This window comes from Streptomyces sp. NBC_00466, assembly GCF_041433995.1.
Classification (GTDB): Bacteria; Actinomycetota; Actinomycetes; order Streptomycetales; family Streptomycetaceae; genus Streptomyces.
Map to the genome: position 1 here is coordinate 6968872 of NZ_CP107896.1, position 115343 is coordinate 7084214.

Below are 115343 nucleotides of genomic sequence, written 5' to 3' on the forward strand. Positions count from 1 at the left end.
GACCGAGCGCGCCCAGCTGGAGCTCGGCGAAGCACTGCGGCCCTGGCGGGAGAAGTTCCCGCAGGTCCGCACGGCCGAGAAGGTACGTATGGAGAGCCCCGCCCACGCCGTCGTACGGGGCGCCACGGGTGCGGGGCTGCTGGTCGTGGGGCGCCGCAGAAGCCGGCCCGCGCTGTCGCCGCCGGTCGGCCACGCCCTGTCCTCGGCGGTGCACCACGCGCCGTGCCCGGTGGCAGTCGTCCCGCACGACTGAGCGGACACGACTGAAGCGGATGCGTCTCTCACACGGATACGTCTCACACGGATACGTCTCTCGCACAGCTACGTATGACCCAGGAGGCAGCGAGCGCCATGCCCGAGACCAGTACGGAAGCACCGGCCGTGGTCACCGACGAGGAACTCGCGTCACTGGTCGCCCACTGGCGGGCCGCCAACTACCTGGCGGTCGGCCAGATCTACCTCCTGGACAATCCGCTGCTCACCGAGCCACTGCGGCCGGAACACATCAAACCCCGGCTGCTCGGCCACTGGGGCACGTCACCCGGACTGAACCTGGTCCACACGCACCTGAACCGCGTCGTCAAGGCGCGCGGCCAGGACACGGTGTGCGTCTGGGGGCCCGGACACGGCGGCCCGGCCGTACTGGCCAACTCGTGGCTGGAGGGCAGCTACTCCGAGACGTACCCGGACATCGGCCGGGACGCGGCGGGCATGGCCCGGCTCTTCCGCCAGTTCTCGTTCCCCGGCGGCGTACCCAGCCATGTCGCGCCCGAGACGCCGGGCTCCATCCACGAGGGCGGGGAACTGGGCTACTCGCTGTCCCACGCGTACGGCGCGGCTTTCGACAACCCGGATCTGCTGGTTGCCTGTGTCATCGGTGACGGCGAGGCGGAGACCGGCCCGCTCGCCGCGTCGTGGCACTCCAACAAGTTCCTCGACCCGGTGCACGACGGCGCCGTCCTGCCGATCCTGCACCTGAACGGATACAAGATCGCCAATCCGGCGGTGCTGGCACGCATTCCCGGAGCGGAGCTGGACGAACTGCTCCGCGGCTACGGCCATGACGTCCTGCACGTCACCGGCGCCGATCCGGACACCGTCCACCGGGCCATGGCCGAGGCGATGGACACCGCCCTGGACCGTATCGGCCTCATCCAGCGTGCCGCCCGCGAGGAGGGCAGCACCGCCCGCCCGCGCTGGCCCGTGATCGTGCTGCGTACGCCCAAGGGCTGGACCGGCCCCGTGAGCGTCGACGGGCTGCCGGTCGAGAGCACCTGGCGGGCCCACCAGGTGCCGCTGCCCGGTGTCCGGGAGAATCCGGAGCACCTCAGGCAGCTGGAGATGTGGCTGCGCTCCTACCGGCCGGAGGACCTCTTCGACACCGCTGGGCGGCCACGGGCCGGGGTTCTGGCCTGCGTCCCCGACGGGCCCCTGCGCCTCGGCGCCAACCCGCACACCAACGGCGGGCTGCGCCTGCTCGACCTGCCGGTACCGCCGCTGGAGGAGTACGCGGTGGACGTCGCGCGGCCCGGCGCGAACATGCACGAACCGACCCGCGTACTCGGCGATCTGCTGGAGGCGGTCATGGCCGCCACCGCGGAGCGCCGCGACTTCCGCGTGGTGGGGCCCGACGAGACCGCGTCCAACCGGCTCCAGGCCCTGTACGGGGCCACCGGAAAGGCCTGGCAGGCGGAGACGCTCGGCGTCGACGAGCACCTGGACCGGCACGGCCGGGTCCTGGAGATCCTGTCCGAACACACCTGCCAGGGCTGGCTGGAGGGCTATCTCCTCACCGGGCGGCACGGGCTCTTCTCCTGCTACGAGGCCTTCGTCCATATCGTCGACTCGATGGTCAACCAGCACATCAAGTGGCTGAAGGTGTCCCGCACCCTGCCCTGGCGCCGCCCCATCGCCTCCCTCAACTACCTGCTCACGTCGCATGTCTGGCGCCAGGACCACAACGGCTTCTCCCACCAGGACCCCGGCTTCGTCGACCACGTACTCAACAAGTCCCCGGAAGTCGTACGCGTCTACCTCCCGCCGGACACCAACACCCTGCTCTCCGTCGCCGAACACGTCCTGCACAGCCGGGATTACGTGAATGTCGTCGTGGCGGGCAAACAGCCCTGCTTCGACTGGCTCACCCTCGATGAGGCACGTGCCCACTGCGCGCGCGGGGCCGGGGTCTGGGAGTGGGCGGGTACCGAGCGGGAGGGCGAGGAGCCCGATGTCGTGCTGGCCTGCGCGGGCGACGTCCCCACCCAGGAGGTGCTGGCCGCCGCCCTGCTGATCCGCCGTCACCTGCCGGGTCTCGCGGTACGCGTGGTCAACGTGGTCGACCTGGCCCGGCTGCTCCCCGAATCGGAGCACCCGCACGGGCTGTCCGGCAGGCAGTACGACGCGCTCTTCACCCGCGACAAGCCGGTGATCTTCGCGTACCACGGCTATCCGTGGCTGATCCACCGTCTCGCCTACCGCCAGGCCGGTCACGCGAACCTGCACGTACGCGGCTACAAGGAGTCCGGGACCACGACCACCCCCTTCGACATGGTGGTCCGCAACGACCTGGACCGCTACCGGCTGGTCCTGGACGTCATCGACCGCGTCCCCGGTCTCGCGGTACGCGCCACCCATGCCCGCCAGGCCATGGAGGACGCCCGCCTCAGGCACCACGCGTGGATCCGCGAGCACGGCACCGACCTCCCCGAGGTGGCCGACTGGACCTGGCAGCCCCTGCCCCTGGGCGACTGAGCCATTCCCGCGGACCGGCACCTGGGGCGTTTCCGCGGACCGGAACCTGGGACATTCCCGCGGATCACGCCGTGTCCGTGGGCTCCGGGCGGCACAATCGGTGGCGCCGGACGAGGCCCCGGTGCCGTCGGGGCCGGCCCGTCCGTCCCAGCCGCTGTGGAAGGGGCCCTTCTGATGACAACTCCTCGCGTGCGCCGGGTGGAAGTGCCGCAAGCGGCCCGGCCCGCCGGAGAGTTCGCCACGGCCGACTACGCATCCGCCTTCGAACTGCCCTCCCGGCAGCCGCGCTCCCGGACACCGGAGCAGTGGGCACGAGCCACCTTCGAGGACGCTCCGCCCGCTGTGCGGTGGATCCTGCTGCGGGGCTGGACACTCGTACTCGGGCTGCGGATGGGACCGAGGCCGTCGCCGGAACACGTCCTCGGCTGGCTGGTCTCGGAATCCGGCTCCGGATCGGTGACCCTCGAAGCGCGTTCGCCGCTGGTCGCCACCCGCAATGTCGTGGTGGTGAACGGCTCCGGCGTCGTGTGGGTGACCTTCGTGCGCTTCAACCGGCCTGTCTCCCGGCTGGTGTGGGCCGCGGCTGCGCCCGTTCACCACCTGGCGGTGCCCTATCTCCTCGGCCGGGCCGACCGCTCCCGTACCGCTGCCTAGGCTGCCGCCGCCAGGAGTCAGACGTCGGCCCAGACCAGCCGGCCGCCGTCCTCCTGGCAGGTGCCCCAGGCGGCGGCCAGGGCGGTGACGATGAGCAGACCGCGGCCGCGTTCCGACAGGCCGGTCCGGGCTGCGTCGTCCTGGTCGGTCTCGTATGCCGGCGGCCGGCGCTGGGCCGGGATGCCGTCGCCGCCCGCGTCCCACACCTGGATTCTTATCCGGGAGCAGGTGCGCCGCAGGCAGCAGCGCACCGTCGCGGACCGGGCGCTGTAGCGGACGGAATTGGTGACGAGTTCGGACACCAGCAGGACGGCGGTCTCCGTCCGCTCCTCCGGTTCGCCCCAGGCCAGCATGGCGTCGCGGACACGCTGCCGGGAGTCGGTGACCCCCTCGGGTATGCGCGGCGTCGACCAGCGGTAGGCGGAGTCGTCCCTGTCGTCGGAGTACGCCTCAGTGGCGTCACCATCGAATTCAGACATATATGCACTATCGGCATGTTCGGCATACTCTGCAACTGTCAGAGTGTGAATCACACAGAATGTGACACGACGGCTGCCCGGTTTCACCGCGAAGGAGATGGACGCCGTGAGAGCCCGCTCAGGTCCGACCCTGGAGCACCGTGTCGTCGCGGAACAGCTGCGCCTGGCCCGGGAGCGCGCCGGCTGCGGCCTCGCGGCGGTCGCCGCCGCGCTGGGCCTGTCCGAGGCCACTGTGCGGCGCATCGAGCGGGCGGAGACCGCTCTGGACGCCGGGCAGGTCCGGGACCTCCTGGCGTACTACAACCACCCCGAGGACGACGCCCGGCGGATCAGGGACAGCCTGGCCAGGGCGAACGAGCCCGGATGGTGGCACCGCTGGCGTGACGTCCTGCCCGCCTGGCAGCGTGACGTCATCGGTATCGAGTCGTCGGCCGGGGTGATCCGGATGTGGCACCCCGCGCTGGTCCCCGACCTGCTGCGGACCCCCGGTTACGCCGCCGCCGTCGAGGCGGTCCGGCATCCGCAGGCGCCGCCCGCCGTACGGGCCCGGCGTGCGGAGTTCCTCCGGGCCCGGCAGGAGCGGTTCCGCGAGCGGGGCGCGGTCCTGTGGGGGCTGATCCCGGAGGCCGCCCTGCACACCTGTGTCGGCTCCCCGGATGTCATGCGGGAGCAGCTGGACGCCCTGCGGCGGGCGACCGCCCGCCCGAACATCACCCTTCAGGTGATGCCGCTGACGGCCGGGCCGCACGCGCTGACCGGCGCCCCGCCGCTGGAGCTGCTGCGGCTTCCGGTCCCGGAGGTCCCGGATCACGCCGTCGTCGGAGGTCCGGGCGGCGAGGCCGCCGTCACCCATGACCGCGCGGCTGTCTCCGCGTACCGGATGCTCATGGACTCCGCCTGCGGCGCGGCGCCGGCCGCGGGTACCGAGCTGCCCGCCCTGTTCCTGTCCTGAGCCGGGAGACATCGCCGAACGTACTGGCGCGAACACGTGTGGTGCCCGGAGCGGTCGATGTCGGCCGAGCTGGCCGGGGTGGCTGAAAACAGCCCTGAGGACACGCAAGGCGACTATACGATCTCGCTAAGTCGCCCGGTAGGCGGACGACGTACGTCCAGTTACGTGTAGTGCGGGGTGAAAGCCTGTCAGAGTGGCGACGGACGACGCCAGTACGGGTCGTCGGGCCGTGGTCGCCGCATCGGCCTGTTGTGCCGTGACACCCCCCGTGAGGCCGCGACTCTCCCCCATTCGAGCAGCGGATCCCAGCCAGATCGAAGCCGATTCAGAAGTCGATTCAAAGGTTCTCCATGGCCCGTTCCCCCGCGTCCGTCCCCCCACCACGCCGGACGCAGTACCTCTGGCCGACGGTTCTGAGCCTCGCGCTCATCACGTTTGCCGCCCCCGTGGTGCCCCTGGCGGCCGGCAGCACCGCCGGCCCCGTCGTTCTCGTGCTGTACCTCGTCGCGGCCCTGGCCGTGCTCACGCTCCTGGTGAGACTGCGCGGGCAGCACAGAGCCGCCGAGGCCGGGGCGGCCCGCTCTCTTCGTGAGGCCGGGGAACAGGCCGACCGGACGGCGCTCCGCGACAACGAGTGGCGCCGCCGGGCGCAGCAGCAGAGCGACCTGGTCCAGGCCGAGGTCGAGCACGCCGTCAAGGAACGGCTCCCCGCAGCCCTGGCCGGCCGGGAGGACCCGGGCTCTTCGAACGCGGCCTGGCCGCTGGACGAGAGCGTGGCCGGCCTGTTGGACCGGCTGCTCGGCGAGGTGCGCGACGCAGTCGAGTACCGCGAGGAGTCGCAGCGGCTGGCCCTGGTCGAGCTCGCGAGCCGGGTCCAGACCTCCGCACACCGGATCCAGGCCGCGGTGACGGGTATCGCCGACCGGTACCCCGGCGACGCCGAACTCCTCGAATCCACCATGCGGGTGGACCACGCGGCGACCCAGCAGGCCCGGCACGCCCAGAGCCTCAAGGTGCTGTGCGGCGAATGGCCGGGACAGCAGTGGCAGAAGCCGCTGGCCCTGGTCGACGTGGTGCGGGCCGCGTCGGGACGGATCGTCGCCTTCACCCGTATCGAGGTGACGGGCGACCCGGACGTGGGGATCGCGGCGCCCGTCGTCGAGCCGCTGATCCATCTGCTGGCGGAACTGCTGGCCAACGCGACCGAGTACTCGCCGCCGAGCACCGCGGTACCGGTCACCGTGCGGACCGTGCAGCGCGGGGCTGTCATCGAAGTGGACGACGGCGGTCTGGGCATGGACGAGCACCGGCTCTCCGAAGCCCGCGAAGTCGCTTCGGGCCGCAGGCTCCTGGGTGTCGGCGATGTCGGCGAGATCCCGCAGACCGGCTTCGCGGTGGTGGGGCGTTTCGCCCAGCGCCACGGGTTCCGCGTCGACCTGGGGCCCTCCCCGTACGGCGGCGTCCGCGGCGTGGTGCTGATCCCCACCCACGTACTGGAAGCGATCGATCCGCCCGGTTCGCCCGCGGACCGTTCCGACGTTCAGCGTCCGTCCGTCCCTGCCACCGGGGCGGGGCAGCCGCCCACCGTCCCGGGGCAGAGCTCGCAGAGCCCCGAGATCCCCGCCGAACCGCCGGTGCAGCAGGCCATTCCGCTGTACGAGCAAGGCAGCGAGCGGACCAGGCGCCTCCCACGCCGGCGGTCGCGCCGCGACGAGTACCGCCCGTCCGAAGGGCCGCCGGACGAGCCCCCGGCCGGCTCCATGTCCTCGGCCACCCCGGACGAGGCGGGCGACTGGATGGAGCAGTTCTTCGAGGGCGGCCGGTCCGCACCCGAACCCGGCTCCGACCAGGACGGTCGCGACGGTTCTTCCCCCAACACCCCCGATTCCGCAGAAGGACAGGCCTGAGCATGAGTTACGTGGACAACCCCGAGCAGCGTGGCTGGATGATCTCGGAGGTCGCGGCGGTGCCCGGGGTGCGACAGGTGATCGTCTTCAGCGCCGACGGGCTCCTGCTGGTCAGCTCCGACGGCATGGACCGGGACGCCGCCGACCGCCTCTCGGCGAACTGCTCGGGGCTGCAGTCCCTGGGCCGCAGCCTCGGACGGGAGTTCGGTGAGGACGGCGGCTCGGTCCACCAGCAGATGGTGGAGTTCAACGGCGGCTTCCTGTTCATGCGCAGCGCCGACAACGTCCATCTCGCCGTCGTGACGGGCCCGGTGGTGGACCCGAAGCTGGTCGCCCGTCAGATGCAGGCGCAGGTCATGAGAATCGGTGCGGCCAACCTCAGCAGCCCGCCGAGGCCGGGATCCGCTCGGTGAGTGACCCGGAGGGGGAGTACACGGACCGGGCGCTGCGCCCCTATGTGATCAGCAGAGGGCGCTCACGCCCCACGCGTAACACCATCGGTATTGAGACACTTCTCATCGCCGTCGGCCCTCCGCACGACCTGCCCGTCTCCGCCACCCGGGAAGAACGCGCCCTGCTGCGGATGTGCCGGCGGCTGCTCTCCCTGGTGGAAGCGGCCGCCCACCTCCAACTGCCGGTGAGCCTGGTCAAGGTACTGGTGTCCGACCTCGTCGACAGCGGACATCTGTCGGCGCGCTCCGGCGTACCGCAGGCCGTTCCGCCCGATAGACAACTGCTTCAGGAGGTACTCGATGGTCTCCGCCGTCTCCGCTGACCGGTATCTGGCCGGCACCGTCCAGCAGGCCGCCAAGATCCTCGTCGTGGGCGCTTTCGGCGTCGGCAAGACCACGCTGGTCGGATCGGTCAGCGAGATCGAACCGCTGCGTACCGAGGAGGTGATGACCCGGGCGAGCATCGGGGTGGACGACCTCGCGGGTACGGGCACCAAGACCACCACAACCGTCGCCATGGACTTCGGCCGGATCACGGTCACCTCGCGACTGGTGCTCTACCTCTTCGGCACCCCCGGCCAGCGCCGGTTCTGGGACCTGTGGGAAGGGCTGGCCGAGGGCGCCATCGGCGTGCTGGTGCTGGTCGACACCCGCAGGATCGAGGACAGTTTCGACGTACTGGAACAACTGGAGATCCGCGGGCTGCCGTTCGCCGTCGCAGTCAACCAGTTCCCGGACAGCGAGTACTACTCCGCCGACGAACTCCGTGTCGCGCTCGACCTGCTGCCGGAGACCCCCGTCGTCATCTGCGACGCACGGGAGCGCACCTCGTCGCTCGACGCGCTGATCAGCCTTGTCCACTACGTCATGAGCGCCGGAGCGGCGCGTGTACCGGAGAGCGCCTCATGAGCCATCCCGTCCCGCCGCCCTCCTGCCCGGCCCGCGGCGGCCACACCACCGGGCTGCTCCCGCTGTCCGAGGCCGTCGGATCCAGCGATCCGCAGGCGGCCTACCGCAGACTGCGCGAGGAGTGGGGCAGCGTGGCCAAGGTGGAGCTGGAGCCGGGGGTTCCGGCCTGGCTCGTCATGGGCTACCGCGAGCTGCTGACCATCACGCGCCAGGAGCAGGTGTACTCACGGGACGCGCGCAACTGGCGCGACCTCAACGACGGTGTGGTCTCGCCGGATTCGGGCCTGCTCCCGATGATGGCCTGGCGGGCCAACGTCATCGGCGCCGACGGCCCCGAGCACCGCAGGCTGCGGCAGCCGCTCGACGACGGCGTCGCCCGGATCGACCAGCGCCGCACCCGGCGCCAGGTCGAGGCGGCGTGCGCCAAGCTGATCGCCGAGTTCTCCGCACGCGGCAGCGCCGATCTGGTGAACGAGTACGCCACGATCGTCCCGATGCTCTCCATCGCCTCGCTGTTCGGCCTGGACAGCGGCGAAGGGCGTGAGCTGCTGAACGCGCTGATCGCGCTGTTCGGCAGCGCGGACGACTCACAGCGCGGAAACCGCCACTTCGAGGAGATCCTCGCCGACACGCTCAGGGCCCGCCGTGCCCAGCCGTCGGACGACCTGACGACCGCCCTGCTCGACCACCCCGGTCTGCGGGACGAGGCGGAGCAGCTCCAGTCGATGGTCGTGATGATCTCCGCGGGAAACGAGACCGTCACCGCGTGGATCTCGCACACCCTGCGGCTGATGCTCACCGACCCGAGGTTCGCGGCCCGGATGCACGGCGGCCGGCTCGGTGTGGACGACGCACTCGACGAGGCGCTCTGGCGCGACCCGCCCATGAACAATATGCCCGCCCGTTACGCACTGCGCGACACCGAGCTGGGGGGACAGCAGATCCGGCGCGGCGACGTACTCATCCTCGGGATCAGCGCCGCCAACGACGACCCCGCGGTCCGCGCGGCCGACGGCGGGGTGGAGCCCGGCAACCGCGCGCATCTCGCGTTCTCGGCCGGTGCGCATGTGTGCCCCGCCCAGGTGCCGGCCCGGCTGATCACCCGTACCGCGGTCAACACCGCCCTGCATCTGCTGCCCGACATGAGGCTCAGCATCCCCGCCCACGACGTGGCCTGGCGCCCCTCGCCCTGGACACGCGTCCCCGTCTCGCTGCCCGTCCACTTCTCCGCGCGGTACGGAGCGGACGGCGGCGACGGCGCATCCCAGTGACCGGACACCGCGACCGGACATCCACCCCTCGCGTCGACTTGGAGAAGCACATGACCTCGCTCCCGGTGCCCCCGTCCCCGGAGGTCCCGCTCATCACCCTGGACCCGCACGGCACCGACCACCACGCCGAGGCCGCCAGGCTCCGCGCACTCGGGCCCGTGGTCAGGGTGCGGCTCCCCGGAGACGTCCTGGCGTGGTCGGTGACCGATCACGCCCTGCTCAACGACCTGGTGGCCGATCCGCGCTTCAGCAAGGACTGGCACAACTGGAGTGCCATCAGGCGCGGGGAGATCTCCGATGACTGGCCGCTCATAGGCATGGTGAAGGTCACCAACATGGTCACGGCGGACGGCCTGGAGCACCGCAGGCTGCGCAGGCTGGTGACCGAGACCTTCACCCCGCGCAGGGTGCAGGAGCTGCGCCCCCGGATAGAGAAGATCGTGCAGGATCTGCTGGACGCGCTGCCCTCGCACGCCGGACCCGACGGATCGGTCGATCTCCGGCTGCACTTCGCACACCCGGTGCCCATGCAGGTGATCTGCGAGCTGTTCGGCGTCCCGGAGCACGAACGGCCGCGGCTGCGCGAGCTGATGGACAACATCTTCCGCTCCGACCTCTCCCCGGAGGAGGTCGGCGCGAGCCAGATCGAGCAGTACCAGCTCCTGGCCCGGGTCGTCGCGACACGGCGGGAGCAGCCGGGCGACGACCTGACGAGCGCCCTGGTCGCGGCGCGCGAGTCCGACCCCGACGCGCTGAGCGAGGAAGAGCTCGTCGGTACCCTCCTGGTGATGCTGTCCGCCGGACAGGAGACCACGCTCAGCCTGATCACCAACGCGGTACGTGCCCTCCTCACCCACCCCGCTCAGCGGACCATCGCCGAGAACGGCGACGCGTCGGTCTGGGCCGACGTCGTGGAGGAGACCCTGCGCTGGGACGCCCCGATCGGGAACTTCCCCTTCCGCTACCCGCTGGAGGACGTGGAGATCGCTGGGGTACGGATCCCCAGGGGCGAGGCAATCATGGCCCCGTACAGTGCGGTCGGCCGTGACGAGGGGCAGCACGGTGCGGACGCCGGGAGCTTCGACATCACCCGTGAGCAGCGCAGGCATCTGGCCTTCGGCCACGGGCCGCACTTCTGCCTGGGCGCCCCGCTGGCCCGGCTGGAGGCGGCGCTCGCCCTGCCGGCCGTCTTCGCCAGGTATCCCGGCCTGACCCTGGCCGCGGACCCGGACCGGCTGACCCCGGTGCCGTCCCTGTTCTCCAACAGCACCGCCACCCTGCCGGTACGGCTCACCGCGGGGGAGTGACCGGGGGATCCCGTCCGCCCCCCCGCCGGACACCCGGCGTCCGGCGGGGGGTTGGGACGGTCATCCTCACTCTTACCGGTGTGGTCGGGTGAATCTCACCGTAAAGCGGATCAAGATCCGGTATTCCTGTGCGCATGGACACAGATGGAACTTTGCAATCCGATTCCTCCTCCCGTTCCTCCCGCGTCTCCGGCCGCGCCCGCCGGACCCGTTCGCTCTCCGGCCTGCGCGCCGGTACCGCGCTGATCGCCGCCGCCACGGCAGTACTGGCCGCCACGGTGCCCGGCGCATCGGCGGCCGCGCCCGCGAACAGGGTTTCCGCGCAACGCCCTTGGGAGGACGGATCCGCCGGGACCCAGCGGTACCTCGACACGGTACGGGACAACCCGGACCGGCTCAGGGCCTTTCTGCGCCCGATGCCCAAGGGCGGGGACCTGCACACCCACCTGTCGGGCGCTGTGCCGGTCGAGGCGCTGATCGGCTTCGCGGCCGACGACGGGCTGTGCATCGACGAGGCCACCCTGTCGGCGTCCGCACCGCCGTGCGGGCCCGGGACCCGGCCCGCCCAGGATGCCGTGTCCGACCACGACTTCCGGCAGGACGTCATCCACGCCTGGTCCATGGAGGACTTCAAGGAGACGCCCGCCGAGAGCGGACACGACCACTTCTTCGCCACCTTCGGGAAGTTCAAGGCAGTCACCGGCTCGCACCGCGGCAGACTCGTCGCCGAGGTGACGAAGGTGGCCGCCGCCAACCACCAGGAATATGTGGAACCGCTCTTCACCCCGCAGGGCGCCGCTCTGCAGAAACTGGGGGCCGGCCTCCAGTGGACCGGTGACTTCGAGCGGATGCGCGACTCCCTGCTTGCCGACGGCAAAATGAACCGCGTCCTCGACGCCGCGAAGACCGAGACCGCCCGGGAGATGGCCGAGCAGCGCGCCACCCTCGGCTGCGACGGCTCCGAGCCGCAGCCCGCCTGCAAGGTGCAGGTGCGCTTCGACTTCCAGGTCGGCCGCGCGGCCGAACCGCAGTACGTCTTCACCCAGCTCCTCGCCGGTTTCGAGATGGCCGACAAGGACCCCCGCTATGTGGGAGTCAACCTGGTGCAGGCCGAGGACGCCCCCGTCGCGCTGCGGGACTACCACCTGCAGATGCGCATGATCAAGTACCTGCGGTCCGTCTACCGCACGGCCCATGTCACGCTGCACGCCGGTGAGCTGACCAGCAAGGTCGCCCCGCGCGACGACCTCAGGTTCCATGTACGCGACGCCGTCGGGACCGCGGGCGCCGAGCGCATCGGCCACGGCGTGGACATCATGGGCGAGGACCGGCCGCAGCAGCTCCTGCGGACCATGGCGCGCCGGCATATCGCCGTGGAGGTGCCGCTGACCAGCAACTGCCAGATCCTCGAAGTCTGCGGCGCCGACCACCCGGTCAACCGCTACCTGGCCGCCGGTGTCCCGGTGGCGCTGTCCACCGACGACCAGGGCGTGTCGGGCACCGACATCACCATCGAGTACGCACGCGCCGTCACCGGGCACCACCTGTCGTACCGTCAGCTGCGCGACAGCGCCCGTAACTCGCTGGAGTACGCCTTCATCCAGGGCCGCAGCCTCTGGCGCGCGGTGGGCGACCACCGGCCCACCGCCGCCTGCGCCACCAGCGACCCCCGTACCGGCAGGACCACCGAGAGCTGCCGCGCCCTGCTGAACGCCAGCCCCAAGGCGACGCTCCAGTGGCGCTACGAGACCGAGCGCGCCGCCTTCGAGGCCCGTCACCAGGCATAGGGCCTGCCGTTCGGACCGGGCCGGCCGGGTGCGGCCGGCCTCAGCCCGTCGCGCGGTCGGCCAGCTGGGCCACGGCGCCCGCGACGGCACGGGTGACGTCGGCCGCGAACTCCAGGTCGAGGGTCCCGAGGGTGTCGGTCGCCTTGTGGTAGTTCGGATTGCGCAGGTTGGCCGTATCGGTGACGAGCAGCCCGCGGCGACCGCTGCGCCAGTACGGCAGGTGGTCGCTGCGCGCGGCTTCCCTGAGCAGGCCCCCGAGCCGCTTGACCGGGTAGAGGCGCAGCCCCGGAACGTACTGCCGGGCGCTGCGCTGCACCGCGTTGGCGAACGGCAGTGAGCGCAGGTCGGCGACGACCGCGATGAAGTCGCCGGTCGTCGGCGGCGAGAACACCCCCGGGATGCGCAGCGGAGTGCGCTGTGCGCCGGGGCGCGCGTCGCGGAAGCCGATCATCTCCAGCACGATCAGGCCCTCCACCGCCTCGCCGTCGGCATCGATGGCCGCCACATGCTCGCGACTTCCCAGCATCCACTCCTCCTCCTCGCCGAAAAGGCAGAAGCGCACGCCGCGTTGGAGCGGGCCGAGTGCGTGCAGGGCGCAGGCCGCTTCGAGCAGCCCGGCGACCCCGCTGGCGTTGTCGTCGGCTCCGGGGCTGCCCTGAACGGAGTCCCAGTGGGCGCCGACCTCCACCAGCGGCGCGTCGCTGTCGCGGCCCGGCAGCGTGGCGAACAGGTTGACCTGGTGCGGTGCTTCGCCGTACTGCTTCTCCACCACCAGGTAGCCGTACCCGGACAGCTCGTCGCGGAGGTGGCCGAGGGTGCGTCGTACGTTCGCCTCGTCCTCACGCCAGCGCGGCCCGGCAGCCGTCAGCGCGGTGATGTGCCGCTCCAGTCCGGCCGCTGTGATGCCGGAGAGTGCCGCCGCCAGCTGCGGGTCGAACGCAGGCCGCCGCCTTCGGAGTTCGCCCAGGGTGTCGGCGATCTGACACCGGACATCACCCCAACCGGGCAGATAGCCCAGCCATGTGCGGTTCATGCGGCACCCCCCGCGGAAGCGGCGAGATCCTCGGCGTCTCCCGCCGCGGCGCCGCCGGCCGCCGCGGCCCGCTTCGTCTGCGCCCAGGTCACCAGTGGCACGACGGCGAGCCCGGACAACAGGAACACTGCCGCGATGACGAGCCAGCCGGGCGGGCCCTCGCGGACACCGAGGAACGCCGTCGCAGCCGGTCCGACCGTCTCGGCGAAGGCCGCGCCGAGTGCGTAGACGCCGAGGTACTCGCCGCGTGCGTGGTCCGGGGCCAGACCGTAGGAGATCCCCCAACTCCCGGCCATCGTCAGGAGTTCGCCGGCGGTCAGTATCAGTACCGCCAGAGCCAGGAAGGAGATCTTCAGAGCCGTGCCGTGGGCCGCCATCGCGGCGGCGATCCCCACACAGGAGAGCGCCAGCAGGACGCCGGCCCGGCGCTGGGCCCGGGCACCCCCCTCCAGGGTGTCGGCGCCACGGCTCAACCGCACCTGGAAGACCACGATCAGCACGGTGTTGACGGTGACGAAGAGACCGGCCAGGGCCCTCGGGATGCCTTGCCCGGAGACGATCAGCAGCGGCAGCGCCAGCGTGAGGATGATCGCGTTGATGCCGAGCAGACCGTTCATCAGCGTGAGCAGGACGAACGGGATGTCCTTGAGCGCGGGCGCCTTGCTCGCCCCCGCGGGCCGCTGCCCGGGCGGCATGGAGGGCAATGGGATCAGGGTGAGGGAGGCGAGGACGTAGGTGGCCGCGTTCCCGAGGATCACCAGCTCGCAGGCGAGATGCGAACCGTCGGCCAGCGCCCACGCGGCCAGCGCGGAACCGCCGGCGAAGCCGCCGTTGAACACCGCGCGCAGATAGGCCCGTCCGGCCACCAGCCGGTCGGGCTCCAGTACGGCGCCGATCAGTGCGGCCCGAACGGTACTGGTGGCCCGGATCGCCAGCGAGGTCGCGCAGGCCACGACGACGAAGCCGAGGAAGGAGTGCACCAGCGGGTAGAGGCAGAAGAGCACGGCCTCCGCCAGGTGGAGCACGATCAGCAGCCGGCGCGTGTCCATGCGGTCCGCGAGCCACCCGGTGGGCACCGACGCCCCGAGCGTGATCAGTCCCGCGAGTGAGAACCCGCTGCCGACCTGAGCAGGCGTCAGCCCGACCACGTGCACGAAGAAAGCCACGCCGCCGGTGAGGAACAGCCCTGTCCCGAGCGAGTCGACGAGGTAGTTGACCGACAGAGGCCGCGTCGCCCCGCGGGCAGGTAACAGAGAGGCGAATGACCGCATGCTGGCGGTGTCCTTCCGGCAGGGAGCTGAAGGTTCGGTGGTTCTCCCGGTCCCGGCGACCGGCGCGCTGCGCGCGGTACGGCCGGAGACGCTCTCGGAAGCGATATCGGCGATCGGCGGGCGGAATCGCATCGCAAAGAAATATTCAAGCCCGCTCATCCCCCGATTCGGGGATCCTAGATGCGTCGACTTCGACGGTCAAGATCTGTCGGATTCCTGATCTCCGGGGAGTTGTCGCAGGAATGCGACCCGGCCGGCTGATTTCCCGTGACGGGCGCCCAAAGGTTTCCCGCCGGCCTCTTCTGCCGTCGGGCGGGTGCCCGTTCGGGCAGTGGTGCGGGTACGCCCGGGCCGCGCTCGACGACGCTGGGGCATGCGCCGGCGTGCCGTCTCCGGCTGCCCCCTTGCCCTCCTTGGAGCCTTACGCCAGACCCCTCGGACTGACCGTATTGTGCACTTCTGGGAGAGTAAGTGCACAGAGGGAGATCCCGTGATGCCCGATTATTCGGTCTAAATCGCTCTTGTAAAGTATTGATATTCAATATCCGTAATGTGGCCTGTGGTGTGGATGCCCCCGGCGCGCCGCTCCGATGCCCTGGCACGCCGCGTGGATGCCCCCTGCACACCGCATTGCTGCCCTGGCGGCGAAATCGAGGCTTTCTCAAGATCGCGGCATCGTGTTTCATCGTGTTAATGTTTGGATTCGGGAGCGGGCTATGACCGGTTCTCTCCCAGGGGGCGACGGGGGATTTCAAGACTCTCGTCGATGTATTTCTCTTTCTGTTTCGTGCTCCGAGCGCAGCCGCAGGCGCGCCCGGGTTCCCATTCCTGCGTATGAGTACTCATAGGTTTGAGGCGATAGTGTTCCACCACGAATCATCGATTGAATTCCGAGTGGTCGTCAACGGCGAGGAGCAGTACTCCATCTGGCCGGCCGACATCGACCTTCCTGCGGGATGGCGGCAGGAAGGCGTCAGAGGCACACGCGAGGAGTGCCTCGCGCACGTGGAACGGGTCTGGACCGACATGCGTCCACTCAGCCTGCGTGGCTGACCCGGCCGCGCCTGTTCCTGGAAGGAGTGCCGCGGTGGTCGGCACTGGCACCATCCACTCCCCGTGCTCCCGGTGGTGGACCGGCCGACCCGGCCCGGCCGCCGGGCGGACCCTGGTCTGCCTTCCGTACGCCGGTGGAGGACCTCAGACCTATCAGGGCTGGGAGACATCGTTGCCGGCGGCTACCTCCGTACTCGCGGTGACGCCTCCGGGCCGAGGCCGCCGGTTCGCCGAGCCCCTCTGCCGCGACATCCCGTCACTGGTGGAGCCACTGGCGCGGGAGCTGGCAGCCGCCCTGGACGGCCCGTACACACTGTTCGGGCACAGCCTGGGGGCCACGGTGGCCTTCGAGTTGTGCCGTGAGGTCCGCCGCATCGGGTTCCGCCCGCCTGCCTCCCTGGTGGTCTCCGGACGCCAGGCGCCGGACCTGCCGTGGACCGAGCGGCCGATCAGCGGCCTGCCGGACGCCGATTTCACCGACGCGCTGCGCGATCTCGGCGGCACGCCCGAAGCCGTCTTCGGCCAGCCGGAGCTGATGGGGCTTCTGATGCCGTCGCTGCGGGCCGACTTCGCGATCGTCGAGTCCTACCGCTACCTGGACGAGGCACCCCTCGATGTGCCGATCCTGGCCCTCGCGGGCACCCGCGACCAGCGCGCGACGGAGGACCGGATGTCGGGCTGGGCCCGGCAGACCAGCGCGTCGTTCACCCTGCGCACGGTGGACGGCGGTCACTTCTTCGTGGACACCGAACCCGTATGCGTCACCGGCCTGTTGTCCGCCGCCCTCTGAGAAGCGGGGTCCGCCCCGCCGCGTGATCCAACCGCCGCATGATCCGCCCGTCGGCCGACCGCGCCGACGTGCCGCGCCGACGTGCCGCGCGACGCCGTGCCGGGCACCGCAAGCGCGCCCGCCGAACCGCAAGCCATCCCGTTCTGCTCGTCATCTCTGGGGGAAGCCCGTGAGCCACGCCATCGACATGACACCGTCCGCGGACGTGAGCACGCTGGTCGACGTACTCAGCCACCGTGCCGAAACCCAACCGCAGCGCCGGGCCTTCGGCTTCCTCCGGGCCACGGGGGAAGTAGCGGAGGAGTTGAGCTACGCCGAACTGGACCGCCGAGTACGTGCGTTAGCGGCGCGCCTGGAGGCCGAACACCCGGGCGGCAGCCGGATGTTGCTGCTCTACCCGCCCGGTCTCGACTTCGTCGTGGCATTCTTCGCCTGTCTGTATGCGGGGATGGTCGCGGTTCCGATGCCGCTGCCGACCAGTCGCAAGCGCGCGCAGCGCCAGCTGGCCGCCGCCGGTGACGCCCGGGTGGCCGCCTGGCTGACGGTCTCCGCCTCCCGGAGGATGCTCGACGAGCACGCGGCGAACGCCGGCGGCGGCCCGGCCGCGGTCCTCACCACCGACGGCACGCCCACCCACCGGGCCGAGGACTGGTCCGGCCGCCGTCCGGACCCCGCCGACCTCGCCTTCCTGCAGTACACCTCGGGATCGACCGGCGCTCCTCGCGGCGTCATGGTCACCCACCACAACCTGATGGCCAACTCCCGTGCGATCAGGGACAAGTTCGCTCTCACCGCGCAGGACTCGTCAGTGATCTGGCTCCCGCCGTTCCACGACATGGGCCTGATCGGCGGCATCCTCCAGCCCGTCCACACCGGTTTCCCCGCGCTGCTGATGTCGCCCCAGGCGCTGATGCGGGACCCCGGCAGCTGGCTGGAGGCGGTCTCCGCACACCGGGCGACCGTCAGCGGCGGTCCCAACTTCGGATACGCGCACTGTGTCCGGCACATCGACGCGGAGCGTGCGGCCGGACTCGACCTCAGCGGCTGGCGGGTGGCGTTCAACGGCGCGGAACCGATACGCGCGGAGAGCCAGGACAGCTTCGCGGCGGCCTTCGCGGGACAGGGCTTCGATCCCCGCGCCTTCTCGGCCTGCTACGGGATCGCCGAGGCCACCCTGCTGGTCTCCGGGGCCGACCGTGGCGAGGGCGCCCGGGTGCTGGCCGTGGACGGCGACCAACTCGCCCTGCACGGACGGGCGGTGCCCAGTGCGGAAGGCGGCGGTCGCCGGCTCGTCAGCTGTGGCGCACCGGCGGCCGGCCACCAGGTCCTGATCGTCGGTCCGGAGCGCGGCTGCCGGGTCGACGACGGCGTCGTCGGCGAGATATGGGTCAGTGGACCGAGCGTGGCGGTCGGCTACCTCGATGCTCCGGAGGCCACAGCGGCCACCTTCGGCGCACGGGTGGCCGACGTGGCAGGCTCCTTCCTCCGCACCGGCGACCTCGGGTTCCGCCACGACGGCGAGCTCTACGTCACCGGACGTATCAAGGACCTGATCGTGGTCCGCGGACGCAATGTCCATCCGCAGGACGCCGAGCGGATCGCCTCGGCCGGTCACCCCGGACTCGACCCGGACGCGGCTGCCGCCTTCGGCTACGAGGAGAACGGCGCCGAGGCCCTGGGGATCGTCCTCGAAGTGGACCGGCACACCTCCGCCGGCCAACTGGCCTCCGCCGCGGACGGCGTGCGGAAAGCGGTCACCGCCGAGCTCGGCGTCGCGGTCGGCGCCGTCGTCTTCACCCGGCGCGGCGGTGTCCCGCGTACCACCAGCGGCAAGATCCGCCGGCAGGCGTGCCGGGAACAGTGGCTGCGCGGCGAACTGCCGCGGGTCGGTGGCGACGCGCCGGGCACCGCGGCCCCGCCGGGCGAGGGGAGCGCCGGTGTCCGCGCCGTGCTCGCTGCCGTGGCGCGGCTCTCGCCTGAGGCGCTGGACGACTCCGCGTGCCTCTTCGATCTGGGTCTTGACTCGCTGGGCATGGTCGATCTGAGGCTGCGCATACTCGCCGGGCTGGGGGTCGAGCTGTCACTGTCCGACCTGCTCGCCGGGCCGACCGTCGCCGAGCTGGCGGCCGCCGTCGCGGCGGCACCCCGGGTGCCCGCCGGGCCGGAGCAGGCCGAGGAGACCGCCAGCACCGGGGCTTCGCCGGGCCAGGAGGCGCTGCTCCTCGCGGACGACCTCGCCGGTGACGACTCCCCGTACGTCGTCGGCCGCGCGGTCAAGGTGCTCGGCGCGTTCCGCGTGGACGACTTCCTGACCGCGGTACGGACCGTGGTGGCCCGCCACCCGGCTCTGCGGACCTCGTTCGTCCCGGGCGACGAGGTACTGGCCCGGGTGCTGCACCACGAACTCCCGCCGGAGCTGGCCGTACACGACGTCCGGGGGCAGGACGAGGACGTGCTGACGGCGCTGCTGGAGGACGCGGCCTGCCGTCGTATGGACCCGGCCACCGGCCCACTGGTCAGGACCACGGTCATCCGCACCGCCGAGACCGAGGCGGTCGTGGTCTTCGCCGTCCACCACGCGGTCTGCGACCTGCGCTCGCTCGGACTGCTGCTGCTGGAGGTCGCCGACGCCTACCGGTCCGCGGACACCGCCACGCCGGACGAGGCGGCGTCCAGGGCCCACGACGAGGCCCACGACGCGGCGTACGGTGCGTTCGCGGCCGGGCAGCGCCGTCTGGTCGAGACCGGCGACGACGACCGGCTGAGGCGATACTGGAAGACGGAGCTGAGCGGTGTCCCGCTGGAGATCCGGCTGCCGATGGCCCGTGCCGCGACGGTATCCGCCCGTGGCGCGGTGGAGCGCTTCGTGGTCCCCGCCGACCTGTCCGCTCAGGTCCACGACTTCGCGCGGACCCACCGGCTGACGGTCAATGCCGTACTGCAGGCCACCCTGCACGTGTTGCTGCACCGTCTCACCGATGAGGAGCGGGTCGCCGTCGGCACACCCTCCGCCAACCGGGGCCGCAGCGACCGGCTGGACGTGGTCGGCTACTTCGTCAATGTGCTGCCGCTGGCCAGCACCCACGGCCCGGACACCTGCTTCGCGGACGCGGCCGCACACCTGCAACACGCCCTTGCCGACGCCCTGGAGCACGGCGAGCTGCCGTACGCCGCGATCCTGCAGGCCGCCGACCGGTCCACCGACCGGTGCAATGTGCTGGTCGCCTACCAGAGCATCCAGTCCGAGCACACGGCGGACATCGCCCGGATCGCCCTTGAGGACCCGCGGCTGCCGGTCCGGGTCGGCGGGCTCACCATGCTGCCCGTGCCGCTGCCCCGCCGGGACAACGCCTTCGACCTCACGATGAACCTGGCGGACTCCGGAGCCGAGCTGCTCGGCAACGTGGAGTACCGCGCCGACCTGTTCGCCGCCGGGGACGTGCGCCAGTTCGTCGACTGCTACCTGGGCCTGCTCCGCTCCGCGCTCGCCGACCCCGCGCAGCCGGTCGCCGGCCTGAGCCTGTCCGGCACACCGCTGGCGGCGGCTCTCCCGGCGCTCGAATCGCCCGCGGCCGCCGGGGCGTACGACGAGACGAGCCTGCCCGGCCTGTTCGAGGAGTGGGTCCGGCGCACTCCGGAGGCCACGGCGCTGACCGACGGCGGACGCACCCTCACCTACCGCGATCTCGACGAGGCCGCAGGCAGGCTCGCCACCGAGCTCGCCGGTCGCGGAGCGGGTGCGGAGTCCGTGGTCGGTGTGGTCACCGGCCGGGACGTCAGGACCGTGATCGCGCTGCTCGGCGTACTCAAGGCCGGTGCCGCCTACCTGCCGCTCGACCCCTCGCTGCCCGACGAGCGCCTCCAGTGGGTCCTCGGCCGGGCCGGGGCGCGGCTGGTGGTCGCCGCAGGCGAGGCGCGTGACCTGCCGGAGGGCATACCCGTGGTGCCGGCGGAGCCGGCGCCGGACCTGCCGCCGCTACCGGACGTTCCGGTGCGTCCGGGCAACCTCGCCTATGTCCTGTTCACTTCCGGCTCGACCGGTCGTCCGAAGGGCGTCGCGCTCACACACCGGAACGCGGTCTCCTTCCTCGCCTGGGCGCGGGAGCGGTTCGGCACCGACCTGAGCGCGGTGCTCGCCGCCACCTCCTTCTCCTTCGACCTGAGCGTCTTCGAGATCTTCGGCCCGCTCACCAGCGGCGGCACCGTCGTCCTGGCCCGGGACGTACTCGTACTGGCCGAGGACGCACTGCCGGAGCCCGTCACCCTGGTCAACACCGTGCCCTCGCCCCTCGCCGAACTGCTGCGTTCGGGACGGCTCCCGCAGGGAGTGCGCACCGTGAACCTGGCCGGTGAGCCGCTGCCCCGGCCACTGGCCGACACCGTACTCGGCCACCCGTCGGTCGACCGGCTGATGAACCTCTACGGTCCGACGGAGGCGACGACCTACGCCTGCGAGGCGCTGATCCGGGCCGGCGAACCGGGCGAGCCGCCGATCGGCCGTCCGATCTCCGGCACCCACGCCTACGTACTCGACGGCCGGCTGCGCCCGGTGGCCCCGGGCGTGCCCGGTGAGCTGTACCTGGGCGGGCCCGGACTGGCCCGCGGCTATCTGAACGACCCCGCGCTGACCGCCGACCGCTTCCTGCCCGACCTGACCCGGCCCGGAGAGCGGATGTACCGCACCGGCGACGTGGTCCGGGTGGACGCCGAGGGGCAGTTGCGCTATCTGGGCCGCTCCGACGACCAGGTGAAGATCCGCGGCTTCCGGATCGAGCCGGGAGAGTGCGCGGTGGCGCTGCGCCGTCACCCGGCGGTCGCCGACGCCGCGGTGCTGCCGCGCGAAGTCCCGGGTGCGGGAACCGTGTTGTGCGCCTGGCTGGTCCCGGCCGTCGGCAGCATGCCCGAACCCGGCCAGGTGCAGGCGTTCGCCCGTACCCAGCTACCGCCCTACATGGTGCCTTCGGCGATCGCCGTGGTGGAGCGGCTGCCGCAGACCCCGAACGGCAAGCTCGACAAGCGTGCCCTGGTCACACCGGAGCTCGCCGCCGCCGCGGGTACGGCCGCCCCGAGCGGGCCGGTCGAGCACCGACTGCTGGAGATCTTCACCGAGCTGCTGGCCCGGCAGGACTTCGGCGTCGAGGACAGCTTCTTCGACCTCGGCGGCCACTCGCTGCTCGTGGCCCGCCTGATCACCCGGATCCGGCGCGCGTTCGACGTCGCCCTGCCCATGCGGGCCGTCTTCGAGCACCCCCGCATCCGAGCCCTCGCGCCGCTGGTCGCAGCGGCAGCCGACCAGGGCGCCCCCGAGGTCCGGCTCCTCCCGGTTCCCCGGGAACCGGCTCCTGCGCCGTCGTCGGCGCAGGAGCGGATGTGGCTGATGCAGCAGATGATGCCCGGCAACACCGCCTACGGCGTCGTAGGCGCGGTCCGCGTACGGGGTCCGCTCGACACCGGACTGCTGCGCCGCGCCTTGCGGGAGGTGGGCCACCGCCACGAGGTGCTGCGGACCCGGCTGCTGCCCGGCGACGGCGGCGTCCGGCAAGTGATCGGTGAGCAGCCCGACTTCGGCTGGACCGAGGAGGACCTCGCCGAGCTGCCGGAGCCCGGGCGGACCGGGGCCGCGGTGCGGCGGATGGCCGAGGAGGCCGCCGTCCCCGTCGACCTGGGCGGCGGCAGGCCGGTCCGGCTCGTCGTACTCCGGCTCGCCGCCGACGAGCACCTGGTCGGGCTGGTCAGCCATCTCGCGGTGATGGACGGCTGGTCGTCCGGGGTGTTCTTCCGGCACCTGGCAGTCGCCTACCGTGCGCTCTCCGGCGAGGAGGGGGCCGTCCTGCCCGAACCGGCCGTCCAGTACGCCGACTTCGCGGCCTGGCAGCGGGCCTCGCTGGCGCCCGTCCAGCCAGAACTGCTCTCCTGGTGGACCGAACGGCTCGACGGCCTCCCAGCGCTGGCCGTTCCGGCCGACCGGCCCCGGCCATCGGTGATGGGCTTCCGCGGCGGCAGTGTCCCGGTCCGGTTCGGCCGCGGACTGCGCGACCGGCTGGCAGCGCTGGGCACTGGCCGGGACGCGACCCTGTTCATGGTGCTGCTCTCGGCCTTCGCCACCGTACTGACACGCCACAGCGGGCAGGAGGACTTCGCGGTGGGCACGCCGATCGCCGAGCGGCCGCTGCCCGAACTCGACGATGTGATGGGCCCGTTCACCAACACGGTCCCGATCAGGCTGGACCTCTCGGGCGATCCGTCCTTCGCGGCGCTCCTCGACCGCACCCGGGAACGGGCGCTGGAGGCCTACGCACACGGCGCGTTGCCCTTCGAGACCCTGGTGGGCGAACTCGGCCTGGCCCGCGACCTCAGCCGCACCCCGGTGTTCCAGACCATGGTCTCGCTCCAGGACGACCCGCTGGGCGGCCTCGACCTGCCGGGCATGAGCAGTGAGCGTGTCGACGTACCACGTGACACCGCCAGGTTCGACCTGCTGCTGGCCCTGTCCGACGGCCCGGCCGGCCTGTCCGGAGCGCTGGAGTTCAATCAGGAGATCTTCGACCACGCCACGGCAGAGGAGCTGACCGCCCATCTGGAGGCGGTCCTGGAGCAGGTCGTGCGCGACGCCGGGACGCCGGTCTCCCGGATCCCGCTGCTCGACGCCACGCAGACGACGCGCATCCTGCGCGAGTGGAACGACACCGCTGTGCCGCAGCGGCCCGTCGCGATCCACACCCTGTTCGACGAGCGCGAGGCCGCGGCCCCGGACGCGGTGGCGGTGTGCGACCTCAGCCGCAGCTGGACCTATCACGAACTGCGCGGCAGGGCCGAGCGGGTGGCGCGGGAACTGCTGCCCGTGCCCGGCCGGGACGTGGCCGTGCTGATGGGCCGCTCGGCGGCGGCGGTGGCCGCGGTGCTGGGCGTGCTGAAGGCGGGCAAGGCGTATGTGCCGATCGACCCCGCCTTCCCGGACAGCCGGATCACCGGAATCCTGGACATCTGCGGCGCCGTCTGCCTGCTGGCCGACCCGGAGCACCTCGCGCAGGCCGAGGAGCTGGCGGCCGGCCGGCCGGGCATGCGGGTGGTGCTGGTCGACCCCGACTCCATGTCGTCGCCTGAGCCCGCTGCGGTCCAACTACCCTCTGTGGCACCGGAGTCGGTCGCGTACACGATCTTCACCTCCGGCTCCACGGGCGTCCCGCAGGGGGTCGTGCTCCAGCACGCGGCGGTGGTCAACACCCTGCGCTGGGTTGTCGGCACCCTCGGGTTCGGCCCGTCCGACCGGCTGCTGTGGGTCACCTCGCTCTGCTTCGACCTCTCGGTCTTCGACATCTTCGGCACCCTCGCGTCGGGCGGCCGGATCAGGATCGCCCAGGAGGAGGAACTCGCCGAGCCGTCACGCCTGGCGGAGTTGCTGCTGACCGGCGAGGTCACCGTCTGGGACTCGGCGCCGGCCGCACTGCAGCGGCTGCTGCCGGCCCTGGAGCGGCGCGCGGCGCGGCCGAACAGCCCGGCGGTACGCCTGGTCATGCTCAGCGGCGACTGGATCCCGGTGACCATGCCGGACCGGTTGCGCGAGCTGCTGCCCGGCTGCCATGTCCGGTCCCTCGGCGGGGCCACCGAGGCGGCCATCTGGTCCAACCACTTCCCCGTGGAGCGCGTCGACCCGTCCTGGATCAGCATCCCGTACGGCCGTCCGATCCAGAACGCCCGTTACCACGTACTGGACCGCTGGATGCAGCCCTGCCCGGTCGGGGTGCCCGGCGACCTGTATATCGGCGGTGCCTGCCTGGCCCTCGGCTACGTCGACCCGAAGATCACCGCGCAGCGGTTCGTACCGGACCCGCACAGCGGCCGGGCCGGTGAACGCCTGTACCGCACCGGCGACCTGGCGCGCTACCGGCGCGACGGGAACCTGGAGCTGCTCGGCCGCTCGGACCAGCAAGTGAAGATCCGCGGCTTCCGGGTCGAGCCCGGGGAGGTGGAGGCCGCGCTGCGCCGCTGCGCGGACGTCCGCGAGGCGACCGTGGCCGTGCGCGACGACCTGCCGGGCGGGCGCTGTCTGGTGGGCTACGCCGTCCCCGGGGAGGGACGCGGCCTCGACGAGGGGCAGTTGGACAAGGAACTGCGCGCCCGGTTGCCCGGATACATGGTTCCGAGCCATCTGGTCCAGTTGGAGCGGCTCCCGGTGACCGCCAACGGCAAGCTCGACCGGCGCGCCCTTCCGGCCCCGGTCCTCGGCTCGGCGGGCGCGGACTTCGCGAGCCCGCGGACCGGGACCGAACAGGCCATCGCCGAGGTGTGGAGCCAGGTGCTCGGGGTGGAGCGGCCCGGCAGCCGGGACAACATCTTCGACCTGGGCGGCAACTCGCTGCGTCTGGCCGAGATCCATGCCCGGCTCCAGGAGAGCTGCGGCGGCCAGCTCCAGCTCGTCCACCTGTTTGAGAACCCGACGATCGAGGGCCTGGCCCGGATGGTCGACGGCCTGGCGGATACCGGATCGGCGGCCGACCGCACCCAGGACCGCGCCGAGCGTCAGAAGCAGGCCATGCAGCGACGGCGTTCACCGCGCCACGCCGACTGAGGTCAAAGGAGCGACGACCATGAACACCTCCCACACCAACGCCAACGCCAATGCGATCGCCATCGTCGGAATGTCGGGCCGGTTTCCCGGCGCCGCCGACGTCCAGGCGTTCTGGGCGAATCTGCTGGCCGGCCTCAGCGGTACGGTCACCCCGACGGACCAGGATCTCGACGCGGCCGGTGTGCCGCCCCAGGTGCGCACGGACCCGGCCTATGTGCGCGCCGCCGCCGCGCTCGAAGGAATCGAGGAGTTCGACGCGCAGTTCTTCGGACTCACGCCCCGCGAGGCCCAGTTGATGGACCCGCAGCAACGGCTCTTCCTGGAGTGTGCCTGGCACGCCCTGGAGGACTCAGGGAACCGGGCAGGCGCCGGGCTCCCGGCCGCCGTCTTCGGCGGCACCGGCGCCAACGGCTATCTGCTGTACAACCTGGCACCGCACGCGTGGCTCCGCGACCCGGCGCACGAGTACTCGGTGATCCTCGGCAACGACAAGGACTATCTGGCCTCCCGTACCTCCTACAAGCTCGGACTGTCCGGTCCGAGCATCACGGTGCAGACGGCCTGCTCCACCTCGCTCGTCGCGACCGCCATGGCCTGCCAGAGTCTGCTGGACTACCACTGCGACCTGGCTCTGGCGGGCGGATCCGCGGTCGTCGTACCGCACCGGACCGGCTACCTGTACCAGGAGAGCGGGATCGCCTCCCCGGACGGCATCTGCCGGCCCTTCGACGCCGACGCCAACGGCACCGTGCGGGGGAGCGGAGCCGCGGTCGTGGTCCTCAAACGGCTTGAGGACGCGCTCGCCGACGGGGACACCGTGCACGCCGTGATCCGCGGCTGGGCGGTCAACAACGACGGTTCGGCCAAGGCAGGCTTCACCGCGCCCTCAGTGGGCGCGCAGGCCGAGGTGATCGCCCTGGCGCACCAGCTCGCCGAGGTCGAGCCGGCCTCGATCGGTTTCATCGAGGCCCACGGCACCGGAACCACCCTCGGGGACATGGTCGAGGTCGAGGCGCTCCGCCAGGCGTTCGAAGGTGTTCCCGGCCGCTGTGCGCTGGGCTCGGTCAAGGCCTCGATCGGGCACCTCGACGCGGCCTCCGGGGTGGCCGGCCTGATCAAGGCGGCGCTCGCGGTCAAGCAGGGGACGGTGCCGCCGACCCTGAACTTCCGGCGGCCGGGCCCCGCGCTGGGCGCGGAGGACAGCCGGTTCTTCGTCAACTCCGAGGCGATCGACTGGCCGGTGGACACCGGGCCCCGGCGCGCCGGCGTCAGCTCGCTGGGAATCGGCGGCACCAACGCGCACCTGGTGCTTGAGCAGGCACCGGAGCGGCCGGACCGGCCGGTGGGCGGCGCGGACGTTCTGCCGCTGGTGCTGCCGTTGTCGGCGCGCACCGATGCCGCCGTCGCACAGGCGGCGGAGCGGCTCGCCGACCACCTGGAGCGGGCCGGACTGCCGGTGGCGGACGTCGCGCACACTCTGGTCACCGGCCGTGCAGAGTTCGCCTCCCGGACCCATGTGGTCGCCGCCGATGCCGCGGAGGCCGCCGCGGCCCTGCGCACACCGGCCGCACCACCGGCCGGGGGCACGGCAGCGCGCCCGCTGGTGATGATGTTCCCCGGCCAGGGCGCCCAGCACCCCGGGATGGCCGAGTCGCTCTACGGCTCCCAGTCCGTGGTCCGCGAGGCGGTCGACGAGTGCGCCGGACTGCTCCGGCACGAGCTCGGCCTTGACCTGCGCGAGCTGCTCTTCCCTGGGACCGACCCCGCCCGCGCGGCGGAGGCGGCGGCACGCCTCGACCGCACCGAGTACACCCAGCCGGCCCTGTTCACCGTGGAGTACGCGCTGGCGCGGCTGTGGCAGAGCTGGGGTGTGCAGCCGGATCTGATGGTGGGTCACAGCGTCGGCGAGTACGCCGCCGCCTGCATCGCCGGTGTGCTCAGCCTCCCTGACGCCGTCCACCTGGTCGCCCTGCGCGGCCGGCTTCTCGCGGCCCAGCCGGCGGGCGGCATGCTGTCGGCCGCGGTGGCCGAGGAGGAGCTCCGCCGACGGCTGCCGCAGGGCTCGGTGATCGCGGCGGTCAACGCACCCAGGCAGTGCACGGTCGCCGGTCCGCACGCGGAGCTGGAAGCGCTCACGGCCGAGCTCTCGGCCGAGGGGGTGAGGGTCACCGCCCTGCACACCTCGCACGCTTTTCACTCGCCGCTCGTCGCAGGCGCGGTGGAGCCGTTCCGGCAGGCTGTCGCGCAGGTGCGGCTGAACCCGCCGCGTCAGCCGTACGTCTCCTCCGTCACCGGCGCCCTGATCACCGCGGAGCAGGCGACCGACCCCGGCTACTGGGCCGACCAGCTGGTGGCACCGGTGCGCTGGCACCAGGCCCTGCTGACCGCCGCCGGGCCCCGGGCCGTCCTGCTGGAGGCCGGGCCCGGCCAGTCGCTCGGAGCGCTGGCCCGGCTCGGCCTGGACCTCAACGCCGGGCATGTCGTCGCCGGCACTCTCCCGAGGCCCGGCGGCGACGAGCGCCGCGCGGTGCTGGAGGCGGCCGGTCTGCTCTGGGACGCCGGTGTCGCGGTGGACCTCACCGCAGTGAACGGCGTGCCCGGGCACCGGGTTTCGCTGCCCGGATACCCGTTCCAGCGTCGCCGCCACTGGATCGACGCGCCGCAGCACCCGGCCGGCGCCGAAGGCACGGCCGAGGCACCGCAGCCCGAGTCCCTCGCGGTGGCCCTGAACGACAGGGACGATGCGGGCACAGACACCGGCACAGGCACCGACGCCACCACTGGCACCGGCGCCGTGCGGGCCGCGGTCGACCGGGCCTGGGCCGAGGTACTGCTCGGCGCCGCCCCGGGGCCCGAGGACAACTTCTTCGACCAGGGGGGCCAGTCCCTGGTCGCCGTCCAACTGCTCTCCCGGATATCCCAGTTGGTCAAGGTCCGGCTGCCCCTGCAGCTGATCTTCGACCATCCGACCCCGCGCGGGCTGGCGACAGCCGTCGCCGCCGAGGCTCTGCGTGGCGCGTCACGGCCCGACCTGCCGGTCCGGCAGGCGGACCGCTCCGGCGCGCTGGCCCTCTCGCCCGCGCAGGAACGGCTCTGGTTCATCGAGCAGTTGGAGCCCGGAGGCAGCGCCTACAACGTGCCGCAGACCCTGATGCTGGAGGGCGTGCTCGACCAGGCCGCACTGGAGCGGACCTTCACCGCGCTGGTCGCCCGGCACGAGGCCCTGCGCACTCGGATGGGGATGGACGGCGACACACCGGTGCAGATCGTCGGCGAACCGTACGAGGTCACGGTGCCCGTGCTGCTGCCGGCCGGTGCCGCGGGCGACGCCGAGGCCGAGGCGCGGGAGATGGCACTGACCGAGCTCCGGCGTCCGTTCGACCTGCTGGCCGGTCCACTGCTGCGAGCGGCGCTGATCCGGCTGGCACCCGAGCGGCATCTGCTGGTGGTGACCATGCACCACCTGGTCACCGACGGCTGGTCGTTCCTCGTACTGACCCGCGAACTCGTCGAGCTGTACGACGCGTTCACGGTCGGGCGTGCCCCGCAGCTGCCGCCCGCCCCCCTGCAGGCGGCCGACCACGCCGCGTGGCAGCGCGCACTGGTGACGGGCGACCACCTCGCCGAGCAGACCGCGTTCTGGACCGAGTACCTCACGGACGCCCCGGCCGCGCTGCCCCTGCCGCTCGACCGGCCGCGCCCGGCCGTCCAGCGCCGCCATGGCCGCCGCCACCGGATCCAGGTGCCCGCCGACCTCACCCGGCGGCTGGCCGCGCTGGGCGCTTCGCGGGGCACGACCCCGTTCACCACGCTGCTGGCCCTGTTCTCCGCCGTCCTGCACGCCCACACCGGCAGCCAGGACCTGCTGGTGGCGACCCCGGTGGCCGGGCGCGACCGGGCCGAACTCGAAGGCATCGTCGGCTACCTGGTGAACACCGTCGTGGTGCGTGCGCGGTTCGAGGGCGCCCGCACCGCTGTCGAGCTGGTCGACCGGGTGCGCGACAGCGCCCTCAAGGCACTCAGCAACCCGGACGTGCCCTTCGACCAGGTCGTCCAGCTGGCCGGGGCCGGACGGCAGTTGGACCGCAACCCGCTCGCCCAGGTGCTGTTCACTCTGGAGAACCGGATCAACGAGGACGTACGCCTGGCCGGCCTGGAGCTGTCGCCGGTCGACCTCGACCCGGGGATCGCCCAGTTCGACCTCGCCCTGCACCTCCAGGAGCAGGAGGAGGGCCTCGCGGGATGGTTCGAGTACGACAAGGAGCTGTTCCAGCCGGACACCGTGGCGCGGCTCGCGGACCACTTCCTGGAGGTGCTGCGCCGCGCCGTGGACGTACCGGACCAGCGGCTGTCCGAGCTGGTACGGGTGCCGGACACGGTGCACCGGCTGCTGACCGAGGTGTGGAACACCGGCGCCGGGCAGCTGCCGGCGGACGCGTCGCTGGTCGGCCTGTTCACCGCCGCGGTGGCCGCGGGCCCGGACCGGCCTGCGGTGATCGACGACGATGTGACCTGGTCCTACCGGGAGCTCGACCGGGCCTCGGACCGGATCGCCGCCGTCCTCACCGCGCAGGGGGCGGTCCCGGGCGACCGGGTCGGCGTCCTGCTCGATCGCGGTGCGGACCTGATCGCCGCGGTCTTCGGCGTACTGAAGACGGGTGCCGCCTACGTCCCGCTCGACCCGACGCACCCGGCCGAACGGCTCGGCCTCGCCGCTGCCGACAGCGGTGTCCGGCTGGTGCTGACCCAGCGGTCCCTGGCGGACCGGCAGCCTGCCGGCGATGCCCGCACGGTACTCGTCGACGGACCCGAAGTGCGGTCCGCGACAGTCGGCTTCACCCCGCGTCCGGTGGACCCGGGGAGCCCCGCCTACGTCATCTACACCTCCGGCTCGACCGGGCGTCCCAAGGGCGTCGAGGTGACGCACCACAACGTGGTACGTCTGCTGAGGGTCTGTCAGCAGTCCTTCGGATTCGGCCCCGATGACGTGTTCGCGCAGTTCTTCTCGCACGCCTTCGACGTCTCGGTGTGGGAGATCTTCGGTGCTCTCTGCCACGGTGCCACCCTGGTCACAGTGGACTACTGGACCAGCCGCGACCCCGACGCCCTGGTGCGGCTGCTGGCCGAACGGCGCGTCACGGTACTCAACCAGACCCCGTCGGCCTTCCACTCGCTGATCGAGGCCGAAGCGCGGTCGGAGGACTGCCCGCTCTCGCTGCGCTCGGTCGTACTCGCCGGCGAGAACCTCGACGTCGGCATCCTCGTACCGTGGTTCGACCGCCACGGCGACCAGCGGCCCGCGATCGTCAACATGTACGGGATCACCGAGACGACCGTGCATGTGACGTACCGCCGAATGACGGCCGCCGACATCCGCGCCACGGTCGGCACGCCCGTCGGGGCGGCCCTGCCCGACCTGCGGATCCGGTTGCTCGACCCGGACGGTGCGCTGGTGCCGATCGGCGTGCCCGGGGAGATCTGCGTCGGCGGCGCGGGACTGGCCACGCAGTACGTCAACCTGCCCGAGCTGACCGCGGAGCGTTTCGTCCCCGACCCGTTCGACCCGGAGCCCGGGGCCCGGCTGTACCGCTCGGGCGACCTGGCCCGGTACGACGGCGACGGCGAGCTGTACTACCTCGGCCGCGCCGACCACCAGGTGCAGATCCGTGGTTTCCGGGTCGAGCCGGGAGAGGTGCAGACCGTACTCGCCCGGCACCCGGCGCTGACCGGTGCGGTGGTGGTCGCCGCCGCCGCACCCGACGGCGGTACGGAGCTGGTCGGCTATCCGGTGCCGCGGCCCGGCGCCGAGCGGCCGAGCGACACCGAGCTGCGGGAGTTCCTGCGCACCCGGCTGCCGGAGTACATGGTCCCTGCGCACCTGGTGCCGATCGCGGAGATCCCGCTCACGGCGAACGGCAAGACCGACCGGGCGGCGCTGCCCGGACCGAGCCGGCAGTCGCGCACCTCGCGCGTCGCCGAGACCTTGCTGGAGAAGGAGGTCTGCCAGGTCTGGTGCGAGGTGCTCGGGCTGCCGTCCGCCGGCGTCGACGAGGTCTTCTTCGAGATCGGCGGCAACTCGCTCTCGGCCGTACGCGTCAACAACCGCCTGGCCCGGCGCTTCGGCGTCGAGCTGCCGCTGCGGGCGCTGTTCGAGGAGCCGACCCCGGCCGCGGTGGCCCGGCGGATCGAGGCCGCCCTGTCCGCGGCCGACGGCCCGAAGGCGCCGGCCGCCCGGCCGCTGACCAACCCGGCCACGCCGTCCCCGCTCTCCCCGGAGCAGGAAGGCATCTATCTGGCCGAGCAACTGACGCCGGGTACCGCCGCTTTCCACATCGGAGCCGTGCTGCGGCTGCGCGGCGCGCTCGAACCGGACCGGCTGCGGCAGGCGTTCACCCGGGTCATGGCCCGGCAGGAGGCGCTGCGGGTCGGCTTCGTCGACACCGTGGACGGCACCCGGATGCGGCCGGATGACGCAGTACCGGCACCGCTGACCGTGCTGTACCCGCCCGCGGGCGCGGACCACGAGGCGTTCGTCGCCGATCTCTACGAGCTGGAAATGGCCCGTCCCTTCGACCTGGAACAGCCACCGCTGCTGCGCGCCGCACTGGTGCCGTCGGGAGAGCAGGAACACCTCCTGGTGCTGGTGGTCCACCACCTGATCTGCGACGGCTGGTCGCTGGGCGTGCTGCTGGACGAGCTCTCGGCGGCGTACGGCTCCGACGGCGACCGTCCCCTGCCGGCCCTGGGCTACCGCGAGGCGGCTGCCCGCTCGCGGGCCCGGCGGGAGTCCGGAGAGGCGGCGGCCGACCTGGACTGGTGGCGGCAGCGGCTGGACCGGTACCGGGCCACCGCGCCGCTGCCCGCCCTGCCCGGCGCTCCCGAGCGCGGCCCGTTCCGGGCGAGCCGGCGCACCATGACCCTGCCCACGGATGTGCGTGCCGGGGTGATGGCGTCCTGCCGCGAGCTCGGTGTGACGCCTTTCGTCCACCTGGCCACTGCCTACCAGCTGGCACTGTCCGCGGTGGGGGTCGAGGCCCCGGTGCTCGGCTTCCCGGCCGCGGGCCGCACCGCGGAGGACGAAGGCGTGGTCGGCTGCTTCATCCGTACGGCCGTGCTCCCGTCGGCCGGCCGGGCGGCGACCTTCGCCGAGGCCGTCCGGGAGGTCCAGGACCATCTGGTGGCCGCGCTGGAGCACGGCTCGGTGTCGGCGGACGCCGCCGACCGCCGCCCGGACCCCTTCCACGCCTGGTTCGTGCTGCAGAACACCCCGCCGGCCCGCTCGGGTCCCGGCGGTACGGCCGTGGAGCCGGTGCCCCAGCCCCTCGCGACCAGCAAGTTCCGGCTGGCGCTGGATGTGACCGACACCGGTGACGCGTTCGTCTGCTGGTGGGACTTCGCCCCGGATGTCCTGGGCGAGGAACTGCCGCAGCGCGTGGCCGACGTATTCCTCGCGGTCCTGACGGCAGCTCCGGCCGCCTCGGGGGCCGCCCTGAGCGAGCTGCTCGCCGCAGCTCCCGCCACACCCGTACCCCGTCCCAGGCGCGGGCTCCGCTCGGTGTCCCGTCGCGCCCCTTCCCGGCCGGCCACCCAGGCCGACGCCCCCGACCAGCACGGCCACGTCAAGCAAGGAGATGAGTCATGAGTGCGCAGTTCTCACGCGCGGGGACCGTCCGCAGGGCATTCCGGTCCGCAGCCGGCCCCGAAGCCGTCACGGTCGAGCCGCTGACCGCCGACGGCACCCCGCCGATGGTGGTGCGCCCGAAGGAGGCCGGCACCGACCTGGCGACCTGGGCCGCCGCGAGCAAGGAGTGGGTGTGCGACACGCTCCTGGAACACCGCGCGCTGCTGTTCCGCGGCTGGCCGGTGGCGGACGCCGCGGGCTTCCAGAGGTTCGTCGCGGCGGTCTCCGACGGTGAGCCGCTGCAGTACCGGGACCGCTCCACCCCGCGGGACGAGGTGAGCCAGAACGTCTACCTCTCCACCACCTACCCCGCGGCCGAGCGGATCGAGCCGCACAACGAGGGCACCTACTGGTCGACCTGGCCGCAGAAGCTGTTCTTCTGCTGCCTGACCGCTCCGCCCGTCGGAGGCGAGACCCCGATCATCGACAACCGCAAGGTCATCGAGCGGATCCCGGTCGCCGTCCGGGAGCGGCTCGAGCGGCTCGGCGTACGTTACGTGCGCAACTACAACAGTGGCTTCGGCCTCACCTGGCAGGAGGGCTACCAGACCGACTCCCGCGAGGACGTCGACCGCTACGCCGCGGCCAACGGCACGGTCACCGAGTGGCTGGAGGACGACCGCCTGCGGACCGTGCAGATCCGCCCCGCCGTACGCACCCACCCGGTGACCGGCGAGAAGCTCTGGTTCAACCACGCCGGGTTCTTCCACATATCGAGCCGCGACCCGCAGATGCGGGAGGCGCTCGTCGAAGCACTGGGCGAGGACGGACTGCCGACCACCACGACCCACGGCGACGGCTCCCCGATCGCCGACGAGGACGTACGGGCGATCAACGAGGCGTACCGCGCCGGGGAGATCGCCTTCCGTTGGGAGGTGGGCGACGTGATGCTGCTTGACAACATGACGATGGCGCACGCCCGTCGCCCCTACGAGGGCGACCGCAAGATCGTGGTCGCGATGACCGATCCCGTCAGCGGCGGGGATGCCGCGCAGTCCGGGCCGGCCGTCGCGGCCGAGGGCGGGGAGGCGTGATGAGCGACGACATCGCGGGCTTCCGGGTCTCCCCGGCCCAGCACCATCTGCACCGGCTCAGGTCGGCTCTGACCGGCGCCGCTCCGTTCGTCCTGCGGCTCGATGCGGAACTCCCGGGCACCGTCGACCCGGAGCGGCTGCGTCAGGCCCTGCTCACCGCGACGGCCCGGCACGAGATCCTGCGCACCCGGGTGGTGGCGGCCTCAGGCGTCGGCGTCCCCGTGCAGGTCATCGCCGACGGACCGGGGATTGGCGATCCCGGCGCCGCGGACGGCGCTCTCCCGGTCCGGTTCAGGATCGGCCAATCCGCCGACGGCACCCGCCGGCTGACCCTCGCCGCCGATCCGGAGGTGGCCGACCTGGCCACCCTGACGGGGCTGCTCTCGGCCGCGCTCGGCCGGGCGGCCGGGGAGGACGAGGAGGATCCCGTCCAGTACGCGGACGTCGCCGAGTGGTTCCACCAGCTGCTCGGCGAACCGGAGACCGCGGCCGCGCAGGACCGCTGGCGCCGGGTACTGGCGGCCGATGCGGCCGAGCCCGACCTGCCGCTCCGCCCGGCAGCCCCGACGGACTACCGCCCCGAGACCACCGCGCTGGTCCTGGGCCCGGGCCCCTCCCGCGAGATCGCCGCACGGGCCGCCGAACTCGGCGTCGGCGAAGGTGCGTTGACCACCGCGGCCTGGGGTGTGGCGCTCGGCGGCGGCGGGAACGGGGAGCCGCCGGCCCTCGGGGTGACCGTGAACGGCCGTACCGCCCCCGAGCTCCAGGGCGCCCCCGGCCCGTACGACCGCACCGTACCGATCGCGTTCCCGGGCGGCGCGGACACCTCCTCGCTGGTCCGGGCGGTCGACGCCGCGATCCGGCAGGCCACCGAGGACGGTGACGTCTTCCGGTGGGACACCGCCGCGACCGGCGACAGCGAACCGTACTGCCGCTTCTCGGCCGGCCATCTGGACGTCTCCGCGCTGGTCACGGGCGACACGGTCCGCGGCCTGGCCGTGACCGACCGGGCGGACCGCCACGATCTGCGGCTGCTGGTGGTCCGGCACTCGCAGGACCGGCTCGAACTGCGCCTCGACTACGACGCCGACCGCTGCGATCCGCAGACCGCCGAGCTGCTCGCGGCCCGGACGGCCGCCGCGCTGGCGGAGTTCTGCGCCGAGCCGGCGATCCCGCTCGGCGACGTCGTGCTGAGCACCGAGCGGGACGCCGAGCTGTGCCGGCGGTTCGGCACCGGCGAGACGCAGGCGGACACCGAAACGGACAGGACGGTGCTCGACCTGATCCGCGAGCACGTCCTCGCCCGCCCTGACGCCCCCGCTGTGGTGTCCCACGACGGCCGGCTCGACTACGCCGGACTCGACGCCGCGGCCGGCTCGCTGGCCGCAGCGCTGCGCGCGGCCGGCTGCGCGCCGGGGGACCGGGTCGCGCTCTGCCTCGACCGCGGCGTGCTGATGCCCGTGGCCGTACTGGCGATCCTGCGCTGCGGAGCCGCCTATGTGCCGCTGGACAGCCGCAATCCGGCCGAACGCCTGGCCGGAATGGTCACGGACTCCGGGGCCACCGTGCTGCTGGCCGACGAGACGGGACAGCAGGCCCTGGCAGGCGCGGATCCCGGCCTGCCGGTGGTGGACCCGGCCGTGGCGTGGACCACCCCCGCGGCCGGGACCACGGTGCCGGTCACGCCGGAGCAGCCGGCCTACGTGATCTTCACCTCGGGCTCCACCGGGCGCCCCAAGGGCGTCGAGATCACCCACCGCAACCTGGCCCACGCGACCCGGGCGCGGTTGAGCGTCTACCGGCCCGAGCCGGACAGCGCCGCACTGCTGATCCCCACGATCGCCTTCGACAGCTCCGTCGCCGTGCTGTTCGGCACCCTGGGCGCGGGCGGCTGCCTCGTAGTGCCCGGTGAGAAGGAGTCGGGCGACCCGGCCGCGCTGGCCCAGCTGGCCGTCGAGCACGGGGTGACCGATCTGCTCTGCGTCCCCTCGCTGTACCGCGCGCTGCTGGAGGAGCTCGCCGCCCGCGAGGGGGTAAGGCTGCGGCGTGCCGTGGTCGCGGGCGAGGAGTTCCCGGTGGTGCTGGCGGACCGTCACCACGAGGCGCTGCCCGCCGTGCTGCTGTTCAACGAGTACGGGCCGACCGAGGCCACCGTCTGGTGCACGGTCCAGCAGGTGACCCCGGAGCGCTCCGAGCGGGTGCCGATCGGCCGCCCCCGGCCCGGCGTCCGGCTCTACGTGGTCGGACCGGACGGCGCGCAGGTGCCCTACGGCGCCCGCGGCGAACTCTGGATCGGTGGCCCGAGTGTGGCGGTCGGCTACGTCGGCAGCCCGGAACTCACCGCAGGGCGCTTCCTCGACGACCCGTTCGCTCCCGGGACCGGCACTCGCGTCTACCGCACCGGTGACCTGGTGCGCTACCGGCCCGGCGGGGTACTGGAGTTCCTCGGCCGCACGGACCGCCAGGTCAAGATCCGCGGCTTCCGGGTCGAGCTGGAGGAGATCGAGAGCCGGCTTGCGGCCCAGCCCGGAGTCACCGCTGCGGCCGTGGTCGACCGCACCGACGAGTCGGGCTCGACCCGGCTCGCGGCCTACGTGGTGGTGCGCGCCCCGGTCACCGCCGATTCGGTGCGGGCGGCGGCCGAACGCGCGCTCCCCGCCTACATGCTGCCCGCGATCGACGTGCTGCCCGAGCTGCCGACCCTGCCCAACGGCAAGGTCGACCACGCCGCTCTCCGCAAGCTCGCGCCGATACGGGCCGCGGCCGTGTACGTCGCGCCGCGCACGCCGGTCGAGGAGGTCCTCGCCGAGGCCTGGCAGCAGGTGCTGGGGTGCGAACGCGTGGGTGTCGAGGACAACTTCTTCGACCTCGGAGGAGACTCGATCCGGGTGGTCCAGGTGCGCTTGCAGGCCCGCAGGCGCGGAGTGCTCGTCCAGGTCACCGACCTGATGCGGCATCCCACCATCGCGGCGCTCGCCCCGCTGGCGACCGCCGCCGAGGACGGCGGCCAGGGGCCGTCGCCGAGCGCGGCCGAGGTGCTGCTGCCCGATGCTGTGCGCGCCGGGCTGCCGGACGAGGTGGAGAACGCCTGGCCGCTGTCCAGCCTCCAGGCGGGCATGCTCTTCCATACCGCCTTCGAGCGCGGTGAACGGCTGCTCTACCACGACGTCACGACGCTGCGGCTGCGCTCGGCGCTCGATGTGCCGGCCTTCGAGTCGGCCGTCGCCGAGCTGTGCCGCCGCCATGCCATGCTGCGGGTGTCGATCGACCTGGCCCACCCCGCCGGGCCGCTCCAGCTGGTGCACCGGAGCGTCCCGTCCCCGCTGCGCGTGGCCGACCTGCGCTCCGTCCCCGCCGATCGGCAGCGCTCCCAGGTGGACGCCGACGTCGAGGACGAGCGGGCGACCCCGTTCGTCCTGGAGCAGGCCCCGCTGCTGCGCTTCGTCCTCCATCTGCTCGGCGATGACGAGTTCCAGCTGACCCTCGCCGTGCACCACGCGGTCCTCGACGGCTGGAGCGTCACCGTCCTGCTGACCGAGCTGATGGACTGCTACCGGCACGCGGCGGATCCGGCCGCACCCGCGCCGGCACCGGCTCCCGCGGCCTCCTACGGACGGTTCCTCGCCCTGGAACAGGCGGCGCTCGAAGGACCGGACGGCGACTGGTGGGCCCGTCGGACGGAGGACCTGCCGATCGGCCGCCTCGGTGGCAGCGGCCTGGCCGACGGCGTCGGCGAGCAGCGGCTGGGCGCGGAACTCGCGCCGGAGACCTGCGAGGCACTGCAGCGGGTCGCCGGGCAGGCCGGTGTGCCGGTCAAGAGCGTGCTGCTGGCCGTCCACCTCAAGGTACTCGCGGTGATGACCGGACGCGACGACGTGGTGACCGGGCTGGTCACCAACGGCCGTCCCGAGGACGAGGAGGGCTCCGATGCGATGCTCGGGCTGTTCCTCAACACCTTGCCGCTGCGGACCGCGCTGCCCGGGGGCAGCTGGCTCGACCTCGTCGGGCACGTCTTCGCGGAGGAGCGGGCGATGCTCCCGCACCGGTGGTACCCGATGAGCCGGATCCGCCAGGCCCGGGCGGCGGACTCGCTGTTCGAGGCCGCCTTCAACTACGTGCACTTCCACCGCTACGGCGAACTCTCCTCCCGCAGCGGGCTGGAGGTGCTGGACGCCGTATTCCACGGGGACACCAACCTGCCGCTGATGACGGACTTCATCCAGGACCCGGTCAGCGGCCGGATCGAGCTGTCCATCGCCTTCGACCCGTCCCTCTACCGCCCGGAGTTCATCGAGGCGATGGCCGGCCGGTACCGCGCGGCGCTCGACGCACTCGTCGCGGCGCCGGAGCTGCCGCACACGGCGGACCGGCTCCTGTCGGACGCCGAACGGCTCCGCCTGACCGCCACCGCGCACGGCGCGAAGGCGGAGCCGACCGCCGGCAGCCTGGTGCCGGGGCTGGCTGCCGCGCTCGCGGCGGCCGGTGACCGTACGGCAGTCGAGGCGTCCGACGGGTCCATCGGATACCGCGAACTGCTCGATGCCGCACGGGAGTTCGGTGCGGCGGCCCGCACGGAGGCGGCCGCCCCCGCGACCGGCGGGGAGCCGGTCGTCGCCCTGCTGCTGCCGCGCGGCATCGCCCTGGTCACCGCTGCCGTCGGTTGCCTGCTGGCCGGTGTGCCGTTCGTGGTCTGCGACCCGGGACAGCGGGCCGAGCGGCTGCGGGACATGCTCGTGGCCGCCGGGGCGGGACTGGTCGTCGCCGCCGAACCGGACCGGCTCGCGGCAGCCGTACCCAAGGGCGTGCCCTGCCGTACGCCGGACGGGCTGCGCGGTTCCGGCACGCCGGGCCCGGACGCCGATCCGCACCCCGAGCAGCTGGCCTATCTGGTGTTCACCTCGGGCAGCACCGGCCGCCCGAAGCCGGTCGCGGTCTCGCACCGCGCACTGGCCAACCGTGTCGAGTGGGCGCAACGGACCTACCCGCTGCGGCCCGATGACCGGCTTCTCGCCCTGGCCTCCCCGGTGTTCGACTTCGCCGTCTGGGAGGTGTTCGGTCCGCTGCTGGCCGGCGCCTGCCTGGTCGAGGCTCCTGACCTCACGGACACCGACAGCAGCCTCGCCGAGCTCCTGCACAGCACCCGGACGACGGTCGCGCACGTGGTGCCCTCTCTTCTGGGCGGGCTGGTGACCGACCCCGCGCTGGCCGACGTCAACGACCTGCGGCTGCTGCTCGTGGGCGGCGAGGCGTTCCCCGCACCGCTGCTGGCGGAGCTCTGCAGGCAGCTCAAGTGCGAGGTGATCAACCAGTACGGACCGGCGGAGGCGACGATCGACGCCACCTTCCACCAGGTCGGCCCGACGCACTCCGGGCAGCCCGGCCGGCCGGCCACCGTGCCGATCGGACGACCGATCGACAACGTCTCGGTCCATCTGCTCGGCGAGAACCTCGTTCCGGTTCCGCCCGGCTGTGTCGGCGAGATGTTCATCGGCGGGGAGGCGCCCGCCCGCGGGTACCACGGGCAGCCGGCCCGCACCGCCGAAGCGTTCCTGCCCGACCCGTACTCGGAGGTCCCGGGTGCCCGGATGTACCGGACCGGGGACCTGGCCCGGCTGCTGCCGGACGGCGCGCTGGAATTCCTCGGCCGCACCGACGACCAGGTCCAGGTGAACGGCGTACGGGTGGAGCCGGGCGAGATCGAGGCCGCCTTGTACGCGGACGGGCGGCTGGCGGAGGCCGCCGTGGTCGCACACCCCGCACACCGCGGTGGCGTGCACCTGGTGGCTCATGTGACGCCCCGCGAGGGCGCCGTCCTGACGCCCGACGAGGTGCTCGACGGTCTGACCGGGCTGCCCGACGCGCTGCGCCCGGGGCTCGCCGTGGTCCACGGCGAGCTGCCGCGCACCGCCGGCGGCAAGATCGACCGGTCGGCACTGAGGACGGCCGGACTGCCAGGCCGGCCCGGTGCCGACCGGGTGGCGGCAGCCACGAAGCTCGAAGGACGGCTCGCTGACCGGTGGTCGGAGGTCTTCGACACGACCGGCCTCGGGGTGACCGACGACTTCTTCGAACTCGGCGGCGACTCCATCCTCGCCCTGCAACTGGTGGCCCGGGCCCGGCGCGACGGAATCGCGCTGACGCCCCGGTCGATCTACACCCACCGCACCATCCGGGCCCTGGCCCGGACGCTGAGCGATACGGAGCCCGCCGGGGCCACGGCAGTGCCTGGCCGGGGGACCGGCGCGCTGGTGGCGCTGCGTGCGGACGGCGACCTGCCGCCCTTCTTCTGCGTGCATGCCAGCAACGGATCGGCCGCCCCCTACGCGGCGCTCGCCACCGCCCTTCCCCGTACCGGGCCGTTCTTCGCCCTGGACGCGGAAGGGCTGGCACCGGACGGTCCGGAGCTGGCATCGGTAGCCGCTCTTGCCGCGCACTATCTGGCGCAGGTGCGCGCCGAGCAGCCGAACGGCCCCTACCGGCTCGGTGGTTGGTCGACCGGCGCGGCGGTCGCCCATGAGATGGCCGCCCAGCTCAGGGCGGCGGGCGACGAGGTCGCCGCGCTGGTCCTGCTCGACCCGTCGGTGCCACCGATGCTCTCCTCCCCGCCGGACCAGGCCGACCTGCTGTGGCTGTTCCTGAGAGACCTGGCGGGCCTGGTCGGCCGTCCGGTACCACCGCTCGACGCCGAGCAGCTGAGGGCGTCCGGCCCGGCCGCCGGGCGCCGGGCCGTGCTGTCCGTGATCAGCTCGGCCGGTCTGGTGACGGAGGAGGCGATGCCCGAGGTGGCCGCCCGGCTGGGAGTCTTCGGCGCGATGGTCTCGGCCGCCGCCGTATGGCAACCGGCCCGCTATGACGGCCCGTTGACCCTCATGGTGGCCGGGGACGCCGAGGCGGCAGCGGAACGGCTCTCCGGCTGGCGTCGGTTCACCACCGGGGAGGCCACCGCCCGGGCGGTGGCAGGCAGTCACCACACCATGCTGCGCCCGCCCGCGGTCGCCGGACTGGCCGGGCTGCTCGACAGCCTGCTGAACCGGTAGCAACCACCCACAGGCGTTGCCGCTCGCGTGCCGACGGCGGACGGGACCCCGGTAGTCCACCGGGGTCCCGTACGCCGACGGCGTACGGACCGGCATCCGCGCCTTCCGCAGCACGACTCACCCGGGTCGGCAGAGGTCTGCTGGAGCGCTGGGCCGAGCCCTCCCCGGACCAGGCCTGATCCGTTTCGGTTTCCGTTCACGGAGGGAGATGCTGCGCTCAGGCTCACGAGCCGTCGGGGGCCTTTCCGGTTGTCACATGGGCGATGTTGGAGCGTGCGCCGTAGTAGAACGCCCTGACCCGGTAGAAGGCGTGCTTCTCGTCCGGCAGTGTGCTCAGCCCGAAGGAGTTGATGTCCGGGGCCAGCACCGCGACCACCCGGTAGGCGCTGCTGCCGCGCGTCCTGAGCTCCAGCAGCCAGCCCTGTTCGTCGCGGGCGTGATCGGTCCAGGTGAACCTGATGCCGTTCGCCCGTACAGCCGTTGCCCGGAGGCCCGTCGGGGTCCCGGCGCCCGGCACCCGGAGCGAACCGGTGGCGGGCGCGTGCCCGGAGCGGATGGTCCGCGGCCGCGCCCAGACGTTGTCGTCCTTCTTGTCCTTCGAACTCGGGCCGCCCCGGGGCAGATCGACCTCGACAGCGGAGGAGGCCGGCCCGTAGTAGGGGCGGAGCCGGTAGTAGAACGGCGTCTGCGGCATCAGCCTGGGGTGGTGGTACGCGTGCTGCGCGGCCGGCAGGTACTGCAGCAGCGTGTACGGGCCGCCCGGCGCGGTGGCGAACTCGACGGCGTGTCCGGCCGCGCCCCGGTCGCTTCCGCCCGCCCAGGTCAGGGTGGCGTCGACGGGCGAAGTGAGCGCTGCGTGCAGGGTCACGCGGGTCGGCGCGGACGGCGTGGTGGCTGCCGCCGTACCCCGGGACCGGGCCGAACAGCCCACCGGGGAGGCACAGATGATGAGTGCGGCCAGACAGCGGAGCAGGGGGCGGACGCGAACATTCAAGGGGAGCCTCGTGGAGGGTCGGCGGCCGGCGGGCACGGCCACCGCGGGGTGCGGTCGGCCGGGACGGGACCGCCCCGGAAGGCGGGCACGAGCCGCCCGGGGCAGCCCGGCGCTCACTTGCTCCAGAACTTCACATTGCTCCAGGTGACAGTGATCGGGCCGTTCCCGCTGCTGGTGCGGTACGCGCCGAACTTGTCGTAGTAGCTGCCGGACGGGCTGTTCACCGTGTTGGCCAGCGAGCCGTTGATGTAAGTGCGATGCGTCTTGCCGACCTGGTTGACGGTGTTGACCCGGACCGTCGCGCCGACGGTGGCCGCATTGGACACCGTCGCACCTCCGGACACGTTGTACAGACGGCCGCCGTTCTCCACGGCGAGCATGAAGTACGGCCCCTGGGAACCACTGGTGTCCCGGAAGGTCTGCTTGAGCGAGATGCGGCTGCCGCCCATGCTGGAGATGCGGAAGTACCCCTCGAACTGATGCGTTCCGCCGGTGTACGTGTCGTAGCGCCGCTCGCCACGCTGCTCACCGCTGGTGTCGCCGCAGGTGAGGCTGAACGTCAGTCCGTCGACATGGCCGCACCCCTTCTCCTGGACCTTGTAGCCCGGTGACTGCGGGGTCCAGCCGCCGGGTTCGACCTCGGCGTTGGCCTGGGGGGCGGCCATGAGTAATCCGCACACGGCCGCGAGACCGGCGGCCCATCGGTACCTCTTCACCATCACTCACTCCCATTTCTCGCTTTTCTCGCTGAATGGCAGATCGAGCAGACCTTGAGCCGGTCAAGGCTGCGCACAGCGTAGGAGCGGTGTCCTGGAGCGACAAGGCTTTGAGACGAATGTGAAGAGGATTCTTGTACGTGAACAAATAGTTGGCGCAAAGCCAGCGAAGTGCCTCCGGGGCCGAAGATCATGAGAGATTTGTTCACATATATAACGGGCCCCTGCCTTTCGGCAGGGGCCCGCGGTGCGCGATGGCTCAGTCCTTGAACGAGTCCTTCATGCCCTGGGCGCGGTCCTTCGCGTCACTGAGGCCGCTCTTGGCCTTGCCCTTCGCCTGGTCGGTCCTGCCCTCGGCCTCCTGGCGCTTGTCACCGGTAGCCTTCCCGGCCGCTTCCTTGGCCTTGCCCTTGATCTTGTCCATGGCGCTGTCGTCACCCATTGCTACTCCTTGTGCGGTTCGGATAGCCGGCTGACTCACGGTAGGACCGTTCCGGGCATATCGCCCGCTGTCGCACCCGATTGCGCACCGGAGTCACCGGCAGCCGCCCTCCCGCGCCTCACCGCGGCGCCGGGCAGTGCCGTGACCGCACGGGCGACTCGCCCAGCAGGAAGTCCGCCACGGCATCGGCCGCGCACCCCTTCGCCAGGGCCACTCCGTGGCCGGTCGCCTCGACGGTGACCATGGCGGCCCGGCCGCCGAACGCGCGTAGTGTCCGGCGGGCCTCGCTCAGTGGGGTCGACGGGTCCTGGGTGTTCTGCGTCATGAGGATGTTGTGCGGACCGCGCGGGACCGGCTTCGGCGGGTGGTCGGAACCCGCCAGGGGCCAGAAGGCGCACGGCCAGATGTTCGCGGGCGATCCTGCTGTCAGCGGGAACAGCTCGGCGCTGCGGGTCACCGCCCGCCGGTAGCCCGCGACATCCTTCGGCCAGACGCTGTCGTTGCAGACGATGGCGTCCTGTGCACTGAAGAAATTGTCCGGGAACACGCTGTCGAACTGGAGCTTCGACGTCACATCGGCGGGGATCGAACCGGCGTGGGCCGCACCGAGCAGCTCCGCGAGCCCCGGAAAGTAGCCCTGCTGTTCGAGCAGCACCTGCGCGGCCTCCAGCAGCAGATTCCCGGTGAGGCTCTTGCCGGTCATCAGCGGCAGCGGTGTCCCGTTGAGCTCCCGCACGGTGGACAGGACAGTCCGCCGCACATCCGGTGCCGAACCGCCCAGCCGGTAGGTGCTGTCCCGGGCTGCCGCCCACCGCGCGAAGCCGCCGAAGGCGTCCTCGACCCCACGCCCCTTGTTCTGGATGGCCGCCTTCACACCGCCCGGCGGCACGACGCTGTCCAGCAGCACCCGCCCCGAGGTCGCGGGGTACAGCGAGGCGTAGACCTGTCCGACGAACGTCCCGTACGAGGTGCCCGTATAGGACAGCGTCCGCAGCCCCAGCGCGATCCGGATCCGGTTGATGTCGCGGGCGATGTTCACCGTGTTGAAGAACGGCAGTGCTGAGCCCGCGTGCTGAGCGCAGGCGCTCGCTACGCGCCTGGCCCACGCGACATTGGCGTCGATGCTGCCGTCGGCCGCCGGATAGGAGATGCCGGTGGCCGTGGTGCGGTCGGAGGGTGCGATGCCGCAGTGCAGTGGGTCGCTGTGGCCGATACCCCGGTAGTCGAGCCCGTACAGGTCGGTGGTCCGGGTGACGCGTGCGGGCAGTGCCGACAGGTCGTGCGACGGCAGGTCGAGCCCGCTGCCGCCGGGGCCGCCCTGGCCTGTCATCAGTGACTTCGGGCGGGGCGCCCCGGAGCGGATCCGGGACACCTCGATGGTGAGCAGGCGGCCACCGGGGGCGCGGTAGTCGAGCGGTACGCGGACGGTCGTGCACTGCTGGCGCGGATCACGTCTCACCGGGGCGCCGCCGCCCGTACCGGCGTCCGCCGCGGGGCAGGCGCCCCACCTCGGCCTCGCCCCGCCGGACATGTCCGCGGTCGGCGCACCCGCCGTACGGTGCTCCGCCCCGCCGCTGCACCCGACCGCCCCGGCCAGGAGGGAGGCGATGACAGCCAGGGTGACCGGGGCGGGGCGCGACTTCTCGCGCAGCGGTCGTACGGTGAGCCGGCGGGTGAGCAGCAGGACCAGTGCGACGACAGCGGCAGCGGCAGCGGCGTCGTGGACGCCGGGGCTATTCACGGAGATGGGCCTTTCAGCACGACGGATGGAGCCGTTACCTGCTGAGTGTGTGGCCTGCGCCCCGCGAGATCGGGCAACCCGCCGGGTGGCGTTTTGGGCGGAGCCCGGCTGAGTATCCGGCTCGGCGTCGTACGGAACGGCGCGGCCGACAGCAGTGCCCCGGCTGCGGGCGCGGTCGGGGCGGTGGGGCAGCGGGAAACGCCGAGTACGGCGGGGAGGCCGTGGAACCGGCCTGCCGGCCCGGGCCTGCCGTGGGCTGCCGTGAGCTGAGTGGAGGGCCCATCCGGTGCGGTCGCGACCGCCCAACGGGGCTGTATTTCAAGGGGTGTTGCATCCGGTGTGTTTCACCGGCCCGGCGTTCCGGCCGACTTCGCCGCCGACCGGGTACGGACTGTGCGGGGGAGGTACGGCACGAGCCCGCCGGTGATCGCGGTCCGCTGGAGGATCCGCTGTCACCGGGGCTCGTGTCCGCCGTTCATCCGGGGCTCTCGCTCACCCGCGTCAGGCCGGTCCACGTCGTGGATGTCCGGCTCAGTACGCCGAGTTGACGTTGTCGATGGAGCCGTAGCGGTGGGCCGCGTAGTTGGCGGCGGCCGTCAGGTTCGCGACCGGGTCGGTCAGCTTGTACGCGGTTCCGGCGACGTGGTACGTGTCGAAGGTGGGCTGGATCACCTGGAGCAGACCCTTGGAGGGGACGCCGTTCTGGGCGTTGATGTCCCAGTTGTTGACGGCGTTGGGGTTGCCGCTGGACTCACGCATGATGTTGCGGTGCAGGCCCTCGTAGGTGCCGGGAATGTGGTGGGCCTTCATGATGGCCAGCGATTCCTTGATCCAGCCGTCGAGGTTGTTCTTGTAGACCTTGGGCGCGGCGGCCTTGTGCTTCGCAGCGGCCTTCTTGGCAGCGGCCTTGGCCTTCGCGGCCTTCTCGGCCTTGGCCTTTGCGGCCTTGGCCTTCGCTGCCTTCTCGTCCTTGGCGCTCTTCGCGGCGGGCTTGGCCGCGTCCTTCTTCGGTGCGTCCTTCGCGGGAAGGCCGTTGACGGAGACGGGCTTGACCGAGGCGGTGGCCTGCGCGGGTATCTGGGCGCTGCTCGGCTCGGCGGTGGCGGCCAGGGCGGTGCTGGCTCCCACGGTCACGAGGACGGCGGCGGCGATCTTGTGCGTACGGGTGGTACGGGGCAGGGAGATGCGGGGCATGCTGGCCTCTTCCAGGTGGGGGACGTGACGTGCGGCCTTCGGCGGCGCTGCGGTGGTGAACCGAGGGTCTTGGCCGCGTTCGCCGACTGGCGTTGGTCGCTGGCTCGTTCTCGGTGCTTGGCGAGATCTATGGTTAGCGCCCGTTTCTGGTGGTGGCAATGACCCTCTGTACTACCCCTCATCGTGAGATGAGGTGAAATGCCCGAAATCATGGCTGTTCTGCGGGGCAGGGCGGGGGTGGCGACCGACTATCGCGGGTCGTAAGTGACATAGGTCCTGTGGCTGGTGTCACCTCGCAGAGCGCCCGAAAATGCCCTAAAAGTTGTCTGGGTCACAGGGGTTGGGGTGCTTTTCGGTGATTCAGCGCCGCTTCGACGGGTATGTGTCTGCGCCACCTCCGGCGGGCGCGGACTTCCGGGCCGTCGCCGGTGCGGACGCGGCAGCCACTGAGGGGCCCGGAGCCGGAAGGGAGGGGGCGCCGATGAGGTACCCGGATCCGGAAGAGGGGCGGGCGCCGATCCGGAAGAGGGGCGGGCGCCAAGAGAGAAGGAGCGGCGTCCCAATAAAGGGGTCCGGAGTAAAGGGGTCCTCCGGAGTAAAGGAGTCCGGAGGGGAAGGGGTGCAGCCGCCGAGCCGGAGCCGGAGCCGGAAGTAACGGCGGCGCCGGAGATACCCTCGTATCAAGGGGATCCCCGCCCGTCATCCGGCGATATGGCGGCCGTGGCGCGCGGGACACTCAGCGAGGAGGTTCCCCACGATGACTTCCACCACACGGCTGATGAACGTTCTTCCCGCATTCCACCGCGAACGCCTGATGGACCTGGCCCGCGACGTCTTCTTCCCCCAGGACGCGCGGATCTTCGAGGAGGAATCACCCGCCGACAAGTTCTGGATCATCCATACCGGCACCGTGGCACTCGACCTGCATGTACCGCAGCGGGGCAGGGTGATGGTCGACACCCTGGAGGTCGGGGACCTGCTCGGCTGGTCCTGGCTCTTCCCTCCGCACCGGTGGCACTTCGGCGCCGAGGCGTTCAGTCCGGTCCGGGCGCACGAGTTCGACGCGGTCACGGCCAGGGAGGTGTGCGAGTCCGACCCCGAGCTGGGCCTGGCTCTCGCCCGTTCCGTTGCCGAGGTTCTCGCCACCCGCCTGGAGGTCGCGCGTACGAAGCTGCTCGACCAGTACATGCTCCACGGAGCCACCGGTATATAAGGACCCGGCGGCCCTATAGGGAGAACAGTCCGGGGGAGCGGTCAGGGGTGGTTCAGGGCTGCGGTGACCCGGATGGCGCGCCGTCGGTCACGGGCTGTGCGGAGGCCGTCACCGCCGCGCGGCGGAGATGCCTGAGCCGGTGCATCACGTCATTCGCGCCCCGGCCGAAATAGTCGTGCAGCAGGCAGTACTCGGAGTAGAGGCGGTCGTACGCCGCCGACCTGGCCGGATCCGGCTCGTACACGGTGGGGCGGGTCCCGCCCATCGCCGATGCCGCCGCGTGGATGTCCGGGTACGCGCCCGCGGCGACCGCCGCGTGCATCGCCGAGCCGAGCGCCGGACCCCGGGATGAGCGGATCAGGCTCAGCGGCCGCCGGGTGACATCGGCGTACAGCTGGGTCAGGAAGGTGTTCTCCAGCAGACCGCCGGCGAGGGTGATGCCGGTGACCGGCACCGCGGCCTCCTCGAAGGACTCGATGATCCGGCGGGTACCGAAGGCCGTCGCCTCCAGCAGGGCGCGGTAGACATCCTCGGGCCTGGTGGCCAGCGTCAGCCCCACGACAGTGCCGCTGAGCTCATGATCGACGAGCACCGACCGGTTGCCGCTGTGCCAGTCCAGGGCCACCAGACCGTGCTCCCCGACAGCCTGCGCTGCGCCCAGCCGGGTCAGATGCTCGTGGAGCGTGCGGCCCAGCCGCCGTGCCTCCTGCGCGCAGGACTCCGGGACCGCGGTCCGCACGAACCAGGCGAAGATGTCGCCGACGCCGCTCTGCCCGGCCTCATAACCCCACAGACCCGGCACGATGCCGCCGTCGACCACCCCTGACATGCCCGGCACCGGGCTCGGGTCCGGCGAGCTCACCATGTGGCAGGCGGATGTCCCCATGATCAGGACCATCCGGCCCGCCCCGGCCGCACCCGTAGCGGGCACGGTCACATGCGCGTCGATGTTCCCGACACACACCGCGATCCCCTCGGGCAGCCCGGTCCAGTCGGCTGCCCGCGCCGTCAGACTGCCCGCCCGGGTCCCGAGCGCGCCGGTCGGGTGCTCGACCTTGCCGCTCACGAAGTCCCGGAACCCGGGGTTGAGCGCGGCGAGGAACCCGTCGGACGGGTGGGCGCCGTCCTGCAGCAGGCCCTTGTAACCGGCGGCGCAGGCGCTGCGGACATAGCGGCCGCACAGCTGCCAGACGATCCAGTCCGTCGCCTCGACCCAGTGGTCCGTCAGGGCGTACAGCTCCGGGTCCTCCTCCAGGAGCTGCAGCCCCTTGGCGAACTGGCCCTCCGACGAGACCCGGCCCCCGTAGCGGTCGAGCCACGGTTCGGCCCGTTCGGCCGCCAGAGCGTTGATCCGGTCGGCCTGGGGCTGCGCCGAGTGGTGCTTCCAGAGCTTGGCGAACGCGTGCGGTCGCTCCTTGTAATGCGGCAGCTCGCACAGGGGTGTGCCGTCGGCCCTCACCGGGATCATGGTGCACGACGTGAAGTCCGTCCCCACCCCGATCACCCGCTCCGGCGGGACCCCGCTCGCCTCCAGCGCCTGCGGTACGGCGTGCCGCAGTACCCCCAGGTAGTCGGAGGGAACCTGGAGCGCCCATTCGGGCGGCAGCCGCGGGCCGCCGTGGGGGAGCGCCTCGTCGAGCACACCGTGCGGGTAGAGGTGCTCGGCGGCGCCCAGCTCGGCGCCGTCCCGTACGCGGACCACCACCGCACGGCCGGACAGGGTGCCGAAGTCCACGCCGACGACGTATGAATCCTGATCCCGGCCGCTCCCCGGCGCTGCGCTCACGACTCACTTCTCCTGCCCGTAAGGAGGGGCCGGCCTGCGCTGCCGGTTCCGGTCGGCGGCGGATGCGCGGGAGCGCCGCCAGCCGCCGGTCATCGTACGCGGCCCGATCCGGACGAAAGGCCCTGACAGGCCGGGACGTGGCAGCGCAGCAGGGTCGTGTCGGGGGACGAGTGCCCCTCGGTACGGCCCGCTGCGGATTCTTTACCGCCCCTGGTCCGCACCCAGGCTGGGACGGGCGGGGATCCGGTGCCCGAAGTAGTCGAGGAGCGTACCGTCGTCCACCGCGGTGCCCGCGCCGAACGCCGGTGAGCCGGGGCGCAGTCGGACATCGGCCGGCGCCGTGGGGTGCGCGGAACGCAGCAGCGGGTCCGCGTCGACGGCGGCGGGGTCGCGGGGCTGCGCGGTGTTCCAGTACAGGTTTCCGGAGTACGTACTGAGGGTGTCGGTGATCGGCGAGCCGCCACCGGCGCCGACGAAGACATTGTCCGAGAACGTCACCCCGGTCTGGCCGTTGTCGGAGACCATCGCGGTGTCCGGCCGGTCGGTGACGACGGTGTTGCGGTAGACGCGGGTGTCGGTGGTGCTGCCGCAGACCACCGAGATCACCCCGTAGGGAGCCGAGGTGTTGCGGTCGTTGATGCTGATGTTGTCGTGCACGCGGTTGCCGGCCGTGGTCGTGGTCGCACCGTTGCAGACCAGCAGGAAACCGCCCTCGTTGTCATGGCTGTAGTTGTAGCGGTAGACGTTGCGGGTGTTGGCGCCGTCGATGTCGTACGCCATGGAGTCCCGGGTCCCGTGGCCCCCGCTCACCTCGTTGTACTGGTAGAGCACGTCGTCCGAATTCCAGGCCCACACACCGGCGTTGTAGGCGGCGGAGCGCATGTTGAACCCGTCGACGCGGTTGTGCTCGACCAGCGCCCCGCGCGCGTTCTGCACGACGATTCCGTCGCCGCCCGCGTCCGAGACCTTGTTCCGGTCGATCACCAGACCGGTGATGGCCTGCCAGCTGCTGCCGGTCCCGTCCGGGTTCTCGGCCCGGTGGCTCCAGGTCGAGGACGTCCCGATGCCGGTGCGGTCGGTGTGCCGGACGGTCGAATGCGTGATCCGTACGCCGTCGAAGCGGGTCGGGACACCGGTGCCCTGCACCACGAAGAGGATTCCGCCGCTGGGGTCCGGGTCCTTGCTGTCCGAGCCGTTGACGTCATGGACGTCCACGCCGTCGACGACGTAGTGATGGCCGACGCCGAAGTCCTGGAGCAGGACGAGCAGTCCGGCCCGGCGGTCCGTGGTCGTCGCCGGGCCCGTGTCGGAGAGGTCGAGGCCGCGCACCTCCCAGCCCTCGGAGTCGCGCAGCAGGACCGCGGCGCGTGCGCCGGCTCCCTCGATGTGCGGCTTGGCCCCGGCACCGTACGCGCCGAGCCGGATGGGCTCGGTGGCCGTGCCCGAGCCGGTGGGGGCGAGCGAGCCCGTGCAGCTGCGCCCGCGCCGCAGCAGCAGCCGGTCCCCGGGGGCATAGGCCCGCGAGGCCTTGCCGAGGCTGTGCCAGGCGCGGGCCGGACTGGTGCCCGGGGCGCTGTCGCTGCCGTCGCGGCAGTCCACGTAATAGGTGGTGCCCGTGTGGTGCTGGGCGGCGGCAGCGGTGGGCGCCAGTCCGGCGACGGCGGCGGCCAGCGTGGTCAGTACGGCCTTCGTTCGCAGCAGTTCTCTGAGCATGGCCGGACGGTAGCCAGCGCCCTGCCGCCCCGGCCATGGACATACGTGCAGCGCCCTTGGACCTCCGTGTGCGCGGTAGCCGCCGCCGCGGGACGCGTCAGCGCAGGCCGGCGTCGGCCACCCGGCGGGCGATGCGCACGATGTCGCCGGACGGCTCCGCGCGGTACGGGGGATGGTCGCGGATCCAGCCGTCCTCGATCGCGTACCAGTCGATGTCCCGGGGCGCGCGGTTCTCGGTCAGCGCCGAGTCCAGCTCCTGGAAGTACGTCTTCCAGCGCAGCGTGTAGAGCCCGCCGACCAGCCCGGACCACTCACGGTTCGCGTAGTCGCGCAGCCCGCCGTCGTCAGCCGCGCCGCGGTCGCCCCAGACGGTCAGGAGTGACACCGCGTCCCGGGCGAGCCGGTCCTTCTCGGCGCTGTCCGCGCCCCAGGACCGGGCGTCGGAGATCCAGCGCCCCAGCAGGAACCGGCGGTCCGTGGCGACGGTCTCCTCCAGCAGCCCCATCCACTCGAACCACTCCGCGGTGAGCCGCCGGAACGTGGCCCTGTCGGCGCCGTCGTACGCGGCCTTGATCCGCGGGAGCAGGGTGCGGCTGTGGTGGGAGACGGTCTGGCGGGTGACATCGAGCAGGTCGTACCGGTAGGCGCTGCTGTGCCGCAACGCGGCCGGAACCGCCAGGAGTTCGGGCAGCGCGCGGGCGAACTCGGCGGTGTCGTAGCGGAGGCCGCCGGGCGACCAGGCCGCGGCGCTCGCCGCGGTCAGCGAGGGGCGGGCGCCGAAGAGGCCGTCCGGTGCCTCGCTCCAACTGTCCTGGCGGGTGGTCCCGTACGCGGTGCGGCGCAGGATGTCCCAGGCCGCGGCCGCGTGCCGGTCGGGCGCCCCGTACCGCTCGGCCGACCACTGGTCGAACCAGGCGGTGAGGGAGACCGGCCCCTCGGTCCAGGGCAGATCGCTGAAGAGCGCGAGGGCGGCGGGGTTGTTGTCCGCGCCTTCGGGCATCAGCGCGATACCGCTGAGCGCGCTGCCCTGCCTGGTGCGCCACTGCTCGTACAGGGCCGCCCAGTCGGGGGTGTTGGCCCCCATGGTGGTGTGTCCGCCGAAGTTCCAGATCGAACCGAACGCGTACGGAGTCCCGGCCCAGTCCTTCTCGCGGTCGGTGACGGTCGGGAAGCGGTCCGAGAGACCGTCCACGATGAACATCTTCGACCGGTCGATGGCGTCGATGATGTCGCGGCGGGGGTTGGTCTGCCAGCCGAGCACCGTCCAGACAGCCCCGGGATGCGCGGTCCGCAGGGCCTTCTCCACGGCCTTCGCGGCCTCGCCGACGGGGACGTCACCGGGGTCGCCGCCCTCGTGCAGAAGGTCGGCCTTGTACATGTCCGAGTCGCCGAGTAGGTCGCTCTGGATCCGGTAGAACGTCTCGGCGACCCGCCCGAAGACAGCGGTGCGGGGATCCAGCCAGTCGGGGCGGGAGAAACCGGCCCAGTCGCCCTGCGGTACGACATGGGCGCCCTGGTTGCGGTCGGCGAAGCCGGGCGGGACCGTGCCGAAGTAACCGGGGAGGACCGGGGTCATGCCCAGTTCGCGCACCCGCGCGACGATGCGCTGCGCGAGACGCATCCGCCGGTCCAGGAGCTGCTGGGACACCGGTCCGCCGAAGCCCGACATGTTCTGCAGGAGCCACCACGGCTGGTGGGCCGGGCCCGGGATCCAGGCCCGCAGCTCGGCGTCGCCGTATCCGAACTCCTGGAAAGTGCGGTGGTAGACGGTGTCCGCGCCCGCGTAGACCAGGACCTCGTTGTAGCCGTGCAGGGCCAGCACATCGAGTTCGTGCTCCCAGTAGTCCCAGCCGCTGTACGGGCCCGTGTAGCCGTCGTTGGTGTCGTTGAAGACGAACCGGTGAGCGACGTTCGCGGACTTGACCAGCGGATTCCGCAGGCCGGGCAACCGGCTGGGCAGACCGGTCTGCTCACCGTTCCACGAGAAGTGGGCGTACGCCGTCGATCTCAGGTAGTGGTGCACTCCGGTGAGCTGCACGGCGGGGGTGGTGCCCTCGACCAGGATCCGTCCGGTCGTCCCGGACACCCGGAAGGCGTCCGCGCCGTCCCTGGCCGGCACGGTGCGGAAGGTGACCTGATCGCAGTGGCGGGGGAGGAGCCGCGCCAGCGCCCGGGCGGCCGCCGGCCGCTGCACCGCCGCCGCGCTGCCGCGTGTGGCGCCGAGTGCGGCGGTGGCGCCGAGAGCGGTGATGATCGTGCGTCGGCCGAGGTCCATGGGGCGACTCCCTAGCGGCAGTGGGGCGGACTGGATCACTGGGCGGGGATCTTAGACGGTCCGGCCATTGAGGGGCAGGTGCCGGCAGCCGGTCAAGGTGCGCGTGCGGGGGGAGTTGAGCGGGTGCACCTGCGGACTCGCCGGAAAACGGCGGCAGGCGCCGGGCCCGGCGAGGGGCACGCCGGACACCCGCCCCCGGTCAGTCAATGGGCGAACTCCCGGTCAGTCCGTGAGCGCCGCTCCGCCCGGTCCGTCCCACAGTCGCAGGCCCGCGGTCAGCCCGTGGACGCAGCGTGCCGCGAGTTCGGCGGGTCCACCGGGACCGTGGTCCGCCGCGTCCGTCGTGGCCCAGACCTCGACGGCGACACGCATCGCGGTGTTGGCGGCGGCGGAGGCCAGCCTGATCTCCAGCGGGTCCACCTCACGGCCCGCCAACGCGGCCAGTACCGGGGTGAGTTCCTCCTCGGCGTCGTGTGTCACACGCAGCCAGACGGAGAGCAGGGCCGGATGGGCGTCCATCGCGCGGATCAGCCCCCGTGTCCAGTGCAGTGCCTGGGTCTCGGCCTCGTCGGTGGGGGTGAGTGACCGCAGCGCGGCCCGTTCGAGCGCCCGGGGCACCGGCAGATCGTCCGGGCTGTCGCGCAGGTCCGCGATCCACTGCTTCACCCCGCTGGACAGCAGCGGAGCGACCGCGTCCTCCTTCGTCCGGAAGTACCGGTAGAAGGTGCGCAGCGCGATCCCCGACGCGTGGGCGATGTCCTCGGCGGTGGTGCTGTCGGCGCCCCGTTCGGCGAAGAGGGCGGCGGCGGTGCGGGCGATCTCCAGCTGGGTCGCCGCCTTGCGGCGCTCGGTCAGTGAGGGCCGGGCGGTGGCTGTCCGGGACGTGTCTGGCATGTCCAAAGGGTATGTCCCGATGCCCTCTCTCTGCTCGACCTGCCTGTGTGGCACATCGTGCCATCAAGGCGTACCGTGCAAGAGAAGGGCTCGAAGGCGAGTCCGGAACGGAGACAGGGACAATGAACCGCTTTGACGGACGCCGCGTACTGGTCACCGGTGGTGGCTCGGGTATCGGGCAGGCCACCGTGGCCCGCATCCTCGCCGAGGGCGGCACCGTCGTCGCCGCCGACATCGTCGAGGCCGGCCTCGACGCCACCCGTGAGCAGGCGCGCGCGGCAGGAACCGAGAGCCGGCTCACGACGGTCGTGGCCGACATCTCGGACGAGTCGTCGGTGCACTCCGCCATCGGAGGGGCCATCAGTGACCTCGGCGGCCTGGACGCGCTGGTCAACGCGGCGGGCATCCTGCGGTCCTCGCACACCGCCGACACGACCCTGGAATTCTGGAACAGGATGCTCGCGGTGAACCTCACCGGCACCTTCCTGGTCACGCGCGAGGCGCTGCCCGCGCTGCTGGAGAACGGCAAGGGCGTGGTGGTCAACTTCAGCTCGACCTCCGCGACCTTCGCGCACCCGTACATGGCGGCCTACGCGGCGACGAAGGGCGGCATCCAGTCGTTCACCCACGCCATCGCCATCGAGTACGCCAAGCAGGGGCTGCGCGCCGTGTGTGTCGCGCCGGGCTCGATCGCCTCGGGCATGACCAGTGACCCGGGCCTGCCGGCGGACGCCGACCTGAGCCTGCTCGCGAAGCTCTCCCCGGCCATCGGCCAGGGCTTCGCCGGGCCGGAGACGGTGGCGGGCGTGATCGCCATGCTCGCGTCCGACGACGGCGCGTTCGTCACGGGCACCGAGCTCCGTATCGACGGCGGTACGCACGCCTGACCCGCTCCTTCCCGCGACCGCGGCAGCCACCACCCGCCGATCACCCTCCGGAACCTCTCCGCGGGGTGTCCGGCGAGCGGTGGCTGTCCTGTGTGGGCAGACTGGAGTGACCGGTCGAGGCGCCGTCGCGGCGCCCTGCCCTTGCACGCCGCCGCTGCCACGACACGCGGGCCGCGTGGAGCGGTGGAAGCGGACGGGTCCTGGCGGACGAGGAGGAGATTCCGGTGGATGCCGCAGGCGTGGAGTGGAGCGACGCGGTGTCCGGGGCCCCCTGTTGGGTCAACCTGACCGCACGGGATCTGGTGGCGGCCCAGGACTTCTACGGTGCCGTGATGTCCTGGGAGTTCCGGCCCGCGAAACTCGGCGAGGAATTCAGCGTCGCCCTCCTGGACGGGGCGCCGGTCGCCGGGATCGGCGCGCTCGCGCCCGCCCTGGGGGTCGCCGTCGCCTGGACGCCGTTCTTCGCCGTCGCCGACGCGGAAGTGGCCACCGCCCGGATCAGGGAGCGCAGCGGCACCGTGGCCATCGGGCCGGTCTCCCTCGTGTCGGGGCGCGGCGCGCTGGCCGCGGACCTGGACGGGGCGGTGTTCGGGATCTGGGAGGGGCAGCTCCTGTCCGGCTGGGAGGCGTGGCGTGACAGCACGCCCGCCTGGCTGCGGCTGCGTACCCGTGACGCCTTCGACGCGGCGATCTTCTACGGGGGAGTGCTGGACTGGGCCAGCGGACTCCCGGGGAGCTGCGAGGTCGAGTACGAGCAGGACGAGGTCGTCCTGCGCAGTGGCGGCCATGTGGTCGCCCGGCTCAGTTCCGGGGCGCTGGAGGCGGCGCGTGACCCGGCGGTCCGGCCGCACTGGCAGGTGCACTTCCCGGTGCCCGACGTGCCGGCCTGTGTGGAGGCGGCGCTCGCCAACGGCGGGACCCTCGTCGCCCGCCAGGCGACACCGTCCGGTGCGGAGGCGACACTGCGCGACCCGGACGGCGGTCTGTTCACCGTGACCCCGCTGCATCCCGGGGACGTGGGCGCCCGCCTGTCACCCGGGCCGACCGAGTAGTAAGCAGCCGAGGACCGGGCAGGGACCGGCGTACACCTGGACCGGCACACACCTCTCCGTCCGTGCCCGGTCCGCCGCCCTGACCGGTGGTTCCTCTGTGGCTGTCGGCTGCTCCGACCTCTGACTTCTGACCTGTGATCTCTGTCCTCCGGTCACCCTGACCGCCCGCCGTCCTGCCTTCCGGCCGGGGCGGCTGTTCTGTGTGTACGGCTCCCGCAGGCCGACGCCGCATCAGAGTCGACGCCGCAGCAAAGCCGACGCCGCATCAGGCGGAACCGGGGCAGCACCTTCCGCGCGCTCCCCGGCAGCGGCTCCCAACACCCCGGTACCCAGGTGTCGTTGGCCGTCACCCCCGTATCACGTCTGATCACTCCCCCCAGCAGGCAAGCCTTTGGCCATGGGATCCCCATCGGTAGTCCTCAAGAGTAAAACGCGGGTACAGACGCCCCTTTGCATCTTGTTGACGTGTTCCTGACGACCGTAGGTTGTGGCCGCCCTGCCGCGTAACCCCGTCGGCCCGGGCTGCAAGCGCACCTGAACAGCTCATCGTTCCCCCACAAGACGGAGGCAGAACGTTGTTGCGTAGATCCCTCTCCCTCACGGCGGTGGCCGGTATGGCCGCCGCCGCGCTCGCGCTGGCCGCACCCATCGGCCAGGCGGCGCCCGCCCATTCGGGCTCATCGGCCCAGGGTGTCAAGGTGGCCCGCTCGTGTGCTGAGCCGACGAAGAAGAACGAGATGGCGTGCAACGCACTCCATGTCACGTCGGGCACACCCGCGTCGGCCAATGCCGAACGCAGCATCACGGCCGCCGCCGCACCCTCCGGCCTCGGCCCGTCCTCGCTTCAGGCGGCGTACAAACTCCCTTCCGCGACAGCCGGTTCGGGTGCGACGGTGGCCATCGTCGACGCGTATGACGACCCGAAGGCCGAGGCCGACCTCGGGACGTACCGTGCGCAGTACGGGCTCCCGGCGTGCACCACGGCCAACGGCTGCTTCAAGAAGGTCGGCCAGGCCGGCACGTCCACCCTGCCGGCGGCGGACGGCGGCTGGGCCGAGGAGATATCCCTCGACCTCGACATGGTCAGCGCGGCCTGCCCCAACTGCCACATCCTCCTGGTCGAGGCCAAGACGCCGACCATGGCGAACCTGGGCACCGCGGTGAACACGGCCGTCAAGCTCGGCGCCAAGTACGTCTCCAACAGCTACGGCGGCGGCGAGTCCTCCTCCGACAGCTCGTACGACACCTCGTACTTCAACCACCCCGGCGTGGCCATCACCGTGAGCTCGGGTGACGGCGGCTACGGCGCCGAGTACCCGGCCGCTTCCCGCTACGTCACCGCCGTCGGCGGTACGTCGCTCAAGACCGCCTCCACCAGCCGCGGCTGGGCGGAGACCGTGTGGAGCGGAGCCGGTTCGGGCTGCTCGGGCTATGACGCCAAGCCGACCTGGCAGAAGGACACCGGCTGCGCCAAGCGCACGGTCGCCGATGTGTCCGCGGTCGCCGACCCCAACACCGGCGTCGCCGTGTACGACTCGTACAGCCCGGGCACCGGCTGGATGGTCTTCGGTGGCACCAGCGCGTCGTCGCCGCTGATCGCAGCGGTCTACGCACTCGCGGGCACCCCGTCGTCGGGCTCCACCCCGGCGTCGTTCCCGTACGCGCACACCGGTTCGCTCAACGACGTCACCAGCGGCTCGAACGGCAGCTGTGGCTCGTCGTACCTGTGCACCGGCAAGGCGGGCTATGACGGCCCGAGCGGTCTGGGCACCCCCAACGGAACCGCGGCCTTCACCGGCTGACATCCGTTGCAAGCACTCTTCGCGGGGCGGTTCCCTCGGGACCGCCCCGCGAGGCTGTCCGCACGCGGCGCCGGGCGGCACCGGCCGACTTCGCCGGCCCTCAGTCCTCGGCGGGTGCCAGATCCTCCAGCAGGCCCCGCAGCGCGCCGAGCACCAGCCGGGAGATCTCTTCGGGGGCGGCGCCGGCCAGGGGTTCCTTGGCCACGACGACCCGCATCAGACCGATCCCCAGCAGCCACGCCATGGCGAGATCCGCGCGCAGGAGGCTGTCCTCCTCGCCGGACAGGGTGGACAGCGCCGCGGAGTACTCGTCTCCCAGCGCCCTGACCATGTCGCCCGCTTCTCCACCGGTCCCGATCGACCGCAGATAGACGGCCAGCGGCAGGTCCGCCGCCTCTTTCCCGCCACCGGTGAGCATCCCGCGCAGAGCTGTGGCGAACAGCCGCTCCGGCGGCGTCGTGCGCACCTGCTCCTGGCCCCCGGACGCGATCACTTCGGTGAGCAGCGCCTGCTTCGAGCCGAAGTACCTGAACAGCAGGGCCTGGTTGACCCCCGCCACCGCGGCGATGTCGCGCACCGTCGCGGCCTCGTACCCCCGCTCGGCGAACAGTTTCGCCGCCGCGTCGAGGAGCAGCCGCCGGGTCCCCTGGGCGTCGCGGCGCCGCTCGGCGGACCCGCTGCTGGGGCGTTCCTCCATGATCCGGCTCCTCCTCGGTGAGGCGTCAGCATAACGGCCGTATACCGCCGTTGACGGTGCCCCGATGCAGACCTAGCGTATGTAAGCAAGTGCTTACAAGGAGGAGAGCAGTGTGACCACAGCCAGCACGGAACCTCTCGCCTATCCCTTCAACACGGCCGAGGGCCTCGCCCTGGCCGAGGAGTACGAACAGGTACGCAACCGGCCGGGACTGCTACAGGTCCGGATGGCCTACGGCGAACCGGCCTGGCTCGTCACCCGTTACGAGGAGGCCCGCCTGGTCCTGGGCGACCTGCGCTTCAGCCGGGCCGAAGGATACAAGCACGACGAACCCCGCCAGGGCGAGGGACGCAGGGACAGCGGCATCCTGGGCATGGACCCGCCCGACCACACCCGGCTGCGCTCGCTGGTGGCCAAGGCGTTCACCGTGCGCCAGGTCGAGAAGCTCCGCCCCCAGGTACGGGAGCTGACCGCGGGGCTGCTGGACAGGATGGAGGCCGCAGGACCGCCGGTCGACCTGGTCGAGGAGTACGCGCTGCCGATCCCGGTCGCGGTGATCTGCCGGATGCTGGGCGTACCGGAGGAGGACCGGCCGAAGTTCCGGATCTGGAGTGACGCCGCGCTCTCGACGAGTTCGCTCACGGCCGAGGAGTTCGACGCCAACCGCGAGGAACTCCGCGCCTATATGGCCGGGTTGATCGCTCAGCACCGCGCCGAGCCGCGTGATGACCTGATGACGGCCCTGATCGAGGCGAGGGACGGCGGTGACCGGCTGTCCGAGCTCGAACTGGTCGACCTCTGCGTCGGCATCCTGGTCGCCGGGCACGAGACCACCGCCAGCCAGATTCCCAACTTCGTCCACACGCTGCTGGACCACCCGGGGGAGTGGCAGCGGCTGGGGTCCGACCCGGGGCTCATCGACAGCGCGGTGGAGGAACTGCTCCGCTTCGTACCGCTGGGCAGCGGCGCGGGCCAGCCCCGGTACGCGAAGGAGGACATCGAGGTGGGCGGCACGCTGGTGCGCGCAGGCTCTCCCGTCCTGGTCGCGGTGGGCGCGGCGAACCGGGACGCGCTGCGTTTCTCGGCCCCGGGCAAGCTGGACCTCTCCCGGGCCACCAACCAGCACCTCGGTTTCGGCCATGGAGTCCACCACTGCCTGGGCGCCCCGCTCGCCCGGCTGGAACTCCAGGAGGCGCTGGGCGCGCTCACCGCACGCTTCCCGGATCTCCGCCTCGCGGGTGACATCGTCTGGAAGGGCGAGATGCTGGTCCGCGGCCCCCGTGTCATGCCGGTCGGGTGGTGAGCCGATGACCTGGCATGTGGAGGTGGACCGGAGCCAGTGCATGGCATCGGGGATGTGCGCGGGCGCCGCCCCCGACCTGTTCGCCCTCGACCACGACCGTGCCCGCCCGCTCAACAGTGACATCGCCGAGGACGAGCGGGCCCTGGACGCGGCGGACATCTGTCCGGCGATGGCCATCACGGTCCACGACGGGGAGAAACCCATCGGCCCACGGCCGTAGGGCAGTCGGCCGGACGGGCCCCCGCCGCGCCGCCTCCCCACGTGTTCCGGAGGGAGGCCGCGCGGCGGTCCGGTCCGGTCAGACCGCCAGCAGCCACCGGGCCGCCGCGCCGAGCGCCGCGTCCGCCTCCGGCAGGACACCGGCCCCACCGAGGAAGCCGTGGAACATCCCACGTTCCACCCGCACTTCGGCCGGTACGCCCGCCTCGCGCAGCCGCTCGGCGTAGTCCCGGCCCTCGTCACGCAGCGGGTCGCACTCGGGCAGGATCAGCAGCGCGGGAGGCAGCCCGGCCAGGTCGGCGGCGCGCACCGGCGAGGCATAGGGGTCGGCGCCGTCGCCGTCCGGCCCGAGGTACTGCTCCCAGTACCAGCGCATATGGGCGCTGGTGTGGAAGAACCCGGTGGCGTAATCGGCGGCCGAAGCGGTCTCCAGACGGTCGTCGAGGGCCGGGTAGACCAGGAGCTGGGCGGCGATGGCCGGCCCGCCCGTGTTCCGGGCCATCAGCGCCACGGCCGCAGCCAGATTGCCGCCGCTTGAGTCTCCGGCGACGACCACCCGGGACGGGTCGCAGCGGAGCTCACGGGCGCGCCCGGCCGCCCACTCCGTGACGGCGTACGCGTCGAGGAGCGCGCAGGGGAAGCGGTGCTCCGGTGCGCGCCGGTAGTCGACCGACACCACCAACGCGCCGGTGCGCGAGGCGAGTTCACGGCAGAGGCCGTCGTGCGTGTCCAGGCCGCACATCACCCAGCCGCCGCCGTGGCAGAAGACGATGAGCGGCCGGTCGCCGTCCGCGCCGTCCGGGTCGGGTTCGTAGATCCGTACGGGCACCGGCGGGGCGCCAGGCGGTCCCGGTACGGACGTGTCGCTCACCCGCGCGACCTCGGGGAGTCCGCGTGCCGGTCCTGCCGACGAGGCTCTGCGCAGGGCCGCGACGTCCAGCGGACCGTCCGCGGGGTCGGGGAAACCATGGGTCAGCACGTCGGCGAAGCGGCGTGCGGCAGGGGTGAGGCTCATCCGGTGGTCAGCCCCCCGTCCACGGTGAACTCCGCGCCGGTGATGTAGGAGGCGGCGTCGGAGGCCAGGAAGCGGACGAGCTCGGCGACCTCGTCCGGCCGGCCCATGCGCCGCAGCGGCACCCGCGGGTGCTCGCGCTGCCCGGCGTCCTCGCCCAGCGCCCCCGCGACCATCGGGGTGTCGACCATCCCCGGGTGCACCGAGTTGACCCGGATGCGGTCGGCCGCGAGGTCGAGGGCGACGTGCTTGCTGAGTCCGCGTAGCCCGAACTTGCTGGAACCGTAGGCCGCGTGCTGGGCGATGCCCACCAGACCCGCGGTCGACGAGATGTTGACGATGGACCCGCCGCCCGCGTTCCGCAGGGCGGGGAGTACCGCCTTGATGCCCAGGAAGGGGCCCAGCAGATTCACCCGGAACAGCAGCTCGAAATTCTCCTGCGTCTCGGTGTCGACCGGGGCCGTCCGCCACAGGGCGGCGTTGTTGACGAGGATGTCGAGCCGCCCGAAACTCCGTACGGCCGTCGCGACCGCCGTTTCCCAGCTCGCCGCGTCCGTCACGTCGTGCGGGACGAACACCGCCGCATCGCCCAGCCCGGCGGCGACCTCGCGGCCCTCCTCCTCCCGGACATCGGTGATCACGACCCGTGCGCCGGATTCGGCGAACAGCCGTGCCTCGACGGCTCCCTGGCCCCGGCCGGCCCCGGTGATCAGCGCCACCTTGCCGTCCAGCCGTACGCCGTCCGCTGCCGCGCCCGCGGCCATGGGGGCGGTCACTTCTCGCCGTCCAGCGCCCGGAAGTGCGGGATGACCGTCTCGCCCCACTGGCGGATGGTCTCCATGCACGCCTCCTGCGGCACCGTGCCCATCTGGATGAGGCACATCACCTCGTCCACCCCGATCTGGCGCAGCTTCTCGACATAGGCGATGGCTGTGTCGGCGGTGCCATAGGCGTGGTCCGCGTTGAAGGTGCCGGTGTCGACCGGGCGGGCCGGGATGTTGGCGTCGTGCAGCCTGGCGACCAGCTCGTCCCGGTCGCGTGCCATCAGCGCCACGTGGTCCTCGTCCTCGTCGTCGCCGGTGGGTGCGGGCGAGTTCCCGTACCAGTGCGCGATGGACTCGGCGAAGAAGCGCTGTCCCCGGGTGCCGATGCGCAGCGCGCGCTCCGCGTCGTCGAGGACGATCGTCGGGCAGAGCGCCGAGAAGTGGTCGTTGATCTCGGTCGACACACACCGCTCGCCGCTCCTGGCGGCGATGGCCTCGTCGTACACCGCGCGCATCGCGCGGACGTCGTCGGCCCCGGCGAAGCCCATCACCAGGGCGCCGATGCCCAGTTCGGCGGCGAGCTTGAGGGTGTCGTGCTTGCTGCACGCCATGAACAGGGGTGGATGCGGGTCCTGCACCGGGCGGGGCAGGATGGCGCCGGGGCCGATGTCGATCGAGCCGTGCCACTCGAACTGCTCTTCGCGCCAGGCGCTGGAGAAGATCCGCAGCGCCTCCTCCATCTGCGGATAGGTGTCCTCGGGGCGCACCCCGTACATGGACATCTCCTGCTTCGTGGCGCCGCGTCCGGAGCCGATGTCGACGCGCCCGCCGGAGAGCACGTCGAGCATGGCCGCGCGCTCGGCGACCCGGACCGGGTGCTGGTAGCCGAAGGGCATGGTGACGACGCCGTGGCCGATACGGATGCGGGAGGTCCGAGCGGCGACCCAGGTCAGGAAGATCTCGGACGCGCTCATGTGCGCGTACTGCGAGAGCGAGTGGTGCTCGACGGCCCAGATCCGGTCGAAACCCATCTCCTCCGCGTAGACGGCCTGGTCGACGCAGTCGTTGATGACCTGGCGTTCACGCTCTGGGGTCGGGTTCGAGAGCTGGGCCTCGAAGATCATGGAGAACTTCACGGGGTGCCTCCGGAGTATTTCGATTAGGAATACTTCTATCAGGCATAAATGACTGACGGAAGGGGCGGGGGTGGGACGGCGGCCGGACAGGCCTCGGCGGTCCGGCCGGAGGTGGCCGGACCGTAGACTGCCGGGCGTGACGGAGAAGCGGACGAGCAGTGAACAGGGCGGCGAACGAGGCGGTCAGCAGGGCGCTGAGCCCGGCAGGCCGGCGCTCCCGGCGACCAGCTGGGCTGTGCTCGGGCTGCTCTCCTTCGGTGAGGAGCTCTCCGGGTACGACCTCAAGAAGTGGTCGGACTGGTCGCTGAGGTTCTTCTACTGGAGCCCGTCGTTCTCGCAGATCTACGGTGAGCTCAAGCGGCTGGACAAGGTCGGTTATGTGACCTCCCGCATGGTCGCCCAGGAGACCGGCAACAGGGACAAGCGCGTCTACGCGATCACCAGTGACGGGCTGGACGCCGTACGGACCTGGGCGCGCGAGGCGCCGGTCGAGCCGCCCGTGCTCAAGCACGGCGTCATGCTGCGGCTCTGGCTCGGTCATCTGCTGGAGACCCAGCAGATGCGCGATGTCCTCGGCACCCACCGCGAGTACGCGGAGAAGATGCGGCAGCGCGCCGAGGTCGACATCGCGGGGGCGAAGTCGGAGGAGGCGTGGGTGTATCCCACGCTCACCCTCAAGTGGGCCGAGCGGTACTACGCTTCGGAGCGCGACCTGGCCGACTCGATGCTCGCCGACCTGGAGGAGCTGGAGCGCAGGCGGCCGTAGCCCCGCCTGAAGTACAGCAGCGGTTCGGCGTCGCCGTGCCGCTCCAGCGCGGTGACCCGGCCGAGCGCGATCAGGTGGTCGCCGCCGGGGAAGGTGCCCTCGAGATCGCACTCGACGGTGGCCAGTGCCCCGTCGAGCAGTGGTGCGCCGTTGACGCCGGGCCGCCAGCCGGCGTCCTGGAACTTCTCCTGGCCGGTCACCGCGAACTGCCTGCACAGTGACTGCTGTTCGGCGGCCAGGATGTTCACGGCGAACCGGCCGGCCTCGCGGATGTGCGGCCAGGTCGTCGAGGTGAGGGCCGGGCAGAAGCAGATCAGCGGCGGCTCCAGTGAGACCGACGAGAAGGACTGGACCGCCATGCCGGTGGGACGGCCGTCGGCCTGGATCGCGGTGATGACCGCGACACCGGTGCAGAAACGGCTGAGAACCTCCCGCATGGAGTCGTCGAATCCCGGGGTGGGGTGAGGGGTGAGGGTCGGCATGTTGCCTCCAATGTTCCTACTAGGTGTATGCCTAACCGAAACACGTGTGATTGGATACCGGCCACGCTCGCACGTCAAGTAGGGAGGGTCATCATCAGCGCACACCAGGTGCCACCACCCACCACCCTCGCGCAGCTGGCGGACTTCGCGGCCCGCGCATACGGGGGTCTCGACGCCCTCGCCGACGGAGAGGTCCGCTGGAGTTTCGGACAGCTGAGCGAGGCGGTCCACGCCGCGGCGCGCGCCGTCATCGCGCACGGCCTGGAGCCGGGCGACCGGGTGGCGGTATGGGCCTCCAACAGCCGCGAATGGATCGCGGCCGCCCTCGGCGCGCTCTCCGCCGGGGCCGTGCTCGTCCCCCTCAACACCCGCTACAAAGCAGCCGAAGCCGCCGACATCATCCGCCGCAGCGGCGCCCGCACCCTGCTCACCGAACGCGGCTTCCTCGGCATCGACTACGTCGCCATGCTGCGTGACTCCGGAGAGGACCTCGGCGCTCTCGAATCCGTCGTCGTACTCCGGGGCGGGGCGACCGGATCCGCGGTGAGCTGGGACGACTGTCTCGCGCGCGGCCGGGATGTCTCCGAGGAGCGGCGGGCGGCCCGCGCCGCGGCCGTCGGACCCGACGACCTCGCCGACATCCTCTACACCTCGGGCACCACCGGCAGCCCCAAGGGCGTCATGAGCACCCACCGGCAGGTGCTCGCCGGGATCGAGGCCTGGTCCCGGGCCGTCACCCTGCGCCCCGGCGACCGCTACCTGCTGGTCAACCCCTTCTTCCACACCTTCGGCTACAAGGCCGGCTTCGTCGCCTGCCTGCTGCGCGGCGTCGCCATGGTCCCCGAGGCGGTCTACGACGTCGACCGGGTGCTGCGCCTGATCGCCGACGAGCGGATCAGTGTGCTCATGGCCCCGCCGACCGTCTTCCACGGGCTGGTCCGCCATCCGCACCTCGGCGATCACGACCTCGCCGCGCTGCGCCTGGCGGGCACCGGGGCCTCCGTCGTACCGGTCGCGCTCGTCGACGAGATCCGCGAACGGCTGGGCGCGCCGGGCGTGTTCACGGCCTACGGGCTCACCGAGTGCATGGGTGTCGTCGCGGTCTGCCCCGTCGACGCCGACGCGTGGAGCGTCTCGCACTCCGTCGGCCTGCCGCTGCCCGGAACCGAGATCCGCATCGTCGGCCCCGGCGGGCCGGACGGCGGCGCGCTGCCCCCGGGCTGCGCGGGGGAGATCGCGGTGCGCGGCCCCCAGGTCATGCTCGGATACCTCGACGACCCGGAGGCCACCGCCCGCATCCTGGACGGCGACGGCTGGCTGTACACCGGCGACATCGGCGTACTCGACGAACGCGGCTACCTCTCGATCACCGACCGGCTCAAGGACATGTACGTCGTCGGCGGCTTCAACGCCTACCCGGCCGAGGTGGAGAACGTCCTGCGCGGCCACGAACTCATCAGTGAGGCCGCGGTGGTCGGCGCCCCCGACGAACGGCTCGGTGAGGTCGGCGTCGCCTATCTCGTCACCGAGGACGGGCAGCGCCCCGACCCGGCCGCACTCACCGCCTGGACCCGGGAGCGGCTCGCCAACTTCAAGGTCCCGCGCCGCTTCCACGTCGTACCGGAGCTGCCGCGCAACGCCAGCGGCAAGATCCTCAAAGCCGAACTGCGGCGCGCAGCCAAGGAGGACGCCCAGGAGGTCCGCGACGGCCGGGGAGCCCACGGCGCCCAGGCAGTGCGTGACGCCCAGGCAGATGGCACCCGGGCCGCACCCCGCGGCGCGCGGCACGCCCGAGAGGCCGGCGCGAAGGCCCAGCCGGAAGGAGAGAGCCGATGAGATTCGGCGAAGAGCACCAGGAACTGCGCACGGCCGTACGGTCGTTGCTGGCCCGGCACGAAGGGGCCGCCGCCTGGGGGCCGCTGACCCAGCAGATCGGAGTGGCCGGGCTCGCCGTTCCGGAGGAGTACGGCGGAGCGGGGTGCGGTCCTGTCGAGGTCCATGTGGTCATGGAGGAGCTGGGACGGACGCTCGCCCCGGTCCCGTACCTGGGCTCCGCGGTCCTCGCCACCCAGGCGCTGCTGGCCGCGGGCGACACCGGACTGCTGCCCGCGCTGGCGGACGGCAGCACCACCGGGGCGCTCGCCTGGGCGGAGAACGGGTCGTGGCGGCCGGAAGCCGTGCAGGCCCGTGCCGTACGCGGCGCCGGCGGCTGGCGGATCACCGGGGTCAAGGACCATGTCCTCGACGGGACCGGTGGCGGCGCCGGTGTACTGCTGGTCGCCGCCCGGACCGAAGCCGGGCTCGCGCTGTTCCACGTCCCGTCCGGTGCCGACGGCGTCAGCCGCGAGGCGCACACCACCATGGACCTGACCCGGCCGCAGGCGAAGCTGACCTTCGACGGGGCCGAGGCCCGCGCCGTCGGCGCGGACGGCGACCGGGTCCTCGCACACGTACGGGACCTGGCCTGTACGGCGCTCGCCGCGGAACAGGTCGGCGCGGCGGAACGCTGCCTCGAACTCACCGTCGCCCATGTGCGGGACCGGGTGCAGTTCGGCCGGCCGATCGGCTCGTTCCAGGCCGTGAAGCACCGGCTCGCCGACGCCTTCGTACGCGTCGAGTCCGCCCGTTCCGCCGCCCTCGGCGCCTCCTGGGCGGCGGCGGGCGGCTCACCGGACCTGTCCAGGTACGCGGCCGTCGCCAAGTCCGCCTGCTCCGAGGCGTTCTCGGCGGTGGCCGGGGACATGATCCAGCTCCACGGCGGGATCGGCATCACCTGGGAGCACGACGCCCACCGCTACTTCAAGCGGGCCCACGGCTCGTCCCAGCTCTTCGGCTCACCGGCCGGGCACCGCGACCGTATCGCCGAGGCGGTGATCGGACCGCGCGGTCCCGGTGCGGAGCGCCTTGCCTGACGTCGGCGCAGCGGCCGGCCCACCCGTGCACGGGTGCGGCACCGGCCGGTGGCCGGCCCCCTTCTCCCCAGCGATCGTTTGGCAGGTGCAGGTGTCATGAGCAGTACCGAGAAGTTCCGCTCGGAGTTCCGTACATGGCTGCGGTCCGGGCTCACCGGAGAGTTCGCCGCGCTCAAGGGCCGCGGCGGGCCCGGCCGGGAGCACGAGGCTTTCGCCGAACGGCTCGCCTGGGAACGGCACATGGCCGCCGCGGGCTGGACCTGCGTCGGCTGGCCACAGGAGTTCGGCGGACGCGGCGCGACCCTGGAGGAACAGGTCGCCTTCCACGAGGAGTACGCACTCGCCGACGCCCCGGCCCGGGTCGGGCACATCGGCGAACAGCTCCTCGGCCCCACCCTCATCGCCTTCGGCACGGACGCACAGCGGGCCCGCTTCCTCCCGGGGATCAGGTCCGTCGATGAGCTGTGGTGCCAGGGCTACAGCGAACCCGACGCGGGTTCCGACCTGGCCAACGTCCGTACCCGCGCCGAGCGGGACACGGACGGCTGGTCGGTCACCGGGCAGAAGATCTGGACCTCGCTGGCCCATGAGTCCCAGTGGTGCTTCCTGGTCGCCCGCACCGGGCAGGGCACGCGTCGCCACGAGGGCCTCTCCTACCTGCTGGTGCCCATGGACCAGCCGGGCGTCGAGGTCAGGCCCATCGCCCAGCTGACCGGCACCAGCGAATTCAACGAGGTCTTCTTCGACGGGGCCCGCACCGGCGCGGACAACGTCGTCGGCGAACCCGGTGACGGCTGGAAGGTGGCCATGGCCACCCTCGGCTTCGAGCGGGGCGTCTCCACCCTCGGCCAGCAGGTCGGATTCCGGCGTGAGCTGGAAGCGCTGATCGGCCTGGCGCGCCGCAACGGCGCCGCCGACGACCCCCTCGTCCGCGACCGGCTCGCCCGGGCCTGGACCGGTCTGGAGATCATCCGGTTCAACGCGCTGCGGATGCTCGACGGCGCGGCCGCCGGCGCTCCCGGGCCCGAGGCCTCCATCAGCAAGATCTACTGGGCGACCTGGCACCGGGAGCTCGGCGAGTTGGCGATGGACGTCTGCGGCGCCGACGGGATGCTGGCGGACGGCGCACCGTACGACCTCGACGACTGGCAGCGGTTGTTCCTCTTCTCCCGCGCCGACACGATCTACGCCGGTTCGAACGAGATCCAGCGCAACATCATCGCGGAGCGGGTCCTCGGCCTGCCGAAGGAAGCAAGGGCCTGACCGCGACGGGGTGCCGGGCGCCGGGAGCCCGACGGGGCGGGTCGTTACTTCAGCAGCCTCGTACGGAGCGTGTGCAGCGTCCCGGCATCCAGGCCGAGCCCCTTCGAGAGATAGGCGTCGAAACTGCCGTACCGGTGGTCCGCCTCGGTGAGCGCGGCGCCGAGATAGTCCTTGCGGACCTCCTGCAGCGGAACGATCAGCTGGGGGTCCCGCATGATCCCCGCTTTTTTCAGACCTTCGCGGGTCTTCTCGTCGGCGGTCTTGCGGATGTCGTTGGAGAGCAGATAGTCCGCCTCCGCCGTGCGGGCCGGCACGCCCACCGCGCGCAGCAGGACGTAACTCATCCACCCCGTACGGTCCTTGCCGGACGTGCAGTGGAAGAGCAGCGGCAGTTCCTTGCCGTCGGCGATGGTGTCCAGCACCCGGGCGAACTGGTGGCGGGCCCCCGCCTCGGTGACGAACGTGCGGTAGATCCGCCGCATCGTCGCCGCCCCCTTCCCGTCGCCCAGCGCCTTCTGCTGCACGGCCGGGTCGCGGCTGCCGATGGCCGCCGTCGTCCGCTCGTAGAGTCCGGTGTCGTCGATCGGCAGCGGGATGGCGGACGCCCCCTTCGGGAGCCGGTCGGCGCCGTCGGTCCTGATTTCGAGAGGAAGCCGGAAGTCGACGACCGACTTCAGCCCGAGCTTCGATGCCACGGAGAGGTCATCCGGGGTGAGCTTGCCGAGAGCGTCACCGCGGAACACGACCCCGTAGCGCAGCTGTTTGCCGTCGCTGGTCGGGTATCCGCCGAGGTCACGGACGTTGACCGCGCCCTTGAGCACGATGTGCCTGGCGTGGGGTGCCGTCGGCGCCGGGCCATCGGCGGCCTGTGTGCTGCCCGGGTGCGCGGTGTGCGACGGGTGGGATGTGTGGGACGGGTGGGAACACCCGGTGAGTATCAGGGCCGTGCTGAGCACAGCGGTGGCGACGCGGGTCATGGCCCGGTTTCGGGTACGGCGCATCGGAACAACTCCCAGAGGGCGTGGGCGGGGTTACGTGAGGGTGGTCCGGCCGGGGACCGGAGCGGGGGCGTCCGGCCGCGGAGGACAGTGCGGCCGGGCGCCCCCGCTGTGGGCTGCGGCCCCCGGAACGGCGCGGGCCGTCCATGGCTCCGGCGGCCGGGGGCCGCACCCGGTGAGCGGTGAAGTCCCGCTCCGGCAGCGGTCGCCGGCGTCCGCCCGGCAAAGGGTGGACAGGCGTCTCCGCTGCTCCGTCCGGTGCGGTGGACGGATGCTGGACGGGAAGGTAGCAGCGGATCCGCTCCGCGGGGGAGGTGCTGCCGGTGGGGTTGTCGCGAGGCGGGCCCGCGACCCCGCCCAGCCGCGCAGGCCGGAGCTCCCGCAGAGCCGTCACACATGCTCCGGCCTGCATGGACACCAGCGGCCCCAGTGACACCCGCTGCCCCGCGACACCGACCGGACCGCACGGGTTTCCCACTGAGCGGGAGCAGCCGCTCGGCCGCGCCGGGGCCTGCGGCCTAGCCTCGGCGCAGTCCCACTTTCTGGGTGGCACTACCCGTGTTGCACCACCTGTGCCGGACCACCGTGTTGCACCACCCGTGCTGCGTCACCGTGTTGCACCACCTCGTGTTGCACCACCCCCGAGTCGCACTACCCCCAAGCCCCACCACCCTTCAGTCCCACCACCCTTGCGGAGGACCGCCCATGCTCACGGCCAGTGAACGGCAGACCGCCGCGGACGCGCTCGGCGCGGCCGAGCGCGACCGGCGGCCCATCGCCCCGCTGACCGAGCTGTTCCCGGGAATCGGCACCGAGGACGCCTACGAGATCCAGCTGCTCGGCATCGGCCGCAGGGTCGCCGGCGGGGCAGCCGTGCACGGTCACAAGGTCGGGCTCTCCTCGCCCGTCATGCAGCGCATGATGGGCGTCGACGAGCCCGACTACGGCCACCTCCTGGATGACATGCGGTTGTCGGACGACCGGCCGGTCCCCGCGGACCGGTACTGCGCGCCCCGGATCGAGGTCGAGGTCGGCTTCGTCCTGGGCGACGACCTGCCCGGCGAGGGCTGCACCACCGCTGACGTACTCGCCGCCACCGAACGCGTCGTCCCCGCCATCGAGCTGATCGACAGCCGGATCGCGGACTGGCGCATCTCCATCGCCGACACCGTCGCCGACAACGCCTCGTCCGCCGGATACGTCACCGGGGAGGGCCGCGACCCGCGCGAACTGGACCTCAAGGCCATCGACGCCGTGCTGCGCCGGGGCTCCGAACAGATCGCCGCCGGCCGCAGCGACGCCGTACTCGGCGACCCCGCCGCCTCCGTCGCCTGGCTGGCCCGCACCGTGGCCCGCTTCGGTGTCCCGCTGAAGAAGGGCCATCTGGTGCTGCCCGGGTCCTGCACCAGGGCAGTCGACGTCGGGGCAGGCCAGACCTACACAGCCGATTTCACCGGGCTCGGCCCGGTCTCGCTCTCCTTCATCTGAGGTGATGATGACCAACAGGACCAAGGCGACCGCCGCCATCGTCGGTTCCGGCAACATCGGGACCGACCTGCTGTACAAGCTCCAGCGGTCCCCGTACATCGAGCCCCGCTGGATGATCGGCGTCGACCCGGCCAGCGAAGGGCTCGCCCGGGCCCGGGCCGCCGGGATCGAGGCCAGCCCCGACGGAGTCGGAGCGCTGCTCGACGGGGACGAGCGGCCCGACCTCGTCTTCGAGGCGACCTCCGCCGCCGTGCACCGGGCCAACGCCCCGCGCTACGCCGAACTCGGCATCCGCGCCATCGACCTCACCCCGGCCGCGGTCGGCCCGGCCGTCGTACCGCCCGCGAACCTGCTCGCCCACCTCGACCAGCCGAACGTCAACATGATCACGTGCGGCGGCCAGGCCACCATCCCCATGGTGTACGCCGTCTCGAGGATCGTCCCCGTCCGGTACGCCGAGATCGTGGCGTCCGTCTCCTCCGTTTCGGCAGGACCGGGAACCCGCGCCAACATCGACGAGTTCACCCGGACCACCTCCCGCGGAATCGAGGACATCGGCGGCGCGGACCACGGCAAGGCCATCATCATCCTGAACCCGGCCGACCCGCCCGTGATCATGCGGGACACCGTCTTCTGCGCCATCCCCGAGGACGCCGACCGCGACGCCATCGCCCTGTCCATCAAGCAGGTGGCCGAGGACGTCGCCTCGTACGTACCGGGCTACCGGCTGCGCTCCGAGCCGCAGTTCGACGACCCCACCCCGGAGAGCGGCGGCATGGCCCGCGTCGCGGTCTTCCTGGAGGTGGAGGGCGCGGGCGACTATCTCCCGCCGTACGCCGGAAACCTCGACATCATGACCGCCGCCGCCACCAAGGTCGGCGAGGAGTTCGCCAAGGCGCTCCTCGCGCCCGGCCGCTGAGGAGTACCAGATGCCCTACTCGGACACGCTCGACATCCGCGTCACCGACTCCTCCCTGCGTGACGGATCGCACGCCATGCGCCACCAGTTCACGGTGGAGCACGTACGGTCGATCGTCACCGCACTCGACGGCGCCGGGGTCCCGGTCATCGAGGTCACGCACGGCGACGGACTCGGTGGCTCCTCCTTCAACTACGGCTTCTCCAACACCCCCGAACAGGATCTCATCAAGACCGCGGTGGAGACGGCGAAGCAGGCCCGCATCGCCTTCCTGATGCTCCCCGGGCTCGGCGTCAAGGACGACATCCGCGCAGCCCACGCCAACGGCGCCGCCATCTGCCGCATCGCCACGCACTGCACCGAGGCGGACATCTCCGTCCAGCACTTCGGGCTGGCCCGCGAGATGGGCCTGGAGACGGTCGGCTTCCTGATGATGGCGCACTCCACCACCCCCGAAGCGCTGGCCAGGCAGGGCCGCATCATGGCCGACGCGGGCTGCCAGTGCGTGTACGTGGTCGACTCGGCCGGCGCCATGGTCATGGACGACGTGACCGACCGGGTCGCCGCCCTCGTCGCCGAACTCGGCGACGACGCACAGGTCGGCTTCCACGGCCACGAGAACCTCGCACTCGGCACCGGCAACTCGATCGTCGCGATACAGGCCGGAGCGCTCCAGATCGACGGCTCGACACGGCGGCTCGGCGCCGGAGCGGGCAACACCGCCGTGGAGGCGCTCGTCGCCGTCTGCGCCAAGATGGGCATCCGCACCGGCATCGACGTACTCAAGATCATCGACGCGGCCGAGGACGCCGTACGCCCCGTGATGGACGACGAGTGCCGGCTCGACCGGCTCGCCCTGCTGATGGGACACGCGGGGGTCTACTCCAGCTTCCTCAAGCACGCCTACCGCCAGGCCGAGCGGTACGGCGTGTCCGGCGCCGAGATCCTGCTGCGCGCGGGCGAGCGCAGGCTCGTCGGCGGCCAGGAGGACCAGCTCATCGACATCGCGCTCGAACTCTCGGCCGGCCGCTGACCGCAGCCCCCCCGCGGAGCCCGCCCCGATGCGTCACCACCACCAAGGAGGCACAAGATGACCGCAGCAAGCGAAGAAGTCCGCGTGATCGAGGCGGCCGCGCCGCCCACCCGCTTCGCGCGGGGCTGGCACTGCGTCGGCCTCGCCGACTCCTTCAAGGACGGGAAGCCGCACGAGATCGAGGCGTTCGGCACCCGGCTCGTGGTCTTCCAGGGCGAGGACGGCGGCGAGCTGCACGTCCTCAACGCGTACTGCCCGCACATGGGCGGCAACCTCGCCCAGGGCACGGTCAAGGGCGACGCCGTCGCCTGCCCCTTCCACGACTGGCGCTGGTCCGGCAACGGCCGCTGCGCGGGGATCCCCTACGCGCGCCGGGTGCCGCCCCGGGCCCGCACCCGGGCCTGGACCAGCGTGGAGGAGAACAAGCAGCTCTTCGTCTGGAACGACCCCGAGGGCAACCCGCCGCCGCCCGGCGTCACCGTCCCGCGGATCGAAGGGGCCTTCAGCGACGAGTGGAGCGACTGGAGCTGGAAATTCCTGCGGGTGGAGAACTCCAACTGCCGGGAGATCGTGGACAACGTCGTCGACATGGCGCACTTCTTCTACGTCCACTACTGCTTCCCGACGTACTTCAAGAACGTCTTCGAGGGGCACACCGCCACCCAGTACATGGAGAGCTCGCCCCGCGGCGACGTCGACCTCGGCACCCTCAGCACCGAGGGCGTGCTCCGCTCCGACGCCTCGTACCACGGCCCCTCCTACATGATCGACTACATGTGGAGTGACGTCGGCGCGGACGTGGACATGGAGAGCGTGCTGATCAACTGCCACTACCCGATCGACTCCGACAGCTTCATGCTGATGTATGGAGCGATCGTCAAGAAGATGCCCGGCATGACGGACGAGCAGGCGGCGGACGCCGCCCGGCTCACATCGGACGGGCTGGCCGTCGGCTTCGAACAGGACGTCCACATCTGGAAGAACAAGACCCGCATCGACAACCCCCTCCTCTCCGAGGAGGACGGTCCGGTCTACCAACTGCGCCGCTGGTACGAGCAGTTCTATGTGGACGCCGCCGACGTCAAGGACGAGATGACACAGCGCTTCGAGTTCGAGATCGACACCGCCCGCGCCACCGAGGCGTGGCAGCGCGAAGTCGACGAGAACGTGGCGCGACACCGGAGCGAGGGCTGACATGACACCGGTCGAGTGCGCGGCCTGCGGCAACCAGGTCCTGTGCGAGAAGTTCAGCATGGCCCACACCTCCGTGCAGTGGACGGCCGACGCCGCGTCGGTCTGCGACGAGTACCGGGAACCGATGCGCACCTGCGCCGCCCTGCGCGACAGCATCGACGAGGCCGTCGGCGACGGGCGGCTGGCGGTGGCCGATGCCTGAACTGCCCCAGTTGCCGGTGACCCGGACGCACCGGGTCCGGGTCACCGCGGTGGTGGCCGAGACGGCGGACGCGCGCTCCTTCGTACTGGACCCGGCCGACGGCGTACTCGCCTACCGGCCGGGCCAGTTCCTGACCCTGAGACTGCCGGGTCCCGACGGGGGAGTGGCCGCACGCTGCTACTCCCTCGCCAGCTCCCCGCACTCCGGCGAACCGATGAAGATCACGGTGAAGCGGGTGGCGGGCGGGCACGGCTCCAACTGGCTCTGCGACACCATCGGCGAGGGCGACGAACTGGAGGTGCTGGCCCCGGCCGGCACCTTCGGCTCGGGCCCGCTGGACGGCGATCTGCTGCTGGCGGCCGCGGGCAGCGGCATCACCCCGGTGATCTCCCTCGCCAAGGCGGCACTGGCCCAGGGCCAGGGGCGCGTCGTGCTCCTGTACGCCAACCGCGACGCGACCTCGGTGATCTTCCGGGACGAACTCCGGGAGCTCGCCGAGGACTATCCGCGGCGGTTCGTCGTCCTGCACTGGCTGGAGACGCTCGACGGCCTGCCGGCCGCGGACCGGCTCACCGGACTCCTGGACCCCTACGCCGGCCACCGCGCGTACCTCTGCGGGCCCGCGCCCTTCATGGACGCGGTGGACGCGGCCCTGCGCGCGGCGGGGGCCGCCCCCGCCGCCATCCACCGGGAACGGTTCTTCTCCCTCAGCGGGGACGTCTTCCGCACGGTCCCGGCCGGGCCTGCGGAGGCCGCGGAGCCGGACGGCGAATGCGCCGAGGCGGTGGTCGAGCTGGACGGCGAGACCCACCGGGTGGCCTGGGGCGCCACCACCCCGCTGCTCGACGCGCTGCTCGCCGCAGGAGTCGACGCCCCGTTCTCCTGCCGGGAAGGCGCCTGCGCCGCCTGCGCCTGCCGGGTCATCGAAGGCGAGGTCTCCGTGGCCCACGACGACGTCCTGGACGACGAGGACCGCGCGGAAGGTTACATCCTGGCCTGCCAGGCGCTGCCGGTCAGCGAGCGGATCAGTATCAGCTACTCCTGACCTGCTCCCGCTGTCCGGTCACACCTGACCGGCCCCCTCCTCCTGACCTGTGAGCCGTGCTACGCCGGGGTCCCCTGCCATGCGGGGGACCCCGCCTCACATCCAGTCGGCGAACCGCATCCACGACATCATGTTGTCCATCTCCGCCGGATCGATGGGCGTGGCCACCGGAGGGGCGGGAGCGGGGGCCGCGGGCGTCCGCGTCCGGGCCTCGGCGCGGCCCGGTCCGAAGAGCGAGCGCCACACCGCGCGGGACGTGGCCAGCACCACCGGGGCCAGCCGCTCCAGCTCGCGGTGCGTGCCATTGCCGCAGATCGACACCGAAGCGATCGCCCGGCCCGAGCCTCGCAGCGGCGCCGCCACGCACGACACCCCCCGGAACGCCTCCTCGACGTCGAACGCCACGCCCCGCTCCCGGATCCGCCGCAGTTCCTCGCGGAACGCCACGGGGCGGGTGATCGTGCGGGCCGTGCGCGGCCGCAGCCCCGCCCGTACCGCCTCGGCGACGAGCATGTCCTCGCTGAACGCGAGGATCGCCTTGCCCGTGCCCGTGCAGTACGCCGGCTGCCGGCCGCCCACCCGCGAGGGCACGCCCCCGTCCTGGGCCCCGCCGATGCGCTCCAGATACACCACCTCGGGCCCGTCGAGCACGGCGAGGTGTGCCACATGCCCGGTGGACTCGTGCAGCGCGTGCAGATGCGGCAGGGCCGCTCTGCGCAGCCGGTTGTGGTGCGAGGCCAGGGCGCCGAGCTCCAGCATGCGCATCCCGAGCCGGTAGTCCCGGCCCTCCCGGTCAAGCCAGCGCATACGTACGAGCTGATCGAGTATGCGGTGCACCGACGAGCGCGGAAGACCCGAGCGGTGGATCACTTCGGTCAGCGTCAGCCGGGGTGCCGGGCCTTCGAACGCGCCCAGCACCAACGCTGCCTTCTCCAACAGTGAGGGTGGCTGCTCTGCCATGCCGTGAGGCTTCCACGGTTCCCGCTCAGCGGGAAGAAGGTATTTCGTTTCGGAATAGTAAAAGCGTAGGTTCCTCGCACCCATCCAGGACGACCGAGAGGGGATGCGCATGAGTGCCGACGAGGTTCTCGCCGCAGTGCGGGCCCTTGCCCCGACCCTGCGCGAGCGCGCCGCCGAGACCGAGGCGCTGCGCCGCGTGCCGGACACTTCCATCAAGGAACTCGCCGATACCGGCTTCTTCCGGCTTCTCCAGCCCAAGGCGTACGGCGGCTACGCCGCACACCCCGCAGTCTTCTACAGCGCCGTCAGAGAGATCGCCAGGGCCTGCGGGTCCACCGGCTGGGTCGCCTCCGTCGTCGGCGTCCACCCCTGGCACGTCGGGCTGTACGACCAGCGTGCCCAGGAGGAGGTGTGGGGCCAGGACAACCGGGTCCGCATCTGCTCCTCGTACGCCCCGACCGGCAAGGTCACCCCTGTCGACGGCGGCTTCCGGATCTCCGGGCGCTGGCGCTTCTCGTCCGGCTGCGACCACGCCGAATGGGCGCTGCTCGGCGGCATCATCAACGACGCCGACGGCAAGCCCGTCGACATGCGCACCTTCCTGGTGCCGCGCACCGACTACCGCATCGACGACGTCTGGGACACCGTCGGACTCCGCGGCAGCGGCAGCAACGACATCATCATCGAGGACGCCTACGTCCCCGATTACCGGGCCCTCAGCTTCGGGCCGGTCACCGCCCTGCAGTCCCCCGGGCAGGAGCACAACCCCGAACCGCTCTACCGCCTGCCGTACGCCTCGGTCTTCACCACCACCATCTCCACCCCGGTGATCGGCATCGCCGAAGGCGCGTACGACAGCTATGTCGCCGCCACCCGCGAGCGGATCCGCGTCTCGTACGGGCAGCAGGTCGCCGAGGACCCCTTCGCCCAGGTGCGCATCGCCCGCGCCGCCAGCGAGATCGACGCCTCCTGGCTGCAGCTCATCCGGAACATCTCGGACCTGTACGAGTACGCCGAACGCGGTGAGGAACTCCCGACCGCGCTGCGCACCCGCACCCGCCGCGACCAGGTCCTCGCCACCGAGCGCGCGGTCGCAGCCGTCGACCTGCTGATGGAGAACGCCGGCGGCAGCGCCATGCGCACCGGCGACAACGCGATCCAGCGCGCCTGGCGCGACGCCCACAACGCCCGCGGCCACGCCGCCAACGACCCCGAGCGCGCCCTCGTCCTCTTCGGCCGCGGAGCCCTCGGCCTCGACACCCAGGACACGATGCTGTGATCGACCACGCTTCCACCTCGCGCACCGCCAAGGCGGCCGGACTCACCATCCACTACCACGAGGCGGGCCCCGCGGGCCCCGGCGCACCCGTCGTGATCATGCTGCACGGCGGTGGCCCCGGCGCCTCCGGCTGGTCCAACTTCGGCGGCAACCTGCCGGTGTTCGCCGAGCACTTCCGCACCCTCCTCGTCGACCAGCCCTGCTTCGGAGGCTCCGACAAGCCTGAGCTCGACAAGGACTTCTTCAGCTACAGCGCGGACGCCGTGGCCGCCCTGATGGACGAACTGGGCATCGCCCGCGCCCACTTCATCGGCAACTCGCTCGGCGGCGGCACCTCCGTACGGATGGCGCTGAACCATCCGGAAAAGGTGGACAAGCTCCTGCTGATGGGACCCGGCGGGATCTCCCTCAACCTCTTCGCCGCCGACCCCACCGAAGGCATCAAGCGGCTCTTCGAGTTCAGCGCGGCCGCCGAGCCGACCAAGGACCAGCTGCGTACCTTCCTCACCACACTCGCCTACGACCCGGCCATCGTCACCGACGAGCTGATCGAGGAGCGCTGGGCCCAGGCCATCGGACCCGGCGCCAAGCTCGGCAGCGCACGCATGGCCGCCTCCTTCGCCAACCCCGCCTGGCAGCAGGACACCATGCTGTGGCGCGAGGCCCACCGCATTACCGCACCCGTGCTGCTCACCTGGGGCCGCGAGGACCGGGCCAACCCGCTCGACGGGGCACTGGTGGCGCTCAAGGCGATCCCCGACGCCCGGCTCCACGTCTTCCCGCACTGCGGCCACTGGGCGCAGACCGAACAGGCCGACGAGTTCAACCGGCTCGCCGTCGACTTCTTCACGCACTGAGAGGCACCAGGTTCATGGATATTCGCGCACTGGGCTATCTGCGACTGGAAACCGCCAAGTTCGATGAGTGGCGTGCCTTCACGCTCGACGTCCTCGGCATGATCGAGGCGCCCGGCTCGACCGAGGACACGCTGCGGCTGCGCCTCGACGACCGCTCGCACCGCATCACCGTCACCCGCGGCGCCACCGACCGGCTCCTCGCCGCCGGCTGGGAGGTACGCGACGCCGCCGCTCTCGCCGCAGCCCGCACGGAACTCACGGCGGCCGGGGTCGAGGTCGAGGACGCCAAGCCCGACGAGCTCGCCGACCGGCGGGTGCAGGGCATGTTCCATTGCCAGGACCCGGCCGGCAACCAGCTGGAGATCTTCTGGGGCCAGGCACAGGACCACACCCCGGCCGTCACCCCGTACGGCAACCGCTTCGTCACCGGCGACCTCGGCCTCGGCCATGTGGTGCTCCCTGCCCCGAACATGGAGGAGGCGTACGACTTCTACGAGGGGCTGCTCGGCTTCACGCTGCGCGACTCGATGCGGCTGCCCTCCGCGATCGTGCCCGGCGGCGCCGCCGACCGCGACTTCCACTGGATGCACTTCATGGGGTGCAACCCCCGCCACCACAGCCTGGGCCTGTTCCCGGGCCTGATGGAGCCCGGCATCGTGCACTTCATGGTCGAGGTGGCCACGCTCGACGACGTGGGCCGCGGGCTCGACCGCATCCACGAGGCCAACATCCCCGTCGCCTCCACCCTCGGCCGGCACACCAACGACCTGATGGTGTCCTTCTACGCGCAGGCCCCCGGCGGCTTCCAGGTCGAGTACGGCACCGAGGGCCGCCTCGTGGACGACACCACCTGGGTGGCCAAGGAGATGACGGCCGACAGCTTCTGGGGCCACAAGTGGAACGGCTGACGGAGCAGATCGCCCCGGCCGTCTTCCGGGAGGTGCTCGGCCGGTTCGCGAGCGGCATCACGGTCGTCGCGTCCGCCGACGCCGACGGCAGGCCGGTGGGCCTCGCCTGCCAGTCCTTCGCCTCGCTCTCCCTCGACCCGCCGCTGGTCATGCTCTGCGTCGGCAAGTCGTCGACCAGCTGGCCGCACGTCGCGCGCACCGGGCGATTCACCGTCAGTGTTCTCGCCGAGGAGCAGCGCGAGGTCTGCGCCGCCCTCGGCGGACGCGGGGGCGACAAGTTCGACGGCGTCGGCTGGACGGTGTCGGAGCACGGCACCGTACGGATCGACGGCGCCCTGGCCACCGTGGACTGCGCGCTGCACGACGTCCAGGAGGCGGGCGACCACCTCGTCGTCACCGGCGAGGTACTCGACCTCGCCGCGAGGCCGGACGGATCGCCGCTGCTCTACTTCGGCAGCGCCTACGCCGCAGGCGACTTCCGATGAACCCCGGCGTGCGCACCGGCGGCGCGGGGCGGCCCGGCTGCCGCCCCGCGCCGCCGCCTGTCACAGCCGTGAAACGTGACCGGGCGCCGGCGCCGACCGGCGCCCGGCCGGAGAGGACCGCCCCATGAACACCCGCTGGGACCACAGTTACGACGTGGTCGTCGTCGGATCCGGCGCAGCCGGACTCGCGGCAGCCATCACCGCGCGGCTGCGCGGCCTGACCGCCCTGGTGATCGAGAAGACGGAGCTGTACGGCGGCTCCACCGCCCTCTCGGGGGGCGCGATCTGGGTACCGGGCAACTTCCATCTGGACGACGCCGGCCTCGGTGACACCCCGGCCAAGGCGCGCGCCTACCTCGACGCGACCGTCGGCGACCGGGTGCCCGCCGAACGCAAGGACGCCTATCTGGAGCACGGACCGCGCATGGTCCGGGAGTTCCACGACCGCACCACGGTCCGGTTCACCTACACCCCCGGCTACTCCGACTACTTCCCCGAGGCACTCGGCGGCTACCCGCAGGGCCGCTCCATCGAGCCGCTGGTCTTCGACTTCAAGAAGCTTCCGGCCGACCGCCGCGCCACCATGCGCAAAACCAGCCTGCCCACGTACGGGCTCACCATCACCTCGTACGACTTCCGCTACCTCAACATGGTCGCCCGCACCTGGGCGGGCCGGAGGGCCTCGCTGAAGGTCGGTATGCAGGCGGTCGGTGCGCTGGCCCGGGGTGCGAAACCCATCGCTCTCGGCCAGGCCCTCATCGCCCGTATGCGCCAGTCGCTCGACGCACTCGGCGGTGAGCTGTGGCTCTCCACCCCGCTCACCGGCCTGGTGGAGGAGGACGGCCGGATCGTCGGCGTACGCGCCGAGCGCGACGGCTCACCTGTCACCATCCAGGCACACGGGGGTGTGGTCCTCGCCTCCGGCGGCTTCTCGCACGACCAGCAGCTGCGCGAGAAGTACCTGCCCGCGCCCACCTCGACGGCCTGGACCTCGTCATCGGACGGGCAGACCGGCGACGCGCTGCGGCTCGGTGTCGAGGCGGGGGCCGCGACGGACCTGCTCGACAAGGTGTGGGGCGCACCGTCCGTCGTACCGCCGGGCCCGGACGAGAAGCCGTTCTTCCTCGTCGCCGACCGCGGTATCCCCAGCATGATCATCGTCAACGGCGCGGGGGAGCGGTACGCCAACGAGGCCGCCCCGTACCACCAGTTCGTCGACGAGATGTATGCCAACCACCGTCCGGACGCCTCGACCGTGCCGTCCTGGCTGATCCTCGACGCCCGGTCCAAGGCGCGCTACATCTTCATGGGTCTCTTCCCCGGACAGCCCTTCCCGAAGAAGTGGCTGGCGAGCGGCTTCGTCAAGAAGGCGCAGACGCTGCCCGAACTGGCCGGCCTCATCGGCGCGGCGCCCGGGCAACTGGGCGCAACCGTCGAACGGTTCAACGGCTTCGCGCGGGCGGGCCGTGATGAGGACTTCCAGCGGGGCGAGAGCGTCTACGACCGGTACTACGGCGACCCGACGCTGCTCAACCCCAACCTCGCCCCCCTCGACAAGGCGCCCTACTACGCGATCCCCGTCCACCCCGGGGACATCGGCACCAAGGGCGGTCTGGTGGCCGACGGGTCCGCGCGGGTCCTGCGCGAGGACGGCACCGTCATCGAGGGGCTGTACGCCTCGGGCAATGTGTCCGCCGCGGTGATGGGCGAGACCTATCCCGGTCCCGGGGCCACCATCGGACCCGCCATGGCGTTCAGCTGGGCGGCCGTCGGCGACATCGCGCGGGAACTCAAGGGCGTACGCAAGCAGTGACCTTCGCTGTACGGGATGCCACCGGAGGGGGCGGTCGACACGACCGCCCCCTCCGGCATGCATCCCTGATGCTTGATGCCTGATACATCGGATAACTGGGCCGTAGGACCAGGGCGCTGACTCCCTGTCGGATCTCTTGACACCTGGCTGTGGCGAATAGCAGAGTTCCGCCCGTTCGTTGAATTCATCGATACATCCGATGAAAGCTCGTTACGGCAGACGAATCTGCTGGACAGAGTTCGCCCCCTACCGTGTCAGGGAGTCAGACGTGCACCGCAGCTCAGACCAGAGACCAGGAGGCAGAGCCGCGCCGAAACGGCGGCTCGCCATGGCGGCGGTCCTCACCGCCGTGACCGTGGGCGCGGTGCCCGCGCTCACCGCAGGCACCGCGGCCGCGGCCCACGCCCCGGCGGGCAGGAACATCTACGTGTCGGCGTCCGGCAGCGACCGCAACTCCGGGGAGTCCACCCGCAGGCCCCTGCTGACCCTGGCGGCCGCGCAGGTCTCCGCGAGAAGGGCGTCCAGGGCCGGGCACCCGGTCCATGTGTGGGTACGCGGCGGTACCTACCACCTCACGGCCACCCTGAAGTTCGGCGTCGCGGACTCGGGCAGCGCGTCCGCCCCGGTGACCTACTCCTCGTATCCCGGCGAGCGGGCCGTGCTCAGCGGGGGCCGCAGGGTGACGGCCGCGTGGACCACCGACCCGGACAACAGCGCGATCCGGGTGGCGGACATCGGCGCGCACCGGAAGATCGACGGGCTGTTCGTGGGCGGCACCCGGCAAGTCCTCGCCCGCTACCCGAACTTCGACCCGGACACCGCCGTACTCAACGGCTCGACCACCATGGCCACCCTCAACGCCCGGTCGGCACAGTGGAAGAACCCGTCCACCGGCGACATCCGCGGGCTGCACTCCTCCCACTGGGGCGGCAACGACTACACGATCACCGGGCGCGACGACTCCGGTCTCGAGCTCAAGTGGGTCGGCGACAACAACCGGGGCGGCGACGTGGACACCGCGCATGTCGTCGCGGAGGGCGTCTTCGAGGAACTCGACGCGCCCGGCGAGTGGTTCTACGACCAGGACGCCGGAAAGCTCTACATGATCCCGCGGGCCGGAACCGATCTGTCGAAGACCACGGTGGACACCGCCGAACTGGACGAACTCGTCCGGGTCGAGGGCACGTCCGCCTCCCGACCCGTCCATGACCTCACGTTCGACGGGTTCACCTACACCGCCACACACCGGACCCTCTTCGACACGCCGTACGAGCCGCTGCAGCTCGGCGACTGGGCGGTGGCGCGGGCCGGGGCCGTCCACCTCAAGAACGCCAGGAACATCACCGTCTCCCGCTCCTCCTTCGCCCAGGTCGGCGGCAACGGCGTCTTCATCGACGGCTACAACAAGGACGACGCCGTCACCGGGAACACCTTCACCGGATCCGGCGCGAGCGATGTGCAGGTGGTGGGCTCCACCCAGGCCGTCAGGAACCCGTCGACCTGGGCGCACATGGTCGATCCGCCCACGGACCTGACCCCCGGCCCCAGAACCGACGACTACCCCCGCGACATCGACGTCAGCGACAACAGCATGGCGGACATGGGCCGGTTCGAGAAGCAGAGCGCCGGTGTCAACATCTCGATGAGCAGCCGCGTCACCGTCGCTCACAACACCATCCACGGCAGCCCGCGGTCCTGTGTCAACGTCAACGACGGCACCTGGGGCGGGCACCGGATCCAGTACAACGACATCTTCGACTGCGTGAAGGAGACGTCGGACCACGGGCCGGTCAACGCCTGGGGCCGGGACAGGTACTGGCCCATCGCGGGACCCAGCATCAACCCCAGCGCCGAGTCCGACGCCCTGCAGAAGAGCTACTCGCTGCTCGACGTCGTCCAGCCGGTCACCATCAGCAACAACCGGATCTGGCACAACAGCGAATGGGCCGTCGACCTGGACGACGGGTCGAGCAACTACGTCGTCAAGAACAACCTGCTGCTCGGCGCGGGCGTCAAACTGCGCGACGGATTCAAGCGGACGGTCACGAACAACATCGTCGTGGGCGGTTCGGTCTACGAGCAGATCTCGCACCGCGACAACGGCGACGCCATCAGCAGGAACATCATCCTGGCGGACTCGCCCTACTCACTCACCGGCAGCGATCCCGCCGCCGCCAAGTACACGGCCGACCACAACCTGTTCTGGGACAACGGCCGACCGGTCAGCCTGCCCGGCGTCTGGAGCGCCGCCGGGCTGGACACCCACTCGGTCACCGCGGATCCCGGGTTCGCCGGGGGATCCCCCTGGGACTCGCCCGGTATGACGGACTACACGCCGGCCGCGGACTCACCCGCGAAGGCCCTGGGCTTCACCGACTTCCCGATGAACCGGTTCGGCACCGGAAGGCCGGGCGAGGCGACACCGCCCGCGGTCGGCTGGCCGGCCGCACCCGAACCGGACACCGTGATCGAGACCCAGCCCGAGCCGCTGATGGGTGCCACCGCCCGCCAGGTCTACGACAAGGCCACCCAGTCGGCCGTCGGACTGGGTGACTTCAACGGGCTCTACCTCCAGAGCGTCCCCGCCACCTCCTACGCCTACCGGCAGGGCCTGCGCCCCCTCGACGTGATCCGGTCCGTGAACGGGACGAGCGTGACGGACCGCGACAGCTTCTGGACCGTCTACAACAAGCTCGCCCCCGGGAGCACCGTCACCCTGACCGTCTGGCGTGCACAGGCCGCCACCACGGTCAGCCTGGTCAAGCCCACCGACCCACAGCAGTACAACAACACCGCGGGTGTGACCTACACCGGAAGCGGCTGGGGCTGGCGCGGCGCCAAGGCCGGCGGCCAGGACTCGTTCCAGAACGACATCGACGCCACCACCTCCATCGGTGACTCCTTCACCTTCACCTTCAACGGCACCGGAGCGGACTTCCTCACCGAGCTGAACGCGGACGAGGGAACGATCGACATCGCCGTCGACGGGGTCCACCGGGAGACCATCGACGCCACCAGCGGCTCCCGCCGGTTCCAGCAGAAGCTCTACTCGGTCAGCGGTCTCCCGGCCGGGGTGCACACCCTCACCGGGACGATGAAGAGCGGGCAGTACATGATCGTGGACGGCTTCACGGTACGGAGCTGACGTACGGGCCGCCTGCCCGCACAAGCCTCATAAGCCACATATCCCTGCGCCGCCGGCTGGACTGCGACACGTCCGGCCGGCGGCGCCGCGTTCCCGGTTCCGGTCACACGGGGGGAGTGGCGGGTACGACGGCCTTTCGGCAAGTACGGTGAGATACGGGGCGGTTGGACCAGGGGGATCCGCCCGCCCGCTCGCCCGCTCGTCTCCGAGCCGTCGTATTCCGGATGCTCCGCCGTTCTCCGGACGGAGCCCGGCTCTTCTTCTGGGGGGTTCATGCAGAGATCAAGAACGCTGTCGGTCGCTCTCGCCATGTCGTTCGCCACCGCCGGTCTGGGGGTGATCGCGGCACCCGGCGCGTCCGCGATCACGCCGCCGGTGGCGTTCACGGCGGACGCGCTGCCGACCTGGCAGACCAACGGGATCGTCTGGGCGCTCGCCCAGAGCAACGGCGTGGTGTTCGCGGGCGGTACGTTCTCCGCACTGCGGCCACCGGCCGGTGGATCCGGAAAGGCGCGGTCCGCGGTGAACTTCGCCGCGTTCAACGCCGCCACCGGCGCGCCCACCAGCTGCACACTCTCCTTCACAGTCGGCAGCGGTACCGCCACCGTGCGGGCCCTGGCGGTGTCGCCCGACAAGAAGACGCTCTACGCGGGCGGTTACTTCGGCGCGGTCAACGGCACCAAGGTGTCCTCGCTGGCGGCCATCGACATCGCCACCTGCAAGCCCAGGACCTCGTTCCGGCCCGCCTTCGCCGCCACCGTACGGGCGCTGACGGTGACCAAGGACACGGTGTACGCGGGAGGCGACTTCGGTACCGTCAGCGGCCAGAAGCGCCAGCGCTTCGCCGCGGTCAAGGCGTCCGACGGGGCCGTGCTGCCCTTCACCGCCAACGCCGACGAGCCGGGCCGCGCACTCGCGCTCACCCCGGACGGCAAGGACGCGGTGCTCGGCGGCGACTTCTTCAAGGTCAACGGAACGACGTCGCACGCTCTGGCCGTGGTGGACGCCACGTCTGGCAAGGTGGCGAAGGCCTACCCCGGCTTCATCGAGACCAACTCGGTGGTCAAGACGCTCGACACGGACGCCACCGGGATCTACACGGGCAACGAGGGCACCGGCTTCGGAGTGTTCGACGGCCGGATCGCGCTCGACGCGAGCAGCCTGAACCAGCGCTGGCGCGACACCTGCCTGGGCGCCACCCAGTCCGTGAAGTCGTACAAGGGCGTGCTCTACAGCGCCTCGCACGCCCACGACTGCTCCAGCGTCGGTGAATTCCCCAACGGGCCGCGCCACCACTTCCTGGCGGAGCCCACCACGGGTACCGGCAAGCTCGGCTGGTTCCCGGACACCAATGACGGCAACGGCGAGGGGATCGGCCCCCGCGCCCTGACGATCGCGACCGCCGGCTCCACCCAGTACCTCTGGTCGGGCGGCGAGTTCACCACCGTCAACCGCGCCGCGGCACAGAGCCTCACCCGGTTCGCGTCCACCGGCGACAAGGGGGCACCGACCGTTCCGGTGGGCGCCGCGGTCAGCGCGAAGCCGGGACAGGTGCAGGTCAGCTGGCGCGCCAGCTTCGACACGGACGACTCGAAGCTGACCTACAAGGTCTACCGCGACGGGTCGAGCACGCCGATGGCGACCGTGCAGGCCGATTCGCTGATGTGGGCCCGGCCCCAGGTGTCCGTCAAGGACACCTCGGTCACCAAGGGCAAGAGCTACAGCTACCGGATCACCGCATCCGACGCCGCAGGCAACACCAGCGCCAAGTCGGCGGCCGTCACCGCCACCGCCACGGCCGCGGAGGAGCGCTACCCGGCGGCGGTCCTCGGCGACGGCGCCTCGCTGTACTGGCGCTACGACGACCACACACAGCCGTTCGTGTCGGACCTGTCGAGCGGAAACCGCTCCGGGGTGGACGTCAACGCCCCCTCGCTGCGCCGGACCCCGGGAGCGGTCGGCGGCCCGTCCACCGCGATCGGGTTCAACGGCACCAACCAGTGGATATACAGCGACCGCCGGTACGCCGCACCCGCCAAGTACAGCCTGGAGACCTGGTTCAGCACCACCAGCAAGTCGGGCGGCAAGCTGATCGGGTTCGGTGACAACACGACGGCCGCCAGCAAGAAGTACGACAAGCAGGTGTACATGACCAATGCGGGCAAGCTCGTCTTCGGAGTGAGCGGCAGTGGATTCAAGACGCTGGTGAGCCCCAAGGCGTACAACGACGGCAAATGGCACCAGGCCGTCGCGACGCAGGGCCCGACCGGTATGCGCCTCTACGTCGACGGCCACCTCCTGGAGAGCAACACCGTGACGAAGAGCGAGAGTTCCAGCGGCTACTGGCGAGTGGGGGGCGACTCGCTGACCGGCTGGCCCTCGCGGCCCACCAGCGACTTCTTCAAGGGGGAGCTGGACGAGACGGCCGTCTACCCCGGGGTGCTCAGCGCCGCGCGGGTCGCCGGCCACTACACGCTGGGGAAGAGCGCGGGCTGATGGGCGCACCGGGAAGGAGTGCCGGCTGATGGGCCGGGGAAGCCAGGCCGACCGTGACGCCAGGACCGTCGAGATCGGCTACGCCCTGGCCAGCGCGGGCTTCCTCGGCGCGCTGGTGTTCGGCGTGATCGCCGGTCCGGCGGCCGTGTGGAATCTGCCACACCGCGTCACGACAGCCCTGGTGCTGACGGGGGCCGTGGCCGCCGGACTGCTCGCGGTGGCGCGGGTGATCCATGTGCTGCGTACGTACGAACGCGGGCGCCGCGCGGGGGACGACCCAGGACGTACCGACGCGGCGGGACGCTGAGGCGGCGGGGAGCAGGGGGTCCGGCTCTCCGCCGGCGCGCGGTCGGGCGGCCCGCGGCGGGGCGCGGTGCACCGGGGCGGCACGGCGTACCCGCCGGGCGCTGCCTCCGGGAATTTGTGCATGTCACAGGCGTGCGACCAGAATGCGACTCCGTACCGACCCGACCTGATCCCAACCCGTCCGACGCGATCCGATCCGACCTGTGAGGAACCCGGCTGTGGCCCCCGCACCGTCCCCCCGCCCCGCCCCGGCGCCCGTCACCGTCGTCGGAATCGGAGCCGACGGCTGGGACGGACTTCCCGCCGCGTCGCAGCAGGCCCTGCTGGACGCCCAGGTCCTCGTCGGCGGCGCCCGCCAACTGGCCCTGCTCCCACCGCGATGCCCGGGTGAACGGGTCGAGTGGCCCTCACCGCTGCGTCCCGCCGTCCCCGGGATCCTCGCCGCACACGCCGGGCGCCGCATCTCCGTACTGGCCAGTGGCGACCCCATGTTCTACGGCATCGGGCGGACGCTGACCGAGGTACTTGGCGAAGGCGGGGGTGAGATCCGCGTACTGCCGTATCCGTCGTCCGTCTCGTACGCGTGCGCCCGGCTGGGCTGGCCGGTCGAGGACACCGAGGTCGTCACCCTCGTCGGCCGGCCCACCGCCCGGCTGACCGCCGCGCTGCACGACCGCCGCCGGATCCTGGTGCTCAGCGCCGGAGCCGCGACACCCGCCGAGGTGGCCGCGCACCTGACAGGTCACGGCTTCGGAGCGAGCCGGATGAGGGTGCTCGAACAGCTCGGCGGCGAGCGGGAGAACCTCACCGACGGCACCGCCGCGACCTGGCCGCATCCGCCCGGCGATGCGCTGAACGTGATCGCGGTCGACTGCCGCCGCACCCCCGGCACCCCGAGAACCGGCGCGGTCCCCGGGCTGCCCGACGAGTCGTACGAGCACGACGGCCAGCTCACCAAGCGCCATGTGCGCGCCGCGACCCTGGGCGCGCTCGCCCCCGCCCCCGGCGAACTGCTCTGGGACATCGGGGGCGGCTCGGGGGCCATCGCCATCGAGTGGATGCGTACGCACCCGTCCTGCCGCGCCATCACCGTCGAGCGCGACCCGGTGCGGGCCGAGCGCATCGCCCGCAACGCCGCCCGGCTCGGCGTCCCCGCGCTGCGCGTCGTCACCGGCGCGGCCCCGGACGCACTGGCCGGACTGCCCGCGCCGGACGCGGTGTTCGTCGGGGGAGGGCTGACCGCCCTGGGCCTGCTGGACGCGTGCTGGGACGCTCTGCCCGACGGCGGGAGGCTCGTCGCCAACACCGTGACGCTGGAGTCCGAGGCGCTCCTCGCCGACCGTTACCGCAGACACGGCGGCGACCTGGTGCGCCTCGCCGTGGCGCACGCCGTTCCCGTCGGGGGCTTCACCGGCTGGCGGCAGGCCATGCCGGTCACCCAGTGGGCCGTTGAGAAGAACCCGTACCCTCCCCTCCCTGGAGAAGACAGATGACCGTGTACTTCATCGGCGCCGGGCCCGGCGCGGCGGACCTCATCACGGTGCGCGGCGCCCGTCTGCTCGCGTCCTGCGGTGTCTGCCTCTACGCGGGCAGCCTGGTGCCGCGTGAGCTGCTGGCCGAATGCCCGCCGGACGCCAGGCTGACCGACACCGCGCAGCTCGACCTGGATGAGATCACCGCCGAGCTGGTGCGCGCCGACCAGGAGGGCCAGGACGTGGCCCGTCTGCACTCCGGGGACCCGTCGGTCTTCAGCGCGATGGCCGAGCAGATGCGCCGGCTCGACGCGGCAGGGGTGAACTACGAGGTGGTGCCCGGCGTTCCCGCGTTCGCCGCGGCGGCCGCGGCGCTGAAGCGTGAACTGACGGTTCCCACCGTCGGCCAGACTGTGATCCTCACCCGCGTCGCCCAACGGGCCACCGCGATGCCGGACGGTGAGGATCTCGCCACACTCGGCCGCAGCGGTGCGCTGATCGTGCTGCACCTGGCAGTGCAGCACGCCGAGCGGGTCGTGGCGGAGCTGCTGCCGCACTACGGCGCCGACTGTCCGGCCGCTGTGGTGGCACTGGCCAGCCGGCCCGGCGAAGTCGTCCTGCGGGGCACGCTCGACACCATCGCGGGCCAGGTCGCGGACGCGGGCATCCTGCGTACGGCGGTCATCATGGTCGGCCGCACGCTCGGCGCCGAACAGTTCGGCGACAGCCACCTCTACTCGCCGGAGCGGGAGCGCCACTCCTGCCGGTGATCCGGCTCGCCCGTCCCGTACGGAGATCCGTGGCCGAGGCGTGCAGGGGTGTCGGCGCGGTGCCGGAGCGCGGGCCTGAGCGGTGCTATGCATGGGCACGTGGAGTGGTTCTGGGCACCGGAGTACACACTGGGTCGGCTGGTCTTCCAGCGGGCGCTGGCAGTGGTCTACCTGATCGCGTTCGTGGCGGCGGCCCGGCAGTTCCGGGCCCTGATCGGGGAATACGGCATACTGCCGGCGCCGCGTTTTCTGGCACGTGCGCCCTTCCGGCGCGCGCCGGGCGTCTTCCACCTCTACTACTCGGACCGTTTCTTCGCCGGGTGGGCCTGGCTGGGCGCGCTGCTGGCGGCGGCCGTCGCGGCGGGCGCCGCCGACGCCGTGCCCCTGTGGGCCGCCATGGTGTGGTGGGCGGCGCTGTGGGTCATGTACCTGTCGATCGTGAACGTGGGGCAGATCTGGTACGGCTTCGGCTGGGAATCGCTGCTGCTGGAGACTGGCTCCCTGGCCGTCTTCCTGGGCAATGCCCGGACCGCGCCGCCGGTGCTGGTGGTCTGGTTGTTGCGCTGGGTGCTCTTCCGGGTGGAATTCGGCGCGGGCCTGATCAAGATGCGCGGCGACCGCTGTTGGCGCGATCTGACCTGCCTCTGCTACCACCACGAGACGCAGCCGATGCCGGGGCCGCTCAGCTGGTTCTTCCACCGGTTGCCCCGGCCGCTCCATCGGGTCGAGACCGGCGCCAACCACGTGGCCCAACTGCTCGTGCCGGTGCTGCTGTTCACCCCGCAGCCGGTGGCGACCTGGGCTGCGGTGGTGATCGTGGTCACTCAGCTGTGGCTGGTGCTCTCGGGCAATTTCGCCTGGCTGAACTGGCTGACGATCATCCTGGCGACTTCCGCCGTCGACGCATCCGTCCTGGGCGCCGGACATCTGGTCACACCGCGGGCCGCGAGGGGGCCGCTGTGGTTCGCGGTGCTGGTGTCGGCGATGACGGTGTTCGTTCTCCTGCGGAGCTACCGGCCGGCGCGCAACCTGGTCTCGCGGCGGCAGCTGATGAACACGTCCTTCGACCCGCTGCACCTGGTCAACGCGTACGGGGCGTTCGGCACCATCACCCGTGTCCGGTACGAAGTGGTGGTCGAGGGCACTGCGGAGGCCGCGCTCACCGACGCTGTTCGGTGGCAGGAGTACGGCTTCAAGGGCAAACCGGGCGAGGTACGCCGGCTCTCCCGGCAGTTCGCGCCGTACCACCTGCGACTGGACTGGCTGATGTGGTTCGCGGCCCTCTCCCCGGCCCACGCGGCCCCGTGGTTCGGGCCGTTCATGGAGCGGCTGCTGGAGAACGACCGTGACACGCTGCGGCTGCTGCGGCACAACCCTTTCCCGGACGCACCACCGGCACATATCCGGGCTCGGCTGTTCCGCTACCGGTTCACCACCTGGCGGGAGCTGCGGGAGAGCGGGGCATGGTGGCATCGGGAGCCGGTGGGCCTCTTCTTCCCGCCCACGCCGCCTGCACCACCAGTACCACCTGCACCGCGCACCTGAAGGAGCCCGGGCCCGGACGTCGCAGCAGGCGAAGTGGTGGCGACGGCCTGCCCCAGCAGGAGTTGAACCACCATTTCTCCCGTGGATGAAGCCAGTCGGGTTGTGTCGTGGTTTCGTAACGGAGTCGGGCGGGTGCAACGGGCGGGGCGGACGGTCCATCTGGGTGGACAGCAAGGCGCATTGGGCGTCTTCGCGCAGGGGTTGGGTCTCGCCATGGGGGGAGATCCACGGGAGGGAAGTCCATGACCAGGACGGAGAAGACCGGGATGAGGGTTCGGGGCGGCCGGGTGGCTGTGCTCGGTGCGCTGGGTCTGGCCTCGGTGGCGCTGGCCGCGGCGCCGGCGTTCGCCAAGGGCAGTGTGGAGATCACGGCGCCGCACACGGCCCATGTCGGCAAGACCATCACCGTCAAGGCGCACGGTGACGACGACAGCGCCGGCTTCCTGCATCAGCTGTGCCTGGAGGAGAACGGCTTCGGTGAGGGGTGGCACCAGGAGAACTGCAGCGCTGCGGTCAAGGGCGACGCGGCGGTCACCGCACACGGCACGTCCGCGCGCCGCGGCAACCTGGAGTTCCGTGCGGTGCTGTACGGCCTGACCAGCAAGCACGACCACCATCCCGTGCGGCTGCACGGCTCCAGTGTGGTGACCGTGCACGTTCGCTGATCCCAGCAACGCCGCCACGGATGTATGGGTGCCCCCGACCTCACGGTCGGGGGCATCGGCATATGGCGTGAACCGAGAACGGCGGTCGGATCCGGCCGCTGCCGCGCGTACGGCGAACGCCCCCGCTGGGGCTGACGCCGCCGTCAGTAAAGCCCGAACACGGCTACGGGCTCCCGGCCTTGCTACTGATCTTCGGTACGCCGGGCCGCAGCGTCAATGGAACGCTGAATAATGTGTCAACTCGCATTTCGCCAACGGTCACTTACCGCGCCAGGGGCAGCCACCGGCACACGGACACGGCGCCCCGCATATGGCTGAATGTGCATCCCTTGAAGGGGAACTTCCGACATGGCGGCGCAGGGCCGCACGCCGTGATGACTGAAATTGCATCTTACTGGCCTGTAACTTCCCGTCCCGTCTCGAGACCACTTCAACAAACTGTTGCCTGAGCCACCCGAAGCGGCTAGCGTGCCACTCGTTGATCAAGAGCCGGGGGGCACAGGAACTTTGAGGGGGAATTTCGATTGGACGCGTCTGCGTTAATGCGGCACCCCGGGCGAATGGTGATCGAAACCGTGGCAACCCCATGGTGAACGGGGTTTTCATCGCAACCGTTTTCGCGATGGTGGCCGCACCCGGGCCATCGTTCATGGTGTTGGTGAATGAGACATTGCGCCGTGGGCGCGGCGCCGGGCTGGTGACCATTATCGGCAGCAGTACCGGGCTGCTCATGTGGGCGGCGGCCTCCGCCCTCGGCCTTGCCGCGCTGACGCAGACCTCCGAGCTGGTGTTCACCGTCTTCAAGCTGGCGGGCGCCGCCTATCTCTGCTACCTCGCGGTGATGACGGTGCGCAACCGGCGCAACTTCGGCGAGCAGCAGGAAGAATCACCTGAAGAGCACGGCGCGGCCGGTCTGTTGCGGTCCTACCGGTCAGGGCTGGTGACCAGTGTCGCCAACCCCAAAATGGCCACCGTCTACCTGGCGTTGATCCCGCAGTTCCTGCCGGCCGGCGGCGGATCGCCCGCCGACGTGGTCACGCTGACCGCCGTGCAGATCCTGATCAGCGCCGGCTGGTACGTGGTGGTGGTCGCCCTCGTCGGTCTGGCGAGACGGCTGCTGGTCATGCCGAAGGTACGGGTGGGACTGGCCTGGGTGAGCGGAGCGGTCCTGCTGCTGCTCGGACTGCGCACCGCGGTGATGACGGGCCCCATGGTCTAGCCGAAACGCCCGGGGAACGGCAGACGGAACGGCAGACGAAACGGCCGGCGGAACGCCCCCGACGGAACGGCCGGCGCAACGTCCGGAAGAGCGAAGTACTGTCCAGGGAAGAGGGATTGCCTTGACGTCTCCTGAGAATGTTGAAACTCAGGTGTGCGGGATCATCAGAGCCGCACTCGGTTCGTCAGCCCCGGCCGAGATCGGGCTTGATGACGATCTGCACGAACTCGGCATCGAATCGTTGACGATTCTTGAAATCGTCGTCCGGGTCGAGCAGGAATGCGGCATCACGATCGGCGACAGCGAGATATTCGAGGCCGCGCTGCGGCGGGTCGGCGATCTCGTGAAGCTGGCCCAGTCGCACGTCGGAAACTCCTAGAAACGAGGATCGGAAAACCAATGGTGCATTCGGCAGAAGCCTCGCTGACCGCTGAAGAAATCGTTCCCACGCACTGGTACAACGTGCTGTCCGACCTCACCGGCGTCGAGGACGCGGCGAAGCTGCGCCAGGCAAGGCCGGAGACCCGTAAGGACGGCGGCGGCGGCGCGGTCACCCCGCAGATCCCGCTGTCGATGTACCGGCAGAGCATGGGCCGGGAGCGCTTCGTGGAGATCCCGCAGCCGGTGCGCGAGGAGTATCTGCGCTGGCGGCCGACCCCGCTCAAGCGGGCACGCGGTCTTGAGCGGCTCCTCGACACACCCGCCCGCATCTACTACAAGTACGAGGGCACCAACACCACGGGCAGCCATAAGCTCAACACCGCGCTGGCCCAGGCCTATTACTACAAGCAGGCCGGCATTACCAGCCTGACCACCGGCACCGGGGCGGGCCAGTGGGGCTCGGCCCTCGCCGTCGCCTGCCGCATCTTCGGCCTCAAGTGCACGGTGTACATGGTCCGGGTCAGCTACGAGCAGAAGCCGTACCGCCGGATCATGATGGAGATGAACGGGGCCGAGGTCATCTCCAGCCCCAACAAGAACTCCGAGGCCGGCCGCGCCGCGCTGGCCCGCGACCCGAACACCGACGGCAGCCTGTCCATCGCCAACGCGGAGGCCTTCGAGCACGCCCGACAGGTGGAACGCTGCAACCTCTCGGTGGGCAGTGGTGAGAACCACGTCCTGCTGCACCAGACGGTGATCGGGCAGGAGGCCGTCCGGCAGTTCCGCGCCATCGGCGACTTCCCGGACGTGGTGATCGGCTCGGTCGGCGCGGGCAGCAACTTCTCCGGCATCTCCCTGCCCTTCTTCCACGAGAAGGTGCGCGAGGGACTGGACACCCGGTTCGTCGCGGTGGAACCGGAGGCCTGCCCGAAGCTGACCAAGGGCCGGTACGCATGGGACTACAACGACTACACCGGCATCACACCGATGACCAAGATGTACACCCTCGGGCACACCTTCGTCTCTCCCGGCATCCACGCCGGCGGCCTGCGCTACCACGGCGCCGCCCCCTTGGTGAGCGCGATGTACCACCAGAAGCTGATCGAGGCGGTGGCCTATCCGCAACGCCCGGTGTTCGAGGCCGGCATCACCTTCGCCCATGAGGAGGGCATCATCCCGGCCCCCGAGTCGGCACACGCCATCCGGGGAGCGATCGAGGAGGCGCTGCTGGCGAAGGAGGAGGGCAAGGAGAGGGTCATCCTGTTCAACCTCAGCGGCCACGGGTTGCTCGACCTGTCGGCCTACGGGCAGTTCCTCAGCGGCAACATGACCGACATGGCGGCATCCGACGAGTTGATCGCCGCATCGCTCGGCCGTCTGCCGGCCATGGCCGACCTGGGCGCGCAAGCGCGCTGAGACGGGCTCTACGGAGGGGGTGACAGGCCGTGCGACACCTGAACGATGAGGTGCTGGACGTGGCGATCGTGGGCACCGGTCCGCGCGGGATCTCGGTGTTCGAGCGGATCGCGGCCAATCTGACGGCCGAGCCGGAGCCGCGGAACATCAGAATCCGGCTGATCGACGCGGTGGAACTGGGGGCGGGCCGGATCTGGCGGACCGACCAGGAGACCTGCTTCCTGATGAACACCGTGGTCGGTGAGATCAGTATGTTCTCCGGGGTCTCCGACGGCGAGCCGTGCCGGCCGGGCGCCGGCCTGTCCTTCCACCAGTGGCTGCACTCGCAGCCCGACCCGGCACTGTCCGGACTGGGCCACGACGACTACGCCCCGAGGTACGCGTACGGCAGGTATCTGCGGTACGTGTACGGCTCGGTGGTACGCGGCATGTCCGGGCTCGGCGAAGTCGTCGCGACGGTCGGCAAGGTGACCTCGCTGCGGGAGAACGGGACCGGCTACGAACTCCAGGTGTCCACTGCGGACGAGGAGTTCACCGTCCCGGCCGACGCGGTGGTGATCACCACAGGGCACGCCCCTGCGGAGCTCTCCGAGCAGCAGCCCGTGCTGACGCAGTTCGCCATGGACAGGCCCGGACTGCGTTATCTCAGCGGGGATTCGGCCGCCGATCTGGACCTGTCCTCGATCGTGCCGGGCACCGCTGTCGGTGTCGTGGGCCTCGGCCTCTCCTTCTACGACATCCTGATGTCCTTCACCCTCGGCCGCGGCGGGACGTTCGACGAGGGCGCCGACGGGGCGCTGTTCTACCTGCCCAGCGGCAAGGAGCCCCGGGTGGTCGCGGGCTCGCGCAGCGGCCTGCCGATCCGTTCGCGGGGCCGCAACCAGAAGCAGGTGACCGCCCGTGCGGCGCCGAAGTTCCTCACATCGGCCGCCGTCGGCCGACTGCGCGAGCGCAACATGGCGCACCGGGGCAGCCCGGCCCTGGACTTCGAGCAGGACGTGCTGTCCCTGCTGCAGGCGGAGATCAACCATGTGTACTACACCACCCAGGCCAGGACCCAGCACGGGCCGGAGCAGGCCGAGGTCATCGCGGCCGAACTGCACGCACTGGGACCGGAGTTGGCGAGCTGGCGCGAGGTGGCGCTGTGCCACGGGCTCAAGGACGTGGAGCCGGTCGACCTGGACCGGCTGTCCAGACCGCTGCACGCCCAGCGGTTCGACTCGGGGGCAGGTCTGGTCGCCGAGGTGCGGCGCATCCTGCTCGCCGACATCGCGGAGGCCGGACAGGGCAACAGGGACAGCCCGCTCAAGGCCGCCCTTGACGCCATCCGGGACTCCCGCGAAGTGCTGCGGCACGCCGTCGACTTCGGTGGTCTGACCCCGGGGTCCCACCGGACCGATTTCCTCGGCCGGTTCGTCACCCGGACCTCGGCGCTGTTCACCGGCCCGCCGCTGGAACGCACCGCGCAGTTCCTGGCGTTGATCGACGCCGGAGTACTCGATGTGGTGGGGCCGGACGTCGTACACGGATGCGACACGGAGCAGGACCGGTTCTTCCTGGAGTCCCCGGCCGTCGGGGACTCACGCAGACACTGCGATGTCCTGATCGACTCGCGGATTCCGTCCGCCGGCCTGATCCGCAACACCGACCCGCTGATGCGGCAGCTGGCCGACGAGCGGATGGCCGTCGGGTTCGTACACGACGACGCAGACGAGATGTTCGAGACCGGCGCCCTGCACATCACCCCGGCCGAACGCCGGGTGATCACCGCCGACGGCCGGCCGCACCGGGCCGTCTACGCGCTGGGCATTCCGACCGAGGGGGTGTGCTGGTTCACCCAGATCGGCAACGGCCGGCCGGGCGTGCACACCTCGTTCTCCAGGGACGCCGACGTGATCGCACTGAGTGTGCTGCGCCGGGCCAAGTCCAACGCCTTCCAGTGATCGGGGACAACGTGTCCGGGCAAGACGATGCGTACCGGGAGTTCCGGGCCGCGCGGGACCTCCTGCTGCACCACGCCGACGACCAGGACGCCGCACGCAAGGCGTTCCGGTGGCCGCGGCCACGGCAGTTCAACTGGGCGATCGACTGGTTCGACCGGATCGCCGAGGGCAACGACCGGGTGGCCCTGCGCATCGCCGGGCAGGGTGAGCTGACCTTCCAGGAGCTCTCCCGGCGCTCCGACCGGGCAGCCGCCTGGCTGCTGTCGCAGGGTGTGCGCCGGGGCGAGGTGGTGATGCTGCTGATGGACAACCGGACCGAGCTGTGGGAGCTGATGCTCGCACTGATCAAGATCCGGGCAGTCGTCGTGCCCGCCTTCACCACCATCTCGCCCGATGAGCTGCGCACCAGGATCGGCAGAGCCGGAGCCCGGCATGTGATCGCCGACCACCGGATCGTGCCGGGACTCCCGGTGGACGGGCTCCGGGCGAAGATCGTCGTGGGTGGGGAGCACGAGGGCTGGACCGACTTCGCCACCTCGGCCGGGCACGAGGGCCGCTTCGTACCGGAGGGCCCGACCGAGGCTGACGAACCGCTCTTCTACTACTTCACGTCCGGCTCCACCTCACGGCCGAAACTGGTGGTGCACACACACGTCAGTTACGCGATCGGGCATCTGGCGAGCATGTACTGGAACGGGCTGAAGCCAGGGGACGTGCACCTCAATGTCTCCGCCCCGGCCTGGGCGAAGTACCCATGGAGCTCACTGTTCGCACCCTGGAACGCCGAGGCCACCGTGGTGTCCATGGACAGTGCCGACGCCACCCCGGAGCGGCTGCTCGACGTACTGCGCACCGGGACGGTCACCAGCTTCTGCGCACCGCCCAGTATCTGGCGGGCGCTGATCCGGACCGGGCTGCCCGGCGGCCTGCCCGGACTACGGCACGCGGTCAGCGTCGGTGAGCCCCTCATGGGTGACATCGTCGAGCAGGCCCGCACACTGGCCGGGGTGACCGTCCGCAACGGGTTCGGACAGTCCGAGGTCACCGCCATGGCCGGAGTCACCGCCTCCTCACCGGCGGACCCGGTCTCCATGGGCTACCCGTTGCCGGGCTACGAGCTGGTGGTGGTCCGGCCAGGCACCGACGAGCCGGCCCAGGAGGGCGAGCTGTGTCTGGACCTGTCCAACAGCCCCGTCGGCATGATGAGGGGCTATCTGGACCCGGAGGACAACGCCGGCAGCCATACCCCGGGCGGCCTCTACCGCACGGGTGACCTGGCCCGGTGGGACGGCGCCGACGGGTCCCTGGTCTACCTCGGGCGGCGCAAGGACATGTTCGAGGCGCCGGACGGGGTGGCGATAGCGCCCCTCGAACTGGAGCATGTGCTGGTGCTGCACCCCGCCGTGGCCGAACTCTCCGTCGTACCGGTGTCCGAGGGCCAGGCCCTGGTACCCAAGGCGTACGTCGTGCTCGCGGCCGGGTGGAACGCCAGCCGGGCCACCGCCGAGGTACTTTTCGCGCACCTGCGGGACCGGCTGCCCGCGCCGAAGCTGGTGCGGTTCCTGGAGTTCGTGGACGACCTGCCGCGTACCGAATCGGGGAAGGTGCGGCGCGAGGCCGTCCGGGTGCTGCGCAGGTCCCGGAACGTCGAGTTCGCCGCCGAACTGCCCGCCGCCCAGGCCTAGGGTCTTCCGTTCGGATCAGGCCGGACCCCGCGAGCCCGGCCTGGTCCGAAGGCCCTGGTACCGCGAGATCCCGCGGGTTCCGACGGACCTGTGCTACCCACCGACGGTGCTGCGGCCCACGACGCTGCCCGCGCGGTCGATACAGATGACGTCGACCGCGACGGGCGCGCCGCGCAGTACGGACAGTGCCTGGTCGCGGGCGGCCACGGCCACCAGGTCGCCCAGTGGGATCCCCGCTGCCCCGCACAACTGCAGGGCAGCCAGCCCGGTGTTGGCCCCGGCCACCTCCGCGGCCAGTGCTTCGCCTGCGCCGCCCTGCCGGGCCAGGCCGGCCAGGAAGCCCTTGTCCACCTGGGAACGGGCCGAGTGCAGATCGAGGTGGCCGGCCGCCAGCTTCGAGAGCTTGGCGAAACCGCCGCAGACGGTGAGCCGGTCCACCGGGTGGCGGCGCACGTACTTGAGCACGGCCCCCGCGAAGTCCCCCATGTCGAGCAGCGCGTCCTCGGGGAGCCCGTACTCGGCGACGACCGTCCGCTCCGACGTGGAGCCGGTGCACCCGGCCAGATGCGTACGTCCGGCCGCCCGCGCCACATCGACGCCGCGCCGGATCGAGTCGATCCACGCCGAGCACGAGTAGGGCACCACAATGCCCGTCGTCCCCAGTATGGAGAGGCCGCCCAGGATGCCCAGCCGGGGGTTCCAGGTGGAACGGGCGATCTCCTCACCGTGGTCGACGGAGACGGTGAGCTCGGCATCCGCCCCCGCACCGTGGCGCTCGGCGACGCGCGCCATGTGCTCGCGCATCATCTGGCGCGGCACCGGATTCACGGCGGGCTCGCCCACCTCCAGCGGCAGCCCGGGGCGGGTGACGGTGCCGACACCCGGGCCCGCCCTGAACACCACACCCGACCCCGGCGGCAGCCGCCGGACGGTGACCCGGACCAGCGCGCCATGGGTGACATCCGGATCGTCGCCCGCGTCCTTGACGACACCCGCTGTCGCCCACCCGTCGCCCAACTCCTCGACAGCCAGCGCGAACGACGGCGTCTGGCCCTTGGGCAGGGTGACCGTCACCGGGTCGGGGAACTCGCCGCTCAGCAGCGCGGTGTAGGCGGCCGTGGCGGCAGCCGTCGCGCAGGCGCCGGTCGTCCAGCCGGGCCGCAGCCCGGTGTGCTTGAGTTGGGCGCTGCGGCCACCACCCCCCTCAGCCACGAAAGGCTCCGATGCACGTACTGATACTCGGCGGCACCACCGAGGCCCGGCGGGTCGCCGCCGGCCTGCACCCCGGGGTCCGCGTCACCAGTTCCCTGGCCGGGCGGGTCGCACGGCCCGTGCTGCCGCCCGGAGAGATCCGTATCGGCGGATTCGGCGGAGCCGGGGGACTGGCGCAGTGGCTGCGCGAGCACGAGGTCGACGCTCTCATCGACGCGACCCATCCTTTCGCCGGAACCATCAGTTTCAACGCGGCTTCGGCCGCTGCCACCGCCCATGTTCCCCTGCTCGCCGTGCGCAGGTCCGGGTGGGTGGCGGGGGAGGGCGACGACTGGCACCCGGCGGACTCCCTGGAACAGGCCGCCGGGATGCTCCCGGCACTGGGGCAGCGGATCTTCCTCACCACCGGGCGGATGGGCCTCGCCGCGTTCGCGGCTCTGGACGGACTCCGGTTCCTGGTGCGGTCGGTCGACGCCCCGCAACCCCCGCACCCGCTGCACATGGAGACCCTGCTCGACCGGGGGCCCTTCGCGCTGGACGGCGAGCGGGCGCTGCTGCGCGACCATCGGATCGACGTGCTGGTCACCAAGGACAGCGGAGGACCGGCCACCGCCGCCAAGCTCACCGCGGCACGGGAGGTGGGGATTCCGGTGGTCGTCGTCCGCCGCCCCGCCGTCCCTGGAGGCGTACAGGTCGTGGGGACCCCGGAGGAAGCCGTCCACTGGGTGCGGGACATCCAGGGCACCGCCTGAGCCGGGCTCGCAGCCACCGCATCAGCAGGCGCCCCCGTCACCCCTCGGGGTAGCTCCGGGGAGTCCAGACGATCTCCTCACCGTCACCCCGCCGCACGGTCCGCGTCCGGGACGAGCCGACGAGCAGGATCGTGCGCATATCGACCTCGGCCGGGTCGAGCGCCGCGAGCCGTACGATCCGGACACTCTCGCCGGGCCCGCCGATGTCCCGGCCCAGTACCACGGGCGTGTCCGGTGAACGGTGCTCAAGGAGCAGGTCACGGGCCTTGCCGACCTGCCAGGTCCGGCTGCGGGAGCCCGGGTTGTACAGCGCGAGCACCAGGTCGGCCGCCGCTGCGCCGCGCAGCCGCTCCGCGATCACCTCCCACGGCTTGAGCCGGTCCGAGAGCGAGATCGTGGCGTAGTCGTGGCCGAGCGGCGCACCCGCACGGGCCGCAGCCGCGTTGGCGGCGGTCACCCCGGGCAGCACCCGCACCGGAACATCGCGGTACCCGTCCTGGGCCGCGACCTCCAGTACGGCGGTCGCCATCGCGAACACACCGGGGTCACCGCCGGACACCACGGCGACCTTGCGCCCGCGCCTGGCCAGGTCCAGAGCGAACTCGGCGCGCTCCGACTCCACCTTGTTGTCGGAGCCGTGCCGCCGCTGCCCGGGCCGGACCGGGACCCGGTCCAGATACGTGGTGTAGCCCACCAGGTCGTCCGCGGCCGCCAGGGCGCCCCGGGTCTCCGGGGTGAGCCAGAGCGGGCCCGCGGGGCCGGTGCCGACCACGACGACGTCACCGTGCTCCCGTACCGGCCCGGTCGCGCCGACGCGGCTCGGCAGCACCGCCACCGAGAAGTACGGCACCGATCCGGCCTCCACGTCGGCCAGTTCGCCGGTGCGCTCCCCGGGCATCGTGGCGCGCTCCACATAGCGGGCCTCGGCCATCCGGCCCGACCGCCCGACCGCCCGGTGCACCGCGGGGAAGGTCCGGCCCAGCTTCATGACCACCGCGGAGTCCGTCGACGCCAGACGCGCCGTCAGCTCCTCCTCGGGGAGCGTGCCCGGCAGGATCGTCAGTACCTCCTCGCCCTCGACGAGCGGCACACCGAGCCGGGCGGCGGCAGCGCTCACCGAGGTCACCCCCGGGATCACCTCGGTCGGATAGCGGTCCGCGAGACGCTTGTGCATGTGCATGTACGAGCCATAGAAGAGCGGATCACCCTCCGCGAGCACCGCCACCGTGCGGCCCGCGTCGAGATGCGCGGCCAGCCGGGCCGCCGCCTCGGCGTAGAACTCCTCCATCGCGCCCCGGTACCCGCCGGGGTGGTCGGTGGTCTCGGTGGTCACCGGGTAGACCAGCGCCTCCTCGATGTGGTCGGCGCGGATGTGCCCGGCCGCGATGGACCGGGCTATGGACCGGCCGTGCCGGGCGCTGTGGAAGGCGACGACGTCCGCCTGGGCGATGACCTCCACGGCGCGTACGGTCATCAGCGACGGGTCACCGGGGCCGAGCCCGACTCCGTACAGCCGACCGGTGCTCTGCTCGCTCATGCTGGTGTTCATTCCTCTTCGCTCGCAATGGCGTTGACCGCGGCCGCCGCGATGGCGCTGCCCCCGCGCCGCCCGCGCACCACCAGATAATCCAGCCCCGCGACGTCGTCGGCCAGCGCGTCCTTGGACTCGGCGGCGCCGACGAAACCGACCGGCACGCCGATGACCGCCGCGGGGCGCGGCGCGCCCTCGCGGACCATCTCGAGCAGCCGGAACAGTGCGGTCGGCGCGTTGCCCACGGCCACCACGGCGCCTTCCATACGGTCGCGCCACAGTTCCAGCGCCGCGGCGGTGCGGGTCGTGCCGAGCTCCGCCGCGAGGCCGGGCACGGACGGGTCGGACAGCGTGCACACCACCTCGTTGCCGGCGGGCAGCCGCTTGCGGGTCACCCCGCTCGCGACCATCGCCACGTCGCACAGCACGGGGGCACCGGCGCGCAGTGCCTCGCGGGCGCGCGCCACCACCTGCGGGGTGTAGGCGAGATCGCGCACCAGGTCGACCATCCCGCAGGCGTGGATCATCCGGACGGCGACCTGGCTGACATCGGCGGGAAGTCCCGTGAGGTCCGCCTCTGCGCGGATGGTCGCAAAGGACTGGCGGTAGATCGCCGGGCCGTCCTTCTCGTAGTCGAACACTGTCTTCTCGCTCATTTCGTCACTGCGTGAGGGGCGTGGTCCGGGCTTCCGCCACGGTGGCGGCGAACTCTGAGGGGTCGTTCATGGTGTCGGGCAGCCGTTCGCCGCGTACGGAGACCTCGTAACCGGCGGCCGTGGCGACCACGTCCACCCGGTCGCCGTGGGGGTGGCCGCAGCGCCGTGCGCACCCCGACCAGTACACGGGCAGACCGCGGCCGGTGCCGGGAGCCAGTGCGGCGTGCGCGCGTACATCGGCCAGGGACTTCGCACAGCCGGGGCGTCCGATGCACGCCCCGACCCCGTGCCAGGGGGAGTCAGGTCCTGTGATCAGTCCCGCGGCCGAAAGATCCGCGAGCCGGGCATCAGCGGTGTCCGGGCCGAGCCCGGGGAGCACCACACCCCGCCAGGGAGTCAGCCGCAACTCACCGCTGCCGTCGTGCAGCGCCGTGTCCGTCAGCAGGCGCCACTGGGCTGAGGTGATGAGCCCGAGCGGCGCCTCGACGCAGAGCGCCGCCCGTCCGTCCGGGGCCGGTACGGTGCCGGGCGCGGGGCCCGTCCCGGACGGCAGCGGTTCTGCCCGGTCCCGGGCAACGGCCGGGATACCGGCGGCTGCCAGCCGTTTCCCGACCGCGTGGACGAACGCGGCAGCCCCGCAGGGCAGTTCCGCCACCCGCCAGGCGCCGGTCCCCGCGGCACGGGCGGCGCTCAGAAAGGTCTCGGCCGCCAGCAGGGCGCTGCGGGCCGCGTGTTCGGCCGGAACGGCCAGCATCTCCGGCGCCTCGCCGGTGCACAGCAGCGCACCGTCGCCCGGAGAAGCGATCAACGTCACATCGGCGCCGAGGCCGGCCACATCGCGGCGGCCGTCGTCGAACGCGAACAGAAAACGGCCGGACAGGCCGGCGGCCGCCGCGCAGCCACAGAGCAGGGTGTCCAACTCCCGTGCCCAGCCCTGCACATCGGCCGCTCCCCGCCCGTCGAGCCCGCACAGCGGGGAGGCCACGACATTACGGGCCCGCTCATGGCGTACCGACGGCAGCAGCCCGGCGTCCGCGAACACATCGGCGAGTTCCCGGCCGCGGTCCTGGGCCAGCCCGCGCAGCTGCACATTGCCGCGCGACGTCAGATGAAGTGCCCCGTCGCCCAGCCGCAGCGCCACGTCCAACACCGCCCTGGCCTGCGGAACTGTCAGTACACCTGCCGGAATCCTGACCCGTGCCAGCGCGCCGTCGTCCGCCGCGTGCAGGCGCAGGCTGCCCGGACACGCGTCGCCGCGGTCACGCCGGGCGGCCGGCTCCCGTGGGGGCGGAGGTGCGGAGGAGTGGGGCATGGCGGCGAGCATACCGACCGGTCCACCAGGGCCATGTCCTGCACCGATGCGACCGCCGGTGCGGACCCGGTGCGCCGGTGGCGGCCCCCGAGGCCCACTGCCCGCCGCCCGTCAAGGTCGTTACTATGCTTGTCGACGGGCCGTTCGGCCCGCAATCGCCTACGACGGCGACAGGGGAGGAAGCCCGGTGAGATTCCGGCGCGGTCCCGCCACTGTGAGCCCGGCTCTTGGAGCCGAGTGAGCCAGGAACTCCCGCCGTCCTTGACACCGCCCGGGGCGCGGATACCCCGAGGAAGGCCTGACGCCGCATGCTCCTGCTTCTGTCGACGTCCGACACCGACCTGCTCAGCGCCCGTGCCGCGGACGGCCCCGTCGCGTACCGCTTCGCCAACCCGTCCCGGCTCCAGCTCACCGACCTGCCCGCCCTTCTCGAAGGCGCCGACCTGGTCGTCGTACGCCTCCTCGGTGGCATCCGCGCCTGGCAGGAGGGCCTCGATCTGCTGCTGGCCGACGGGCGTCCGGTCGTCGTCCTGACCGGCGAGCAGGCCCCGGACGCCCAGTTGATGGAGGCGTCGACCGTCCCGGTCGGGATCGCAGCCGAGGCCCACGCCTATCTGGCGCACGGCGGGCCCGCCAATCTCGGCCAGCTCGCCCGCTTCCTCTCCGACACCGTGCTCCTCACCGGCCACGGCTTCGAGCCCCCGGCAGCCGCGCCCAGCTGGGGCCCACTGCCGCGGCAGGCAAGGTCTGCCCCGGCAGTGGAACGCACCGCGCGCACCGCCGACGGGCCGACCGTCGCGGTGCTCTACTACCGGGCCCACCACATGAGCGGCAACACCGCCTTCGTGGACGCCCTCTGCGAAGCCGTCGAGGACACCGGAGGCCGGGCCCTCCCGCTCTACGTCGCCTCGCTGCGCGCCCCCGAACCGGAACTCATCGAAACGCTGCGCGCGGCGGACGTCATCGTCACCACGGTGCTGGCCGCGGGCGGAACGAAGCCCGCCCAGGCGTCCGCCGGGGGCGACGACGAATCGTGGGACGCGGGCGCGCTCACCGCCCTGGACGTCCCCATCCTCCAGGCGCTGTGCCTCACGGGTTCACGGGCCGCCTGGGAGGAGAACGACGAGGGCGTGTCGCCGCTGGACGCGGCCAGCCAGATCGCCGTGCCGGAGTTCGACGGCCGGCTGATCACGGTGCCCTTCTCGTTCAAGGAGATCGACCAGGACGGGCTCCCCGCCTACGTCGTCGACCCCGAACGGGCCGCCCGCGTCGCCGGGATCGCCGTGCGCCACGCGCGGCTGCGGCACATAGCCCCCGCCGACAAGCGGCTGGCCCTGGTGCTCTCCGCGTACCCCACCAAGCACTCCAGGATCGGCAACGCCGTCGGCCTGGACACCCCCGCGAGCGCTGTCGCCCTGCTGCGCCGGCTCCGTGACCAGGGCTACGACTTCGGCCCGCAGGACGTTCCCGGTCTGGCGTCCGGTGACGGCGACGAACTGATCCGCGCGCTGATCGAGGCCGGTGGCCACGACCAGGAGTGGCTCACCGACGAGCAGCTCGCCCGCAACCCCGTCCGTATCCCCGCCGCCGACTACCGGCGCTGGTACGCCACGCTCCCCGCCGGGCTGCGCACGAACGTGGAGGAGCACTGGGGCCCGCCGCCCGGCGAGATGTTCCTCGACCGCAGCCGCAACCCCGAGGGCGACATCGTCCTCGCCGCCCTGCGCCACGGCAATCTGCTGGTCCTCATCCAGCCACCGCGCGGCTTCGGCGAGAACCCGATCGCGATCTACCACGACCCCGATCTGCCGCCCTCGCACCACTACTTGGCCGCGTACCGCTGGATCGCCGCATCCGCGGACGACGGCGGCTTCGGCGCGGACGCCATGATCCACCTCGGCAAGCACGGCAACCTGGAGTGGCTGCCGGGCAAGAACGCCGGCCTGTCCGCCGCGTGCGGTCCCGACGCGGCCCTGGGCGACCTTCCGCTCATCTACCCGTTCCTGGTGAACGACCCGGGCGAGGGCACCCAGGCCAAGCGCCGTGTCCACGCCACGCTGGTCGACCACCTGGTCCCGCCGATGGCCCGCGCCGACTCCTACGGCGACATCGCGCGCCTGGAGCAACTCCTCGACGAGTACGCCCAGATCGCCTCCATGGACCCGGCGAAACTCCCCGCCATCAGGGCCCAGATCTGGACGCTCATCCAGGCCGCCAAGCTCGACCACGACCTGGGTCTGGAGAACCGGCCCGACGACGAGGGCTTCGACGACTTCATCTTCCACGTCGACGGCTGGCTGTGCGAGATCAAGGACGCGCAGATCCGCGACGGACTGCATGTCCTGGGCAACCCGCCCGCCGGCGGGGACCGGGTCAACCTGGTACTCGCCATTCTGCGCGCCCGCCAGATCTGGGGCGGCACCGCCTCACTGCCGGGCCTGCGCGAGGCACTCGGCCTGGACGAGGCCAACGCCACCCGCACAGCCGCCGACGCGGCCGAGGAACAGGCACGTGTCCTCGTCGAGGCGATGGAAGCGGCGGACTGGGATCCGGAGGCTGCCGTCAAGGTGGCCGACGGCCACCCGCAGGCGGTCGCCGACATCCTCGGCTTCGCGGCCCGCGAGGTCGTCCCGCGGCTGGCCTCCACCACGGACGAGATCGACCACGCCCTGCACGCGCTGAACGGCGGATTCGTCCCCGCCGGACCCTCCGGGTCCCCGCTGCGCGGTCTGGTCAACGTCCTGCCGACCGGCCGCAACTTCTACTCCGTCGACCCCAAGGCCATTCCGTCCCGGCTCGCCTGGGAGACCGGCCGGCTGCTGGCCGACTCACTCCTGGAGCGCTACCGCACCGACAACGGCGAGTGGCCCACATCCGTGGGGCTCTCCCTGTGGGGAACCAGCGCGATGCGGACATCGGGCGACGACGTGGCCGAGGCCCTCGCACTGCTCGGTATCCGCCCGGTGTGGGACGACGCCTCACGCCGGGTCACCGGTCTGGAGCCGGTGCCGCTCGACGAGCTGGGCCGCCCCCGTATCGACGTCACGCTGCGCATCTCGGGCTTCTTCCGTGACGCCTTCCCGCACACCATCGGGCTGCTGGACGACGCGGTACGGCTGGCCGCGTCCCTGGACGAGCCCGACGGGCAGAACTTCGTACGCGCCCACACCCGGGCCGACCTGGCCGAGCACGGTGACGAACGCCGGGCCACCACCCGCATCTTCGGCTCACGCCCCGGCACCTACGGCGCGGGCATCCTCCAGCTCATCGACAGCCGCGACTGGCGCACCGACGCGGACCTCGCCGAGGTGTACACGGTGTGGGGCGGCTACGCCTACGGCCGGGAACTGGACGGCCGCCCGGCCCGCGCCGAGATGGAGACCGCGTACAAGCGGATCACGGTCGCCGCGAAGAACACGGACACCCGCGAGCACGACATCGCGGACTCCGACGACTACTTCCAGTACCACGGCGGCATGGTCGCCACCGTCCGGGCGCTGCGCGGGAGCGCCCCCGCGGCGTACATCGGCGACTCCACCCGCCCCGAGACCGTCCGCACCCGCACCCTCGTCGAGGAGACCTCCCGGGTCTTCCGCGCGCGGGTGGTCAACCCCCGCTGGATCGAGGCGATGCGGCGGCACGGCTACAAGGGAGCCTTCGAACTCGCCGCCACCGTCGACTACCTCTTCGGATATGACGCCACCACCGGTGTCGTCGCCGACTGGATGTACGACAAGCTCACCGAGACGTACGTACTCGACCCGGTGAACCGCGACTTCCTGCAGCAGGCCAACCCCTGGGCCCTGCACGGGATCGCGGAACGGCTCCTTGAGGCGGAGTCCCGGGGCATGTGGGCCGAACCGGACCCCGCGACGCTCGAAGCGCTGCGCCAGGTGTACCTGGAGACCGAGGGGAACCTGGAGGGCGAGGACTGACCGGAACGGTCTCCTCGCGGTGGCCCGCTGCCGCCGGTGCGTGGTGAGAGCCGGGCTCTCCCTGCCACCGGTGTGCGGCAGCGGGCCCGCAGCCATGGGCTCGGCAGGTGTGAGATGCAATACCTGCCCAGGTGGGCGCACTTGCTGGCACCGGCGGCCAGAACCTAGGGTGAACGGGCCGTGGTGTTCGGGAAGACCGGTGAAAGCCCCCAGGGGCCTCAGACCGGAGCGGCCCTCGCCACTGTGATCGGGGAGTCTCCGTCCCGTCGAAGCCACTGGCCGCATCCGCGGCCGGGAAGGCAGGGCCGGAGGCGAGCGTCAGCGAACCCGTCAGCCAGGAGACCGGCCACGGCATCTCACGAAGTGATCCACGAGGTGCTGGAGCGTGATCCGCTTGACCCTGCCCGAAACCACCGCGTTCGCCTGGCGGCGCGAGGACACCGTACGAACCGCCGGGCTGCTGGGGGTGATAGCAGCCCTCCACGTCGTCGCGTTCGGCGTTCTGTTCCTGCTGGTGGAACCAGGCCACTACGAGGTCGGGTCCAAGGCTTTCGGCGTGGGCCTCGGCATCACCGCGTACACGCTGGGGATGCGGCACGCCTTCGACGCCGACCACATCGCCGCCATCGACAACACCACCCGCAAACTCATGGCTGACGGGAAGCGCCCGGTCTCGGTCGGTTTCTGGTTCGCGCTGGGCCACTCCAGCGTGGTGGTGGCCATGGCGGCGCTGGTCGCCGGGGGAGCCCGGCTCGCGGGAATCCTCATGAACGAGGGCTCACACACCCACCAGGTGCTCGGCGTCGTCGGAACGAGCGTCTCGGGCTCGTTCCTCTACCTCATCGCGGCGCTCAACCTGGTTGCCCTGGTGGGCATTCTGCGGGTGTTCAAGGAGATGCGCGCCGGACGCTACAACGAGGCCGAACTCGAATCACACCTGAACTCACGTGGGTTCATGAACCGCATACTCGGCCGGTTCACCAAGTCCATCAGCCGGCCGGGCCAGATGTACCCGCTGGGCTTCCTCTTCGGCCTGGGCTTCGACACCGCGACCGAGGTCACGCTCATGGTGATGGCGGGCAGCGGCGCCGCCGCCGGCCTGCCCTGGTACGCCGTCCTCTGCCTGCCGCTGCTCTTCGCGGCCGGAATGAGTCTGTTCGACACACTCGACGGCACCTTCATGAACTTCGCGTACCAGTGGGCCTTCTCCAACCCGGTGCGCAAGGTGTTCTACAACCTCGCCATCACGGGCCTGTCCATCGCCGTCGCGTTCCTCATCGGCACGATCGAGCTGATCAGTGTGCTGCACGACAAGCTCTCCCTGCAGGACTCGGTGACCGGCTGGATAGCGGGCCTCGATCTCGGGAATGTCGGCTACCTCATCGTCGGACTCTTCGTCGTGGTGTGGGCCGCGGCGCTGGCCTACTGGCGCATCGCCAAGGTGGAGGAGAGGTGGGCGGTCCGCGCCGCCGACAGCGGCTGAACCGGCGCCGCCCGCGGTGGCGGACCGGGGTGCTCGGGCGCCCCGGTCCCGCCCGGACCCGGGAAAGACGCGGCGCGCCGCGTGCGGGGGTGGGCGGGGGATGGCCCGACAGAGTGGAATCGGACGCGCGTCCGGCGCTGTCGGCCGGGTAATCGCCCCGGTATATGGCAGTACGGTGCCATGCAGTCAGAAAATCACACTAATACGCAAGGGCGCCGCAGATTCGTGCGCGCCGCGGTCGGTCTGGGCGCCTTGGCTGTCGGAGGAGTGGTCTCCCGGGCGTGCGGCCCGTCCGGCGGCAACGCCCCGGCCGCCGCCCCGCATCCTTCACAGGCACCGGCCGGTGCCCCGCCCCCGCTCCACGTCCAGCCTCCACCGGCCGCCGGACCACCCGCGGCGGCGGCCGCCCGTCCCCCCACCTACCGGCTACGGCCCTTCGCGGGCGAGACATCGATGGGCGCCCCCTCCCACAACGCGGCGGTCCGCACCCATGCGGTGTACTCGATGGAGGAGGGCGGCCGCAGGATCGCGCTCACCTTCGACGACGGCCCCGACCCCCTCTACACGCCCCAAGTGCTGCGCATCCTGGCCCAGTACGACGTGCAGGCGACGTTCTGCGTCATCGGCGAGAACGCCGTCCAGTACCCGCAGCTGCTGCACGACATCGCGAACGGCGGACACGCCGTCGCCAACCACTCCTGGACCCATCCCCAGCTCACCAAGTTGAAGCCGGCCGCCGCCCGGTCCGAACTCTCCCGGACCAGCGATCTGATCGAGAAGATCCTCGGCGCCCCGCCCCAGTGGGCCCGCGCACCGTACGGCGACTGGAACCCGGTCACCCTCGGGATCTGCGCCGACCTGGGCATGGAGCCGCTGGGCTGGTCGATCGACACCAACGACTGGGCGCGGCCGGGGACGCGCAGCATCACCAACTCCGTGCTGCGCGACATCAAGGACGGGGCGATCGTGCTCTGCCACGACGGCGGCGGCAACCGGTCCCAGACGGTCGCCGCGGTCAGGAACTATCTGCCGAGGCTGCTCGACAGCGGCTTCGTCCCCGTGCGACCGGAGCTCTGACGGGTACAAGCTGCGCAGGTCAGCTCGCGGAGTTGGGTCCGGGCGGGATGTGAACGGTCATGATCAGGCGGCAGGTCTTCGTGCCTGAGCCGCGGTAGGCGTGGGGGGCGTCGCCGTCGAAGGTGGCCGTCTGCCCGGCCTCGACGGCGTGCTCGGTGCCGTCGACCACGAGCACCATCTGTCCGGCGGTGACACTGACGGTCTCCACTACGCCGGCCTGGTGCGGGTGGCTGGGGTACTCCTCGCCCGGTTCCAGTTTCCAGCGCCAGACCTCGACCGGGGCCGGCCCCGATGTGGTCAGCATGAGCCGCGCCTCGCCGCCTTCCTCCCCGGCCCACAAGGGCATGACGGCGTCGGCGGAGACGACCCGTACCCGGCCTTCGGCCGGCCCTTCCAGCAGCGCGGACACCGAGACACCCAGGGTGTCGGCGAGGCGTACCAGGGTGGCGAAGTTCGGGTTGCCCTGGGCCTTCTCCAGTCCGACCAGGGCGCCCTTGCTGACCTTGGCACGCCGGCCGAGTTCGTCCAGGGACAGCCCGGCACGGGTACGGGCCGCGCGGACGTTGTGCGCGAGCGTCCGCAGTGCCGCCGCTGTCTCGGCCATCGCTGGGTCCCTCCAGGCAAGTGGATCACTGCACTGCACCGTGCGGTCGTTCGGTTGACGAACCCCGGTCGATGCGTTGTACGGTGTGGTCGTTCCATTGATGGTAAGGGATGTACCCGTGATCGCTCTGCCGCTGGCCCTGGGCAGTTCACCGGCCTACGGATGCGCCGACTTCCTCGGCGGTCTCGGCGCCCGCAAGGCCCACGTTCCGCGCACCGTCCTGCTCGCCCGCAGCTTCCTCGCCGAACGCATCCACCGCGGACAACTGATCGGCCTGGGCACCGCAGCCGTCGCCGTCAGCCTCCTCGCCCTCACCTGACCCAGCGCCCCTGCCCGGAAGGACCCCGTATGTTCATCCAGCCCTGGGACGCCGCCCTGGACGACGCCGAGTGGCAGACCTGGATCGCCGACGGCCACGACTTCGGCATCCTCAGCGTCAACGGCCTGCCCGGACAGGCGCCCGTCGTCGTGCCCACCCACTTCACCGTCGACGGCGCCGGCCTGCTGATCCACCTCGCCCGTCCCAACCCCGTCTGGCAGACGATCGAGGCGGACCCCCACGTCACCTTCACCGTCACCGGCGACTACGCCTTCATCCCCGGCCCCTGGCGCGCCAAACCCGGCATCCCGCCCACCGACGGCGTCCCCACCAGCTACTACGCGGCCGTCCAGTTCACCGGCCGGGCCACGATCATCGACGACCCCGAAGCCAAGGCGCAGCTGCTGCGCCACCAGATGAACCACTTCCAGCCCGAAGGCGACCACGCCCCCATCGACCCCGACCAGCCGCCCTACGGACGGATGCTGCCCGGCATCCGCGGCCTGCGCCTGGACATCACCGAGGTACGGGCGAAGTTCAAGTACGACGACCACAAACCCGTCGAGCAGCGCACCGGCACCGCCCGCCGACTCACCGAACGCGGCACCGGCCTGGACGCGCTCACCGCAGCCCAGCAGCGGCGCCGACTCGACCGCATCGGCCCCTGGGAAGCCTGACCCCGGCCCGTACGCCCTCCCCGAAACGGATCCTCCTCGCGATGACCACCTTCCGCATCAGTCCCGCCGTCGCCGACGCCTTCCCCGACAGCCTCATCGCCGTCGTCACCGCCACCGGGCTGCGCGGCCACGAACCCTGGCCCGCCACCACCGCCGCCCTGCAGGACCTGGAGCGGCAGCTCGCCGACGGCTCCTGGCACCCCGCCGACGAGACCGACCCACGCATAGCGGCCTGGCACACCGCCTACCGCTCCTTCGGCACCAACCCCCGCCGTATCCGGCCCAGCGTCGACGCACTCGGCCGCCGCCTCGCGAAGAAGGGCGCCCTGCCCCGGATCAACCCGGCCGTCGACTCCTACAACGCCGTCTCCGTCCGCCACGGCCTGCCCGCCGGCGCCTTCGACCTCGACCACGTCACCGGGGACGTCGAGATCCGCTACGCCGACGGCACCGAGACCTTCACCCCGCTCGGCGAACCCGGCACCACCGAGAACCCCAAGGCCGGCGAGGTCGTCTACACCGACACCACCGACGTACTGACCCGGCACTGGAACCACCGGGACGCCCACCGCACCCGCGTCACCGACGACTCCACCCACGTCGCCTTCATCCTCGAAACCGTCCACGCCGCCCGCGACGGACACCTTCTCAGGACCGCCGCCGGCGACTTGCGGGAACTGCTCGCCCCGCACACCGGCCAGACCCAGGTGCACTACCTCACCCGGGAACAGGCTCAGGCCGAAGCCTGAATCCGCGCCGTGTGCGCGCCCCGGAATCGTGTACGGCTCATGCGGGTGTGCTCCGTTTCTCGCCGTCGGTCTCGGAGGTGACCTGGTAGGACAGCAACTGCTGGAACAGGCCCTCTTGTCGGGCAAGGTCCTCGTAGGTGCCCTCCTGTACGATCCGGCCCTCGTCGAGGACCACGATCCAGTCGGCGACACGGACGTTGGTGATGCGGTGGGTCACCAGCAGCACCACCCGTTCCCGGGCCAGGGTTCGCAGTCGCTGGAAGATCCGGTACTCGGCGCGGGGATCAAGGTTCGCGGTCGGTTCGTCGAGGACCAGCAGCCCGGCCTCGCGGAAGAACGCCCGCGCGAGCGCGACGCGCTGCCACTGGCCGCCGCTCAGCTCTTCCCCGTTGAGCCACTCGCGGGCGAGGAGGGTGTCCAGGCCGGCGCCGAGCGTGTCGACGACCTCGTCGGCGCCGGCGGCCTCGCACGCCTCACGGACCGCCGCGTCGCCGCGAGCCGTGGGCTGTCCCTGGTTCACGTTCTCGCGCACGGTCAGTGGCCAGTGGGCGTACTCCTGCGGAACCAGGGCCACTTGCTGCCACAGCTTCTGCGGGTCCGCCTCACCGGTGGGGACGCCGTCCCACAACACCTGCCCGTGCGAGGGCAGATACAGGCCGCTGACCAGTTTCGACAACGTGGACTTGCCTGAGCCGTTGAAGCCGACCAGCGCGGTGACCTTGCCCCGGTGCAGGGTGAGGGAGACGTCCGAGAGCGCGTCCTGGCTCTTGCCGGCGTAGCGGTGGGTGACCGCCTTGATCTCGATCGTCCGCGGTGGCTCCGGCTGGTGCGTGCCGCGGCGCAGGCGGAACCCGCCTGCCTTGTCCAGGAATCCGGTCCAGTCGTCCATGTACAGGCCCGTGCGTACGGCCCGGGCTCCGACAGCGACCAGCCCGCGCACCGACTGGCCCACCGTCTGCAGAGCGAAGACGGCCGTTCCGGCGTGCCCGACGCTGATACGGCCGGTGGCCACCAGCCGTACGACCGCCGCCCACACGATGGCCGATCCGACGCCGCCGCACACCGCGCCCACCAGGGACATCCGGGCGCCCTTGTCGGCTGCGGTCCGGTCCTCGCGGTTGATCCGGGCGACCGTGTGCCGGTAGCGGCCGGACAGGAAGCCGGCCATGGTGCCGGCGCGGATCTGGTCGGCTGCTTCCCTGGTGTAGATGTGCCATCGCAGTACCGACAGCATGCGGTTGTCGCCGTTGCTGCGGAGGTTCGCCAGATAGCGCACCCGGGCGGCGCTGACCTGGGCGAGGGCCTGCGGCAGGCTGGCTGCCACCAGGAGGGGGAGGAGCACCCAGCTCACTCCGGCCAGGACGACGGCCCCGGCGAGGAAGGACGCGGCCGAGGCGATCAGGTCCTGTCCCTCGTCGATGAGGTCCCCGGTGACCTGTGCTCCGCGGTCGGCAGCCTCCCGGTCGCGGTTGAAGCCCGGATCGTCGTAGGCGGAAAGCTCCACCTCGGCGCAGCCGGTGAGCAGCATCTGCTCGGCCTCGCGCGACATGAGGGGCCCCAGCCGGGAGGAGAGCCAGCTGACGGTGATACCCAGGAGTGCCCGCACTCCGGATGCGGTGGCGAGCAGTGCTACGGAAGGCCAGGCCTGAAGAAGCCGGTGGTAGACGTCCCCGCTGGTCAGCAGGGCGCTCAGGGTCCCGCTGATGGCGACCAGGCCAAGGGCCTGCATCACACCGGCCACCAGCTGGCACAGGAGCAGGCCGGCGGTGGCCCATCGGTCGACGCGCCAGGCGAGCGCCAGCGACCGGCGCACCAGCTGAGGCAGTCGCCGGGCCATGTCGCGCATCCGGATCGAGCGGCCGGCCGCCTCACGGCTGCCGGTCAGGTCCACGTACCGCATCTCCGGCACGGGGGAGGGCCCCTCCTCCCCGGTGGCCGGCGCAGCTTCCGGCGGCTCCGCCGCTGGTCCCGGCGGGAGCGGGGTGGGGCGCGGCTCCGGGACCGTCCCGGCGGTCTCGTCGGTCGACTCGCTCATGCCGACCATCCCCTGTCCGGACGCGCCGGGCGGCGGGTGCCGTCAACACGGCGCACCAGCACGGCGGCAGGCCGCCGTTCGATTCGGGAGGGCTGATGCACGGGAACGGGTACGGGATTCATGGCGTCCTCCATCTGTGTGCCGCAGTGGCACTGGTGCTCCAAAAACGCGCCGGATCGGGCCCCGTCACGGCTCATGTCGTGAACACACGTTCTGATCGGGCCGATTGGGCGGGCGGAGCGCGGTGGCGGGCGCTGAAATCAGTTCGACGCGGCCGGGCCACTCTTGCGGGGGATTGTCGTGCCTGCTGTGACCGCGGTGCCGGAACCGACCGGCATCGAGCTGGGTGGCGTACGGGCCGTGGGCAGTGGTCGCGGGGCGCTGGAGTGGGTCAATTGCCCCCAGAAGGTGACCGGTTACTACTTCCGGCATGGGCTCTGGCCATAGTAAAAGACAGAAACATGGCGAACCCTCTTGCGGTGCGATAGCAATCGCTTACATGCTGACGCCCAACCCGAACACCGGCCATCAGGAGATGACATGCGCACGCCATTCATCGCGGGGTCCAGGTCCACCA

81 protein-coding genes, 2 pseudogenes and 2 riboswitches (2 of these 85 only partly in view) are annotated in these 115343 nt (G+C 71.5%); of the genes and pseudogenes, 58 read left to right on the plus strand and 25 right to left on the minus strand.

Going from position 1 to position 115343, the window contains the following annotated elements; genetic code table 11:
- The 3 genes from OG210_RS31315 to OG210_RS31325 form a co-directional block, all read left to right on the plus strand.
- Positions 1-253 carry the 3' portion of a universal stress protein gene (locus tag OG210_RS31315; RefSeq protein WP_328323419.1) on the plus strand. It extends 611 nt beyond the left edge of the window, so the window shows 253 of its 864 coding nt (coding positions 612-864); the start codon falls outside the window, past its left edge; its stop codon occupies positions 251-253.
- 98 nt (positions 254-351) lie between these two features.
- Positions 352-2751 carry a phosphoketolase family protein gene (locus tag OG210_RS31320; protein ID WP_328323417.1) on the plus strand — a complete coding sequence of 800 codons (2400 nt, stop codon included), beginning with the start codon at positions 352-354 and terminating at the stop codon, positions 2749-2751.
- 174 nt (positions 2752-2925) lie between these two features.
- Positions 2926-3405: a DUF2867 domain-containing protein gene (locus tag OG210_RS31325; RefSeq protein WP_328323415.1), complete on the plus strand. Its 480-nt coding sequence runs from the start codon at positions 2926-2928 to the stop codon at positions 3403-3405.
- A gap of 17 nt (positions 3406-3422) precedes the next feature.
- Here the strand turns inward: OG210_RS31325 and OG210_RS31330 are convergent, their stop codons facing one another.
- Entirely contained in the window at positions 3423-3884 is a 462-nt protein-coding gene (locus OG210_RS31330) for an ATP-binding protein (protein WP_328323413.1), read from the minus strand.
- Positions 3885-3990: 106 nt separating this feature from the next.
- Between OG210_RS31330 and OG210_RS31335 the strand changes: the two genes are divergently transcribed.
- The 8 genes from OG210_RS31335 (at position 3991) to OG210_RS31370 (ending at position 12469) form a co-directional block, all read left to right on the plus strand.
- Positions 3991-4836: a DUF5753 domain-containing protein gene (locus OG210_RS31335; protein WP_328323411.1), complete on the plus strand. Its 846-nt coding sequence runs from the start codon at positions 3991-3993 to the stop codon at positions 4834-4836.
- 350 nt (positions 4837-5186) lie between these two features.
- Positions 5187-6743, plus strand: coding sequence for an ATP-binding protein (locus OG210_RS31340; RefSeq protein WP_328323409.1), 1557 nt, complete (start codon positions 5187-5189; stop codon positions 6741-6743).
- A gap of 2 nt (positions 6744-6745) precedes the next feature.
- Positions 6746-7156, plus strand: a complete 411-nt coding sequence (locus OG210_RS31345; RefSeq protein WP_328323407.1) for a roadblock/LC7 domain-containing protein — start codon at positions 6746-6748, stop codon at positions 7154-7156.
- Positions 7153-7518 (plus strand): DUF742 domain-containing protein, encoded by a 366-nt coding sequence (locus OG210_RS31350; protein ID WP_371539905.1) that lies wholly within the window; start codon positions 7153-7155, stop codon positions 7516-7518. Before OG210_RS31345 ends, OG210_RS31350 begins: the two co-directional genes overlap by 4 nt.
- Positions 7496-8104 (plus strand): ATP/GTP-binding protein, encoded by a 609-nt coding sequence (locus OG210_RS31355; RefSeq protein WP_328323404.1) that lies wholly within the window; start codon positions 7496-7498, stop codon positions 8102-8104. The genes OG210_RS31350 and OG210_RS31355 overlap by 23 nt, the downstream gene beginning before the upstream one ends.
- Entirely contained in the window at positions 8101-9375 is a 1275-nt protein-coding gene (locus tag OG210_RS31360) for a cytochrome P450 (protein WP_328323402.1), read from the plus strand. Before OG210_RS31355 ends, OG210_RS31360 begins: the two co-directional genes overlap by 4 nt.
- A 50-nt stretch (positions 9376-9425) precedes the next feature.
- Positions 9426-10682: a cytochrome P450 gene (locus OG210_RS31365; protein WP_328323400.1), complete on the plus strand. Its 1257-nt coding sequence runs from the start codon at positions 9426-9428 to the stop codon at positions 10680-10682.
- A gap of 152 nt (positions 10683-10834) precedes the next feature.
- The gene (locus OG210_RS31370) at positions 10835-12469 is read left to right on the plus strand and encodes an adenosine deaminase (RefSeq protein WP_328323398.1); all 1635 of its coding nucleotides are present in this window, start codon (positions 10835-10837) and stop codon (positions 12467-12469) included.
- Positions 12470-12509: 40 nt separating this feature from the next.
- On the opposite strand, the gene OG210_RS31375 is transcribed toward OG210_RS31370, so the two are convergent.
- Together OG210_RS31375 and OG210_RS31380 are read right to left on the minus strand one after the other, a co-directional pair.
- Positions 12510-13502: a M20/M25/M40 family metallo-hydrolase gene (locus OG210_RS31375; RefSeq protein ID WP_328323396.1), complete on the minus strand. Its 993-nt coding sequence runs from the start codon at positions 13500-13502 to the stop codon at positions 12510-12512.
- Positions 13499-14773 carry an MFS transporter gene (locus OG210_RS31380; RefSeq protein ID WP_328323394.1) on the minus strand — a complete coding sequence of 425 codons (1275 nt, stop codon included), beginning with the start codon at positions 14771-14773 and terminating at the stop codon, positions 13499-13501. Before OG210_RS31380 ends, OG210_RS31375 begins: the two co-directional genes overlap by 4 nt.
- An 834-nt stretch (positions 14774-15607) precedes the next feature.
- Between OG210_RS31380 and OG210_RS31385 the strand changes: the two genes are divergently transcribed.
- From OG210_RS31385 to OG210_RS31410, 6 genes are all read left to right on the plus strand, one after another.
- Positions 15608-15826 (plus strand): MbtH family NRPS accessory protein, encoded by a 219-nt coding sequence (locus OG210_RS31385; RefSeq protein ID WP_328323392.1) that lies wholly within the window; start codon positions 15608-15610, stop codon positions 15824-15826.
- Positions 15827-15860: 34 nt separating this feature from the next.
- Positions 15861-16616 (plus strand): thioesterase II family protein, encoded by a 756-nt coding sequence (locus tag OG210_RS31390; RefSeq protein ID WP_371539913.1) that lies wholly within the window; start codon positions 15861-15863, stop codon positions 16614-16616.
- A 169-nt stretch (positions 16617-16785) separates the two neighbouring features.
- A complete protein-coding gene (locus OG210_RS31395; protein ID WP_371539917.1) occupies positions 16786-25185 on the plus strand; it encodes an amino acid adenylation domain-containing protein in 8400 nt (2799 codons plus the stop codon).
- Between the two features lie 19 nt (positions 25186-25204).
- A complete protein-coding gene (locus OG210_RS31400) occupies positions 25205-32827 on the plus strand; it encodes a non-ribosomal peptide synthetase/type I polyketide synthase (protein ID WP_328323386.1) in 7623 nt (2540 codons plus the stop codon).
- Positions 32824-33900, plus strand: a complete 1077-nt coding sequence (locus OG210_RS31405) for a TauD/TfdA family dioxygenase (protein WP_328323384.1) — start codon at positions 32824-32826, stop codon at positions 33898-33900. Before OG210_RS31400 ends, OG210_RS31405 begins: the two co-directional genes overlap by 4 nt.
- A complete protein-coding gene (locus tag OG210_RS31410; RefSeq protein ID WP_328323382.1) occupies positions 33900-40937 on the plus strand; it encodes a non-ribosomal peptide synthetase in 7038 nt (2345 codons plus the stop codon). The genes OG210_RS31405 and OG210_RS31410 overlap by 1 nt, the downstream gene beginning before the upstream one ends.
- 223 nt (positions 40938-41160) lie before the next feature.
- Here OG210_RS31410 and OG210_RS31415 read toward each other — a convergent pair whose 3' ends face one another.
- From OG210_RS31415 to OG210_RS31435, 5 genes are all read right to left on the minus strand, one after another.
- On the minus strand, positions 41161-41931 hold the full coding sequence (locus OG210_RS31415) for a fibronectin type III domain-containing protein (RefSeq protein ID WP_328323380.1): 771 nt from the start codon (positions 41929-41931) through the stop codon (positions 41161-41163).
- A gap of 113 nt (positions 41932-42044) precedes the next feature.
- Positions 42045-42596 (minus strand): hypothetical protein, encoded by a 552-nt coding sequence (locus OG210_RS31420; RefSeq protein ID WP_328323378.1) that lies wholly within the window; start codon positions 42594-42596, stop codon positions 42045-42047.
- A 310-nt stretch (positions 42597-42906) separates the two neighbouring features.
- Positions 42907-43089, minus strand: a complete 183-nt coding sequence (locus OG210_RS31425) for a CsbD family protein (RefSeq protein WP_328323376.1) — start codon at positions 43087-43089, stop codon at positions 42907-42909.
- A 118-nt stretch (positions 43090-43207) separates the two neighbouring features.
- The gene (locus OG210_RS31430; protein WP_328323374.1) at positions 43208-44830 is read right to left on the minus strand and encodes an alpha/beta hydrolase; all 1623 of its coding nucleotides are present in this window, start codon (positions 44828-44830) and stop codon (positions 43208-43210) included.
- Positions 44831-45361: 531 nt separating this feature from the next.
- A complete protein-coding gene (locus tag OG210_RS31435) occupies positions 45362-46024 on the minus strand; it encodes a transglycosylase SLT domain-containing protein (RefSeq protein WP_328323372.1) in 663 nt (220 codons plus the stop codon).
- A gap of 757 nt (positions 46025-46781) precedes the next feature.
- Between OG210_RS31435 and OG210_RS31440 the strand changes: the two genes are divergently transcribed.
- Positions 46782-47237, plus strand: coding sequence for a cyclic nucleotide-binding domain-containing protein (locus OG210_RS31440; protein WP_328323370.1), 456 nt, complete (start codon positions 46782-46784; stop codon positions 47235-47237).
- A 52-nt stretch (positions 47238-47289) separates the two neighbouring features.
- Here the strand turns inward: OG210_RS31440 and araB are convergent, their stop codons facing one another.
- The 4 genes from araB to OG210_RS31460 form a co-directional block, all read right to left on the minus strand.
- Positions 47290-49023: a ribulokinase gene (gene araB, locus OG210_RS31445; protein ID WP_328323368.1), complete on the minus strand. Its 1734-nt coding sequence runs from the start codon at positions 49021-49023 to the stop codon at positions 47290-47292.
- Positions 49024-49224: 201 nt separating this feature from the next.
- Positions 49225-50736 (minus strand): right-handed parallel beta-helix repeat-containing protein, encoded by a 1512-nt coding sequence (locus OG210_RS31450; RefSeq protein ID WP_328323366.1) that lies wholly within the window; start codon positions 50734-50736, stop codon positions 49225-49227.
- A 97-nt stretch (positions 50737-50833) separates the two neighbouring features.
- Complete coding sequence (locus OG210_RS31455) at positions 50834-53011, minus strand: alpha-N-acetylglucosaminidase (protein ID WP_328323364.1); 2178 nt, start codon at positions 53009-53011, stop codon at positions 50834-50836.
- A gap of 222 nt (positions 53012-53233) precedes the next feature.
- Positions 53234-53905, minus strand: a complete 672-nt coding sequence (locus OG210_RS31460; protein WP_328323362.1) for a TetR family transcriptional regulator — start codon at positions 53903-53905, stop codon at positions 53234-53236.
- 122 nt (positions 53906-54027) lie between these two features.
- On the opposite strand from OG210_RS31460, the gene OG210_RS31465 reads away from it, so the two are divergent.
- The 3 genes from OG210_RS31465 to OG210_RS31475 all read left to right on the plus strand — a co-directional run bounded on the left by OG210_RS31465 (position 54028) and on the right by OG210_RS31475 (position 57646).
- Positions 54028-54792: an SDR family NAD(P)-dependent oxidoreductase gene (locus OG210_RS31465; protein WP_328323360.1), complete on the plus strand. Its 765-nt coding sequence runs from the start codon at positions 54028-54030 to the stop codon at positions 54790-54792.
- A 218-nt stretch (positions 54793-55010) separates the two neighbouring features.
- Entirely contained in the window at positions 55011-55844 is an 834-nt protein-coding gene (locus OG210_RS31470; protein ID WP_371540557.1) for a VOC family protein, read from the plus strand.
- A gap of 614 nt (positions 55845-56458) precedes the next feature.
- A complete protein-coding gene (locus tag OG210_RS31475) occupies positions 56459-57646 on the plus strand; it encodes a peptidase S8 (protein WP_328335283.1) in 1188 nt (395 codons plus the stop codon).
- 100 nt (positions 57647-57746) lie between these two features.
- Here OG210_RS31475 and OG210_RS31480 read toward each other — a convergent pair whose 3' ends face one another.
- Positions 57747-58343 (minus strand): TetR family transcriptional regulator, encoded by a 597-nt coding sequence (locus tag OG210_RS31480; RefSeq protein WP_328323356.1) that lies wholly within the window; start codon positions 58341-58343, stop codon positions 57747-57749.
- Positions 58344-58455: 112 nt separating this feature from the next.
- Here OG210_RS31480 and OG210_RS31485 point away from each other — a divergent pair, with 112 nt between their 5' ends.
- Both OG210_RS31485 and OG210_RS31490 read left to right on the plus strand, forming a co-directional pair.
- Positions 58456-59646 (plus strand): cytochrome P450, encoded by a 1191-nt coding sequence (locus OG210_RS31485; protein WP_328323354.1) that lies wholly within the window; start codon positions 58456-58458, stop codon positions 59644-59646.
- Positions 59647-59650: 4 nt separating this feature from the next.
- Positions 59651-59866 carry a ferredoxin gene (locus OG210_RS31490; RefSeq protein WP_328323352.1) on the plus strand — a complete coding sequence of 72 codons (216 nt, stop codon included), beginning with the start codon at positions 59651-59653 and terminating at the stop codon, positions 59864-59866.
- Between the two features lie 78 nt (positions 59867-59944).
- Here OG210_RS31490 and OG210_RS31495 read toward each other — a convergent pair whose 3' ends face one another.
- The 3 genes from OG210_RS31495 to OG210_RS31505 are packed head-to-tail and all read right to left on the minus strand — an operon-like array spanning position 59945 to position 62777.
- Entirely contained in the window at positions 59945-60880 is a 936-nt protein-coding gene (locus tag OG210_RS31495; RefSeq protein WP_328323350.1) for an alpha/beta hydrolase, read from the minus strand.
- Complete coding sequence (locus tag OG210_RS31500; RefSeq protein ID WP_371540560.1) at positions 60877-61641, minus strand: glucose 1-dehydrogenase; 765 nt, start codon at positions 61639-61641, stop codon at positions 60877-60879. Before OG210_RS31500 ends, OG210_RS31495 begins: the two co-directional genes overlap by 4 nt.
- An 8-nt stretch (positions 61642-61649) precedes the next feature.
- A complete protein-coding gene (locus OG210_RS31505; protein WP_328323347.1) occupies positions 61650-62777 on the minus strand; it encodes an LLM class flavin-dependent oxidoreductase in 1128 nt (375 codons plus the stop codon).
- Between the two features lie 235 nt (positions 62778-63012).
- On the opposite strand from OG210_RS31505, the gene OG210_RS31510 reads away from it, so the two are divergent.
- Positions 63013-63543, plus strand: a complete 531-nt coding sequence (locus tag OG210_RS31510) for a helix-turn-helix transcriptional regulator (RefSeq protein ID WP_328335279.1) — start codon at positions 63013-63015, stop codon at positions 63541-63543.
- Here the strand turns inward: OG210_RS31510 and OG210_RS31515 are convergent.
- Complete coding sequence (locus OG210_RS31515; protein WP_328323345.1) at positions 63471-64025, minus strand: flavin reductase family protein; 555 nt, start codon at positions 64023-64025, stop codon at positions 63471-63473. The two genes, OG210_RS31510 and OG210_RS31515, sit on opposite strands and share 73 nt — an antisense overlap.
- Before the next feature lie 108 nt (positions 64026-64133).
- Here OG210_RS31515 and OG210_RS31520 point away from each other — a divergent pair, with 108 nt between their 5' ends.
- The 3 genes from OG210_RS31520 (at position 64134) to OG210_RS31530 (ending at position 68200) form a co-directional block, all read left to right on the plus strand.
- Positions 64134-65861: a FadD3 family acyl-CoA ligase gene (locus OG210_RS31520; protein ID WP_371539926.1), complete on the plus strand. Its 1728-nt coding sequence runs from the start codon at positions 64134-64136 to the stop codon at positions 65859-65861.
- Positions 65858-66937 (plus strand): acyl-CoA dehydrogenase family protein, encoded by a 1080-nt coding sequence (locus tag OG210_RS31525; RefSeq protein ID WP_371539929.1) that lies wholly within the window; start codon positions 65858-65860, stop codon positions 66935-66937. Before OG210_RS31520 ends, OG210_RS31525 begins: the two co-directional genes overlap by 4 nt.
- 96 nt (positions 66938-67033) lie before the next feature.
- Positions 67034-68200 carry an acyl-CoA dehydrogenase family protein gene (locus OG210_RS31530; protein WP_328323341.1) on the plus strand — a complete coding sequence of 389 codons (1167 nt, stop codon included), beginning with the start codon at positions 67034-67036 and terminating at the stop codon, positions 68198-68200.
- A 44-nt stretch (positions 68201-68244) separates the two neighbouring features.
- On the opposite strand, the gene OG210_RS31535 is transcribed toward OG210_RS31530, so the two are convergent.
- A complete protein-coding gene (locus OG210_RS31535) occupies positions 68245-69201 on the minus strand; it encodes a tyrosine-protein phosphatase (RefSeq protein WP_371539932.1) in 957 nt (318 codons plus the stop codon).
- 702 nt (positions 69202-69903) lie between these two features.
- On the opposite strand from OG210_RS31535, the gene OG210_RS31540 reads away from it, so the two are divergent.
- Genes OG210_RS31540 through OG210_RS31565 form a run of 6 tightly spaced genes read left to right on the plus strand, consistent with a single transcriptional unit; the run spans position 69904 to position 75079 of the window.
- Entirely contained in the window at positions 69904-70686 is a 783-nt protein-coding gene (locus OG210_RS31540; protein ID WP_328323339.1) for a 2-keto-4-pentenoate hydratase, read from the plus strand.
- A 7-nt stretch (positions 70687-70693) separates the two neighbouring features.
- Positions 70694-71605 carry an acetaldehyde dehydrogenase (acetylating) gene (locus OG210_RS31545; RefSeq protein ID WP_328323338.1) on the plus strand — a complete coding sequence of 304 codons (912 nt, stop codon included), beginning with the start codon at positions 70694-70696 and terminating at the stop codon, positions 71603-71605.
- Positions 71606-71615: 10 nt separating this feature from the next.
- On the plus strand, positions 71616-72638 hold the full coding sequence (dmpG, locus tag OG210_RS31550; RefSeq protein ID WP_371539935.1) for a 4-hydroxy-2-oxovalerate aldolase: 1023 nt from the start codon (positions 71616-71618) through the stop codon (positions 72636-72638).
- 57 nt (positions 72639-72695) lie between these two features.
- Positions 72696-73832 carry a Rieske 2Fe-2S domain-containing protein gene (locus OG210_RS31555; protein WP_371539938.1) on the plus strand — a complete coding sequence of 379 codons (1137 nt, stop codon included), beginning with the start codon at positions 72696-72698 and terminating at the stop codon, positions 73830-73832.
- Between the two features lies 1 nt (position 73833).
- Complete coding sequence (locus OG210_RS31560; protein WP_328323335.1) at positions 73834-74034, plus strand: hypothetical protein; 201 nt, start codon at positions 73834-73836, stop codon at positions 74032-74034.
- Complete coding sequence (locus OG210_RS31565) at positions 74027-75079, plus strand: ferredoxin--NADP reductase (protein ID WP_328323334.1); 1053 nt, start codon at positions 74027-74029, stop codon at positions 75077-75079. The genes OG210_RS31560 and OG210_RS31565 overlap by 8 nt, the downstream gene beginning before the upstream one ends.
- Positions 75080-75175: 96 nt before the next feature.
- Here OG210_RS31565 and OG210_RS31570 read toward each other — a convergent pair whose 3' ends face one another.
- A complete protein-coding gene (locus tag OG210_RS31570; protein ID WP_328323333.1) occupies positions 75176-76039 on the minus strand; it encodes an IclR family transcriptional regulator in 864 nt (287 codons plus the stop codon).
- A 109-nt stretch (positions 76040-76148) separates the two neighbouring features.
- On the opposite strand from OG210_RS31570, the gene hsaA reads away from it, so the two are divergent.
- The 17 genes from hsaA (at position 76149) to OG210_RS31655 (ending at position 98424) form a co-directional block, all read left to right on the plus strand.
- Positions 76149-77318: a 3-hydroxy-9,10-secoandrosta-1,3,5(10)-triene-9,17-dione monooxygenase oxygenase subunit gene (gene hsaA / locus OG210_RS31575; RefSeq protein WP_328323332.1), complete on the plus strand. Its 1170-nt coding sequence runs from the start codon at positions 76149-76151 to the stop codon at positions 77316-77318.
- Positions 77315-78175, plus strand: a complete 861-nt coding sequence (gene hsaD, locus OG210_RS31580) for a 4,5:9,10-diseco-3-hydroxy-5,9,17-trioxoandrosta-1(10),2-diene-4-oate hydrolase (protein WP_328323331.1) — start codon at positions 77315-77317, stop codon at positions 78173-78175. The genes hsaA and hsaD overlap by 4 nt, the downstream gene beginning before the upstream one ends.
- 14 nt (positions 78176-78189) lie before the next feature.
- Positions 78190-79083 carry a VOC family protein gene (locus OG210_RS31585; RefSeq protein WP_328323330.1) on the plus strand — a complete coding sequence of 298 codons (894 nt, stop codon included), beginning with the start codon at positions 78190-78192 and terminating at the stop codon, positions 79081-79083.
- Complete coding sequence (locus tag OG210_RS31590) at positions 79071-79568, plus strand: flavin reductase family protein (RefSeq protein WP_328323328.1); 498 nt, start codon at positions 79071-79073, stop codon at positions 79566-79568. The genes OG210_RS31585 and OG210_RS31590 overlap by 13 nt, the downstream gene beginning before the upstream one ends.
- 124 nt (positions 79569-79692) lie before the next feature.
- Positions 79693-81381: an FAD-dependent oxidoreductase gene (locus OG210_RS31595; protein WP_328323326.1), complete on the plus strand. Its 1689-nt coding sequence runs from the start codon at positions 79693-79695 to the stop codon at positions 81379-81381.
- Between the two features lie 268 nt (positions 81382-81649).
- A complete protein-coding gene (locus tag OG210_RS31600; RefSeq protein WP_328323324.1) occupies positions 81650-84526 on the plus strand; it encodes a PDZ domain-containing protein in 2877 nt (958 codons plus the stop codon).
- Positions 84527-84799: 273 nt separating this feature from the next.
- On the plus strand, positions 84800-87022 hold the full coding sequence (locus OG210_RS31605) for a LamG domain-containing protein (RefSeq protein ID WP_328323322.1): 2223 nt from the start codon (positions 84800-84802) through the stop codon (positions 87020-87022).
- 28 nt (positions 87023-87050) lie between these two features.
- The gene (locus OG210_RS31610) at positions 87051-87329 is read left to right on the plus strand and encodes a DUF6332 family protein (protein ID WP_328323320.1); all 279 of its coding nucleotides are present in this window, start codon (positions 87051-87053) and stop codon (positions 87327-87329) included.
- A gap of 217 nt (positions 87330-87546) precedes the next feature.
- Entirely contained in the window at positions 87547-88821 is a 1275-nt protein-coding gene (gene cbiE, locus OG210_RS31615; RefSeq protein ID WP_328323318.1) for a precorrin-6y C5,15-methyltransferase (decarboxylating) subunit CbiE, read from the plus strand.
- On the plus strand, positions 88818-89570 hold the full coding sequence (gene cobM, locus OG210_RS31620) for a precorrin-4 C(11)-methyltransferase (protein ID WP_328323316.1): 753 nt from the start codon (positions 88818-88820) through the stop codon (positions 89568-89570). Before cbiE ends, cobM begins: the two co-directional genes overlap by 4 nt.
- Before the next feature lie 99 nt (positions 89571-89669).
- Positions 89670-91115, plus strand: a complete 1446-nt coding sequence (locus OG210_RS31625) for a lipase maturation factor family protein (RefSeq protein WP_328323314.1) — start codon at positions 89670-89672, stop codon at positions 91113-91115.
- A 242-nt stretch (positions 91116-91357) separates the two neighbouring features.
- Positions 91358-91780 carry a hypothetical protein gene (locus OG210_RS31630; RefSeq protein WP_328323312.1) on the plus strand — a complete coding sequence of 141 codons (423 nt, stop codon included), beginning with the start codon at positions 91358-91360 and terminating at the stop codon, positions 91778-91780.
- A 622-nt stretch (positions 91781-92402) separates the two neighbouring features.
- Positions 92403-92999, plus strand: a complete 597-nt coding sequence (locus OG210_RS31635; protein WP_371539946.1) for a LysE family translocator — start codon at positions 92403-92405, stop codon at positions 92997-92999.
- Between the two features lie 151 nt (positions 93000-93150).
- On the plus strand, positions 93151-93378 hold the full coding sequence (locus tag OG210_RS31640; protein ID WP_371540563.1) for an acyl carrier protein: 228 nt from the start codon (positions 93151-93153) through the stop codon (positions 93376-93378).
- A 20-nt stretch (positions 93379-93398) separates the two neighbouring features.
- On the plus strand, positions 93399-94796 hold the full coding sequence (locus OG210_RS31645; RefSeq protein ID WP_328323306.1) for a TrpB-like pyridoxal phosphate-dependent enzyme: 1398 nt from the start codon (positions 93399-93401) through the stop codon (positions 94794-94796).
- A gap of 29 nt (positions 94797-94825) precedes the next feature.
- The gene (locus OG210_RS31650; RefSeq protein ID WP_371539948.1) at positions 94826-96739 is read left to right on the plus strand and encodes an FAD/NAD(P)-binding protein; all 1914 of its coding nucleotides are present in this window, start codon (positions 94826-94828) and stop codon (positions 96737-96739) included.
- An 11-nt stretch (positions 96740-96750) separates the two neighbouring features.
- Positions 96751-98424 (plus strand): AMP-binding protein, encoded by a 1674-nt coding sequence (locus tag OG210_RS31655; protein WP_371539950.1) that lies wholly within the window; start codon positions 96751-96753, stop codon positions 98422-98424.
- 93 nt (positions 98425-98517) lie between these two features.
- Here the strand turns inward: OG210_RS31655 and OG210_RS31660 are convergent, their stop codons facing one another.
- Complete coding sequence (locus tag OG210_RS31660) at positions 98518-99636, minus strand: cobalt-precorrin-5B (C(1))-methyltransferase (protein ID WP_328323300.1); 1119 nt, start codon at positions 99634-99636, stop codon at positions 98518-98520.
- A gap of 11 nt (positions 99637-99647) precedes the next feature.
- Here OG210_RS31660 and OG210_RS31665 point away from each other — a divergent pair, with 11 nt between their 5' ends.
- Positions 99648-100388, plus strand: a complete 741-nt coding sequence (locus tag OG210_RS31665; RefSeq protein WP_371539952.1) for a cobalt-precorrin-6A reductase — start codon at positions 99648-99650, stop codon at positions 100386-100388.
- Positions 100389-100425: 37 nt separating this feature from the next.
- On the opposite strand, the gene OG210_RS31670 is transcribed toward OG210_RS31665, so the two are convergent.
- Genes OG210_RS31670 through cobG form a run of 3 tightly spaced genes read right to left on the minus strand, consistent with a single transcriptional unit; the run spans position 100426 to position 103899 of the window.
- Positions 100426-101925 carry a precorrin-2 C(20)-methyltransferase gene (locus tag OG210_RS31670; RefSeq protein ID WP_328323296.1) on the minus strand — a complete coding sequence of 500 codons (1500 nt, stop codon included), beginning with the start codon at positions 101923-101925 and terminating at the stop codon, positions 100426-100428.
- A gap of 8 nt (positions 101926-101933) precedes the next feature.
- Positions 101934-102560 (minus strand): precorrin-8X methylmutase, encoded by a 627-nt coding sequence (locus OG210_RS31675; protein WP_328335277.1) that lies wholly within the window; start codon positions 102558-102560, stop codon positions 101934-101936.
- Positions 102561-102579: 19 nt separating this feature from the next.
- Complete coding sequence (cobG, locus tag OG210_RS31680; protein WP_328323294.1) at positions 102580-103899, minus strand: precorrin-3B synthase; 1320 nt, start codon at positions 103897-103899, stop codon at positions 102580-102582.
- A gap of 106 nt (positions 103900-104005) precedes the next feature.
- Positions 104006-104160, plus strand: a riboswitch (cobalamin riboswitch).
- Positions 104161-104195: 35 nt separating this feature from the next.
- On the opposite strand from cobG, the gene cobN reads away from it, so the two are divergent.
- The 3 genes and pseudogenes from cobN (at position 104196) to OG210_RS31695 (ending at position 110382) form a co-directional block, all read left to right on the plus strand.
- The gene (cobN, locus tag OG210_RS31685) at positions 104196-107822 is read left to right on the plus strand and encodes a cobaltochelatase subunit CobN (protein ID WP_371539955.1); all 3627 of its coding nucleotides are present in this window, start codon (positions 104196-104198) and stop codon (positions 107820-107822) included.
- A 164-nt stretch (positions 107823-107986) separates the two neighbouring features.
- Positions 107987-108188, plus strand: a riboswitch (cobalamin riboswitch).
- A pseudogene (locus OG210_RS31690) lies at positions 108186-109305 on the plus strand (HoxN/HupN/NixA family nickel/cobalt transporter). It overlaps the preceding riboswitch by 3 nt.
- 252 nt (positions 109306-109557) lie before the next feature.
- Complete coding sequence (locus OG210_RS31695; protein ID WP_371539957.1) at positions 109558-110382, plus strand: polysaccharide deacetylase family protein; 825 nt, start codon at positions 109558-109560, stop codon at positions 110380-110382.
- A 19-nt stretch (positions 110383-110401) separates the two neighbouring features.
- On the opposite strand, the gene OG210_RS31700 is transcribed toward OG210_RS31695, so the two are convergent.
- A complete protein-coding gene (locus OG210_RS31700) occupies positions 110402-110986 on the minus strand; it encodes an XRE family transcriptional regulator (RefSeq protein ID WP_328323286.1) in 585 nt (194 codons plus the stop codon).
- A gap of 214 nt (positions 110987-111200) precedes the next feature.
- On the opposite strand from OG210_RS31700, the pseudogene OG210_RS31705 reads away from it, so the two are divergent.
- The 3 genes and pseudogenes from OG210_RS31705 to OG210_RS31715 all read left to right on the plus strand — a co-directional run.
- Positions 111201-111305 (plus strand): annotated as a pseudogene (locus OG210_RS31705) (EamA family transporter); the annotation flags it as partial.
- A gap of 29 nt (positions 111306-111334) precedes the next feature.
- The gene (locus tag OG210_RS31710; RefSeq protein ID WP_371539960.1) at positions 111335-111982 is read left to right on the plus strand and encodes an FMN-binding negative transcriptional regulator; all 648 of its coding nucleotides are present in this window, start codon (positions 111335-111337) and stop codon (positions 111980-111982) included.
- Between the two features lie 41 nt (positions 111983-112023).
- Positions 112024-112731, plus strand: coding sequence for a B3/4 domain-containing protein (locus tag OG210_RS31715; protein WP_371539962.1), 708 nt, complete (start codon positions 112024-112026; stop codon positions 112729-112731).
- A 37-nt stretch (positions 112732-112768) separates the two neighbouring features.
- Here the strand turns inward: OG210_RS31715 and OG210_RS31720 are convergent, their stop codons facing one another.
- On the minus strand, positions 112769-114631 hold the full coding sequence (locus OG210_RS31720) for an ABC transporter ATP-binding protein (RefSeq protein WP_328335275.1): 1863 nt from the start codon (positions 114629-114631) through the stop codon (positions 112769-112771).
- A gap of 675 nt (positions 114632-115306) precedes the next feature.
- On the opposite strand from OG210_RS31720, the gene OG210_RS31725 reads away from it, so the two are divergent.
- On the plus strand, positions 115307-115343 hold the beginning of the coding sequence (locus OG210_RS31725; RefSeq protein ID WP_328323278.1) for a hypothetical protein. Its footprint extends 809 nt past the window's final position; the window shows 37 of its 846 coding nt (coding positions 1-37); it begins with the start codon at positions 115307-115309; its stop codon lies off the right edge, out of view.

Excerpts from the sequence above, each read along its gene's own strand:
- OG210_RS31400 (WP_328323386.1), top strand. The coding sequence starts at position 25,205 with ATGAACACCTCCCACACCAACGCCAACGCCAATGCGATCGCCATCGTC.
- OG210_RS31665 (WP_371539952.1), top strand. The coding sequence starts at position 99,648 with ATGCACGTACTGATACTCGGCGGCACCACCGAGGCCCGGCGGGTCGCC.
- OG210_RS31440 (WP_328323370.1), top strand. The coding sequence starts at position 46,782 with ATGACTTCCACCACACGGCTGATGAACGTTCTTCCCGCATTCCACCGC.
- OG210_RS31495 (WP_328323350.1), bottom strand. The coding sequence starts at position 60,880 with ATGAGCCTCACCCCTGCCGCACGCCGCTTCGCCGACGTGCTGACCCAT.
- OG210_RS31535 (WP_371539932.1), bottom strand. The coding sequence starts at position 69,201 with ATGCGCCGTACCCGAAACCGGGCCATGACCCGCGTCGCCACCGCTGTG.
- OG210_RS31525 (WP_371539929.1), top strand. The coding sequence starts at position 65,858 with ATGAGATTCGGCGAAGAGCACCAGGAACTGCGCACGGCCGTACGGTCG.
- OG210_RS31435 (WP_328323372.1), bottom strand. The coding sequence starts at position 46,024 with ATGCCCCGCATCTCCCTGCCCCGTACCACCCGTACGCACAAGATCGCC.
- OG210_RS31560 (WP_328323335.1), top strand. The coding sequence starts at position 73,834 with ATGACACCGGTCGAGTGCGCGGCCTGCGGCAACCAGGTCCTGTGCGAG.
- OG210_RS31480 (WP_328323356.1), bottom strand. The coding sequence starts at position 58,343 with ATGGAGGAACGCCCCAGCAGCGGGTCCGCCGAGCGGCGCCGCGACGCC.
- OG210_RS31410 (WP_328323382.1), top strand. The coding sequence starts at position 33,900 with ATGAGCGACGACATCGCGGGCTTCCGGGTCTCCCCGGCCCAGCACCAT.
- OG210_RS31605 (WP_328323322.1), top strand. The coding sequence starts at position 84,800 with ATGCAGAGATCAAGAACGCTGTCGGTCGCTCTCGCCATGTCGTTCGCC.
- OG210_RS31330 (WP_328323413.1), bottom strand. The coding sequence starts at position 3,884 with ATGTCTGAATTCGATGGTGACGCCACTGAGGCGTACTCCGACGACAGG.
- OG210_RS31465 (WP_328323360.1), top strand. The coding sequence starts at position 54,028 with ATGAACCGCTTTGACGGACGCCGCGTACTGGTCACCGGTGGTGGCTCG.
- OG210_RS31345 (WP_328323407.1), top strand. The coding sequence starts at position 6,746 with ATGAGTTACGTGGACAACCCCGAGCAGCGTGGCTGGATGATCTCGGAG.
- OG210_RS31570 (WP_328323333.1), bottom strand. The coding sequence starts at position 76,039 with ATGGCAGAGCAGCCACCCTCACTGTTGGAGAAGGCAGCGTTGGTGCTG.
- OG210_RS31365 (WP_328323400.1), top strand. The coding sequence starts at position 9,426 with ATGACCTCGCTCCCGGTGCCCCCGTCCCCGGAGGTCCCGCTCATCACC.
- OG210_RS31635 (WP_371539946.1), top strand. The coding sequence starts at position 92,403 with ATGGTGGCCGCACCCGGGCCATCGTTCATGGTGTTGGTGAATGAGACA.
- OG210_RS31500 (WP_371540560.1), bottom strand. The coding sequence starts at position 61,641 with ATGGCCGCGGGCGCGGCAGCGGACGGCGTACGGCTGGACGGCAAGGTG.
- OG210_RS31540 (WP_328323339.1), top strand. The coding sequence starts at position 69,904 with ATGCTCACGGCCAGTGAACGGCAGACCGCCGCGGACGCGCTCGGCGCG.
- OG210_RS31545 (WP_328323338.1), top strand. The coding sequence starts at position 70,694 with ATGACCAACAGGACCAAGGCGACCGCCGCCATCGTCGGTTCCGGCAAC.
- OG210_RS31375 (WP_328323396.1), bottom strand. The coding sequence starts at position 13,502 with ATGAACCGCACATGGCTGGGCTATCTGCCCGGTTGGGGTGATGTCCGG.
- OG210_RS31715 (WP_371539962.1), top strand. The coding sequence starts at position 112,024 with ATGACCACCTTCCGCATCAGTCCCGCCGTCGCCGACGCCTTCCCCGAC.
- OG210_RS31380 (WP_328323394.1), bottom strand. The coding sequence starts at position 14,773 with ATGCGGTCATTCGCCTCTCTGTTACCTGCCCGCGGGGCGACGCGGCCT.
- OG210_RS31630 (WP_328323312.1), top strand. The coding sequence starts at position 91,358 with ATGACCAGGACGGAGAAGACCGGGATGAGGGTTCGGGGCGGCCGGGTG.
- OG210_RS31595 (WP_328323326.1), top strand. The coding sequence starts at position 79,693 with ATGAACACCCGCTGGGACCACAGTTACGACGTGGTCGTCGTCGGATCC.
- OG210_RS31385 (WP_328323392.1), top strand. The coding sequence starts at position 15,608 with ATGAGTACTCATAGGTTTGAGGCGATAGTGTTCCACCACGAATCATCG.
- OG210_RS31460 (WP_328323362.1), bottom strand. The coding sequence starts at position 53,905 with ATGCCAGACACGTCCCGGACAGCCACCGCCCGGCCCTCACTGACCGAG.
- OG210_RS31420 (WP_328323378.1), bottom strand. The coding sequence starts at position 42,596 with ATGGCCGCCCCCCAGGCCAACGCCGAGGTCGAACCCGGCGGCTGGACC.
- cobG (WP_328323294.1), bottom strand. The coding sequence starts at position 103,899 with ATGCTCGCCGCCATGCCCCACTCCTCCGCACCTCCGCCCCCACGGGAG.
- OG210_RS31425 (WP_328323376.1), bottom strand. The coding sequence starts at position 43,089 with ATGGGTGACGACAGCGCCATGGACAAGATCAAGGGCAAGGCCAAGGAA.
- OG210_RS31530 (WP_328323341.1), top strand. The coding sequence starts at position 67,034 with ATGAGCAGTACCGAGAAGTTCCGCTCGGAGTTCCGTACATGGCTGCGG.
- OG210_RS31555 (WP_371539938.1), top strand. The coding sequence starts at position 72,696 with ATGACCGCAGCAAGCGAAGAAGTCCGCGTGATCGAGGCGGCCGCGCCG.
- OG210_RS31710 (WP_371539960.1), top strand. The coding sequence starts at position 111,335 with ATGTTCATCCAGCCCTGGGACGCCGCCCTGGACGACGCCGAGTGGCAG.
- OG210_RS31455 (WP_328323364.1), bottom strand. The coding sequence starts at position 53,011 with ATGGACCTCGGCCGACGCACGATCATCACCGCTCTCGGCGCCACCGCC.
- OG210_RS31360 (WP_328323402.1), top strand. The coding sequence starts at position 8,101 with ATGAGCCATCCCGTCCCGCCGCCCTCCTGCCCGGCCCGCGGCGGCCAC.
- cobN (WP_371539955.1), top strand. The coding sequence starts at position 104,196 with ATGCTCCTGCTTCTGTCGACGTCCGACACCGACCTGCTCAGCGCCCGT.
- OG210_RS31700 (WP_328323286.1), bottom strand. The coding sequence starts at position 110,986 with ATGGCCGAGACAGCGGCGGCACTGCGGACGCTCGCGCACAACGTCCGC.
- OG210_RS31720 (WP_328335275.1), bottom strand. The coding sequence starts at position 114,631 with ATGCGGTACGTGGACCTGACCGGCAGCCGTGAGGCGGCCGGCCGCTCG.
- OG210_RS31405 (WP_328323384.1), top strand. The coding sequence starts at position 32,824 with ATGAGTGCGCAGTTCTCACGCGCGGGGACCGTCCGCAGGGCATTCCGG.
- OG210_RS31645 (WP_328323306.1), top strand. The coding sequence starts at position 93,399 with ATGGTGCATTCGGCAGAAGCCTCGCTGACCGCTGAAGAAATCGTTCCC.
- OG210_RS31585 (WP_328323330.1), top strand. The coding sequence starts at position 78,190 with ATGGATATTCGCGCACTGGGCTATCTGCGACTGGAAACCGCCAAGTTC.
- OG210_RS31340 (WP_328323409.1), top strand. The coding sequence starts at position 5,187 with ATGGCCCGTTCCCCCGCGTCCGTCCCCCCACCACGCCGGACGCAGTAC.
- hsaA (WP_328323332.1), top strand. The coding sequence starts at position 76,149 with ATGAGTGCCGACGAGGTTCTCGCCGCAGTGCGGGCCCTTGCCCCGACC.
- OG210_RS31490 (WP_328323352.1), top strand. The coding sequence starts at position 59,651 with ATGACCTGGCATGTGGAGGTGGACCGGAGCCAGTGCATGGCATCGGGG.
- OG210_RS31450 (WP_328323366.1), bottom strand. The coding sequence starts at position 50,736 with ATGCTCAGAGAACTGCTGCGAACGAAGGCCGTACTGACCACGCTGGCC.
- OG210_RS31325 (WP_328323415.1), top strand. The coding sequence starts at position 2,926 with ATGACAACTCCTCGCGTGCGCCGGGTGGAAGTGCCGCAAGCGGCCCGG.
- OG210_RS31670 (WP_328323296.1), bottom strand. The coding sequence starts at position 101,925 with ATGAGCGAGCAGAGCACCGGTCGGCTGTACGGAGTCGGGCTCGGCCCC.
- OG210_RS31515 (WP_328323345.1), bottom strand. The coding sequence starts at position 64,025 with ATGCCGACCCTCACCCCTCACCCCACCCCGGGATTCGACGACTCCATG.
- OG210_RS31475 (WP_328335283.1), top strand. The coding sequence starts at position 56,459 with ATGGCCGCCGCCGCGCTCGCGCTGGCCGCACCCATCGGCCAGGCGGCG.
- OG210_RS31610 (WP_328323320.1), top strand. The coding sequence starts at position 87,051 with ATGGGCCGGGGAAGCCAGGCCGACCGTGACGCCAGGACCGTCGAGATC.
- dmpG (WP_371539935.1), top strand. The coding sequence starts at position 71,616 with ATGCCCTACTCGGACACGCTCGACATCCGCGTCACCGACTCCTCCCTG.
- cobM (WP_328323316.1), top strand. The coding sequence starts at position 88,818 with ATGACCGTGTACTTCATCGGCGCCGGGCCCGGCGCGGCGGACCTCATC.
- OG210_RS31320 (WP_328323417.1), top strand. The coding sequence starts at position 352 with ATGCCCGAGACCAGTACGGAAGCACCGGCCGTGGTCACCGACGAGGAA.
- OG210_RS31355 (WP_328323404.1), top strand. The coding sequence starts at position 7,496 with ATGGTCTCCGCCGTCTCCGCTGACCGGTATCTGGCCGGCACCGTCCAG.
- OG210_RS31565 (WP_328323334.1), top strand. The coding sequence starts at position 74,027 with ATGCCTGAACTGCCCCAGTTGCCGGTGACCCGGACGCACCGGGTCCGG.